Raw genomic sequence first — 115,343 nt, 5'->3', positions numbered from 1 at the left:
GTTGTTGTAGAACGGCGTGTTGGCCGAGAGCCCCGCAAAGGCGCTGCCGTTGTTGTTCGCGGCCGAACTGAAGGCGTAGAGAATTTCAGAGAACCCGTGTGTCGCCGGGTTGGCCACCCCCACCTGACCGGCTTGCACCATCACGGCGAGCGCCGTGCCGAGCAGCACCAGCAGCGGCGTCATGAGCACGGCCACGGCGACCATCTTCATTTCGAACGCTTCGATCTTCTTGCCCAGATATTCCGGCGTGCGGCCGATCATCAGCCCCGCCACGAACACCGCGAGCATCGCGAAGACGAGCATGCCGTACAGGCCTGAACCCACCCCGCCGAAGACCACTTCGCCCAACTGCATCAACAGCATCGGCACCATGCCGCCCAGCGGTGTGAGCGAGTCGTGCATGGCGTTGACCGCACCGCACGACGCGGCCGTCGTCACCGTCGCAAAGATGCCCGACGCCACGATGCCGAAGCGCGTCTCCTTGCCTTCCATGTTGCCGCCCGACTGCGTCGCGCTGACTTGCTGATCGACCCCGAGCGTAGTGAGCACCGGGTTGCCGGCCTGCTCCGCCGAGACGGTGGCCACCGCCGCGATCGAAAACGCGATCGTCATGGCTGCGAGAATCGCAACGCCTTGGCGACGGTCACCGACCATGCGGCCGAACGTGAAGCACAGCGCCGCCGGGATCAGGAAGATCGCCAGAATTTGCAGGAAGTTCGACAGCGGCGTCGGGTTTTCATACGGGTGCGCCGAGTTGGCGTTGAAGAAACCGCCGCCGTTCGTACCGAGCATCTTGATCGCTTCTTGCGAGGCGACCGGACCCATCGGCAACGTCTGCGTGGACGTCACGGCCGGCTGCGTCACCGGCTTGCCTGCGGCGTCCATCTTCGGCTGACCGTCCGGACCGAGGACCGGATTGTCGTAGTGCGTGGCCTGCACCGTCGCGACGTCTTTGTAGGCGTCGAAGTTCTGAATCACGCCTTGGCTCATGAACGCGGCGGCAAACAGCACCGACAGCGGAATCAGCACATAGAACGTGATGCGGGTCATGTCGACCCAGAAGTTGCCGATCGTCTTCGCCGTATGACGCGCGAAGCCGCGAATGAGCGCCACCACCACCGCGATACCGGTGGCTGCGGACAGGAAGTTCTGTACCGCGAGGCCGAGCATCTGCGTGAGATAGCTCATCGTCGACTCGCCGGAATACCCCTGCCAGTTCGTGTTGGCCACGAAGCTGACGGCGGTGTTCATCGACGAATCGGGCGTGACCGGGCCGAACGCCTGCGGGTTGAGCGGCAGCCAGACTTGCCAGCGTTGCAGCGCGTAGACGGCAAACGCGCCCACGGCATTGAAGCCGATCAGAGCGATCGCGTAGGCGCGCCAGTGCATTTCCTTTTCGGGATCGATACCGCACAAGCGATAGAGGCCGCGCTCGACCGGGGCAAACCACCGGTTCACACGCGACTCGCCGGCGAGCACGTTGGCCATGAAGCGGCCAAGCGGGCGCGCCAGCACCAGTAGCACGACGAGAAATACGCCGAGCTGAATCCAGGCATTGAGTGTCATGCGAGATCCTCCGGCTTGAAGAGCGCGTAGACGAGATAAACGAGCAGCGCGAGCGTGAGTCCGCCGCTCAGCCAGTACATGGCTGTCATTGCTGCCCCCCTACCGACGCGCAAAACGCGACAAAGCCGACGGTCGCAGCGGTAAACACTGCCATCACGCCGAGATATAACCAATCCATGACAACTCCCTATCGTGTGGCGGCCGGCACACCACGGACGCGACGCGCCCTCGCATGCGCATGCCAGCCGTGATCTGAAAGATACGGATCGGCGCGTAAAGACGGGGACAAAAGGGGTAAAGACGGTGTAAACAACGTGTAAACGACAACGCCGCCGATATCGCTATCGGCGGGCGTTGTCGTTTGTTTTTGCGGGTTTTCGGGGAGCGCGCAGTCAGGTTGCCTGCTTCTCCCGGTGTATCACTCCGTGACCTGAGACCCCTCGCGCCAGACCTCGATCACTTCCTTGCTCGGTTCGAGATTCAGGTTGACGTTACGCGGCGGAATCGGCTGCTGGAACCACTTGTGCTGAATGCGGCGGATCTCGCCCGAGCTGAACACATGCGCCAGCGTCGTATCGACAAACTTCTTGAACTGCGGGTCGTCGCGACGCAGCATCAGCGCGTTCAACTCGGTTTCGAGCGGCGCGCCCACGATGGCGAAGTCCCCCGGTTCACGGGCCGTGGCGCGCAAACCGGCGAGCAGCACGTCGTCGAGGGCAAACGCCTTGGCGCGGCCGGTTTCGAGCGTCATCATCGATTCGCCATGGTCACGCGCCGGAATCACGCGAAAACCGCCCTTGTCGGCCTGAATACGTGCCAGACGCTCGCCGGTCGAACCGGCAGACGCCACGAGGTTCTGGCCCTTCAGATCTTCCAGACCGCGAATGTTGTCCTTCTTGTTGACCAGCAGGCGCACTTCCGACACGTAGTACGGGTGGCTGAAGCCCACTTGTTCCGCGCGCTCCGGCGTGATGGTGTTCGGGGCGCAGTCCAGATCGACCGTGCCGTTCTTCACCAGCGGAATGCGGTTCTGCGGCGTGATCGACATCTCACGCACTTTCAGGTTCGGCATGTTGAGCGCCGACTTGACCGCGTCGACCACGGCGTAGCACAGGTCCATGGTGTAACCGACGGGCTTGCCCTTGTCGTTCACATAGGCAAACGGGATCGCGGCTTCGCGATAACCCAGCGTAATGAGCCCCGTGTCGTGGATTTTCTTGAGCGTGCCCGTCAGATCGCCGTTGATCTTCGGCAGGGCAACCACTGCGACGTCAGACTTGGCGGCCTTTGCAGGCGCAGCGACCGCCGTAGAGACGCCAGAGAGGGTACCCAGCGCGGCAACGCTCACCGACAGACTGAGGGCGACGCGTCGGGCGACGACTTTCCAATTCATTTCATGCCAACCGTTCACAGCAAATTCCTATCGCATTAACAGCACGATAGCAATTTACAGAATTGCGCCGCCCGGCGCAAAGCCACTTTTGTCATTAGCTTATTCTTGGCGTGATTCTTGGTTTGAGGCTCGCGGTGATGGCTTGGGTAATTCCCGCCCTCCGGCCGCCCAAAGCGCCTGCACCTCGGGCGACGGCAGCATGTGCAGGTTCACGCCGTAGGGGGGTGTCGGATTCTGGAACCAGTGACCTTGCAGACGCGCCATTTCGCCGCTGCGGAACAGTTCGACCAATGCCGCGTCGACCACCGCCTTGAAGGCCGGGTCGTCTTTACGCAGCACAAGGGCGTAGTACTCGGGGGTATCGGCCAGCGGTGGTCCGACGACTCGGAACGCATCGGGCGTCTTGGTCGTGGTGCGCAAGCCCTGAAGCAGCACGTCGTCGAGCGCGAGCGCCTGCCCCCGTTGTTCACGCAGCAGATGAAACGCCTCGTCGTAATCGCGCGCCATCAGCAGTTGAAACCCCACGTCCGCCTGACGCGCGCGCACCAGACGCTCTGCCGTCGTGCCCTGCACCACCACGAGTCGCAGGCCGCGCATCGCGTCGATCGAGCCGATGCCACTGCCGCGACGGACCATCAGGCGCACATGGGCGGCGTAGTAAGGCAGGCTGAAGGCGACCTGTTCGGCGCGCTCAGGCGTGAGCGTCGAGGGGGCACAGTCGATGTCGATGGCATCCCCTTTGACGAGCGGTGCGCGCATCTGCTCGATCACGCGCACCGGCACGCTCTCCAGTTGCGGCAACGCAAGCTCTCGCTGAATCGCCGGTACGATCTTCTGACACAGCGCCCACGCCAGCCCCTGCGGCTGCTCATGCTTGTCGGCAAAGGAGAACGGCACGGCAGATTGCCGATAGCCAAGCTCGATACGACCGCGCTGGCGAATGCGGTCCAGCGTGGGCGAGGCGGTTGTGAGGGTGTCCCCGGCATCAGCCGCTGCTGGTGCTGGTGCGATCAGTTCGGGCGTGGATGTCATCGGTGCGCCTATCGGCGTCGCGCCGGCTGGCACGACGCAGGCAAAGCCTGCGCCGGCGGCGACCAAGTAACCAAAGGCATGACGAATCACGGCGTACCGCCCCACGGCAGGCACGCGCGAGGGCTGGGGTAGCCGTTGGGATATCGGTTGCAATATCCGCTGCAATTTCCGGCGTGAGAAGAGAGTCATGGCGGCGTGCTCAAGGTGGGGAAAGTCGCACCTTAGCAATGCCTTGGGCCCGCGCCTACGACCCATCCTGCGTTTTCGGACTATTCCCCTTGCGCTATTTTCACAAGCGCGATCAACGCGTGTGCGCCAGCAACGTCAGCAACAACTGCTCGTCGTCTTCCGCCGTCGGCGCCGTATTGTCGAAGCGAAGCAGACCGGGAAAAGCGGCAGCCGGTGGCAGGATGCGTCGCACGCGGTACTCGTCCCAGTGCGCGAGCTTGTAAGCGTCGTTGGGATTGGCACGGCTCACGATGCGCGCCTTGGCGCTCGCCTCATCGAGATCGACCCAGACGACGTGCACGCTCACGTCGTCCTCTACCCGAAGCCAGCCGCGATCGAACAGCAATCCTTCGCGCAACTCGCGCGAAAGCGGCGCGACCACCAGCACGTTCACGCCAAGCCGCAGGTTCTCGCGCGCCGTCTCCAGCAGCCCGGCGTACTCGGGCTCGCGCAGCGTCTGCAAGTACATGGGGCTGTCGCGGTCGTTCGGATTGCCCGTGAGCGCCCCCATCACGGAGGCACTGAACTCGCCGTAGAGCGTGTCTTTGTCCAGCAGGCAGAAGGCCTCGCCGCTGCGCGTAATGAGCGGGCGAATCAGCCGTTTGGCCAGCGTCGTCTTGCCCGCTCCGGCGTGGCCGCAGAAGAATACGAGGCGCGTCATACCGTCACCTTGCGATTGCGCTTCTTGAAGTCCATGGGCCCGCTCGTCAATTCAGCGCGGCGCTGAGCTTACGGCGCCATGTAGCCACCGTGGCCGGATCGGCGCTGCCCAACGCGTCGAACACGGCGAGCATCGACTTGCGGCCCACGTCGTCGCCAAACGTACGATCGCGCTGCACGATGCCCAACAGCGTTTCGAGCGCCTGTTCGTACGAATGATCGGCCAGATACCGATTGGCGAGATCGAGCTGCGCCTGAAGATTGTCCGGCTCGGCCTGCACCCGTTGCAGCAATTGTGCGGCGGGCGGCAGGTGGCTGGCTTGCTCGGCGGCGGCCAAACGCGTTTCCAGCGTCGCGATGCGCACGTTGCCACCGGCGGCCGTGCGCGGCGAGATCAGCGCCAGTTCCGAGCGTGCGCCCGCAAGATCCCCCATTTCGATCAGCACGTCGACCAGATCGAGTCGAATTTCATCATGCGCGGGGTCAAGCGCCAGCGCGGCTTGCAGTGCGTCGCGAGCGACTTCCGGCCGGCCTTCGGCGATGGCGTCGCGCGCCACACGACGCGCCATGTCCGCAGGGTTCGGCACGACACGTTCGATGAACGCGCGAAGTTGGCCCTCGGGCAGTGCGCCGACAAACTGGTCGACAAGTTCGCCATCGACGAACGCCACGACCGTCGGCAAGCTGCGCACGCCGTAGTCGGCGCAAAGCTGGGCGTTCTCATCGGCGTTGATCTTCACAAGCCGCAGGCGGCCCTGCGCCTCGGCTTCGAGCTTTTCCAGCAACGGCCCAAGCGCGTTGCACGGGCCGCACCACGGCGCCCAGAAATCGGCAAGCACGGGCACTTGATGCGAGACGGCCAGCACGTCGTCGTCGAAACTGGCGAGGTTGGTGTCGATCATATGACCTATAGAGCGTGGTAAATTGCGTGAACGGTGGCCGTGAATCCATCAATGATTTATCACTGATACGTCATTGATTCGACATGAACGGCCGCTTGCAGGATGCATGACTTGTTTGATGCATGAATAACGCATGGTAATCGCAAAACTGGGCATATCGGTACGGACGCGCGCGAGCGCGCCGGGTTCCCGTCCCGGCCGTCATCGCCGCCGAGCGCCACACTGAGCGCTGCGCGCCGTCGCATGAATAGCTGGGAGGCACATGCACGCAGGCCACGGCACGGCGATCTTCTTCACACAACTGCTTTTGCTGGTACTCGTCGGGCGCTTGCTCGGCGAGGTCATGCAGCGTCTGCGCCAGCCCGCCGTCATGGGCCAGTTGCTTGCAGGCGTGCTGCTCGGCCCATCGGTCTTCGGCGCCCTGCTACCCGCATGGCAGCACGCCGTTTTCCCCGACAACGAAGCGCAGAAGAAGATGCTCGACGCGGTGTCCGAGCTCGGCGTGCTGTTGCTTCTGCTTTCAACCGGACTGGAAACCGATCTGGGTCTCGTGCGGCGCATGAAACGCATGGCGATCTTCGCATCCGCCGGCGGCATGATCATCCCGTTTGCCTGTGGCTTCGCCCTCGGCTGGCATCTCCCCGACAATTTGCTCCCGCACCCTGAAGCCCGTCTGGTGACCTCGCTGTTCATCGGCACGGCGCTGTCCATCTCGTCGGTGAAAGTGGTAGCCATGGTGATTCGCGAGGTCGACTATCTGCGCCGCAACATCGGGCAGATCATCCTCGCGGCAGCCATTCTCGACGACACCACCGGGTGGATCATCATCGCCGCCATCGCTGGGCTGGGCGCCAGCGGCACGATCGATATCGGTCATCTGTCGTTCAGTCTGGGCGGCACGCTGCTGTTCATCGTGCTGTGCTTCACCGTCGGCAAACGTGCTGTCGCAGTGGCGATCCGCTGGACCAACGACCGCTTTACCAGCGAGATGCCCGTCCTGAGCGCCATTCTGGTGATTACCTTCGTGCTGGCGCTCGCGACCGACAAGCTCGGCGTGCATACCGCGCTGGGGGCGTTCATGGCGGGGGTGATGATCGGGCAATCGCCGATTCTCACCGAGCAGATCGAAGCGCAGTTGCGCGGCTTGATCGTGGCCCTCTTCGCGCCGGTGTTCTTCGGCGTGGCGGGGCTGTCGGTCGATCTCACCATCCTCTTTGACTGGCGGATGCTCGGGCTGGTGGCGGGCCTGATTCTGATTGCCAGCATCGGCAAATTCACCGGGTGCTTTCTGGGCGGACGTCTCGGCGGGATGTCGTCTGCGGAAGCGCTCGCGCTGGCCACCGGGATGAATGCACGCGGCTCGACCGAAATCATCGTGGCGAGCATCGGGTTGTCGCTGGGCGTGCTGAGCAAAGACCTGTTCACGATGGTCGTGATCATGGCGCTCATCACCACGCTCGTCATGCCGCCCGTGCTGCGGCGCGCGTTGGTGCGCATTCCGCTGTCGGCCGAAGAGAAGGCACGGCTTGAGAAGGAAGCCGCCGAGGAAAAGGATTTCCTGCCGAATGTCGAACGCATTCTCGCGGCGGTGGACGGCAGTGCCAACGGCCGCTTCGCCGCATGGATCGCGGGGCTGACAGCCGGTGTGCGCGGCACGCTGACGACCGTGCTGGCGCCTGCGCCGGATGATGCAGAGGAAGGTACGCCGGACCGATCGGAGAAAAAACGCGCCGATGCCGATGACGCCGCTGACGAGGAAGGCGCCGGACGCCATGCCTATGACATTGCCCTGAGCGCCGCGATGCTCGCCATTCCCCGTGCGCCGGGGACGCCGGGTGTCGACGACAAAGCCAAGGATCGCAAAGACGCCGCCAAAGAAGAAAAACACCCGGACGACACGGCGAAAGTCCTGCGGCGCGAAGCCGAGCGGCTGGTGCTGCGCGAGCGCACGGGCAAAGCGCCGCAGAAGACGCCCGAATTGCCGCACGGGCCGGTCGATGACGACGCAGGCGAGCCAGACAGTCGCGCCACTTCGTCACCACCCGACGACGCCCGTCAACACGAAACCGCCCCGAAGCATGAACCCGTCGGCGAAGCGCACGACGACAAACGCGTGAGCAACGCGACGGAAGACGGCGAGTTCGTCGCGAGCGATCCTTCCGACGCGGCGCGCGAGCAGGAAGCGAAACAAGCCGATACGAGCCACGAAGCCACGCGCATTTCCGACGAAATCGGCAAGGGCTACGGGTTCGTGATCGCCGGCTTCGACGCCCCCGGTGAAGAGTCCGATTCCGACGTGCCGCCCCTGCCCCTGCCCACGGGCGTGCTGCCGCTCACGAAGGCGTTCGACGGTGCGATTGCCATCGTCCTTGCTCACGGCGACCACGCGCGCACGCCCGATGCGCCGCTCGATATCCTCGTGCCGGTCTCGGGCACCGACTATTCCCGCCACGCCGCCGAGCTTGCCATCACGCTCGCACGCGCCACCAACGCCCCGGTGACTGCCCTGCACGTCTCGGCACGCATGGCACCGGGGATGATGCACAAGCGCTGGCGCCCACGGTCTCTGCGGCCCGACGCGGCAGAGGCCGCCATGCTGGAGAACCTGCAAGCACTGGCAGAACGCAACGGCGTGACGCTGCGCACGCGCCTGCTCGCTGGCGGCAAGGTCGACGAAGCGGTGCTGCATCAGATCCATCACGGCAAACACAATCTGCTCGTGCTCGGCGTCCAACCGCGCTTCGGTGACCGTCTCAACTTTGGTGCCATCTCACATCGCTTGCTGGAAGAACGCCGCTGTTCCGTGATCGTGCTGAGCGCGTAGCAGCGTCATCCATGTGATTGGCGAGCATAAAAAAGCCCGCTGCCGGGGGATCCGACAGCGGGCTTTTTAAACCGCAAACGAACTTACTTTGCAGCAGGCTTACGTTCGGGGATCGGAATCCATTCCGTCTCTCCGGGCACGTGGCCCATTTGTTGCGCGGTCCAGTCGGCTTTGGCCTGTTCGATGCGCTCACGGCTCGACGACACGAAATTCCAGAAGATGAAGCGGTCGCCATCGAGCGGCGCGCCGCCCAACAGCATCAACCGCGCAGGCTGATCACCCGCCACCACGTTCACATCGCTGCCCGGTGCAAGCACACCCATGCGTTGCTCGGGCAGCGTTTCGCCGTTCACTGTGACCTCGCCTTGCACCGTGTAGATGGCGCGCTCCGCGTACTCCGGCGGCAACACGAATGCGGCGCACGGCTCCATTTCCACCGCGAGGTAGAAGATCGGCGAGAACACTCTCACCGGTGATGTCTCGCCGAAGGCCTCGCCGAGAATCAGGCGCATATGCACGCCCGGTGCAAAGATGTCGGGCAGCGACGACGCCTCGTGATGCGAGAACGACGGCTCGGTCTCCTCATCGGTTTGCGGCAATGCCACCCAAGTCTGAATACCGTGCACGTCACCGCCGCGCTCGCGCACGTCCTCCGGGGTCCGCTCGGAGTGCACGATGCCGCGACCGGCGGTCATCCAGTTCACGGCGCCCGGCGTGATGCGCTGATCGCTGCCGAGGCTGTCGCGGTGATTGATTTCCCCGTCAAACAGATACGTGACGGTCGCCAGCCCGATATGCGGGTGCGGGCGCACGTCCATGCCCTGCCCCGGCGCGAGCGTGGCTGGCCCCATGTGATCGAAAAAGATGAATGGCCCGACCGTCTTGAACGGCAGGCTCGGCAGACTGCGCTGCACGGTGAACGCCCCGATATCGCTCGTATGCGGCTTGAGGACGGCAAGGAACGGGCTGGTGGCGCTGGTGGAACTTGAGGAACCGGTCATGACGCGAAGCTCCTGAATGACTGTTGGGGAACGATGATCGATTGTAGAGGACATTGCGCGGCGGTTCCATGACGCATCGGTCGCAATGCCGCGCCGCAACGCTCCTATAATGCAGGCATCCCGAAACGCTTTTACTGCGCGCCGCTACGGTGCGCTCAGATGCAGGCATCCCGAAACGCTTTTACTGCGCGCCGCTACGGTGCGCTCAGGCTCATGAACAAAGCATTCGTCAAAGAAGACAGCGGCGACGACGATGATGATCTCGACGCCGGCGCCCCCGAAATTCCTGCGGGTACGAAGAACTACATCACGCCGGCCGGCTATCGGCGGCTCAAGGACGAACTGCTCGATCTGATCGACAATCAGCGTCCCGAAGTGGTGAAGATCGTGTCGTGGGCGGCGTCAAACGGCGACCGCTCGGAGAATGGCGACTACATCTACGGCAAACGCCGCCTGCGCGAGATCGACCGTCGTATTCGCTTTCTCACCAAACGGCTCGACAATGCCGAAGTCGTCGACACGCGCCGGCAGGAGAACGTCGATCAGGTGTTTTTCGGCGCAGAAGTCACCTATACCGACGGCAAGGGCGACGAGCACACCATCATGATTGTGGGCATCGACGAGGTCGATCTCGACCGAGGCCGCGTCAGTTGGATATCACCGATGGCACGCGCCATCACCAAGGCCAAGGTCGGCGACACCGTGCCGCTGCGCACACCGGCCGGACTCGAACAGATCGAGATTCTGGACGTGCACTATCCGCCATCGGAATGACGGCAGCCCAAAGTCACTAGAGGGAAATCATGAAAACGCCGACGCAGCGCCAGACTGGCGTGCGTCGGCCGTCATTTCATCAGAAGGGACCGCGCTCGCGGGCAATACGCATCGCGTGATTCGCGTGCAACTCTTCCTGATGCCGTTCACTCGGTCGCTCGCGGGCCACACGCATCACGTCCGGATTCACGCGGATACGGCGCATCACGTTGGCAAGATGCACCCGATCGCTCACCTGAATCAGGAAGCGCAGCGTGGCCGACTCGTCCGGCACCACCTCATCCATCCCGATGTGCACGATATTCGCGTCCGACGCCGTGATATCGGCGGCCACGCGCGAGAACACGCCACGGTTGTGATGCACGAGCACCTTGATGCCGACGTCGAACATGCGGCCCGGCAGCGGTGCCCAGGCCACATCGATCCAGCGCGTCGGATCTTTGCGATGGATGCGGCGCGCGACCGGACAATCGGTCGTGTGAATTGCCATGCCGAGGCCGATGCCGATATAGCCCATGATCGCGTCGCCCGGAATCGGACGGCAGCAAGCGGAGAACTGTACCGACATGCCTTCGGTGCCGGTGATGAGCACCGGCGGGCCGACATTCTCGTCGCCGGTACGCGGGGCATCCGGATCGTCCGGGCTGTCGTCGTTCTCGCCTTCCTTGCCCGACGAGAGCACCGCGAGGCGCTTGGCCATGACGGCCGCCACACGGCGTCCGAGGCCGATGTCGGCGAAGATGTCCTGACGATCCTTGTTGCCGGTCCACTGCGCGAGCTTTTCCCAGATCTCCGGAGAAATCTCGCTCATGGTCAGGCCGTAGCCCTTCAATGCCTGCTCGACCAGACGCTCGCCAAGCTGTACCGACTCGGCAAAGCGCATCGTCTTGAGGTAATGCCGGATCACCGAGCGTGCCTTGCCGGTACGCACAAAGCCCAGCCACGCGGGGTTGGGCTTCGAATACGGGGCGGTAATCACTTCCACGATGTCGCCGTTCTTCAACTCGGTGCGCAGCGGCAGCAACTCGTTGTTGATCTTCACGGCCACGCACTGGTTACCCAGATCGCTGTGCACCGAATAGGCGAAATCGAGCGCCGTGGCGCCGCGCGGCAGCGCCATGATGCGTGCCTTGGGCGTGAAGACGTAGACGGCGTCGGGGAACAGGTCGATCTTGACGTGTTCGAGGAATTCGGTCGAATCGCCGGTCTCGCTCTGAATGTCGAGCAGCGACTGCAACCATTGATGTGCGTACTTCTGCACATCGTTCATATCGGCGCCACCGTTCTTGTACAGCCAGTGCGCCGCCACACCCGCTTCCGCAATCTCGTGCATGTGGCGGGTGCGAATCTGAAACTCGATGGGCGTGCCGAACGGGCCGACGAGGGTCGTGTGCAACGACTGATAGCCGTTGACCTTCGGAATCGCGATGTAGTCCTTGAACTTGCCCGGCACCGGCTTGTAGAGCGCGTGCAGCACACCGAGCGAGAGGTAGCACTGCGGATTCGATTCAACGACGATACGGAAGCCGTAGACGTCGAGCACCTGCGAGAACGAGAGCTGCTTTTCCTGCATCTTGTTGTAGATGCTGAACAGCGTCTTCTCGCGGCCGAAGACGTCGGCACTCACGCCGCCTTCCTTGAGGGCTTTCTCGACGGCATCGAGAATCTTACCCACCACCTCGCGCCGGTTGCCGCGCGCGGCCTTGACGGCCTTGTCGAGCACGGCGTAGCGACGCGGATGGTAATTCGCGAAGCTCAGATCCTGAAGTTCGCGATAGGTATTGTTCAGGCCCAGCCGGTGGGCGATGGGCGCATAGATGTCGAGCGTTTCGCGCGCCACGCGGCGACGCTTCTCGGTCGACGTGACGCCCAGCGTGCGCATGTTGTGCAGCCGGTCGGCGAGTTTGACGAGGATGACGCGCACGTCTCGCGCCATGGCGAGCAGCATCTTGCGGAAACTCTCCGCCTGCGCTTCCTCGCGGCTGCGAAACTCCATCTTGTCGAGTTTCGACAGACCGTCGACCAGTTCGGCGACTTTCGGACCGAAACGCTCAGCGAGTTCGGCCTTCGTCACACCCTGGTCTTCCATCACGTCGTGCAGCAGCGCAGCCATGATCGACTGTGCGTCGAGTTTCCACTCGGCACAGATCTCGGCAACGGCGACGGGATGGGTAATGTAAGGCTGTCCGCTCTGGCGATATTGGCCCAAATGGGCTTCGTCGCTGAACTGGAAGGCTTCTTTGATCTGCGCGAGTTCGCTTTCCTTGAGGTACTCCCCAAGCATGCCCTTCAGACGGGCAATCGATACGACCTCGTGCTTGCGCGGCTGCTCGGGCGTCGCAGTCGGACCGAAGAGGTGCCGATACGACTGTTCGAGCAGTGCGTCGATGTACTGCCGCGTGGCGCTTTCGCCCTTTTTCTTCTTGCGCTCGGGCTTGGGCTCCCCCGCTTTGGGTTCATCCGCAGCGATGGACGTAGCCGGTGATTTCGCGTGACTCATACGTGTACCTGCATCGTCGAGCGGCCCGGAACGTCACATCGCATTAGTGCTGTCTCCCGAAAATCAGAGCGGCACTTTCTTGAGCATCTCGATGCCCACCTGACCCGCAGCGATTTCGCGCAGCGCGACGACGGTCGGCTTGTCCTTGTTGTTTTCGAGCTTCGGCGTGTGACCTTGCGCCAGTTGGCGGGCGCGGTAGGTCGCAGCGAGTGCGAGCTCGAAGCGATTCGGGATTTGTTTCAGGCAATCTTCAACGGTAATTCGGGCCATAAGGAGGTTCCTTCTCAATATAGGGCGTATTCTATCGCAGCCGGCGAACACTCGCGCAAAACGCGAACGCCAGCCAGCGCGCAGCGATACGTAAAACGGGTTATTCGTCTTCCTGCGGCGAGTGAATGCCGAGTTCGATGAACAGTGATTCGTGACGCGCGCGCTGCGATGTGAAGCCCAAACGCGTGGCCGTGACCACCGATTGCAGCTCCGCCAGCGCACGCTGGAAGTCTTCATTGATGATGATGAAGTCCGCTTCCGGGGCGTGAGCCATCTCACCACCGGCCGCCAGCAAACGGCGCGTGATGACGTTCGGCTCATCCTGACCGCGCTTCTTCAGGCGCTCCTCAAGTGCCGCGATCGACGGCGGCAGAATGAAGATGCCCACGGCATTGATAAAGCGCTTGCGCACCTGCTGCGCGCCTTGCCAATCAATTTCCAGCAGCACGTCGTGACCGTCGCGCATCTGTTCTTCGATCCACACGCGCGACGTGCCGTAGTAGTTACCGTGCACTTCGGCGCTTTCGAGGAATTCCCCCTGCTTGCGACGCGCGACGAAATCTTCTGCGCTCAGAAAGTGATATTGCACGCCGTCCTCTTCACCGGGACGCGGCGGGCGTGTGGTGCTCGAGATCGACAGACGGATCTCGTCGTCCTGCGCGAGCAGTGCGTTCACGAGCGTGGATTTGCCCGCGCCCGAGGGGGCGACCACCATGAACAGATTGCCGGGATATTCGGCATGCAAGGCGGTTTGCGGGATGGGCGATTGCGGGGACATGCGAGTTACTCCAGGTTCTGCACTTGCTCGCGCATCTGCTCGATGTAGAGCTTGAGCTCCATCGACGCATCGGCAAGTTCTTTCGAGGCGGCCTTCGAGCCGAGCGTATTCGCTTCGCGATTGAGCTCCTGCATCATGAAGTCCAGCCGTTTGCCCACCAAGCCCCCCTTGTCGAGGATGTGGCGGGTTTCCTTCAGGTGAGCATCGAGACGGGTGAGTTCTTCCGCCACGTCGATGCGCACGCCGTACATCGTCACTTCCTGACGAATACGATCGGCAATCTCTTCCTTGCCCGGTGCCGCAGCCCCTTCGGGAATCACAATGCCCAGCGCTTCATGCAGACGATCGACGATCTTCTGCTGATGGCGCGCGACCAGTTCCGGCACGAGCGGTTGCAGGCCCGTGAGGATCGTTTCCATGCGTTCGATACGCTCGATCAGGCTTTGCTTGAGTTGCGCGCCTTCGCGCTTGCGCACGTCGACGAGATCGCCGATGGCAGCGCGGCCTGCATCGATGACAGCTTCGCGCAAAGCTTCGGCCGTGACCGACTCTTCGCCGAGCACGCCCGGCCAGCGCAGAATTTCACCGGTGCGCATCCGTTCCGCATCGGGAAAGAGGGCGAGCACCTGTTGTTCGAGGTCGGCGAGCTGGCGCACGGCGTCGATGTTCAGCGCACCATTCACACCGCTTTCGGGGCGTTGCACGTTAATGCGGATGTCGACCTTGCCGCGCGAGAGCTTGGCCGTCAGGCCCTCACGCAGTGTCGGCTCGCACGCGCGCGCCTCTTCCGGCATACGGAAAGCCAGATCGAGGAAGCGCGAATTAACCGTGCGCAATTCGACCGACACGCTCGCGCCTGCGGCTCCATCGGCATGCGCAATGTCGCGCGTGACGCTGGCGTAGCCGGTCATACTATAGATATTGTTGTCTTTCATCGGGGTGACCGGTACCACACGCCCATGACACTTTGTCAGCGGGACGGATGCAGCAGCCGGTTTTGCATGCATGGATGAAATGCGATTATCGCATTTTCCGGCCGAAGGGCTGGCGAATCGCGTTTAGCGATACCATTCGGGTATTGCTGCATAAATTCACCCTCGCAGGACACTCACCCATGACGCAAATCACCCGCCCGGACGGCCGTGCGCAAAACGCACTGCGCCCCGTGCGCATCACCCGCCAATACACCCGTTACGCCGAAGGTTCCGTGCTCATCGAATGCGGCGAAACCAAGGTCATCTGCACCGCCAGCGTCGAAGAAAAGGTGCCGGGCTTTCTGCGCGACTCCGGTCAGGGCTGGCTCACGGCTGAATACGGCATGCTGCCGCGCGCCACGCACACCCGTAGCGACCGCGAAGCCGCACGCGGCAAGCAAAGCGGCCGCACGCAGGAAATTCAGCGCCTGATCGGCCGCTCGCTGCGCGCCGTGTTCGATCTGGAGAAATTCGGTCCGCGCACCATCCAGATCGACTGCGACGTGCTTCAGGCCGACGGCGGCACGCGTTGCGCCTCGATCACCGGCGCATTTGTCGCCGCACACGACGCCGTGTCGAAACTCATCGCCGCCGGCAAGCTCGAAGCGTCGCCCATCCGCGCCCACGTGGCGGCCGTGTCGGTCGGCATGTATCAAGGCCAGCCGGTGCTCGACCTGAACTACGCCGAAGACTCCGCCTGCGACACAGACATGAACGTCATCATGACGAGCGAAGGCGGTTTCGTGGAAATTCAGGGCACGGCCGAAGGCACCCCGTTCACGCGCGAACAAAGCAACGTGCTGCTCGATCTGGCGGATGCTGGCATTCGTCAGTTGATCGATGCGCAAAAGCGCGCGCTGGGAGTGTAACGATGGCGATGCAGAAGATCGTGCTGGCGTCGAACAACCCGGGCAAGTTGCGCGAGTTTGCGTCGCTGTTCGAGCCGCTCGGCATTGAACTCGTGCCGCAGGGCATGCTCGGCGTGTCGGAAGCGGAAGAGCCGCACGTGACCTTCATCGAGAACGCGCTGACCAAGGCACGCCATGCGGCGGCGGCCACCGGCCTGCCCGCGCTCGCAGACGATTCGGGGCTGTGCGTACCGATTCTCGGCGGTGCACCGGGCGTCTATTCGGCGCGCTACGCCGCGCGTGCGGGGCGCGAAAAATCGGATGCCGCCAACAACAAGCATCTGATCGAACAACTCGCGCCGCACGCCGACAAGCCCGGCTATCGCGATGCGTATTACTTCGCTGCGCTGGTGCTGGTGCGTCATGCCGAAGACCCGCAGCCGATCATTGCCGAAGGCCGCTGGGACGGTGAAATCGTCGACACACCGCGTGGCGCGCACGGTTTCGGATACGACCCGCACTTCCTGATTCGTTCGTTGAATCAGACCGCTTCGGAACTCGATCCTGCCGTGAAGAACGCCCACAGCCACCGCGCTCGCGCGCTGCGTGTGCTGCTCGAAAAGCTGGGCCGGGAGGCGTGAGCGGTATGACTGAATCCACGATGTCCGTACAGAACTTCCTGCGGCCCGGCAAAATCAGCTTGCCGGCCTTGCCGCCGATGTCGCTGTACGTGCATTTTCCGTGGTGCGTGCGCAAGTGCCCGTATTGCGATTTCAACTCGCACGAGTGGCGTGGCGCAGGCGGCGCGCAGGCGTTCCCCGAGCAGGCGTATCTCGATGCCTTGCGTCAGGATCTGGAGCAATCGCTGCCGCTGGTGTGGGGGCGTCCGGTGCATACCGTATTCATCGGCGGCGGCACGCCCAGCCTGCTGTCGGCTGCCGGGCTCGACCGGTTGCTGTCGGACTTGCGCGCGCTGCTGCCGCTCGACGCCGACGCCGAGATCACCATGGAGGCAAACCCGGGCACGTTCGAAGCAGACAAGTTCCGCAGCTTCCGGGCGAGCGGCATCAACCGTCTGTCGATCGGGATTCAGAGCTTCAACAGCGAGCATCTGAAGGCGCTGGGTCGCATTCACGATGGTGACGAAGCGCGTCATGCCATCGAAATCGCGCAGGCGAACTTCGACAATTTCAATCTCGACCTGATGTTCGCGCTGCCGAACCAGACGCTTGCGCAGTGTCAGCAGGACGTGGAAACGGCGTTGTCGTTCTCGCCGCCGCATTTGTCGCTGTACCACCTGACGCTCGAACCGAACACGCAATTCCACAAATATCCGCCGACCGTGCCCGACGATGACACTGCGGCCGACATGCAGGACTGGATTGCCGAGCGTACGGCGACGGGCGGCTTCGAGCATTACGAAGTGTCGGCTTATGCGCAGCCGCATCGTCGCGCGAAGCACAACCAGAACTACTGGGAATTCGGCGACTATCTCGGCATTGGCGCGGGCGCGCACAGCAAGATTTCGTTCCCGCATCGGGTCTTGCGCCAGATTCGGCACAAGCATCCGCAACGCTTTATGGAAGCGGCTGCCGCTGGCAGCGCCGTGCAGGAAGAGAACGAAGTCGATGCGCGCGATCTGCCGTTCGAGTTCATGCTGAACGCGTTGCGACTTACGGGCGGGGTGAAAAGCGAGTTGTTTGCCGATCGCACCGGCTTGCCGATGTCGAAGATCGCGAAGGGGCTGACGGCGGCCGTCGAAAAGGGACTGCTCGTCGACGACCCGCAGCGCATTGCGCCGACCGAGTTGGGACAGCGATTCCTGAACGACCTGCAAGGGATGTTTCTGGACCGCTCGGGTAGCTAACTGCTGCTACCGCTAGTCGAAATCGTTGTAGAAATGCCCGCCACATCCTGATAGATGTGGCGGGCATTTTTCATAGGGCGATCACACATTGAGGCAACGACAGCGCCCTGCCCTCACCCCAACGCCGTACCGATCTCCCGCAGTGCCTTCCGAATGATCTTGCCGGTGACGGTCATCGGCAATTCCGGCAGGAACACGACCTTGCGCGGGTATTCGTGGGCGGCGAGCCGTGTCTTCACGAAATTCTGAATTTCGCGCGACAGTTCTTCCGACGGTTCAAAGCCCTCACGCAGCACGACGAACGCCTTCACGATTTCCGTACGAAGTTCGTCCGGCTCGCCGATCACGGCGGCGAATTGCACCGACGGATGCCGGATCAGACAGTCTTCGATGGGCCCGGGGCCGATGCGATAGCCGGCGCTGGTGATGACGTCGTCCGAGCGGCCAGTGAACGTGATGTAGCCCTGTTCGTCGACAAAGCCGGCGTCGCCGGTGAGCAGGAAGTCGCCGCGATACTTCTCCATCGTGGCGTCGGGGTTATGCCAGTAGCCGAGGAACATGACCGGGTTCGGCCGGGCAATCGCGATATTGCCGACTGCGCCGACCGGCAACGGCACACCGTCGTCATCGACGATGGTCACGGCGTGACCGCGCACGGCACGTCCGATGGCGCCGGGCAGTGCGGGGAATTCCGACGCGCATGACGACACGACCATGTTGCATTCCGTCTGCCCGTAGAACTCGTTGATGTCGACGCCGAGGTGTTCGCGCCCCCACGCCAGTAGTTCGGGGCCGAGCGATTCGCCCCCGCTGGCGACCGAACGCAATTGCAGCGGCCAGTGCTCGCGCGGCGACGTAACGGTGCGCAGCATCTTGAGCGCAGTGGGCGGCAGGAACGTGTTGCGCACCCCGTGCCGCGCCATCAGATCGAACGCGGCGACCGGATCGAATTTCTCGAAGCGGCGCGAGAGCACGGGCACACCGTGATGCAGCGCGGGCAGCAGCACATCGAGCAGCCCGCCGATCCAAGCCCAGTCGGCGGGCGTCCAGATTAGATCGCCTTCATGCGGAAAGCCGTTGTGCGAGGTTTCCACACCGGGCAGATGGCCCAGCAGCACGCGGTGCGCATGCAGAGCGCCCTTCGGCTTGCCGGTGGTGCCCGACGTATAGATGATCAGCGCGGGCGCGTCTGCACGTGTCTGCACGGGCTCGAAAGCGGCTTCACGGCGGGCGATGGCGGGCCAGAGCGCAAGCAAGCCGTCTTCGGCGACACCCCAGTCTTCGTCATCCGAGACATGGTGATGGGCTTCGGGCAGATCGTCGTGGACGACATAGACGAGTCGCAGGTCGGGCAACTCGCCGCGAATGTCGTCGATCTTGCCGATGCTGGCGAGGTCCGTGACGAGGACGGCGGCACCTGAATTCTGCAATCGGTAGGCAAGCGCTTCGGGGCCGAACAGCGTGAAGAGCGGCACGGCGATGGCGCCGAGCTTGTAGGCGGCGACGTGGGCCACGAGCGTGGCGGGCGACTGGGGCAGGAAAATGCCGATGCGATCGCCGGCCTTGACGCCGTTGGCGCGCCATTCATTGGCGAGGCGATTGGAGAGTTCTTTTAGTACGTCGAAGGTGAGACGTACGTGCACGCCGTCGGCGCTCTCGTGAATGAGGGCGAGACGGTTGGAGCCGTCGGCCCATTTATCGCAGACGTCCACGCCGATGTTATAGAGCGTGGGAATCTGCCACGCGAAGGCGGCGTTACTGACGGCATTCGGGATGCTTGGAGAATTCTGGGAATTCGCGGTATTGATCGCGCGCTCGCCACTGGCGTCGTTTGACGTCTCACGGGCGGAATCGCGGGAGGTGTCGGCATCCATGCGGTGTCTCCGGGTCATGTCTGGCCTCGCACGGCACGCCGGGAGCGGTCACCGTACGTCTGGAAGCATGATGCATGCCGGACGCGGACAAAACAAGGGGGAGATGGGGGAACTCTTGGATTTAAGCGGGGTGTGAGGCGATTTTGGTGTGTTTGAGGCTTCACATCGGGAGGCGAGCGGGTATAATGCGCGCTGCCGTGCGGTACCGGACTGCGTCGGAAACCCGACGCCGATTCCCCCGGACCGCACGCTTCTCGAAGCCGTCGTTCCTGACGGCATCAACAGCCACGACAGTTGGTCGTGCGCAACGCCCCGGAGGCGTGCCAGAGTGGTTTAATGGACTGGTCTTGAAAACCAGCGAAGGGGTAACCCTTCCGTGAGTTCGAATCTCACCGCCTCCGCCAGAATTCTTTGCGTTTGCAGCCCGCCTCAAACCAACGCCCCCACCCCACCTGCCTCTTCCCTCCGGCGCAGCCGCCACCAGATCAGCACGGCGACAAACGCTTCGAGCGCCGCCACGATCCAGAGGCCGCCGTTGAAGTTGCCCGTCGCGTCCTTGACGATGCCGAGCAGGTACGGCGAGCCGAACCCTGCCAGATTCGCCACCGAGTTGATGAACGCCACCCCCATCGCAGCAGCGCCGCCCGCGAGGTAGGCATTCGGCAATTGCCAGAACACCGGGATCGCGCCCATCGTGCCTGACACGGCCACCACCAGACACAGGAACGCCGCGACGCCGTTGCTTCCTGCAAACACCCCCACCCCCGCCAAACCGCACGCGCCGATGAAAACCGGAATCGCACAATGCATCCGCGCCTCGCGACGCTTGTCCGCGCTGTAGCCGATCGCAATCTGGAAGATCGCACCGAACACGTACATCACGCCCACCAGCAACCCGATATGCAACGGGTTGGTCGGCCCCAACGCGCGAACGATCGTCGGTGCGAAGAACGAGAGCGTCGCGTTCGCCGCCACGATGCCGAAGTAGATCCCCGTGAGCAACCACAGCTTCGGGCTGCGCACGGCCAGCATGAAGCTGTGCTCGCGCTTGCCAGCGCTTGCGCCGTCACGATCCAGATCCGCTTGAAGCAGTCGCTTTTCTTGCTCCGACAGCCAACTCGCCTGCTCCGGCTTATCGACCAAAAACCACACGGCCAGCATGCCCGCGAGCACCGTCGGCACGCCTTCGAGCAGGAACAGCCACTGCCACCCCGCCCAACCGTTCACGCCATGCATCCCGTTGAGGATCGCCCCCGCCAGCGGCGCCCCCACGACCGACGACACTGCCGACGCCGAGATGAACCACGCGAACGCCTTCGCACGCCGATGCGCCGGAAACCAGAACGTGAGATAGAGCAGCACGCCCGGTTGGAAACCCGCCTCGAATGCCCCAAGCAGAAAACGCATGACATAGAAATACGCCGGCGAATGCGTGAACATCATCAGCACGCATATCGTCCCCCAACCCAACGTAATGCGTGCCAGCGTGCGTCGCGCACCGATGCGCAGCAACAGCCAGTTGCTCGGAATCTCCAGAAAGAAATACCCGAGGAAGAAGATGCCCGCGCCGATGCCGTACACCGTTTCGCTGAAGCCCAGATCCTGCTGCATTTGCAGCTTCGCGAAGCCGACGTTCACGCGGTCGATCCACGCCAGCATCCACAACACGAAGATGAACGGAATGATCCGCCACATGATCTTCTTGTAGATCGGATCAAGCACTTCCTGACTCGGATTCGCGAAGACATTGTTCGCATCGCCGGCCGGCGACACAGATTGTTGGTTCATGGCATCTCCTGCCGGGTTCGGCATGCTCTCGTACGTTTTATTACGCGCCATCGACGGCGCGCGTGTTCGCGTTGTTATGTCGCTTTAAGGGGTTTCAAGCCGCCTCATCAAGCCGCATGGCGTGAAGCAAAGCACGACACGCCGCAGGCACTGGCCCGATCACCGGGATAGCGAAGCGCTCGCACAACGCCTGCGCCGCCTCCCCCAACGGCCCGCCGCCGATGACCACGGCCTGCGCAGCGTCTTGCGCAATACAGGCCTGCACTGCGCTGGCGAGACTGTTCTCCAGTTGCGCGGGCACATCCCCCAGCGCCAACGGGTCGCCCGTCGTAAAGCGCGATCCGGTGAAGCTCGCGCCAAGCCCGAGCTTGCGCACATTCGCCGCAATCGAATCGGCCAGCAGCGGCGTGGTGGTGGCAATGCCGAATCGACGCCCGCCCTCTGCCGCCTCACGCACGGAGGCCGTGCCGATCCCCACGACCGGCACATCCAGACGCGCACGCAAAGCATCCATGCCCGGGTCGCCAAACGCACCGACGATCACCCCATCCGCTTGCGACGCCAGCGCCACGATCTGCGGGTCGTTCACTGCCTCGGCGGCCACGGCCAGATCCTGCTCGTTGACGATCATCGGGGCACCGCGCGACACCGTCGCCCCGATCACGGTCGGTGGCGACGCCATCACACGGGCGAAATACGATCGGGCGATGTCGACCATCATTTGCGTCGTCGCCGTCGACGTATTCGGGTTGAGGAGCAGTATTTGAGTCATGAAAATCTCGGCGAGTTAGAACGAGTCAAAACAAATCAAAACGCGTCAGGAGAATCAGGAGGCCGGTGACGCACCGGCGGCAGCACGCGCGGTGGCGGGCGTCGCATCGTTCGGTGCATCACCCGGCACATCAGGACCATCGATCGGCTTACCGAACGTCTCCGGCGCGAAGGTCAACGCAATCGCGAACACCGCGTACATCGCGGCCATCATCCCGAACATGCCGCCGATGCCGTATTGGTCGAACACGCGCCCGGCAACCAGTGGCATTGCCGCGCCTGCCAGCGTGCCCAACGCGAGGATGAACGCCGTGCCGAACGCGCGCACTCGCGTCGGGTAGAGTTCAGGGGCGTAAATCCAGATGGACGTATTGAGCAGCAGCACACAGAACTGGAAGGCCGCACCGAACACGAGAATCAGCGGCTGCGATTTCGACAGAAAGCCGAAACACAAACCGATGACGCACGCCGCGATGGCACCGGTCGTCAGGACACGTTTGCGTGGGAAGCGGAAGCCGAAATACGACGCCGTGATCGCACCGAGCAAACTGCCCGACTGCATCACGATGGTGAACAGAAAGCTCTTGTTGAGCGTGTAGCCCTGCGCCATGAGAATCGTCGGCATCAGCGTGAGCACCGAAATCTGTGCGCCGTACGTCATGCAAACGGCGATTCCCACAGCGACAGTGCGCCGCGCCAGCGGCCCGACAAAAACTTCACGCAAACGCACTTTTTCAGCGCGGTGCTCACCTTCCGGCGCTTCGCTCAGATAGCGCTTTTCTCCACCCGCAGACTTGCCGAGCTTGCCCGAGGCCAGAATGTTGAGCACACGATTGGCTTCCTCCACCCGGCCTTTTGAGAACAAGAAGCGCGGCGTCTCCGGAATGAAGCGGCGATACAGCAGCACGAAGAACGCCGGCAGCACCAGACAGCCGAACAGCCAGCGCCAGCTATCCGGCCCCGGGAAGAACGCAAACACCGCGAGACCAAACGCCGGTGCCAGCATATTGCCCAGCCCGCCACCCGCGACGTTGATCGCGCCCACGGCCACGCCACGGAAGCGCGACGAACAGAACTCCGCGAGCATCGTGACAGCAATCGAGATCTCGCCGCCCAGACCGAAGCCGACGATGAAACGCCCTGCGGCGAGCATGCTGTAGTTCGTCGCCAAGGCGCAGATCAATGCACCCAGCGTGAAAAGCATCAGGTTGATGCTCAGCATGGTGCGGCGTCCGTAGCGGTCGGCGATGTAGCCGGACCCCAACCGTCCGATCGCGGCGGCCCCGAACGTCAGCGTATTGAGAAAACCGATCTGCGCACCGGATAGGCCCCAGTACTCGCGCAGCAACGGCCCCACGAGACCGACGGCGTTCTGCTCGAAAACGTCGAACAACACCCCGAACAGAATCAGTGCGAGGATTTTCTTGTGTGACGGCGTCACGCCAATGTCGTCGAGCGCCCGTTCGAGCTGCTGCAACCTTGGTTCCGACGAGGATACGACCACTTCTGCGCCCATCGTAAAACTCCCTGCGCCTCAATTGGCGCCTTGCGACCGATTGCCTCGCCCTCTGATGAACCTTGTTCGGTTAATATTTTTTCAGATTATTTGTTTTTGAAAATTATTTTTCATATCAGGGTTTCACCGGACGTGCGAAGCCCTTGGCGAGAGACGCCAATCGCAGAGATCAATCAGGGAAAAGTTAGGAAAAGCTTGATGCCCGGGGCGCTACGGCGCGCCGCGTCCCCGTGCTGAAGGCGGACTTAGATTTCGTCCAGCGCGTCGTGGAAAGCTTCCACCAGACCGAGATGGCGACGCCCCGGATTGCCCGCCAGCGTCATCACTTGCGTCACGATCAGATGGCACAAACCGATCACCGCCGTGTGATTGTCGAGCACGCCAGGCCCTTGCACATCGCATTGCAACGACCACTTCGCGGGCGTCTTTGCCGCTACGTTACGCTCGGCTCGCTCGGTGATGTAGACGAGATTCGGGCACGCCTTGGCGAGTTGCGCAACGATGGCCGGCATCTGACGGATACGGCGGCGCAGCGCGAAAACGATCACAACATCATCCGCACCGATGCCCGCGAGGTGCTCGCCCAACGTCTCCCCTGCGCCCGGAATCACTTGCGCGCTCGGCACGATTTGCAGCAGTTGCCAGCGGAAATACATCGCGAGCGGATGGCTCGACCGGAAGCCCACGACCCAGACTTTGCGGGCCGCGAGAATGGCCGCAGCAATCTGCGCGATTTCGTTGGATGAGAGGCGTCGATACGTCGCGTCGATGTTGGCAAGACTCTGCTGACGTTGCGCCCCGACGAGATCGTCGGCGACGGCTTCCGTCACCGGTGTCGTCGCGGCCATCGCCAACGGCGAGCCCGCGCGTTGCTCCGAGCGGACATGCTTGCGCGCATCGTCGAACGACGCATAGCCCAGACGTCGCACAAAACGCGTGACGGTGGCGTTGGACACCTGCGCCAACGTTGCAAGCTCCGACGCCGTGTACCCCGCCAGATCCCCCGGCAAATCCAGTGCAAACTCCGCCAGACGCCGCTCCGATGGCGAGAGTTGATCCAACTGTTCTCGAATCCTGCCGACGAAAGACTTCTTCACGTGAGGTGCCATAAGCGAGCGTGGTTGGGGCGGGCAGTTTAGGGTCGGCTATTGTCGCGCGAATCGGCGCGAATTCGCCATTCGAGGGTAAACAACTAGATCGATTTCATTTTGACGCTCAATTTTGCGGCATAGACTGGATCTCATTAAGTGGAACTCGGTTCCATTTTATGGAACCTACAACGCACATGAGCATCTTGGAAACCGCAACGGCGGTGCTGCGCCTGATGGCAGCGCGACAAGCCGAAGTGACGATGACCGATCTGGTCGAGCGACTCGACATGCCCAAGAGCACTGCCTCGCGCGTGCTCAAGCAGATGGCCGAAGAGGGGCTGCTGGTCCGCAACCCGACGACGCTGGCCTATCGCCCGTCGTTGTTGCTGCTCGAACTCTCGCATCTGGTGCGCGCGTCGACGCCGCTGATCGAGATGTGCGCCCAAGCGCTCGACGAACTGGGTCAGGAATACGGCCACACGGGCTACGTCTCGGTGCTCGACGGTGACGACGTCGTCGTGCTGCGCGTGCGTCCCGGCTCGCAGGCCCTGCGCGCCATGACCAATCCGGGCCATCGTTTGGCATCGTGGGCGACATCGACCGGCCGCTCGCTTCTCGCGCGCGAGACCGATGACCAGATCCGCGCCCGTTTCCCCGATGGCTTGCCGACCTTGCGCGAAAACGGGCAACCGATTGGCGGCCCCGCCACTCTCGACGCCCTATTGAAAAAACTTCAGACCGTTCGCGATCTTCGCTATGCGGTGGCAGAGAACGAAGCCCTTTCCGGTGTCTGCTCGGTGGGATGTGCGGTTGCCGATCCCAACAGCGGGGAGTGCTTGTCGTTCTGTATGACGTTTCCCGCCGCGATGCTCCCCGCGGCGGAAATTCAGGCGATTGCGCAGCGCGTGGCCTCCCACGCAGAGCTGATCGGTCGCTCCGTTGGCGATCCGTTCTGGACTTCGCCCCGTTAGTTCGCTCACTCGTACGACCTGTCGATCTCTCATCATGAATACGTCGTCCTCTGCCCTTCCGACGCCTCCCGATGCCACGAGCACCGAGGCGCCGCCACCGCAACATCCGTCGACTTTCTCACCGGCCAATCTGCTGCTGTTAAGCGCCCTGAGCGTCTTCGGCGCGATCATCGGCATCGAGCTGCTTGTGAAGCTGGGCGTCACGCCCAACACCGCCATCATCGGCGCCTTGGTCGCGATGATCTGTGCGCGCGTGCCATTGCGAGCCTTTGCGCAATATCGTTCGATTCACGTGCAGAACCTCGCGCAAAGCGCCATCTCGGCTGCCACGTTCGGGGCCGCCAACAGCCTGTTGCTGCCGATCGGCATTCCGTTCCTGATGGGCCGTGCCGACTTGGTGATGCCGATGTTCATCGGTGTCTCGCTGGCCATGCTGCTCGATGGCTACATGCTCTATCGCATGTTCGACACCAAGATTTTCCCCGCGACTGGCACGTGGCCGCAGGGTGTGGCTGCGGCTGAGGCCATCAAGGCCGGAGACGTTGGCGGGCATCAGGCGCGCGTGCTCGGTGCCGGTCTTGGCATCGGCATGCTCGGCTCGTGGTTCGGCATTCCGATGTCGGCATTCGGCACCGCGTTCATCGGCAATATCTGGGCGCTGACCATGCTCGGTTTCGGCTTTCTGCTGCGCGGCTATTCGATGCCGTTGTTCGGTTTCGCCGTCGAGAAGGCCTACATTCCGCACGGCATGATGATTGGCGCCGGTATCGTCGCATTGCTCCAGATCGTGCGAATGGTCTGGCGCGACCGGCCGGTGCGCAGCGCCGCCGATGTTGCGGCAGAAGTGCCCGTGCCCACGGCGGCCGGCACACCGAGTATCCGCCGGTCATTGCGTTTCGGTGGTGTGGCCTACATCGGCTTGGCAACGCTCGTGGCATTCGGTGCGGGCCTCTATGCCGACATGTCGCCGGGCATGCTGGTCCTGTTCATCGTGTATGCCGCGTTTGCCGCATTCGTGCATGAATTGATCGTCGGGATTGCCGCGATGCACTCGGGCTGGTTCCCGGCCTTTGCCGTCGCGCTCATCACGCTCTTGATCGGCATGTTGATCGGATTCCCGCCCGCGGCGCTCGTGGTGCTGTGCGGCTTTTCAGCCGCCACCGGCCCCGCCTTCGCCGACATGGGCTACGACTTGCGTGCGGGGTTCATCCTGCGCGGCCACGGCAGCAACCCTGCCTTCGAACTCGCCGGGCGCCGACAGCAACTCATGGCCGCGATGCTCGCCTTCGTCATCGCGATTCCCGTGGTGTACTTCGCGCATTCGAGCTTCTTCGCCAACGGGCAGGTGCCGCCCGTGGCAGCGGTCTACGTTTCCACGATCAAAGCCGGTGTCGCACCGGGTGTCCTGCACTCCCTGATGCTCTGGGCCATTGCGGGCGCTGCCTTGCAGTTCATCGGCGGCCCGAAGCGCCAGCTCGGCGTGCTGTTCTCCACGGGGCTGCTCATCGCCAACCCGGCCGCCGGCTGGGCCGTGCTCATCGGGATTGCCCTGCGCTTCGCGATCGAGCGCACCGCCGGCGAGCGCGTACGCAACACCATGGAAGTCTTTGCCGCCGGCATCATCGCGGGCGACGCCATCTTCAGTTTCGGCAGTTCGTTGATCCGCTCGCGCACGCATTGAAGCCGCGCGGACCCTGCCATCTTTTTCTGGAACCTGAATCGTCATCATGAGCTTTAGCCAAACTCTCCAAGTCTTCGAAGCCTTCGACAGCGCCCATGCCTCGGGCCAGACCGTGGTCGACCTGCTCGCCCCCTATGCATCGCACGGTGTCACCGTCGAGGTCCTGAAAATCGAGGGCAAGAAAGGGGCCACCGATTTCGTCAAGATCTGCATTCCCGGCGACGTCGGCAAGCGGGCCGGTGGTGCAGCCCCGAGTCTGGGCATCGTCGGCCGTCTGGGGGGCATCGGTGCCCGCCCCTCACGGATAGGTCTGGTGTCAGACGCGGACGGCGCCATAGCCGCCGTCGCCGCTGCGCTGAAGCTCGCCCATATGCGAACACAGGGCGACGCGCTTGCCGGTGACGTTTTCATCACGACGCATATCTGCCCCGATGCGCCGACGCGTCCGCACGAGCCGGTCGACTTCATGGACTCACCGATCGACACGGAGGATGTGAACGCTCACGAAGTGTGGGACGAGATGGACGCCGTGCTCTCTCTCGACACCACCAAGGGCAACCGCATCATCAACCACAAGGGCTATGCGATCTCGCCGACGGTCAAGGAGGGCTACATCCTGCGCGTCTCGGAAGACCTGCTGCGGATCATGGAAATGACGAGCGGGCAGCCCGCCGTGACGTTCCCCGTGACCACGCAGGACATCACGCCTTACGGTAACGGCGTCTATCACCTGAACAGCATCATGCAGCCGTCGATCGCCACACGTGCGCCGGTGGTCGGCGTGGCGATCACCACGCAGAGCATCGTCCCCGGCTGCGGCACAGGGGCCAGCCACGAAGCCGATATCGCACTCGCCGTGAAGTTTGCTGTGGAAGTCGCCAAAGAGTTCGGCCGGGGCACGTGCCAGTTTTACGACACCGAGGACTATGCCCGCCTGCTCGCGCTGTACGGCTCGCTCGCCCACCTCTCCAAACGCCAACCCCACTGAGGCATTGCTCATGCGCCAGCACAAACTGGGGACACTGACCATCGGCCAAGCACCGCGCGCCGACATCACGCCGATTCTCGACGCGCATCTGCCGGCCGATGTGCCGGTGGTCCACATGGGCGTGCTCGACGGGCTGGACCGTGACGCCATCGACGCCGCTTTTGCACCGCAGGCCGGCAACGGTGTCTTGATTTCGCGCCTGCTTAGCGGCGATTCGGTGGAACTTGATAAGCCCGCGATTCAGCGCGCATTGCAGGCGAAACTCGACGCGCTTGAGGTGCTGGGCTGCACGGTGATTTTGATCTTGTGCACGGGGGAATTCGAAGGTCTTGCTTGCCGCCATGCGTGGCTGGTCGAGCCGGACCGCATCGTTCCGCCGGCCGCCGCAGCGCTCGCCGGTGAACGTCAGGTCGGCATCGTGGTGCCGCTTGCTGGCCAGATCGAGAGCGAGTTTCACAAGTGGGGGGCGCTGCAACGTCCGCCGATCTGCGCCGCCGCTTCGCCGTATGCGACGGGTGCCGAAGGCGATGAAGCGCTAATCAGTGCCGCACGCGCCCTGTGCGAACAAGGTGCCGAAATGCTCGTGCTCGACTGCATGGGTTTTGTCGAGCGCCATCGCGACATCGCGCAGACGGCATCGAACCTGCCCGTCGTGTTGTCGAACACGCTCGTCGCCAGTTTGACCGCGACGTTGGTGTAAGGGATTACCGCCACCCCCGGGGGTCACATTCGTCCGTTATCATCCGATCGAATTCACACCGCCAAGGGGGCGATCGTGCGTCTACCTCGCGTCATCCTTTTTGTCATCGCTCTCGCCCTGCCCGTCTTTGCGCAAGCCGCTGACGGCTTCGTGCACATCGATGCCGGACGAGCCAACGCCTACGTCCCCGTGTATGCGATGGCAAACCCCAACGCCACCGCGACGCTCATCCTGCTGCCCGGAGGCGACTCGGGCACTGGCCGCGTCAGTAACGGTCAGCCGGGCAGCATGAACTTCCTCGTGCGGTCACGGCAATTGTTTGCGGACGAAGGTTTCAACGTGCTGGTGATGTTCCGGGCCAGTGACTTGCGCACGCTCGATTTCCCGGAGCGCATCAGCAGCGAGCACGTGAAAGAGATCAGCAACGTCGTTGACTATGCCACTCAGACCTTCGGTAAGCCGGTATGGCTCGTGGGAACCAGTCGCGGCACAGTCTCCGGCACCGCTGCCGCGATTGCCCTCGGGAAAGCGCATATCGCCGGATTGGTGTTGACCTCCAGCGTCACCAATCGCAAGGCCGGTGCGATCGGTGCACAAGACATCGAAAAGATCGATGTGCCGACACTGGTGCTTCACCACAAGTTAGATGCCTGCCCGATCTGCGTGCCAAGTCAGGCAGAAGCCATCATCGGCGGGCTAAAGAACGCGCCCGCCAAGAAGTTCATCCTTGTCGATGGCGGCTCCTCACCCAAAGGCGATCCCTGCGAAGCCGAGCATTGGCATGGCTACCCGAACTTCGAGGCGCAGACCGTGCGCTTGATTGCCGACTGGATTCGGAACCCTGGCGACTGACGGGAAGTCAGGCGCCAGGCCCCGGCGCGCAGGCCCGACGACAACGCCTGTTGGCGCTGCGTGACTCAAGCCGCATATCTGCCCAATTTGCCGCTCCCCTCCATCTCGGGAGCGCGCCGAATCAGGAGCAGTGAGAACGTCGAGAGAACCAGACAAAGTGTCGTGGCCACCGCTGGCGACGATCGGTCGCCAGTGGCGTGAATCAGCCAGACCGCGACCAGTTGCGTGAGGCCGCCGAAGATCGCGACACCGAAGCTGTACACCGCCCCGGTGGCCGTGGCGCGCATCGATCGCGGAAACAGTTCCGGAATCAATGTGACCGACGGCGCGCCTTGAATGGTGTACACAAAGCTCAGCCCGACGATGATCACAAACAGACGCAAGACGCTCGGCTCACTACTGAGCCACATGTAGGCCGGATACAAAATCCCGAGCAACACCAGACGCGAGATCAGGATCGGTTTGATGCGTCCGTAGGCGTCGGCAATCTTCCCCGCAATCGGCGACACGACTGCGAGCACCAAGCCCGATGCCATCGCACAGGCATACGACGCCGACTCGTCGAGCTTCAGCTCCCGAATGGCGTACGTCGGCAAGAAGAAGATCAGCATGTATGCCGTCACCACGCCGCCCATGACCAGAAGGATGCCTGCGAAGAGATTGCGTCGCTGCGTGCGCAACAGGTCGCCCAGCGGTGAATGCTCCGGCACAGGCGCCACCTCCGACGCTTGCGGCTCCAACGCACCTAGCTGACGTCGAATGACGATGCCTGCGGGCAAAATCAACGCACCCAGCAGGAACGGCACGCGCCATCCCCACGAGTACAGCGCCTCGGGCGAGAGAAAATGAGAGAGGGCGGCCGCCATCGCCGCACCGGCGCAGATCCCCATCCCCTGACTCGCAAGCTGCCAACTCGTATAGAAGGCGCGCGCCCCTTTCGGTGCATGCTCAAGCATCACGGTCGTGGCGGGCCCGACTTCGCCGCCCGCAGAGAACCCTTGAATCAGACGCGCCGCGACCATGATGACCGGCGCGGCAATACCGATGTCGGCATAGGTCGGCGCCAGCCCTGCCATGCAAACGCCCAGCGCCATGAGCGAGAGTGTGAGCGTCATCGCCGCGCGGCGCCCAGCCCGGTCGGCATAAATCCCGATGACGATGCCGCCGATCGGCCGCATCACGAAGCCGACACCGAACGTCGCAACGGCCGACATCAGTTGTCCGTCCGCGCTAAGGGGTGAAAAGAACAGATGGCCGATCACGATCGAAAAGAATCCGAATACCGTGAAATCGAAAAACTCCATCGCATTGCCGATCGTCGTCGCCACCAGCAGCCGCGTGCGCGTAACGCGCGCAGGCTGGGGCACGGCAGTCTTCAGTGAATCTCTCATGTCCGTCTCCTGACGTTCTTCTCGTTATCGTGCGTCTTGGGCATGGAACGCCGGGGTCTCATAGCGGCCCAGTTCGTCGAGCAGAAGCGACCAGCCGCGAAGCCCTTCGCCGATGGACCGGATGCGGAAAAACTCATTCGGCGCGTGGACATCTTCGTCCGGCAGGTTGTAGCCGAACATCAGCGTTTCGATGCCCAGCATCTCCTTGAAAATCGCCGTGACCGGCACGCTCGCGCCAAGGCGCACCTGAATCGGCTCGCGGCCCGTCTCGTTGCGCAGCACCGTTTGCGTGGCAAGCACCAGCGGATGCCATGACGGCAACGACGAAGCAGGCGCACCGTTGTGCTGATGAAGAATTTCGAGCGACACCCCCTCTGGGCATTGGCGATGCAGGTGCCCCACGACGTGTGCGAGCACATCCTTCGATTGCTGCCCCTCGACCAGCCGCACGGTAAGTTTTGCCGTCGCGACATTCGGAATGATCGTCTTGCCGCCCTGCCCGGTATAGCCGCCCCACATCCCGTTGACATCGAGCGCAGGGCGCAGCGTCACCTGCTCACGCAGCGTGAAACCGGGCTCGCCATGATGACTCGCGGCCACGTCGCCAATGAACGCTGACGCATCGAAGGGAAATGCCGCCGTGTCGGATTTCTGAAGCGGCGTCAGCGCCTTCGCGTCTGCGTAAAAACCGTCGACGGCGACCGCGCCATCGACATCGTGAAGCGAGCTCACCAGTCTCGCCATCTCGTGCAGCGCGTTGCGAACACAGCCGCCATAGCGGCCGGAGTGCAAGTCTTTCACCGCCGTCTGAATGCGAAACTCCAACTGCCCGTTACCGCGTGCACCGGTGTTGATGGTCGGGACCACAGCGCTCGCGCGCCCACCGTCGGCCGACAACACAGCATCCACACTGAGCAACTCGCGATGCCGCGTGATGATTTCCGCGAGCGTCGGACTCCCGGTCTCTTCCTCGCCCTCAAGAAAAACCTTCACGTTGACCGGGCAACCACCGGCGACCTTTAGAAATGCTGCGACAACTTCCAGCGCGATGGTCGTCGGTCCTTTCACATCGGACGCCCCCCGTGCAAACAAGCACCCATCGCGCTCGGTTGGCTCGAACGGCGGACTCTTCCAGAGTTCGATGGGGTCTTCGGGCTGCACGTCGTAATGCCCGTAGATGAGCACCGTCGGCTTGCCCGGCGCGCCCAGCCATTCGCCATAGACGGCCGGCTCACCGCCGCCGTCCAGTTCACGAATGTTCGCGAGGCCGATGTCTTTCAAACGCGCGGCGAGGTATTGCCGCGCATGCGCCATGTGCACGCCGAACGCCGGATCAGGGCTGACGCTGGGAATGCGCAGATAGGTCTTCAGACGCGACAGAATCGCATCGTGTTCGGCTTCAAGGAATTCCAGTACGCGCTGGACCATGGGTGTCTCCATCAATGAATGATCGGCTTCGCAGGCCGCTTTGTGATGAGTCATGTTAGAAACCCAAAAATCATGTGTCCAATGCATTATTTTTGTAATTTTGATTACATTTGCTGATACTCATTTGAGAGAATGACGCGACACATCCAGCCCTCGCACAGGAATTCGCGATGAACTTGCATCACCTTGAGCACTTTCTGGCTTTAGTCGAGACGGGGTCGTTCAGCCGAGCATCGGAGGCGCTTCATCTCACGCAGCCCGCCTTGAGCCGGAGCATTCAGATGCTTGAGCAGGAACTCGGGGTAAGGCTGATCGACCGCATCGGGAAGCGCAACGAGCTCACGCCGTTTGGCGTGCTGGTGGCAGAGCGGGCGCGAAAGATCGTGTCGGACTCGGTCGATCTGAAGCACACCGCGCAGTTGCTGGTGCAAGGCGATGGCGGAACGGTTCGTCTGGGATTGGGATCGGCGCCCAATGCGATGTTCGCCGGGCCGTTGCTGTCGTACATGTTGCGCGAGTACCCGCACGTCGGTATTTACCTTTCGACGGGCAATCCCGAAGCGCAACTGGCAGCGTTGCGCGAGCGCACGTTCGACGCCCTGCTCGTGCATTCACGGGCTATCGCGCCACAGGAGGATCTTCACGTCCAGTTACTGGGCAGCGTGCAATCGGGGTTTTTGTGCCGGCGAGGTCATCCGTTGTCCAAGCGCCGCCGGGTCGAGTTCGCGGACCTGATGCAGTACCCGGTTGTCGGGACCATGCTCAGTGACGAGATGACGCGCGAACTGGTAAAGCGCTTCGGGCCCGACGCGCATCCGGCGCGTCTGCTACGTGCGTCGTCGGACTCAGTTGCCGCGCTCATCGAGACGGTGCTCGCGACAGACGCCGTCTTCTTCGGCGTCGTCGCGGCAGCGCGCGCGTGGGTAAACAGCGGCGATGTTTCGGTCGTGCGCCTCGATCTGCCGGAGAGCGCAGACGCGCAATACGCCTTCATCACGCTGGAGGGACGTACCCAGTCGCCTGTTCTCGAGACGGTCCGCCAGTTCTGCATCGACCTTACCCGGAACAGTCAGCGCACCCAGCGCGCCAGTCGATGAAGATGCGAAAGCCTGTTCGCGACCCACCGATCAAGCGCTGAGCCTCGACATCGCGATCCGGCTCAGGCGGAGGCAGCCGTCTCCGCCGGCGCACTCGCCGCCGCAATATCCACCGCCCTCGCCCGCCTCCCCCCCGCCAGCCAAATCCCCAGCCCCGCCAGCGCGGCCGGAATCGACAGAATCATGAACAACCCCGCGTTGCTCCACCCTGCGGCAAGCAAGAACGCCCCGCCCAGCGACCCTGCCACCGCACCAACACGCCCGATGCCCAGCGCCCACGCCACGCCCGTCGCACGATTGGATGTCGGGTAATACGCCGACGCAATCACGTTTGCGCAGACTTGCGACCCGCTCACGCAGAATCCCGTCACGAAGATCCCGATTGCCAGCCACACAGCGTTATCAGCCACCGCCAGCGACGCCACGCACACGGCCCCCAGCAGATACGCCACCGCCACCACCTTGTACGGATGGAACCGGTCGATCAGCAGCCCCAGCACGATCGCCCCCAACACCCCGCCGCCCTGCAACAGACCGCCAAACATCGACGCCTGCTTGAGCGTCATCCCGCTACGCTCGGCCAGAATCGGCAGCCAGTTGATGAGCAGATACAGCAACAGCAGACTCATGAAGAACGCCAGCCACAGCAGCAACGTCCCCCGGCGATAGTCGCGGTGGAACAGTTGCACCACCGGTGATGCAGGCAGCCGGTCATCCGACGCCGAATACTGCTGCCCCGCCGTCACGCGATCCGGTGCCACGCGCTTCAGAATCGCCGCGATCTGTGCCTGCGTGCCGCTGCGGATCGCCAGAAACCGCACCGACTCCGGCAACGTGAACCACAGCACCGGCACCAGCGCAAGCGGCAACAGCCCGCCAAGGGCCAGCACGCCACGCCAGCCATAGTCCGTCACCAGATACGCCGTCACCACGCCGCCCAGTGCCGAACCCAGCGAGAAGCCGCAGAACATCAGGGTGAGCAGCGTGCCCCGGCGACGCTCTGGGCTGAATTCAGACGTCAGCGTGATCGCATTCGGCATCGCACCGCCCAGCCCCAGCCCCGTCAGGAAACGCAGCGCGATGAGCCACGTCACGTTCGGGGCGAGCGCCGCCGCGACACTCGCCGCACCGAACCACGCCACGGACAATATCAACACCCGGCGGCGGCCGATGCGATCGGCCATCGGTCCGCTACAGAACGCCCCAACCATCAGGCCCAACAATCCCGCGCTGAACAACGGCCCGAGCGACACCATCGACAACTGCCATTCCGCCCGAATATGCGGCGCAATGAAACCGATGATCGCGATGTCGAAGCCGTCCAGCGCCACGATCAGAAAGCACATCACGCTGATCATGATCTGAAAGCGCGACACAGGGGCCGCGTTGATGAAGTCCCGCACGTCGACTGACGCTTGCCGGGTGTCGTGCTTGTCCATGAATGTCTCCTGTCCTGATGTGACGCTTTTTTGCGCCTTGTTTTGGATGGTTCGGGATTGCTCTGTCAGCTACGCCGCGTGCTCTCGCAGCGAAGACTTCACCGCTTCCATCTGCGCGATGAACGCCGGATCGCGCTGGCGCAGATCCTCGTGACTCACGCGTCCGGTGCGAAGCATGTAGTCGTAAGCGAAGCTCACCGGGTCGAGCTGCATGCGCTGGTCGACGGACTCGTACCAGTCCAGACTGCGTCTCGCGGCATCTTGAAAACGGTCGGACGCACCGCGTCGGCTTTGCTCGAACGCAGCAAATGCCGCAGGGACATCGCTGCGATTCGCACAAAGCGCGTCGAACAGCGCGATGGCGTCCTGCATCGCCATGCGCGTTCCCGAACCGAGCGAGAAATGGACGCTGCGCAGCGCATCGCCGAGCAACACAACATTGCCGTGCGACCACCGGGCATTGCTGACCACGCGCGCCTGAAACCAGTTGGACCGGTTCGTCAGCAGCGCATGCCCGCCCAGATCGTCGGCAAAAATCTGCTCACAGAACGCCCGGCTTTCGTCCTCGGTCGCGGTATCGAGTCCGCAGCGCTGCCACGTCTCGGGATCGACCTCAACGAGAAACGTCGAGTGCCCCGGGCTGTATTGATAAGCGTGCGCCATGAACACGCCATGGGGCGTCTGGCGGAAGATGAGCGACACCGGATGGAACAACTGCGAAGTGCCGTACCACGCGAACTTGTTGCGACGCTCGTCGAAGCTCGGCGCGAAATGCTCCGCCATATGCGTGCGCACTTCACTGTTCACACCGTCGGCGGCGATCACGACGTCGGCGTCAGGCAACTGTGCCGGGTCCGTGATGTGGCTGTTGTACCGAACCTCCACGCCCACCTCTGCACAGGCCTCTTGCAGCACGCGCAGCATGTCGATGCGCGACGTGCGTGAGAAGTGGTTATTACTCAGGCGCACAGGCACGCCCTGATGGACGATTTCCATGTAGTCGCAGCGCGTATGGTGCGCCGTGAACTTGCGGAAGAAGGCCTCGTCCGCCTCCTTCAGGAATGCGAGTGCGATGTCCGAGAAGACAACGCCCCAGCCATAAGTGGCATGCGCAGCATTGCGCTCATGGACGACGATCTCGTCCTCCGGATGGCGCTGCTTCATCAACAGCGAAAAATACAGGCCCGCCGGCCCGCCACCGATGACGGCGATTTTCATGATGAACTCCTTTGTTCTGGGGATAGCAGTGGCGTCAAGCGATCCGCACGCGTGCCTTGGCATCGGCACCTGCGAGCAACGCACCTGCGTCCGGCACCACCGGGGCCAGCCCGAGGTGATCGAGCATCTGGCGCACGGTGCTAACGGCGGTCGACGTCACGGGCAAGCCCAGTGCATCCTGCGCGACCTGTATCGCGGGCAGCGACGGCATCTGCACGCAGGCGGACAGCACCACCGCATCCACGTTGGCCGTGTTCAAACGCTTGACGTCGTCGAGCAGTTGCATCGGATCGCGACGTCCGACTTCCAAGTTGTCTGGAATCTCGAACGACAGCGCGTCGATCACCTCGATACCTTCGTGCTCGATGTACTCGACCACTGCCTGCGTGAGCGGCTTCATATACGGGGCCATCAGCGACACCTTGCGAGCGCCGAGCGTCTTCAGGCCAGCGACGAGCGCGCCCGCCGACGTCATCACCGCAGCTTCGCAATGGTTTTCACGCGCCACGCGGCGCAGGTCTTCCTCAACCTGCCGGTGGTAGCCGGGACCCATCGCCATGATGGCGACCAGACACGCGGTGCTCATTACGTCCACGCGGGCGTCGGCGAGTTCGGCAGCGCAGCGCAACCCTTCACGGTTCATCGCTTCGAGCTCTTCCTTCACCACGCGATGCATACGCATACGGCTCGAATGAAACGTGAAGCGCTCCGGCAACACCTGCTCACGTGCACGCAGCATCGCGGGGATCTCGGTTTCCATCGTGGTGTTCGAGCTGGGCACGATCTGGCCGATGCGAAAACTTTGAGAATTACGAAAATTCGTGGATGTCATGGGGTCGGTTCTCCCGCAAATGTGGTCGCGCCTGCCGCTTCGCAGTCCGTTCGGCAGCCCGCTCGGCAGCGCGTTTGGTATTGGTCAAGTGCCTCGCGCAAAACGGCTGGCATCTCGATGGACTCGCGCTTGCCGCGCTGGATACAGACCGGCGTGAGCCGCGCGACGAATGCAATCTCGCCATCGGCTTTGCGCGCGGTCATCAGCAACGTGAAAGTGCGCGTGCGGATACCGTCGACTTCAACACTGATATCGAAGGTGTCGTCGGGCCAGAGCGAGCGGCGGAAATCGAATTCGAGCGCACGGGTCGGCGTGCCAAAGCCATGGCGATCCTTCACGGCCTGCGGCGTGCCGCCGAAGAGCGATCCGTAGAACAACTCGGCGACCGAGATGACGTAGTCGGAGAACGTCGCCGTGTAGACGACGCCCGCCGGATCGCACTCGCCCCAGCGCACCCGGCGGCGCACGACGAAGGGCTGCTCGCTCAACACGTATTCGGTGCTGATCATTTGCCCTCCTTCGCGGCATGCACGGCCATCGACTCGGCAGACTCCGAGGCAATGCGGCCCGCAATCGCCGCACGCAGCGACGCTTTATCGACCTTCCCCACCCGCGTGACGGGAAACTCGTCGACCGTCTCGATGCGCTCCGGGCATTTGAACTTCGCCAGCCCGTGGCCGATGAGAAAGCTCGCCAGCGCCGCCACGGTCGGCGCGGCATGCCCGGGCCGGAGAATCAGATAGACACAGCCCTTCTCGCCATAGAGCGGGTCAGGCATGGCCACCAGCTTGGCGTCGGCCACCGCAGGGTGATGGCTCACGAACGCCTCGACCTCTTCGCAACCGATCTTCTCGCCGCCGCGATTAATGTTGTCGCGCAAGCGTCCTTCGAAGGCGAAGCAGCGCACGCCATCAACGACGCGCGCCGTCACCATGTCGCCGGTGCGCACGAAGCCGTCTGGCGTGAGCGTCTGCGCCGTGGCTTCAGGGGCGTGGTAATACCCGCGCAGGCTCGACGGCCCACGGAAGCACAACTCGCCCGGCGTGCCCTCATCTACCGGCAAGTCGGTGCCCGGGACGAGCACGCGAATCTCGTCGTCCTCACATCCCGACAAGCCCTGCGTGTGGTGTCGAACAGCAGCAGGCAACCCTGCCCCGGCGCCCATGAGCAAGCCTTCGGTCGTGCCGTAAAGATTGAAGCAAGGCACGCCGAGATGGTCTTCCAGCGAGTCGGCGCGGCTCATCGTGCCGAACAGTTCCAGCGACGACAGATCGTGCCGGGCGACGTCCTTGTACGCGATCATCTGCGGCGCCACCGGCCCGATCGACAGGCCATGCGTGACGCGATGCATTTCGATCAGTGTGAGCATGCGGGCGATATCGACGCGCGGCATCAGCACGGTCGTCATGCCGGTGGCAACGGTCGATGCGAGCACATAAAGCTGACCGGCGTTATGCAGCAGCGGCAACGACCAGATCATGCGGCTGTGCTCGGTCATGCCGATGTGACGCATCCACGCGAGCGAGTGGCCGAGATATTCCGCATGAAAGCGCGGGATGATCTTCGGCACCCCCGTCGTGCCGCCCGAGAGTTGAAAACTCAAGACGTCTTCACTGCCGATGCGGATATCGGAAAGCACGGCACGCGCTCGCTCGACCGGCATGGCATCGATCAATCGCTCGACGCCATGAGCACCGCTGCTCGTCAGGCTGTCGTTCGCTGCGCGGGCGACCAGCAAGTGTTCGATCGACGGATGCCGGTCCATCATCTGACGCGCGAACGCGACGAGATCGAAGCTCGAGAAATCCGCCTGAACGAAGTAACCGCGAGCGCCCGACTGCGCCGCCAGTTGGCCGATTTCGACTTCCCGGTATTGCGGCACGGCGCAAACCGGCACCACGCCCGCCTTGTAGGCGCCCATCAGCGCGACGACCGTGTCCACTGTCGTGCCCATCTGGAAGATCGCGCGGTCGCCGGGTCGCAGGCCCAGTTCGATCAGCGCCGCGCCGAGGCGCTCGCTACGCGCGTCCAGCTCGGCAAAGGTCAGTGTGGCCTCATCGCTGAGATAGGCGGGGCGATCCGGCACACGTGCAGCGGTGGCCCGCAACGCATCGCCAAGGGTCGTGTCCTGCCAGGCGTTCGACGCAAAATATCGCTGCGCCAGTTCCGGCGGACAGTACGTGACGCCGTCGATCCGATGAAAAATACGGTGATGAATACCGCTCATGCTGTCTCCTGCATGGTCTGTCGCGAACTCAGGCGCGCGGGGCTATCCGCACGATGTCGCGTTCGTAATCGATCCGGCCGTCGAGGCCGCCCGTGAAAAGGCCATACCAGACGGCCGGCTTCAGCCCCAGCGCCCGGCGCTCGAAGGCGATCGGCACGTCGCTGGCAATCACCGTGTAGTCACCGGCTGTCTCGATACGGCATTCAGGCAGTCGCCGCGCCGCGTCGATCAGCGACGCGAACTCCGGCACGTTCAATACGAAAATCTGCAACGGCTGGGCGCTCATGACTGACGCTCCCCGCCTAGGCGTTGATTGAGGTGTTGCGCTTTGCGCAGCCAGACGGCGTCGATACACGTGAATGGTGCGCTGCCGTCGCGGGCTTCGTCTTCGATTTCCATCGCGGCCTCAAGCGTGGCCGCAGCGTCACGCGCATCAATGCTCGCCAGCGCGCGCAGCTTCCGGGTGATCTCGATGAAATAGCCATTTGGGTCACGGAAGTAGATCGACTCGATCACCTCGTGCGCCGTCTCGGCCGACACTTCGACACCGCGCGCTTCCAGACGGACTTTCCACGCGTGCAGATCGGCTTGCGTGTCGACCAGCCATGCGGTGTGCGTGGCGTCGAACACGTGATCGTCGGGAAACGGCGCGCTGCCCTGATGGCGAGCAAGCGTCGCGGGCTCGTCACTGCCGAGATAGTAGAAAAAGGCGATGGTGCTGCCGTTGCCGCTATCGAAGAAGAAATGCAGAAAGTCGGGGTGCGTGGCAGGCCCCCAGCCGCGTGCAGAGATCGTGTGGATCAGCGGCAGTCCGAGCACGTCGCGATAAAACTCGACGGTTTCGCGCAGGCGCCACGTCGGCCGTGCGGTGTGATCAACGCCATGCAGACGCAAGGCGAGATCCGCAGCGGGGATGTCATTCAACTTCATGTCGTGTCTCCCGAAGTTCGGGTCAATGGGTTGGCTAAAAGAGGGCGCTCGATGCCGTCATTGCGGAAACGTCTCGCGCAGCCAGTCTTGCAAGAGCCGTCCCGCGACGTAGCGTCCGGCTTCGTCCTCAGGCGCCAGCGCGCGGCCATGATGGTCGCCGCGCACGCGCCGATGGGATTTGTGTGTCGTGCCGAGGCTCGCGTAAATGTCTGCGATCACACTCGGGAAGCACGCCTGATCGCCCGTGTATTCGATCAGGAGCGTCGGCTGCACGATGGCGGCCGCCGTTTTCGAGAGCAGCGCATTTGACGACAGTCCCGACCATGTCGACAGCCACGCTTCGGGCGAGCAGACACGCCCGAAGCCGACCGATCCGTAGTTGGATGTGAACGGGTCGCTGCCCCACAACGAGCCGTAGCGACGGTCCGAAGGGTCGAGCGTCAGGTCGAAGCAACGCAGGTCGGCGTCGGTACGCCACACGGTCATCAGCGGCGTGTGGGCTGCCATGCGGCGCAGTGCGCCGTCGGCACTGCCGCCGTCGCGTTTCATCCGTTCGCGCGCGCCTTGACGAGCGGCGATCAGATCGCGGGCCATCGCGTCGAGCCGGGCCACGCGGGCGGTTTGCGCCGCACGGTAGCGCGTGACGAAGTCGGCGTCGTAACGTGACGATGCGGGAGTCCCGGGTTGTCGCGGCACGAAGCCATTGGCCGTATCGAACGGGTCGAGCGCCGGATCGACCGACAGTGCGTCGTGCTCGTTGGTAACCGATGGGTCGATACACATTTGCAGCAACGCGCCCTGCCCCGGATGGGGGGCAACGAACACCATGCCGTCGACGACCGGCATGTCGAGCGACGCCAGCTTCGTCGGACGCCCACCGGGGGTGCGTTCGATGCGCGCGTCCGGCGCCAGTCCCGACTGCTGCACATAAAGGGCGTAAAGACCGCTGCCGCCCGAATTGCCGAGCAGCACGATGCGCTTGAAGCCCGCGTCGCGTAAAAAGCGCATGCCGGCGGCCACGTCGTAGAGCGCAAATTCGTGTTCGAGCCGCATGTCGTTGCCCACCGAGCGCGGCGCCTGCGTCCACGCTGCGAAACCTGCGTCGACGATGTCCGGAATCAGGTAATGGCACGCCATGAATTCGCGCGGATGCATGATGCAGACCACCGTATCGGGCGACCCGGCGGTGTAGAGCGACCCGCTCGTCGCCGCACCGTCGCCCGTGCGCAGCACCACGTTGCGGGTGCTCGCGCCAAGCGGCAGGTCGCGCGGATTCCAGTCCGTGTTCAGAAACCCTGCGGTCGCGCTTTGGCCGTCGCCGCGACCCTGTTGCTGTTGACTCATCTGCCACCTCCTTTTTTTACATACTAGTTTAATTTTTTACGAATGAGTAAACATTTTTATATAAATTTGACGGAGTAGTAAAAACCCGTAAACAACCGTGGCACAGCGCTTTGCGCCGCGAGGGAATTTGGTTAAGGTGTTGGTTTTCTGACGCCTGCGTCAAAAGACGCGCCAGACAGTGGCCATGACCAAAGCACAGACCAAAAGCGACGCGTTGCGGGAAAACATTCTGGAAGTCGCCACGCGGCTATTCATCGACCGTGGATTCGACGGCACGAGTTTCAACGACATTGCCGATGTCGTCGGCGTCAGCCGGCCGGCGCTGTACTACTACTTCAAGAGCAAGGAAGCGATTCTTGAAGTCCTCACCACGGTGGTCACCCGCGCGGCGGGGGAGTTGGCTTCCGAGGCATTGCCGGAAAACTTGCAGCAGCCCTCGGCGATGCTGCGCCATCTCGTGCTGCGCCATGCGCATCTGATCCTCACGCACCCGCTGCAATTTCGTGTTGTCGAGCGCAATGAGGACAACTTGCCGCCCAAGCAGAAAAAGCTGGCCGAGCAGTCTCGCCGGACCGTGCTGGAGCAGTTCCGGCATGCCATCGAGTTGGGGATCGAGCGGGGTCAGTTCCGGGTGATGGATGCGAAGGTCGCCGCGTTTTCCATCATCGGCATGTGCAACTGGACGGCGTGGTGGTTCACGCCCGCAGGCCCGCGCAAGGCCGAAGAGATCGCCGAGCAGATTGCCGACATGGCGTTGCGCACGGTCGAGCAGGCGTCCGGGCGGCAACCCGGGGAACCGGGCGCCGCCGGTGTGATCAAGCTGCTGCGCGAGGATATCGACCTGCTGGAACGGCACCTCGCCACCGAGCGCGGCAAAGCGGCGCCGTAACGCGCCCACCGCCCCAGCGAATGGCTATCGGGCGGCGGGCGTCAGCGTATTGCGCGTCCGGCAGACAACCTTCGCGTTGTTGGCCTTGCCGCCAACTACCCAGTAGCCATCTACTCGCTGCCACTTATCTCCGGATCTCGCCGGCATATTGCGCAGCATCAGGTTCTTGATATCCGTCAAGAGGGGGAGCGTCTCTGCAAAATAAGCATGCGACGGGAAGTCATCCGGCAGGTTCGACACCACGTTGTCGATGCCGGGGACGATGACCTGCGGGGCCGTCCCGCAGCCGACGCGTGGATAGTCGTGAACATGGCTGGACGCCGCGACCGCAAAGTCGTACGGCGAAAGGTAGACCGTCGTTCTGTCTGACACTTTCAGATAGTTCGGTGCGAGTTGGGCAAACAGATCGCGGTCGACATCGGCCGCGGCGAGGATGATCTGGCCAAACCGAATCCCTCGCTCCGATGAGACGGCGTTCACACCGGACGCAATCACGCGAAGCAGTGCCCGATTCCCCATGCTGTGCGCCACGATGTGAATCTTTCGTCCGTTTGCTGCCTTGGCGACCGTCTCCAGGAACGACCGGAAGTAGACCTCGCTGGTGTCTACGGTCGCCTCGTCGAAGGTGTACTTGATGACGTCGCTTCTCGCCGCCCACGAGAACAGGAACATGTTGTTCGCCGGTACATCCAGATCAGCGCCCAGTTGTGCCGCGCGCAATGCCGCGTCGTTGAACGAGTTGTTGTAGCCGTGAATGAAGACCACGACATAGCCGTTTTCGGGGCCCGTGACCGGCCGAAGTTCACGTTGCGCGATGGCAAGAAATTGCGCCTCTCCCGGTATCGACTCGAAACGGTTCACCGTCAGCTTCGGATCGCTCCCGAAGTACGTGCCGCTGTCCGAGCCCAGCGAGCCCACCCGGTGATTTTTAGGGATCGTCACGAACACGCGGCCATAGTGAAGCGCCTCATCCCGGTCGTCGGAGAAGCCTGCCCCAGCAGGCGATGCCTTGCGTGTCGTGCCGAACATGACCGGATAGTCGAATGTCGACGCCGTCGGTCCGGTCTTTAGTGGAATTTCAGCGGTTGTCGGCGGCAGATAGCCCACCGCGCTGAGTGTCTTGTCAGACACCCCTGTTGGCAACGTGCACGCCGCAAGCAGCAGCGTGCCCATGAGTACTCCCCCGAGCCCCAAACCCCGTTTCATAGCAGCCTCCGCGATGCGTTGTTCTGACGACAGCTTGCGTGGATAGTGCGGTCCGACAATTTTGCGCAACGCTACCGGAATCTTCGCGCGCCAGCAACTGGGGCAGACGATGACTGGCGATCGACCTGCGCCCGAGCGAGGCTGCCCCTGCCAGCATTAATCGCGAGCCGGCTTGATGTTCTGGTTGTGATGGAACAGGTTATGCGGGTCATACCGGGTTTTCGCGGTAACGAGACGCTCATAATTCGGGCCATAGGCTGCCCCGACCCGATCCGCTTCGTCCTGTGTCAGAAAATTGACGTAGGCGCTACCCAGTGCGAAAGGCGCGGCCGCGTCGAAAAATGCGCGTGCCCACGCAACACAGCGCACATCGTCGCCCGGGTCGTCCCAGCGTCCGTGCACGTTCATGACATATTGGGTATCGCGGCTCGGGTAAGCCGTAGCATCCGCCGGATAGCGGCTTGCCTGGCCCCCGATCTGCCCGAAGAAGATTTCGCATTGCGGCGACGGCAGCTTACCAATCGCGTCGATCAACACGTCGAGCAGCCCATCCGGCAAGTCGGCTAGATTGTGCGACTTCCAGTAATTGCGTGCGCCGGGCGTCAACAGCGGATCGAACGCCTGTTGCCACATGGCATACGGCATCGGGCCGAGGTGCTCGCCATACGGGGTACCGAAGCGGCGCACCGCCGCCAACGCCGCCGGGCCGTCTTCAAGCGCGCCGGTATAGCAGCTTGCAAACGCGACGACCGGTTTGCCGTGGACCGCCTCCGGCAGAAACGGCAACGGCGGTGCAAGGCGCAACACCGCCCATACCGAGAGCTCGTCGGGCATATCGCGCGCGGCAACCCGATAGCTTTTGAGCGCGTCTTTCGCCTGCGCCAACGGCAGTACGACAAGGCCGCCGTACACTTCCGGCCCGATCGGGTGCAGTTGGAACTCGAACATCGTGACGACGCCGAAGTTGCCACCGCCGCCGCGAATCGCCCAAAAGAGGTGCTCGTGCGCATCGGCAGCGGTGTGGACCAGTTCCCCGTCGGCCGTCACGACATCCGCCGACAAGAGATTATCGATCGTCATGCCGTATTTCCGGGTAAGCCAACCGAATCCGCCGCCAAGTGTCAGGCCCGACACGCCGGTCGTCGAGTTGATCCCGAGCGGCGTCGCGAGACCGAAAGCCTGTGCTTCGTGATCGAAATCGCGCAGCGTGGCGCCCGGTTCGACATAGGCACGGCGTGCCGCCGGATCGACACGCACCGATTTCATCGGCGACAAATCGATCATCAGTCCGTCGTCGCACGCCGCCGAGCCGGCGATGTTGTGCGCGCCGCCCCGCACGGCGAGCGGCAGCTTGTTATCGCGCGCAAAGTCCACTGCCCGGCGGACATCGGCGACGCCCGCGCAGCGCACGATCACGGCCGGGTGGCGGTCGATCATGGCATTCCAAAGACGTCGAGACCGATCGAAATCGGGGTCGCCGGGCAGCAACACCTGGCCTCTTGCGGACGCGCTCAACGCGCCGATTGCCTCGGTGGATAAGTGGGTCATAAGACACCTCATGCTGTGTGGCCCGGACCTGAGGCAATCGCAGGGAGACTCGATACTTCTCCAAGGCTTTGCCCGCTTGAGAATGGGGCGACTATGGGTGTCGTCTTTGGTGACTCTGTGTCGCTAATTACCCATGACGCGGTGCTTCTACAGGAGGGGTGCCGTCATGGAAAAGCGTCTTCAACTGTGAGCGCAACGCCGGCGAATCGGTATGTTTGTGAACTGTGACCGCGTGCTGCACGGCAGCCTCCAGCAATTCACCTTCGGAATCAGCACATAGCGCGACCGAGCAGTTCGTCTCGCTCGGAAACTCCCGGCAATCGATGTATTTTCGGGTCATGATTTTCTCCTCCTTTCCAGGAACAAAATCATTCAGAAAGTATAGGTCGCGGGTGGTGAAATTGTTGCCATACCATGCCATGAACCGGGGTCACGGCAACGCCGGCGGAACACGCCGCACGCCCTTAACTGGCACAACGTGCCGCTTGAGACCGAGCGCCGCCGCATCGATGCCCAATGCCAGCCCGACAAGCTGTGGCAAATGCAGCACCGGCATATCGAGCGAGGTGTTCAGATCGCGCGCCATGTCGTCCTGATAGGTGTCGAGCACCGTATGACACAGCGGACACGGCGTCACCATCGCGTCCGCGCCCGCCGCTTTGGCCGATGCCACGTGGCGCCCGCTGAGTTTGATGGGAATCACATCGCTTTGCGCCGAGCAGTGGAAGCCGCAGCACGCCGTTCTGCCGGAATAATCCACGGTCGTGCAGCCCAGTATCTGTGCGAGTGTTTCGATCGATCTGACGTCTCGCGCATCCGTATCACCGAATACCGACGGCGGCCGGACGATGTGGCAGCCGTAGAACGCCGCAATCCGATGTTCCGACAACGGTGTTTTCACAAGCGAGTGCAACCGCACCTCCCCGACCTCCTCCAGCAGATACCAGAGAAAGTGCGTCACACGTGCCGTGCCCCGGTAGACCAGCCCCTCCTCGGCGAGCTTGCGGTCCACGCGAGCACGCAACGCCGGATCGTTGTCGACGCGCTGTTTCGCTTCGATCAGGTTCAACGTACAGGTATTGCAGATCGTCATGAGATCGAGGCCTTTCGCCTCGGCCAGCGCGATGATGCGCACGTTAAGCGCGACGAAGCGCTCCGGGTCGGCCGCACGAATCTCGCGACTGCCGGTGCAGGTGGCGGAACTCAGCGTTTCGAGCGCGATGCCCAGCCGGTCGGCGACAGCGTGTGTGGCCTCCAGCAACTCACCACAAGTGGTACGTGCGCTGCATCCGGGGTAGAAGGCGATTTGCATGTTGGGGCCTTGATGGGAAGCACTCATTTAAAGAAAATTCGCCGGATCGTCTTGATGCCGTCTACCGGCCGGCGCAGTAGCGCCGCCAATGGGCTGACTTTGCCGCGCAGCATCAGCTTGAGCGTGCGGCCGGGGCGTTGCAGCACCGCACGCCAGCCACGCGTGCCAAGCACCAGCAGCATGGGTTCGATACGCCCGCGTCGCGCGACGATATCCATGAACGTGCGCGCATGCGGCGACGCATCGCGGGCATGCGCGTAAGCCAGTTGCTTGAGCGGTTCGATCGCGGCACTCACGATCGGAATATGCGCGGGGCAAACGGCTTCGCACTGATAACAAGACACGCAATGGTGAACGTGCGCCTCGTCCAGAATGGCTTGCAGACGGGGCGCGTCGTCGCGGGCGTCCAGCGCGACGCGGGCCAGATGCACGAGCGGTGCAGGACCGGCAAATGCAATGTCATCGGGAAAATCGAGCACCGGGCATGCCGAATAACAGGCCAGACAACTCAGGCAGTCCATCGTGGCGCGCAGCGTCGCGGCGTTGGCCGCGTCAATCGGTTCGGGAAACCCGCCATAAGGCTTCGACCGCTGAAGCCATGTCTGCAACGACACCAATTTCGCTTCGGCAGGCGCGCGATCGACCGCGAGATCGCGAATCAGCGGCAGATGGCGCAGCGGTTCGATATGCATCTCGGCTTCGGCCGCCTCCCAGCAGGCGAGCACTTCGCGTCCGTTCATCCGCACGGCGCAGGTGCCGCACTTCTTGGTGCCGCAATACCATCGAAAGCCGATATCCACGGCGAGCGCTTCCTGCACGTAATTCAGAGCGTCAATGATGCGCATGTGCGGCACCCCCGGCACCGCAAAGGTTTCAACGTAAGGCGCAGCGTCCGTCTCAGGATCGAAGCGCGAGATGTGCAGCGTCACCGTCGTCAGTTCACTGCCGCTGCCGATGTCGCCCCGAAACTGCCTGACGTCCGAATGCATGGGTCCCCTCTTCGCGAATGGGTGGTTATTGATGGATCGTTAAATTCGGGATGGCCGCAGGTCACCAAGGCACGCTGAAATACTCCTGCCGGTCGAACCCCGGCGCGATGCCGCCTGCCGGATAGCGCTCCTTCCTGAACCGGTAGTCGCTGCCGTCACGCGCCACGATGTTCTTGCACTGCCATTCAGTGTTGTCGACGTACGGAAAGTCGGTCCGATAGAACGTGCCGCGACTCTCCTCGCGCTTCAATGCGCTTTGCAGCGTGACCTCGCATACATCGATCAGGTTGTGAACATCCAGCGCATCGAGCCACGCCGTGTTGAAGCGCCGCGACGCACTCGGCGGCGTCATGCGCGGCAACTCGCGCTCGCGGAACACGGCGAGCCGGGCCAGTCCCTCGCGCATCGCGTCGCCGCTCTTGATCAGGCCGTAGGCTTCGCCCATCGCGTCCCAGATGCCGGTCTTGACGTGCATGGGGGCCAGAGGCTGCTGACCGCTACCGTCAGCCCCCGCGCCTGTGCGAAGCGCCTCGACCCGTTGTTCCTCCGCCCGGATCTGCTGTTCCGTGAGATCGTCGTGGCGATGGCGGTCTGGCAAGCCCCCGGCGACCGACTCCGCTGCCAGCCCGCCGTCGTAGATCGCGACGGCCAGACTGCCCGTCACGTGAGCGCCTACGCCGCCCGCCACCCACAAGCCGTCGACGCTGGTGCGCATCGAGTGCGGGTCGGACTCGATCCCCCCCTGCCGGTAGTGCATCGTGGTGCGGGCTTCGACTTTGTCGCGTGTGATGTCCAGTCCCAGCTTTTCGAACGCTGACCCGGCGTACTGATAGCGCCGCAGCACATCGGCGTCGATGTGGCTGTAAGACGTGTAATAGCCGCCGCTAAAGCGCGCCTTGCCCGCGAGCACCTGCTGCGTGAGCCGTTTCACCTGAAGCGAATACGGCGCGAGTGCGGCAGGGGCATCGCGTGCCTGCTCGAAGAAGCATTCGCCCTGCGCGTTGTACACACGCGAACTCTGGTCGGTCCCTACCAGCGGGTTCGGATACACGTGCAGGCGCTGCCATGTCGGCGGGTTCGCGAAATCGCTGATGTGCCAGAACTGCATCTCCAGATTGCTCATCTCGGCCCCCGCGCGAAGCGCCAGCGCAATGCCGTCGCCGGTTTGTTCGCGCGTGCCCGTGGAGCGGCGCACCAGCCGGTCCGCGTGCCCCGTCGCCATGACGACCGCCTTCGCATGCACGGCAAACATCTCGCCGTGCACATAGTCCAGCGCCGTCAGGCCGCAGACTTCGCCGTTCGCGTTGCGCAGCAGCGCCGTGACCACACACTCCTCATGCATCGGAATGCCTCGCGCTTGCAGTTGCTTGCGCCGGATGTCCATCAGCAAAATGCCGGTCTGTCCCTGCATGGGGGCAACCGCCCAGCGCACGGGCGAATGGCTCATCGCGATCTGGCCATCGGCCTCACGCGAGAACAGCAACCCCAGCGATTCCATCTCCGGATAGAAAGTGTTCTCGATCCAGTGACCGGCGGCAGCCAGATACGACTGATCGACGAGAAAGTGGCTGTAGTACTTCGCGAAAAATTCGAGCGAGGCGGCCGCGTTCTGGTCGGTGCCGCCGAGCATCTTCGAGCCGACGATGACTGCGCCCGCCATGATCGACGCGCCACTCTTGCCGACCAGCCCCTTGGAGATCAGCATCGGCTTCAGGCCCAGATCGTGCAGGCGCAAGGCGGCATAGGTGCCAGCCCCGCCCCCGCCAACGACCACTACATCGCACTGGATCACCCTCATCGCAGCAGCGCCCTCCTCGGGCCGGTTGTCGAAACGTGTGGAATGGAATGTGTCCATTGTGGGCAGGCCGCCCGGCACCGATGCAGCGATCGGGACACGTCATCCACCAAAGCGGCCAAAGTGCGCGGCGCGGCAAGTTCGCCTCGACCGCCCTCGGACGAGACCGGCCGCCTCGGCAAAAAATTTTGTCCGCTTTGCGATATGTGTTGTCCCGCGCGCGGTGTGTCGGGCGAGCAAGTCACGCTAAGGTGAACAGGGCCGTAAAACACATAACAACGACTATCTGGTAAGAGGAGACACACCATGGATGCGACCCTGCAAGCCGTCGCCCGCAACGAGCGCGGTTCGCCGGCGAAGTCAGTCATCTTGGGCGCGGGTATCGGCAACGCGCTCGAGTGGTACGACTTCGCCTCGTTCGTGCTCTTTTCGCGCTATTTCTCGACGCAGTTCTTTCACGCCGAAGATCCGACCGCCGCCTTTCTGTCGACGCTGGCCGTCTTCGCCGTCGGCTTTCTGCTGCGCCCCATCGGCGGCATCTACTTCGGCTGGCTCTCCGACCGGCGTGGCCGCCGCTTTGCGATGGTGGCCTCGATGGCCGTCACCGCCGCCGGGTGCCTGGTCATCGCGGTGTCGCCCACCTACGCGTCCATTGGACTGATGGCCCCGGCGCTGCTCGTGTTCGGGCGACTGCTTCAAGGCTTCGGTCTGGGCGGCGAGATTGGCGCATCGTTCACGTTCCTCGTGGAAAGCGCCCCCGTGAACCGGCGCGGCTTGTGGTCGAGCAGCATGTTCATCGCCATTACCGGCGGCTCGCTACTGGCGACCGCCGTCGGGCTGGTGCTCACGCAGGTGTTCTCCGCCGACGAGATGACCCGGTACGGCTGGCGCATCCCGTTCTTCCTCGGCACGGCTCTCGGGATCTACGCGCTGTTCCTGCGCGGCCGCCTGAAAGAGACCTCCGCGTTCGAACAGGAGCAGAGCGAGGCGCGCGCAGGCGTGCCGACGCAGCCGATGGCGCAGGCCATCTGGGAACACCGCACGTCGGTGCTGCGGATCATTGCCCTCACGGCCGGACCGACGCTGACGTTCAACACGTGGATGTCGGGGGCCATCACGTTCGCCACGCACTTCAAGGGTGTCGATGCGCGTCAGGGGCTATGGGCGCTGTGCATCGGCTGTCTGGTCTATATGGCCGTGCAGCCTTTCTGGGGCGCGCTCTCCGATCGCATCGGGCGTAAGCCCAACCTGCTGCTGGGCGCGGGCGGATCGGCGCTGGTCATCGTGCCTGCGCTGATGCTCATCGACGGCTCGTTCGTGCGGCTGACGCTGGCAATCTGCATCGGGCTGGTCGTGCTGGCCGCGTGGACCGCCATCGCCCCGGCGGTCTACGCGGAGTTGTTCCCCACGCGCATTCGCGCCACGGGCGTCGCCATCCCTTACTCGCTGACGGTGGCGATCTTCGGCGGCACGGCCCCGTACCTTCAGAACTGGCTGGCCGATCACGGGCATTTGGGGTGGTTCGCCGCGTATCTGATTGCGCTCAACCTGTTGACGGTGGCGGCCGTCCTCTGGATGCCGGAAACGCGCGGCCGAGCGCTCGAATAACCGTTGCCAATCAGGCAGTTGCAGGCTGGAGGCTCGCCCCCTCCAGCCTCGTGTTAACCCCCATGTCCTGCAACCGACGTTAAGGAAAGAATGAAACGCGCATTCCTTTCCCCTGAAGCCAGGTGGCACGTCATGCAGACCCGGATCATCACCGCACAGGATGTCGAGTTCTTCGAGTCGCGAATCTCGCCCGCCCCCATGGTTGGGCTGGCGTTCGAGTTTCCGTCCGGCGGCGGGGTCGAGCCCCACGTGCATCCCTACGGGCAAGTCCTGTTCGGCAGCGAAGGCATCATGACCGTGGACACGCCTCGTGGCACTTGGGTCGTGCCGCCGCAGCGCGCCGTCTGGATTCCGCCGATGACGCTGCACGCCGTGCGCCTGCGTGCGTCGTTCGGCATGCACAACCTGCTGATCTCGCCGCACGTCGTGGCCGACCTGCCGAAGACCTGCGAACCGCTCGTCGTCTCGAACCTGATGCGCGAACTGATCCTGCGGGCCGCCGCCACCGACGAACCCATGCTGCGCAAGCGCCACGTCGACAAGTTCTTCGAGATCATCCGCGACGAGCTCGAATTCAGCGATGAGATTCCGCTCTCGCTCGAAATTCCGCGCGAGCGGCGCCTCGCCCGCTTGTGCACCGAGTTCCTGCGCGAGCCGTCCGACAACCGCACGTTGCAGGAATGGGGCGATCACGTCGGCGCCAGCGCACGCACGCTGTCGCGGCTATTTACCCGCGAACTCAATCTCACCTTCGACGAATGGCGCCGCCACGTGCGCCTGCAAGAGGCGCTTTACCGGCTGGCCGAAGGCCGGGCCGTCTCGGCGGTCGCCAACGAACTCGGCTACGAAAGCACGACCGGTTTCATCGAAATGTTCCGCAAATCCCTCGGACGCACGCCCGGCCAGTACTTCACCTGAGCCCGCACCGGCGCCCGCGTGCGCGCCTGCGCCGCCCCCTTGAAATCCACGTTGCCCGGCACCCGCCGGGCAACTGTTGCTTTTTCAACTCTTATATAAGACATAAGACATTTGACCTTATGAGTTGTGGGGACTAAAATCGCGGGCAAAGCAGTGTCCGGAACACCCATGGAGGCCCACAAGGCCTTCTCCTGAAACTCAATACCAGCAGGTCCCCAAATGCTTGAAAACTTTCGTGCTCACGTGGCCGAACGCGCCGCACTCGGTATTCCTCCCCTGCCGCTGTCGGCTCAACAGACCGCCGAACTGGTGGAACTGCTGACGAATCCCCCCGCCGGCGAAGAACAAACGCTGGTCGATCTGATTACCCACCGTGTGCCCGCCGGCGTGGACGAAGCCGCCCGCGTGAAGGCCGGTTTCCTGGCCGCCGTGGCCAAGGGTCAGACGCCGTGCGCGTTGATCTCGCGCGCCCGCGCGACCGAATTGCTCGGCACGATGCTGGGTGGCTACAACATCGCCCCGCTGATCGAATTGCTCGCCGACGCCGAAGTAGGCACCGTGGCTGCCGACGCGCTGAAGAAAACCCTGCTGATGTTCGATCAGTTCCACGACGTCAAGGAACTGGCCGACAAGGGCAACGCCAACGCGCGCGCCGTGCTGCAAAGCTGGGCTGATGCCGAGTGGTTCACCAGCCGTCCGGAAGTGCCGAAAAGCCTGACGATCACCGTGTTCAAGGTCACGGGCGAAACCAACACCGACGACCTGTCGCCGGCTCCCGATGCCACCACGCGCCCGGACATCCCGCTGCACGCGCTGGCCATGTTGAAGAACACGCGTCCCGGCATCACCCCGGAAGAAGACGGCAAGCGCGGCCCGATCAAGTTCATCGAATCGCTGAAGGACAAGGGCCATCTGGTCGCCTACGTGGGCGATGTGGTCGGCACGGGTTCCTCGCGCAAGTCGGCCACCAACTCGGTGCTGTGGTTCACGGGCGAAGACATCCCGTTCGTGCCGAACAAGCGTTTCGGCGGCGTGTGTCTGGGCAGCAAGATTGCCCCGATCTTCTACAACACGATGGAAGACGCCGGCGCCCTGCCGATCGAACTCGACGTGTCGCAAATGGAAATGGGCGACGTGGTCGAGCTGCGCCCGTACGACGGCAAGGCCCTCAAGAACGGCGAAGTGATCGCCGAGTTCCAGGTCAAGTCCGACGTGCTGTTCGACGAAGTGCGCGCTGGCGGCCGTATTCCGCTGATCATCGGCCGTGGCCTGACGGCCAAGGCACGTGAAGCGCTGGGTCTGGCCCCGTCGACCCTGTTCCGCCTGCCGCAGCAACCGGTCGACAGCGGCCGTGGCTTCTCGCTGGCCCAGAAGATGGTCGGCCGCGCCTGCGGCCTGCCGGAAGGTCAAGGCGTGCGTCCGGGCACGTACTGCGAACCGAAGATGACCTCGGTCGGCTCGCAAGACACCACGGGCCCGATGACCCGTGACGAACTGAAGGATCTGGCCTGCCTGGGCTTCTCGGCCGACCTCGTCATGCAGTCGTTCTGCCACACCTCGGCGTATCCGAAGCCGGTGGACGTGAAGACGCACCGCACGCTGCCGAACTTCATCAGCACGCGCGGCGGTATCGCCCTGCGTCCGGGCGACGGCGTGATCCACTCGTGGCTGAACCGCATGTTGCTGCCCGACACCGTCGGCACCGGCGGCGACTCGCACACCCGCTTCCCGATCGGCATCAGCTTCCCGGCAGGTTCGGGTCTGGTCGCCTTCGCCGCTGCGACCGGCACGATGCCGCTGGACATGCCGGAATCGGTGCTGGTCCGCTTCAAGGGCAAGATGCAACCGGGCGTGACGCTGCGCGATCTGGTCAACGCCATTCCGCTGTATGCCATCAAGCAAGGCATGCTGACGGTCGCCAAGCAAGGCAAGAAGAACATCTTCTCGGGCCGCATTCTTGAAATCGAAGGCCTGCCCGATCTGAAGGTCGAGCAAGCGTTCGAACTGTCGGACGCCTCGGCAGAGCGCTCGGCCGCCGGTTGCACGGTTCACCTGAACAAGGCACCGATCATCGAGTACATCACCAGCAACATCACGCTGCTGAAGTGGATGATCGCCGAAGGCTACCAAGACCCGCGCAGCATCCAGCGCCGTATTTCGGCCATGGAGCAATGGCTGGCTGACCCGCAACTGCTGGGCCCGGACGCCGATGCCGAGTACGCTGCCGTGATCGAGATCGATCTGGCCGACATTCACGAGCCGATCGTGGCCTGCCCGAATGACCCGGACGACGTGAAGACGCTGTCGGACGTGGCCGGCGCCAAGATCGACGAAGTGTTCATCGGCTCGTGCATGACCAACATCGGTCACTTCCGTGCCGCCTCGAAGCTGCTCGAAGGCAAGCGCGACATTCCGGTCAAGCTGTGGGTCGCCCCGCCGACCAAGATGGACCAGAAGCAGTTGACCGAAGAAGGCCACTACGGTGTCTTCGGCACGGCCGGTGCCCGTACCGAAGCGCCGGGCTGCTCGCTATGCATGGGTAATCAGGCACAAGTGCGTGAAGGTGCGACGGTCATGTCGACCTCGACCCGTAACTTCCCGAACCGTCTGGGCAAGAACACCAACGTGTACCTTGGCTCGGCGGAACTGGCGGCAATCTGCTCGCGTCTGGGCAAGATTCCGAGCAAGGAAGAGTACATGGCCGACATGGGCGTGCTGAGCGCCGACAGCGACAAGATCTACAAGTACATGAACTTCGACCAGATCGAAGACTTCAAGGAAGTGGCCGACACCGTCAAGGCGTAAGCCTGCGGTCGGGTTACGGCGTGCAGGTGGCGCCGTAGCATCGAAAAAGCGCCCCGAGTGAAAGCTCGGGGCGTTTTTTGTTTGCACAGCGACAACAGGCAAGACTCGCGCGTCAGTGCCTCAGCACTTCAGGCTCAGTCATCCAACGACACGTCGTTCGGCGTCTCGAACACCGACTTCAGCTTCTGGCTCAGCGGCAGATTCAGGTTGATGTTCTGCGGCGGAATCGGTGACATGAACCACTTCTGATACAGCTTGTTAGCGTCGCCGCTCGTCTGAATGCGCGCAATCGTCTTGTCGACGATGGCCTTCAACGCCGGATCGTTCTTGGGCAGCATGCAGGCGATGGCTTCAAACGTCTGCGGCTCGCCGGTAATGATGTAGTCGTCCGACTTGCTCGCCTTGGCCTTCTCCGCCGACAGCACGTCCGAGTCCATGAAGAACGCGGCCGCACGGCCCTGCTGCACCATCATGAATCCCTGCGCGTGATCGGTTGCCGCCACGATCATTACATTCATCTTCGCTTCGGCGATCTTCTTGCGCAGATAGCGCTCGGAGGTCGTCCCTGCGGTCACCGCAATCGTCTTGCCTTCGATATCGTTGAACGACCGGATGCCCGAGGTGCGCTTCGTCAGCAGACGTGTTTCCGTGATCGAGATCGTGTTCGAGAACTCGACCTGCTTGCGGCGTTCTGCGTTGTTCGTCGTGCCGCCACATTCCAGATTGATCGTGCCGCTTTGCACCAGCGGAATGCGGTTCTGCGCGGTAATCGGCATCATGCGCACCGCCAAGCCGGGCGCGTCGATCTCCTTCTTGATCGCCTCCACGATCTGCAAGGCGATCTCCTGCGAGTAACCGATCACGTTCTGGCCGTTGTCGTAGTACGAATACGGCACCGACGACTCGCGATTGCCCAGCACGATGACGTTGTTCTCCTTGATCTTCTTCAGAGACCCGGTGAGCGGCGTGGCAGCCTGGGTATTCGCCACACCGCTCATCAGCGCCAACAACACAACCCCGTAGCTCATGTACTTCATCTTGTCGTCTCCACCCGCCATCGAAAGCGGTTACTTATGGTTATGCAGAAGGAAATGCAGATGCTCGGAACGCATGGAACGCCCGACGCGACACCACGGCATCACGTCAGCGCAGCACACGCCCGTGCGATTCGCGCGCACGCTTCGCGCAGGTTTTCCATCGACGTGGCAAACGAGAGCCGGAATGCCGGCGAGATACCGAAGGCTTCGCCCTGAATCACTGCGACGTCCTGCGTGTCGAGCAAATAAAGAATGAAATCGGTGTCGTTGTTGATGACCTTCCCTTCCGGCGTCGTCTTGCCGATCACACCGGCGCAAGACGGGTAGGCGTAGAACGCGCCGACCGGCGTCGCACAGTGCAGCCCGTCAACCGCGTTGAGCTGCTCGACCACGAGATCGCGGCGTGCCGTGTACTGGGCTTTCCATTCCACGAGAAAATCGCGCGTACCGGTGAGCGCGGCCAGCGCCCCCGCCTGACTGATGGCGGACGGGCTGCTGGTGCTCTGCGACTGAAGCTTGGCAATTGCCTTGATCAAGTCGCGCGGGCCGCCCGCGAAACCGATGCGCCAGCCGGTCATGGCGTACGCCTTGGAAACACCGTTCACCGTCAGCGTGCGCTCCAGCAGGTGCGGGTTGACCTGCGCAAACGTGAAGAACGCCTCGCCGTCGTAAATCAGGTATTCGTAGATGTCGTCGGTGAGCACCATCACGTTCGGGTACTTCGTCACCACGTCGCCGAGGCTCCGCAACTCTTCGCGGGTGTAGGTCGCGCCCGTCGGGTTGCACGGCGAATTCAGGATCACCCACTTGGTGCGCGGCGTGATGGCGGCTTCGAGCTGTGCCGCCGTGAGCTTGTAGCCGTCTTCCGCGCGGCAATCGACGATCACCGGCGTGCCGCCGTTGAGCAGCGTCATGTCCGGATACGACACCCAGTACGGCGCGGCGATGATGACCTCGTCACCTTCGTCGACCGTGCTGGTGAGGGCATTGAAGATGATCTGCTTGCCGCCGTTGGCGACCGTCACCTGATCCATGCCGTAGTCGAGCCCGTTCTCGCGGCGGAATTTTTCGCAGATCGCCTGCTTGAGTTCCGGCGTACCGTCGACCACCGTGTAGCGGGTCTTGCCCGCCTTCATTGCGGCGTACGCAGCCTCGATGATGTGATCGGGCGTATCGAAGTCGGGTTCACCGGCGGTGAGCCCGATGATGTTTCTGCCTTGCGCGCGCAGGGTCTTGACGCGGCCGGTTGCCATGGAACTGGGCGACGGTTTGATCCGGCCCATGCGGGTAGCCAACAAACTCATGATGTTTCGATTCCGTAGAAATGGGGGACGGGAAGCAGGACAGCGGAGAAACGCTCAGGCGATCACGCCGAGCTTGCGCAGACGCTCGTCGATCCAGTCGCGCTTGTCCTTGCCCGCGCGAATCGCCGTTTTGCGCTGCTCCTCGCGGGCGGCCTGCTCGCGCGCCTTGCCGAGCACGTAGGTCCATTGATCGGGCGGCACGGCGACCACACCGTCTTCATCGCCGACGATGAGGTCGCCAGCGTTGATGACCAGACCGCCGATGCTCACCGGCACGTTGACTTCGCCCGGCCCGTCCTTGAACGGCCCACGGTGCGTGTTGCCGCGTGCATAGCAAGGGAAGTCGGCCGCGCGAAAGGCGCCGATATCACGCACGGCACCATCGATCACGAAGCCGGCAATCCCCCGCACTTCCGCGTGAATCTGCATCAACTCGCCGATCAGGGCCTGCGTCACATCGCCGCTCGCATCGACCACGATCACGTCGCCGGGCGCTGCCATATCCATCGCCTTGTGGATCATCATGTTGTCGCCGGGACGCACCTTCACGGTGATCGCACGGCCGACGAGGCGCTTGCCCGCGTGATACGGCCGCAACCCCTGCACGCCGCAAATGCGCTGCATGCTGTCGCTAATGTGCGACGTGACGACGTTGGCGTAGGCGTCGAGAATGTCGGCAGGGATCGGTGCCGGCATCGGCAGCACACGAAATCCCGCTTGGTTGTGTTCGTTCATGGTGTCCTCATCGAAGAATGGGAAGCGTTGGAATGCGCCGTCAGAGCGTGCGGTGCTCGCGCAGATACGGCACCAAACCACCGGCGTTCAGAATCTGAAGAATCTCCGGCGCAATGGGCGCGCCGTGCAGCGGTGTCGTCTCGTCGTTGATCCAGACTTGCGTCTGCTCACCGAAGACGACACGCACCGTGTCGCCCTCGCCGATGCGCGACGTATCGCACTCCACCGGATACAAGCCGTTGTTGATGGCGTTACGGAAGTAAGTGCGCGCAAAGGTCTGCGCCAGCACCACCCGCACGCCCGCGCCGACCACGGCGGTCACGGCAACTTCCATCGCCGACCCGCAGCCGAAGTTTTTGCCTGCGACGATCAAATCGCCCGCACGCACGCTCTGAGCAAAGTCGGGATGCGTCGTCTCGAACAGGTATTGACGCAGTACCTGCGGATCGAGCGAGTCACGCTTGCGGCGCGACGAGATGATGTAGTCGGTATTGACGTCGTCGCCGAAACAGCGCGCGCGTCCTTCAATGGTTTGTGCGTTCATGAACGATGGCCAAGCTGTGATGGCGCTACGAGATAACCGGCCACCGCACTCGCGGCGCAGACTTGCGGCGAGGCGAGATAGATGTTCGCGTCGGCGTTGCCCATCCGGCCCTTGAAGTTGCGATTGGCGGTCGACACGACGTTGACACCGTCGCCGGGAATCGCACCGCCGGTACCGCAACACGAACCACATCCCGGTGTGACGACAATCGCACCGAAGGCGAGAAAATCGGCCAGTTCGCCGCCACGGACAAGGGCTTCCATGATTTCGCGCGACGCCGGTGTCACCACCAGTTGCACGCCCGGGGCGGGGCCGCCGTGTGTGCGCAATACCGCCAGCGCTTCCTGAAAGTCCTTCACACGCCCGCCGGTACACGTGCCGAGATACGCCATGTGAATCGGCGTGTGTTCAAGCTCGGAAACCGTGACCACGTTGTCGACCTGATGCGGGCGGGCGACGTTAGGTTCGACCGTTGCGAGATCGAGGGTGATGCGCTCGGCGTACTGCGCATCGTCGTCTGCCGTCAGTGCGTCGTCGGTGTCATCCACCCCCTGCATGGGGCGGTTTGCGAGATATTCGCGCACGGTCGCGTCGACGGGGAACAGGGCATTCTTGGCGCCCATCTCGATCACCATATTCGCGATCGTGAGGCGATCGTCGAAATCGAGCCCGGCAATGCCGTCACCGTGAAATTCGAGCGTTTTGTAGGCCGCGCCGTCGGCACCGAGGATGCGCGCGAGCGCCAGTGCAATGTCCTTGCCGCCCACGCCGGCAGCGAGTTTGCCGGTCAGTTCCACGCGAATGCTCGCGGGCACCTTGAGCCAGACCTTGCCGGACATCATGACCGCCGCCAGATCGGACGAGCCGATACCGGTAGCAAAGCAACCGGCCGCGCCGTACATCACCGAGTGACTGTCGGCGCCGACGAGCAGACGCCCGGGGCGGGCGTAGCCCTGTTCGACCATGAGTTGATGGCCGATACCGGCGCCAACGTCGAAAACCTTGACCGCATGGGCCGACGCGAACTTGCGGATACGCGCCTGTAACAGCGCCGACTTGGCCGACGGCGCGGGTGCGTAGTGATCGAAGGCGAACACCAGTTGCGCCGGATGCAGCGGTGCGGCCCCGCCCATGGCGTCGAAATAATCGAGCGCCATCGGCACCGATGCGTCGGTGCCCAGTGCGAAATCGACCGTGCAAATGGCGATCTCGCCCGCACGTACGACCCTGCCCGCTTTACGGGACAGCAACTTTTCGGAAAGCGTCTGACCTGCCATTGCCCCCACTCCTTGAAACCTGAATTGCCAGACACCCAACGGGTATCCATGGCAAACAAGTATGGGGATGACGCCTTTTTGAAACTAGCGAAAAAAAGGCGTCTTCAAGCCGGAAAAAATTTCACGTTTCCCGTGGCAGGCGAACAGACATCACGCGGCGGGGGACGCCGGGCGGGGAGTGAACTGCGGCTTGCGGAAGTCGCACAGGCGTTGCGCCAGCGCGGCAATGTCGGCACTGAACTCCACCGGCCCATCGTTGCGATAGACGGCGTAGTAGCGCACGGTCGGCAACGGTTCGTCCACCGGCACGCGCTTGAGCAGCCCTTGCTGGACCAGATCGTCGAAGTAGAGATCGGGGAGGTAGCTCACGCCGAAACCGGCCACCGTCAACGCACTGAGGGCGTTCAGGCTGTTGCCCGCGTACATCCGGCGGATCGACAAGCCTTTGGCCTGAAACCAGCGATCGAAAACGGCATCGACGCCCGATGTGTCGATCTGCATCAGGATCGGATGCTGGGCGATTTCGCCGAGGGAAAGTGTCTTCGAAGTATCCGTGAGCGAGGGGCTGCACATCCACTGGAGCGCCATCGTGTCGAGCGGCGCCGCGGTGAACCCGGGGCCGGTGGCGGTGAGCGGAATGATGGCCAGATCGATATCGGAGCGTTGCAGCTTGGCCGTCAACGCGGTGCTGAGATCGATCTCGGGCTCGATGGAGACGAGCGGGTACTTCTCCCGCATTTCCTGCACCAGCTTCGGCAGCCACGTGAGGCCGATCAGCTCCGTGACCCCAATGCGATACCGGCGGACCACGTCCACCGGCTTGCCCATGCGCTCCAGTAGCCGGTCGCGCAGTTGCAGAATTTCTTCGCCGACCTCCAGCACCTCGCGGCCTTTTGCCGTGAGTTGCATAGTGCGGCCGCTACGGTCGAACAGCGCGACGCCGAGAAACTCCTCGACTTCCGTAATCCGTTTGGACACGGCCGACTGCGTCGTGTGGAGTCGCTCGGCGGCGGCAGCATGAGTGCCGAGTTTGTTGGCCCAGTACAGCGCTTCGATTTGCTTGAAGGTGATCATGATTTCCCGTCGGCGGCAGTTACCGCGGCTTGCTTTGCCGCCATAAGATACCCCAACCCCCGTCACCCACCTTCATACACTCACCGGTTGCCGTACCGGGCGACGTCGTCAGACCTTCTGGCGATTGTCGAGCAGCAACTCGCCGCCGTCCCACACCGTGCCCATCTGTTGGTAGTACCCGCCCACCACTTCTTCGACGGCCAACGTCGCGAGTTCTTCGGTCGGCGATTCGAACAGGGCCAGTTCGGCGTCGGCCACCCACGGGTCGCCGCACTCGGCTTTCGCGGGCTTGTGCGTCACCAGTTCGTTGAGCGACTCGCCGCCGCCCTTCTCGATCGACTGAAGCACGCGCGTATGCAGCAGCGGATAGATGTTGACCGTGGGGCCGCCCGTTTTCACCTGCTCACGCAGCGTGATCGTCGCTTGCGCAATGCGGCGGTCATACGTTGCCAGACTCGCACCGAAGCGCCCGCCCGGTGCCAGTCGCGGGGCCGGGCCATAGGGGAACGGCCGCGTCTGATAGATGGAGCCGAATTTCTTCGGATACCCCATGTGAATGCCACGCCCCAGCGAGAAGTCGCGGTCCACCCAGATGTGCACGATCCGCGTGAACGTTTGCCCCTGAAACTTCACCTTCACGGCGAGAAACGCCTCGGCATACTGCGCGCGAACGGGGTCGAGCATCTCGGCACCGCCGGTCGAGCACGACTGCCAGTCGGCCCAGACCATCGCGACACGGCCCGGGTCTTCGTCGGCCAGTTCCAGCGGCGCGGGCAACAGCGCCTTGATGCGATCGGGGTTCGTGCGGTATTCCACGGTCAGCCACGTGCCGGAGTAGTACCAAGGTGGATCGGGAATCAGCGATGCCACGCCCGTCGGGGTTTGCGGAAAGAGAAATCCTTTCAATTGACTCATAACGTTCTCCGTAATTGCCTGAGGCCACTCAGGCATCGTTGTTCTGCTCGTTGTTCAGACGATTCATTGTTGGGCGGGAATGGCCGCCGAACGGTCGGAAGGCACATCGCTCTCGGCCTCTTCGTCCGCCGAGAAGCCGTTGCGCGTCGGGTCCCACTGAATGACGATGCAGGTGATCAACCCGACCAGCGGTACGACACTCAAGATGAGCAACACGGTCCCCAGCGGAAAGCTGCCGCGCAGCACCGGGAACGCGAAGAGACCGAACGCAGCACCCACGTTCGCGAGGAAGCCCGTGAAAGCCGTCCCCGTCGCGCGAACTTCCGATCGATAGGACAGCGCGGCGATCGACTTTCCGTTCGATGCCGGGCCAGCGGAGTGCGCGAAGATCAGCATCGCGGGGAAGATGGAGAGCAGCATCGGATCGACCTTGCCGTCGAGCAGCCCCATGCCGACCAGCACGAGAAAGACGATGCCGAAGCCGTACAGCGCCGCCTTGCGCAACCCGAAGAGACGTCCGAAAAACGGTGATGAGAAGCCGCCCAACACGCCAAAGCAATTGAACACGATCGCAGCGATTGTGGCGTGGATGAAGTTGTTCGAGAAGAGCAGCAACGAGATCACCGGCAGGTACCAGCCCACCGCCGAATACTGCATGTACTGACAAAGCGAAATCACGCCGGAAAGCACGGTGCGGCGCAGATAGTTGCCCCGGAACAATTGCGCAAAGTTGCCCGCGCGTTTCGTCTTCTCGTTCACGTCGTTGCGCGCGGTTTCGCGTGCGACGAAGCGGTGGTCCGGAAACAATTTCCCGAGGCTGATCGCGGCCTCTTTCATCCGCCCGAGGCGCGCCAGCCACGTGGCACTCTCAGAGAGATATTTGATCTGCAAACCGAGAATCACCAGCGCCAGAATGCCCGACGACGCGATGGAATAGCGCCAGATGTTCTGCCCGATGCCCAACTGGCTGAACAGCAACGTGACGAGCAAGTTGCCGATGACGGCGATGTACCACACGCCATTCCACAGATTCAGTTTTGCGCGGTGTTTGGCAGGCGTGTACTCGGCGAGCAAGGCGATCGCGATGCTGAAGTCGATCCCGTACGCGATGCCCACCAGCACCCGGCCAGCGAGAATCATCTCGAAATTCACGGCGACGGCCGCGATGATGGCCCCGGCGATGTAGATCAGCTTCGTCGCGATCAGCGGTTTGACGCGGCCGAACCGATCGGCAAGCCAGCCGCCGAACGGATTCACGATCAGCGCCACGAACGCCGATGACGCCGTGAGCAAACCGACTTCGCGCGGGTTCAGACCCAACTGCGCAGTCAGCGGCCCGAGTGCGGAGCCCAGCGCCGAGTTGGCGAAAGCGTCCAGAAACAGGCCCCCAAGGGCCACCAGCCACGCAAACCGGGCAACGCCGACAAGACGAGGCTGTGAATCAATGAATCGGATCACATCGTTGATCGATGCGATGTTGATGGGCGGTATCGATGACTGATTCGAACTCACAATCGTCTCCTGAAACGCTGGCGCTCTGCTGTCCCGCAGATTTGGCGATGGCTGTTGCTATGGCTATTGCAAATGCGGTGGTGACGCCGGCAAACGCCCCGCCCCACCGCCCGGGGGTTTTACCACTGCGTCGAAATGTACTTGGCTTCAGAGAACTCCAGCAGCCCATGGTGAGCGCCCTCACGGCCCAGACCGCTTTGTTTCACGCCACCGAACGGCGCTGCCGGGTCGGACACAATGCCGCGATTGAGCGCGATCATGCCGCTCTCGATTCGCTCCGACACGCGCAGGCCGCGCGCCAGATCGCCGGTGTACACGTAGGCAACCAGACCGTACTCGGTCGCGTTGGCCAACGCGACGACTTCATCTTCGTCGTCGAAGATGACGATCGGTGCGACCGGCCCGAAAATCTCTTCGTGGAGCAGGTCGGCATTCGGTGCGACGTCCACCAACACCGTCGGCTGATAGAAATAACCGTTGCGATCCAGCCGCTCGCCGCCCGTGAGGACGCGTGCGCCCTTCGCCACCGCGTCGTCAACGAGGGATGCCACCTTGGCGACCGCGCCGGCGTTGACCAGCGGTCCGCACTGCGTGGTGTCGAGACAGCCGTCGCCCACCGTCAGCGCGCCCATGCGCTGCGCCAGACGCTGACTGAATTCGTCGGCAATGCCGCGTTGCACGTAAATGCGATTGGCTGCCGTGCACGCTTCTCCGCCATTGCGCATCTTGGCGAGCATGGCGCCTTCGATAGCGGCGTCGATCGATGCGTCGTCGAACACGATGAACGGCGCGTTCCCACCCAGTTCCATCGAGCAGTTCACCACCGAGTCGGCAGCCTTGCGCAGCAGCACGCGGCCGACTTCCGTCGAACCGGTAAACGACAGCTTTCTGACACGGGCATCATCCAGAATCGCATTGGCGAACTTGCCCGCCGACGACGTCGTCAGCACGTTGACCACGCCTGCCGGCACACCAGCTTCGGCCAGCAGGTTGGCAAGTGCATAGGCCGTGAGCGGCGTCTCTGTCGCGGGCTTCAGAATGCATGTGCACCCGGCCGCCAGCGCAGGGCCGATTTTTCGCGTGGCCATCGCCGCCGGGAAATTCCACGGCGTGATCAGCAGCGCGATGCCCACCGGCTGGTATTGCACGATGATCCGGCTGGCACCCGACGGGGCGATGCTGATGTCGCCATTGATGCGCACGGCCTCTTCGGCGAACCAGCGGAAGAACTCGGCAGCGTAGGCCACCTCGCCACGTGCATCGGCCAACGCCTTGCCGTTTTCCAGCGAAATCAGACGGGCGAGACTATCGGCGTCGCGCACCATCAGTTCGTACGCGCGGCGCAGGATGTCGGCACGCGCGCGCGGCGACGTCGCCGCCCAACCGGGCGCAGCAGCGGCAGCGGCATCGACGGCTTGCATGGCCTCTTCAACGCTCGCGTCAGCGACGGTCGCCAGCACGTCTTCGTTCGACGGATTGATCACGTCGATGCGACGCCCCGAGGCCGGTGCACGCCACTGACCACCAATGAACAAGTCGGTAGGGACTTCAATACCAAGAGCAAGTGTCGACATTTCGGTTCTCAAGCGTTGGAGGGTTGGGTGTCGCGCAGACGGCCACGGAAGGCGTCTTCCAGAATTTCGGCCATATCGGCCGCCTGTAGCGGACGGGGGTTGTTGTTGACCAGTCGTGCAGAGAGCATCGATTGCTCGGAAACCCAAGGCAGATCGATCGCCTTCAGCCCCAGACCGGCCAGCGTCGACGGGATGCCGATCTCGGCCAGCAGCGCGCGGACGCGGACGATGCTTTCTTCGGCCAGTGCCTGCACATCGGTACCTTGCGCGCCCATCGCCTTGGCGATTTCCGCCAGTGAACCGGCGCACGACGGCGCGTTGTAAGCCATCACGTACGGCATCAGCGCCGCCACACCCAGCCCGTGGGCCGTGTGCGTCAGTGCACCGATCGGGTACTGAATCGCGTGCGCCGCAGCGGTACCCGCCGCACCGAACGCCAGACCCGCGCACAGCGAGCCGTACATCACCATCGAGCGGGCTTCGCGATCGCTGCCGTCGCGTACGGCGCGCGGCAAGAACTCGCTGAGCGCGCTGATAGCCGCCAAAGCGAACTGATCGCTCATCAGGTTCTTGCCGACAAAGACACGTTCGTGCGGCAAGGTCGGCGTGCGCGGATGCTGCACCGCCGTGAATGCCTCGATGGCATGCGTGAGCGCATCGGCACCTGAGATGGCCGTCAGCTCCGGCGGGCACGTCAGCGTCAGTTCCGGGTCGCAAATGGCAATGTGCGGAATCAGATACGGGCTGGAGATGCCGACCTTGAGATCGCGGCTTTCATCTGCCATCACTGCCACCGGCGTGACCTCCGAGCCCGTCCCTGCCGTCGTCGGGATGGCGATGACCGGCAGAATCGGCCCCGGCACTTTCAGTTCGCCATAGAACTGGCTCGCCGGGCCGCCGTGGGCCAGCAGCAAGCTCACGAGCTTGGCCATGTCCATGCAGCTTCCACCGCCAATGCCGATGACCACGTCGGGGTCGAAGGCCGAGGCGAATGCAAGGCATTGTTCGATGCTGGCGGACGGCAGTTCAGGCAGCGTGTGCGTGGAGACCTTCGTCTCGACACCCGTCTCATGCAGGCTGCCGAGCATCTCCTGAAGTTCTTTCGAAGCACCGAGACGTTCGTCGGTGCAGATCAGCGCGCGGCGCCCGATCTGGGCCGTGACAATGCCGAGACCGAAGCGCTGGCCTTCGCCGAAAATGACGTTGGCAGGCGCCCTCATGGTGCCGAATAGTGGGTTCATTTCTGATCCTGTGCGGGGTCGGGGGAGTTACCGGCGAGTTCGCGAATGCGGGCCCAGACGTCGGGTGCCAGCGCAAAGCCGTCGTGCAAGCTGCGCTCGCGTTGCGTCTGTGCGCGGTCGCCCGGCACGACAACGGGTCGCTGAGGGTCGGCGGGTTCGCATGCACGAACCGCATCGAGATACGCGGAGATTTGTCCGGCCATGCCGCCCGGTGCCGCCTCAAGCACGATGAACACGTCGCCCTTGTTGCAGACGTGCTCGGCGTCCAGCGTGCCGCGTACCTCGGTGCCGAGTGCGGCCGCCGTCAGGCTCGATACCAGCACTTCGAACGCAATGCCGAGCGCATAGCCCTTCGCGTCGCCAAACGGGGCGATGGCACCGGCTTTGGCCGCGTGCGCGTCGGTGGTCGGATTGCCTTCGGCGTCGAGCGCCCAGCCGGGTTTCAATGGGCGGTTCTGATTGGCATAGTCGTGAATCTGTCCCATCGACACGGCGCTCGTCGCCATGTCGAACACAAACGGATGCGGTGACGCGGGCACGCCGATCGCCACGGGATTGGTGCCGAGCATGGCATGCTTGCCGCCCCACGGGTGCACGAGCGCCTCGCTGGTGGAGAGCGCAATCAGTACCTGCCCTTGTGCCGCGATGCGCTCGGCATAAAGTGCCAGCATGCCCAAGTGATTGCTGTTGCGGACCATCGCGGCGGCAAGACCCGTTTCTTTGGCCCGCGCCGAAATTTTTTCAAGCGCAGCAAAGGCCACCACCGGCCCCAGCCCGCGCTCACCATCGACGTCGAGCAGCGACGAGCCGCGCCATTGGTGCACGCCATGGCTTAGCGGATGCGCGAGCCCTTTCCGAAGACGTTCGACGATACGTGGCAGGCGGAGCAAACCGTGCGAGGCCCGCCCTCTCAACTCCGCTTCGACCCATTGTTCTGTCTGAATGCGGGCGTTCTCTTGCGAAACCCCGTGACGCGTCAGTGCCTGAACGGAGACCTCGGTGGCCTCCTGACACGATAAAAGATTGGCTGTCAAAATACGATCCGATCGGATATCTGATTTGCGACAGGATAGGGTTATAATCTGGCACGGTCAAGCGCGTTATCCCGGAGAGCCATCCATGTCCAACCTAGATCCAAGATCGACCACCTTTTTCGCCGCTGCCGAGCACGACGCGAGCCACCTGTCGGCTCGACGCGCGCTGGGCGATGAGATTTACGAGACGCTGCTCTCCCGGCTGATCTCCCTCGCCATTGCGCCGGGAAGCCGGATTGCCGTCGATGCACTCGTCAGAGAGTTGGGGGTTTCGCAAACGCCGATACGCGCCGCGCTGATTCGCCTCGAGAACGAGGGGCTGGTGGTGAAGACGCATAACGTCGGCTACAGCGCCGCCGCCATGCCCACGCGAGACCGGTTCAAGCAGATCTACGACATGCGCATGCTGCTGGAGCCCTACGCCGCGGCCGAGGCAGCCCAGTTGATGGATGACGCGGCGCTGACCGAATTGAAGACGCTGGCCGAGAGCATGGAGAACGTCTCGGGCGGCAATGCGCAGGTGGCCTACGGCAAGTTTGCGTTACAGGATGCGAAGTTCCATGCGTGGATTGCGGCGTGCAGCGGCAACGAGTTGATTGCCGAGACGCTGTCGCGTCTTCATGCGCATATGCATGTCTTCCGTCTGCGCTTTCATTCGCGGGTGACAGAAGAAGCGATCACCGAGCACGCCGACATCGTGAAAGCGCTCTGTGCCCACGATGCCGACGCGGCCCGTGACGCGATGGCGCATCACATTGCGTGCTCACGCGATCGCATGGCGCCGTTCTTCGATAGTCTCTGATCGTCTTACCGCCGCAGGCGAGACACAGATTCCGACGTTGCCTCGACCGTACGGGGGAATTGCGGGCGCGTCGGTTCGATAGCGAACCGACTTCCCACGCAAAAGCCACCAGGATCAGCCAAAGATCCGGTCATGCACGCATCAACGAGGAGTCGATCATGAGAAAGGAACGCATACTGCTTCATGTCTATGGCGAGCAACGAGATTCCGTCTGGACACTGACCTGTCTCGATCTCGCGTTCGCCTCACGGGCCACCAGCCTGATGCAGGCCAAGGTCTACGTCAGGGCCAACGCCCACGCGTATCTCGACGGCAAGCTGGTCGGCGAGAACATCCAGTTTCCCGCCACACCGGTGAGCGCTGCCGTCGTCACCAAGCTCAGGATGAAATACTGGCTGGCCCGGCTCTGGCAACGCGTCGATGGTCGAACGCGTGACCACATCTATGACGAAGTCGTGGGTCTGGCCGACAAGAATCCCGTGTTTTCCTGAGTATTCCTTAGTATTCTAAAACCGCAAATCGACGCCGGAGACAACCTCCGGCGTCTGTCTTTCTTACAGACTCGGCGGGCGCACACCGTCGTCGAAAGCAACTTCCTGATGCCGTGCACGCGGGCCTGCCCCGAACGCCACATAGCTCAGCGCTGCCAGCACCCACGCGCCGATCACGCCGTACAACATCACCAGACCGAAGCCGTGCACCAACGCGCCATGAACGATGGCTCCGTTCGGGTCAGCCGCTGACAATGCCGCATTGCCCTGCGCCAACTGATCGAAACTGCCCGCCGCCACCTTCTCCGCGAGCCAGCGCAGCGACAGTGCATCTGAAGACGCCGGCAGCGCGCGAGCGAGATAGGCGCTGACGCCTTCGAGCAGCACGAACCCCATCACCGCAATATTGATCGCCAGACTGATCAGTCGCGCGCTCATGTCGATGCCCGACGCCATCCCTGCGCGGTTCGACGACACCGCCCCGGTCGCCGTATTGGTCACCGGCGTGTTGGTCATCCCCAGTCCGGCACCGCACAACACACAGCCCGGCAACACGGTCAGCCAACTGGCATGCGCCACATCAATGCCAAAGCGCATCAGCAGGAAGCCAAGGCCGATCGTAAACATACCCAGCGGAATCACCTTGCGTGCGCCAATCCGAAGCGCAAGACGTTCGGCGAACGGCGGCACGATGAGTGTCGGCACCGTATAGGCGAGCAGCGCCAACCCGGTGTTCACGCTGCTATAGCCGAGCGCGCCCTGAAAGTAGATCGGCAGATACACGATGAACGGCCAGTAGCTGAAGTTCATCCCCATCGAGCCGAACATCGCCCCGGAAAACGCGCGGACACGGAACACCGAAAAGTCGAACATCGGCCGGGGACTGCGCTTCTCTACGATGAGAAACGCGATGAAACTCAGAACAGACGCACCGATGATGCTCAATCCGATGGGGCTGTCGAAACCAAGGTCCGGCCCCTGCGTGATGTAGTAGACGAGGCCGAACGTCGACAACGACAGCGTCACGATGCCCGGCACGTCCAGATGCTCGGCGTGCGGATCGCGCGACTCCTTCACGCCTGCAAACACGAGGCCGAGCGCCACCATCGCAATCACCACGTGGATCAGAAAGACCCACTGCCAGTTCGACACAGCGACGATCAACCCGCCGACGATCGGACCGAAGCCCAGTCCGCTGCCGAACACGATGCCCCATGCGCCAAACGCCCGGCTGCGCTCGCGCCCTTCCCGAAATTGATGCGACAGCACCGCCACCATGCAGATCAGCATCGCGCCGCCACCCACGCCCTGCAAAAACCGGCTGACGATCAGCACCGCGGCGCTTTGCGCCAACCCGCAGATGAGTGATGTCACCGCAAAAATCACGATGCTGGCGACGTAGACGCGCCGGCGTCCGAACCGGTCGGCCAGCGTGCCCGTGGCCATCAGTACCGTCGTGCACGCCAGCGTGTAGGCATTCATGATCCATTGAAGCGCCTTGAAGTCGGCATGCAGCACGCGCTCAAGGGTCGGGAGGATGGTCGGCACGCTGGAAATTTCAAGGCCGAACATCAACGATGTCAGGCAGATCGCCGCTAGCGCCAGCGCGTTTTTGGGGTCTCGAGAAAGCGTCATAGGTATCGCAGAGAAAAGTATTTGGCCGATGTACTATATCGGGAATCAGATTCCCCATTGACGACAGTTTTTCCCATAAAACACAACCACAAGGACCGAATATGTCAATCAATCTGGACGGTGTGGCGGTCTTTGTGCAGGTGATCGAAGCCGGCAGCTTCACGCTCGCCGCCGAGCGCCTGAACCTGACGCGCTCGGCCGTCGGCAAAGTCATTACGCGGCTGGAAGACCGGTTGGGGGCACGTCTGCTCCATCGCACCACGCGCAGTCAGACGCTCACCGAAGCCGGGCAGGCTTATTACGATCGATGCGTGCGAGCGCTTGCCGAGTTGGAGGCGGGTGAGGCCGAATTGGAGAGTGGACACAGTGCGCCACGGGGCCAGTTGCGGGTAAGCGCACCGATTGCGTTCGGGCACCATTGCGTCGCCCCAGTGTTGTTCGATCTCGCACGCCAGCACCCCGAGCTTCAGATCGATATCTCGTTCACCGACCGGGCGGTCGACCTCGTCGAAGAGAACATCGATCTCGCGGTGCGCATCGGCGAGTTGCGCGACAGCACGAGTCTGGCGGCGCGGCGTCTGGGCATTCAGGACGTGAGCATCGGCGGCTCGCCGGCTTATCTGGCGAAGCATGGCAGCCCCGTCGAGATCGACGACTTTGCCGGTCATGCGGGCATCATGTATTCGCGCGGCGGCGTGGTGAGCACATGGCGCATGCACGATGCGCAGGGCGTGGAGCACGAGTTGCAAGTCAAGCCGCAAGTGAGCCTTGACGACGTGCAGGCGATTGCCGGCGCTGGCGTTGCCGGTCTCGGACTCGTGCAGATACCGTGCTGGCTCATGGCACGATATGTCGCCACCGGCGAACTTGTCGCGCTAAGAGAGCGTTGCGGTGTGCGACCGCTGGCGATCCATGCGGTATGGCCGAAAACGCCCTACATGCCGCTGAAAACGCGTTGCGCCATCGATGCGCTCGTGGCGAATCTTCCACGAATCGATCTCGATTAAGCACGGCCGTCTCGCTGCTCCCCCTACGCATGGGTCGACACCGTGCGCGTGGCATCTGACCACCGGCCATTTTTAGCCTCTATTTCGCCGATAGCCTCCCTTGGCGGCTGGCCGACATGAACACGCATCTGGCGGAAATGGGCCCCGCAAGCCGGTAGCGATCCGGGGCGTCGGTGCGCAGAATTGGAAGTGTCCGCACAGTTCGAATTGTCCGGGCTGTCCCCTTCTGGAGGTTCATCATGTCTGCCAATGTTGCCGGTATTGCGGTGCCCGATAGTCAGTTCGCGCGTGAAATCACGGAGATCGTGCGCGATACCGCATCCCCCCTGCTGTTCCATCACTCAAGCCGCGTCTTCTATTTCGCCGCCCTCGCCGGCCAGCATCGCGGGCTCAAGTTCGACCCCGAACTCCTCTATTGCGGCTGCATGTTTCATGACATGGGGCTCACCCATCAACACAGCAGCGCGTGCGAACGATTCGAAGTCGACGGTGCGAATGCGGCGAGTGATTTTCTGAAAAGCAAAGGCATTGCACAACAGGACATCGACGTGGTGTGGACGGCGATCGCGCTGCACACGACGCCCGGTATTCCGCAGCATATGCACCCGGTGATCGCGCTGGTCACGGCGGGCGTAGAGATGGATGTACTGGGCCTGACCTATCCCGAGTACAGCGAGATCGAACGAGAGGCCGTTGTACGTGCCCACCCGCGCACGGCTCACTTCAAGGAAGACATCATTCAGGCGTTCTACGACGGCATCAAGCACAAGCCGGACACGACGTTCGGCAACGTCAAGGCTGACGTGCTGGCCGACAAGGACCCGCATTTCCATCGCGGTAATTTCTGTAGCGTGATTCGCAATTCCGCGTGGATCGGCTGACGGGCCGGAGGTGTCATGCTCAGGTGCGCAGTTCGGTCAGAATCTGCTCCGCCAGAAAGTCGCACGGCGGGCGGTTGGAGGTTGCACTGCGCGCCAGCACCACTTCGAGATCGTCCAGCGGGGGCAGGCCGTCGCTCTGCGAGAGCTGAACAAGATGCGCAGGCACGCTGCATCGTGCGAGCGGTGCGACCGCCAGCCCCGCCTCGACCATGCTGATGAGTCCGAGCAGGCTGGGGCTTTCGTAAGACATGCGGTACTTGATGCCTGCACGCTGAAGTGCTGCGATGGCGGTCGCACGCGCCGTGCTGCCGGGGGCGAATAACGCCACCGGCAGCGGGCGCTCTTTCCACACGGGCCGCGTTGGCGGGCCTACCCATACCGACGGCTCGAACCGGATGAATTCTCCCGGCAGTCCCTTGACCTTGGTCAGGCAAGCCAAGTCCAGCGTGTTGTCCTTGAGCAAAGGCACCAGCGCGTTGCTGGCCAGCCCGATCACGCGAATCTCGACGCGCGGGTGCGCCACGGCAAACTTCCGGAGCACCTGCGGCAACAACGACGACGCATAGTCGTCCGGCACGCCGATGGTCACGCGGCCCTTGATCTCGGGCCGCACGATCGATGCCCACGCTTCACTGCGCATCTCGAGCATTCGCCGCCCGTAGTCCACCAGCGTCTGCCCTTCGGCCGTCACGGCCAATCGCCGGGTGTTCCGGATAAACAACGGCTTGCCCAGATCGTCTTCCAGTGCCTTGATCTGCATGCTGAGCGCCGATGGCGAGCGATGCACCGCCTCGGCACCGCGCACGAACGAACCAGTCTCCGCAACGGCCACCACCATTTCCAGCACATCGAGATCGAGCTTTTTCATATTACTCAGAAAATCTGACGAATTGGCTCAGATTATATTGCTTTACCGAGGTCGGGCACGCTCCGATACTGAGCGCGATCACTGCCTCCTGTCGAGCAAGACTATGCGCGATGCCGCCTCGTTTTATGCGTTTCTCACCATCTGTGGCCTGCTGGCGATTACGCCGGGCCCGAACATGATCTATGTGATGTCGCGCTCGATCGCACAGGGCCGGGCGGCCGGACTGGTCTCGCTGGCGGGCGTGATCATCGGCTACCTCTTCTACATGCTGAGTGCGGCATTCGGCATTACGGCGCTGTTCATGCACGTGCCGTACGGGATGAGTGCGCTAAGCATCGCGGGTGCCGCCTACCTGCTCTATCTCGCATGGCAGGCCGTCAAACCGGGCGGGCGCTCACCGTTCGAAGCGCGTGAGCTCTCGTACGAGCCGCCGCGCCGGCTCTTCGTGATGGGGGCGACGACGAGCCTGTTGAACCCGAAACTTGCGATGATCTTTCTGACGCTGGTGCCGCAGTTCGTCCGCGATCAGGGCGGCAACCTGCTGAAGACTTCCATCACCATGGGCTCGGTCGTGATTCTGGCGTTCGTGCTGGTGAACGGCGCTGTCGCGATCGGCGCGGGGAGTACGGCCAAATTTCTCGCGCAGCGCCCGGCCCTGTTGACCCTGCAACGGTGGTTCATGGGCATAGTGCTCGCGGCGCTGGCCGCGCGCATGCTGATCGACACGTTCTCAGCGAGCGTGTGAACGACGCGGGGCCTTTTTCTTGTTGCCGTCGGCCAGTTGTTGCACAAACCCGCCGAGCAACAGATCGATGCCCACCGAGAATCGTTTGTCGAAGTCGGGCGCGAACAAATGCTGACGGGCCTGCCAACTGAGCGGATATGTCTGCTTGGCGGCATTCAGGAACGCCGTCTTGCGCGCCACGCTTTCCGCTGCCTTTTCGCTTGAGGCTTCCGCCTTGAACGCCTGCTCTTCGATCACGAAACCCACCACGTAATAGACCACGCTGAACGCCGTTGTGGTCGCCAACTCGATGTCGGCCCCGGCGCGCACAAAGGCGGCGATCATCGCCTCGCCTGTGCGCAACACGTTTTCCGTCGTCTCATACGTCCCGGCGAACACCCGGGCACCATCCCGATAGGCGTTGAAGGCGTGTCGAATCTCAAGTGAAACGGCATTCAACACCGCTCGCCAGTCCGCATCCGGCGGCACATCACGCGCGACATCCTGCAACATCGCGTCGGCCATTGCATCGAGCAACGCCTGCTTGTTGGCGAAGTGCCAGTAGAGCGACGGCGCCTGAATGTCGAGCGCCTGTGCCACCTTGCGCAACGTCACGCCCTCCATTCCCCCGCCGTCGAGTAAAGCCAGCGCCGTCTGTACGACGTCGTCCCGTTGAATCGCCATGGTGTTTCCCGTCAAAACTAACGGCGTTAGCTTATCATCGCGCCGACAGTGCGGGGAATGCCTCTGTGACGGAGGGGGATCGCTCAGCGAGATCAATCTACGTGGGTCAGCCAGCGCCACCGTGTGCGGCGGCCGAGACGTCGGCCCAGTGTTGCCAGACGCCGATTCGCTCCTGATACGTGCGTGTCGCGATATCGACGGTGCCCGCGCCGAGCAAGAGCCGCAACGGGGGTTCATCGGCATCGACCACGGCAAGGATCGCGTTCGCGGTTGCGGCCGGGTCACCGAGCTTTCGGCTGCCCATCGCCGCCGCAAGCTGACCGCGCAATTCCGCATAGGCATCGAGCTTCGTCACGTGGTGCGCCGAACTGCCGCGCCAGTCCGTGTCATACCCACCCGGCTCGATGAGCGTGACCTTGATGCCGAAGCCGGCCACTTCTTTCGACAGCGCATCGCACATGCCGTCGAGCGCCCACTTCGATGCGACATATACCGATGCGCTGGGAAACGTCACGACGCCCGCAAAACTCGATACGGCCAGAATGTGCCCGTGCCCCTGCGCCCGCAAGATCGGCAGCGCTGCCTGCATCACCCATAGCGCGCCAAAGAAGTTCGTTTCCATCTGCGCGCGGGCTTGTGCTTCGCTCGTCTCTTCCAGCATGCCGAAGAGCCCATAGCCCGCGTTGTTGAGGACCACGTCGAGCCGTCCGAAATGCGCATGTGCCCGGTGAACTGCGCCGTACACGGCATCGCCATTGGTCACGTCCAACGGCAGAAGCAACACGGCATCGCCGTAAATGCCCAGATCCTCGATGTCGGCGAGCGAGCGGGCCGTCGCCACCACTTTGTCGCCCCGCCGTAGTGCCGCCTCGGCCCAGACACGCCCGAATCCTCGCGATGCACCGGTGATAAACCAGACCTTCTCTGACATGGCATTCGTCCTCAATGGATGCAATTGACAAGCAAACATGCCGCCACCCTCAAACGGCATCGAGGCGGCAGCAAGACTAACACCGTTAGTCTAATCTAACAGTGTTAGTTGTCAACGTCGAATTTCAGGAGGAAGACCGCAAGGCACGCGACACCAGTCCTCCGATGACGCCGCCGGCCAACGGTACGAGCCAGAACACCCACAATTGATCGATTGCCCAGCCGCCCTGAAAGACGGCAACGCCAGTACTGCGTGCAGGGTTCACCGACGTATTCGTCACGGGAATCGAAATCAGATGGATCAGCGTGAGTGCCAGACCGATCGCGATCGGGGCAACTGCTGTGAGTGCCGCGCGCGACACGACACTGTTGATGATCACGACGAAGAAGGCCGTCAGCACCAGTTCGATCGCCACGGCCGCCGCCAGCGAGTAGCCGCCGGGCGAGTGGCTGCCATAGCCGTTGGCTGCGAAGCCGGATGCCGACGGGTCGAATCCGGGCGCACCGCTCGCGATCACGAACAGAACGCCCCCGGCGACCATGCCGCCAAGCACCTGCGCGCCCATGTATGGCGCGATGTCCTTCGCCGGAAACAATCCACCGGCCCATTGCCCCAGTGTCACGGCGGGATTGAAATGGCCGCCGGAGATGTGACCGACGGCATAGGCCATCGTGAGCACCGTCAGACCGAACGCCAATGCGACACCGGCAAAGCCGATGCCGAGTTGCGGGAATGCCGCAGCAAGTACGGCACTGCCGCAACCGCCGAACACCAGCCAGAATGTGCCGATGCCTTCTGCCAACATACGTCGAAACATGATGCCTCCGATGAGTTCTCTCTTGCCTGTTACGGCCATGGAGGCGCGATACTAGGGCTACGTAGGCCAAACCATCGAGACAACGCTTGGAAATTGTGAAATATCGCAATATCGCAAAATCGGCAAACGGCCTCTGGCTACATTGCAGACCAAGGAGCGCAAATGAAACCTGAGACCCACGTTCGGTATGCCCAGCGCATGGAGCCCGTGCTGCAATGGCTGGCCAGTCATCCCGACACCACCCCCGATCTGTATCAACTGGCGGATCTGGCGTGCCTGTCGCCGTTTCACTTTCACCGCATCTATCGCGCTTTGATGGGCGAGACGGTGAACGGCACGGTGCAACGCATCCGGATGCACCGCGCGGCGGTCGCGCTGGCCGGGTCAGAGGATTCCATGCGTGTTGTGGCGTCGCGTGCCGGCTATGCGTCGGACGCCGCTTTCAACCGGGCTTTCGGTGCGTACTTCGGCATGCCGCCGGGACGATATCGTGACGCCCGCTCCGGACCCTTCAATCCTCTGGAGCTCACCATGTATCCCATCACCATCGAATCGGTCCCCGCCACGACGCTCGCCGTCCTCAAGCATCAAGGCGACTATCAGGAAATTGGCCCGGTGTTCGTGCGCGCGTTCATGCTTGCCGGCGCACTCGGGCTGGCCCAGCCGGAATCGACCGGCTTCGGCGTGTATTTCGACGACCCGGAACAAGTCCCCGCCGATCAGTTGCGCTCGCTCGCGGGCATGTCGGTGGCCCCGGACGCCGAGCTCGGCAACGATCTCGAACGCTTCGAAATCCCGGCGGGCCGCTGCGCGATCCTGACCTACACCGGGCCGTACAACGAAATGAGCAAGCCGTACAACTGGCTCTTTTCAGAGTGGTTGCCGAGCAGCGGTCTGGAGCCCGCCGACTTCCCGATGTTCGAGCAGTACCTCAACGACCCGCGCACGACGCCGCCCGCAGAGTTGCAAACGCGTATCTGCCTGCCGGTGAAGTGAGGGCGAAAGGACGAAAGAGCGTGCGGGTGAACTGCGCGGGCACGGACGCCATCGCGCAGTCGAAGCAAGTCGTCAGGAAATCGTCAGCCGGCAGCGTCGGCAGACGTCAGGCGATCGGGGCCGCGCGCACCGGTCGCCTCGCTGCTTTCAACACACGTCAGCAAGGCCTGCGCCTGTGCGCGCAAATCGGGCACGAGCGGGTGGAATTCAAACGGCATAGCAGGCGGCGGACCGCTGAGCATCTTGCGCGAACTGCGTGAATACGCCGGGTCGTAATGCTTGATCACCAGCGTCTCGAACAACTCGCGCTGACGTTGCGCATCAAGCAGTTCGAGCCACTCGCCCACCACAGCACGCCCGTGCAACGGCACCAGCTTGAGCAACTGCGCGCGGAAATATTCCGGCTGCGCAAAGAGGTGTCCGTAATCCTGCATCAACAGATCAACTCGCTCGGTATGTGGTGCGCGAACTTCGACGCACGTGGTGCCGCGTAGCGACGACATCAGCGACTCGGGCAACGAAATCAGCCCGATACGACGACTCTCTGCTTCTACGAAGACGGGACGTTGTGGATCAAACGCTCGCAACGTGCCGACCAGTGCCGTATCGAACGATTTCTGCGACGGCTGCGGCGCGTCGGGCATTGCACCCAATAACGAGCCGCGATGCATCGCCAGCGCTTCCAGATCGAGCGTCTGCGCACCGGTGTGCGCGAGCGCATGCAACAACCGCGTCTTGCCGGTGCCCGTATGCCCCGCCAACACCACGTACTTCAGCGAGGGCGGCAAGGTTTCCAATGCCGCCACGACTTCGCGGCGGTAGGTCTTGTACCCGCCGTCGAGTTGCCGCGCGCGCCAGCCGATCAGATTCATCCAGACCGTCATCGACCCCGAGCGCTTGCCGCCTCGCCAGCAGTACACCAGCGGGCGCCAGTTGCGCGGCCGGTCGGCGAAGGTCGTCTCGAGATGCGCCGCGATATTGCGCGCGACCATGGCCGCGCCCACCCGGGTGGCTTCGAACGGCGAGACCTGCCGGTACATCGTGCCGACGATCACGCGCTCCTCGTTGCTCAGCACCGGGGCGTTGATCGCGCCGGGCATATGGTCTTCCGCGAACTCCAACGGCGAGCGCACGTCGATGATTTCGTCGAAATCACCGGCTTTTTCAAGAGGAACGAGGAGATTGTTCAAGGGGGCGGGACCGTATTGCGATCGACATCGCAACACGTGAAGGTCAAGGGATTGGCCGAATTATGGCATGCGCGCCACCTGGCGCTGCCTGCCCGCGCCGATTCGACCTCGGCGCTATTGCGCCCGGCGCGGCGCGACGGACTCCGCCGCAAACTTGCCGCATTGCGTGCCATATGGCGTTCGCGATGTCGCTTGCAGGTACTGAGTGGTCAATTCGGCGCGCACCTTGGCCGCCCGGTCGATGATGCGCGTCGCCGCTTCGGCTTCGCCCATCCCGCCCAACGCCAGCGCGTAATCGTCCAGCAGTTCGGCATAGGCAAACGGGGCGTGGCGCACCGCCTGCGCCCGGTCGAGCGAGCCCAGGGCGCGCGAGAAGTCGTTGGCCGACTGCGCAAACTGGCGCTGTGCCAGCGCCAGCCGCCCCAACTCTACGAGTGCCGGATAGCGGTACTGCCCCGTCAGGATATCGAGGTCGTAGGCCAGACTCAGTTCTCGCTCGGCTTCGGTGTAGTAACACGTCACGCCCAACGCCCGGCCGTAGTCGTAGTGCATCGCCGCGCGCTGTGCCGCCGGCCATCCGGTCTGATCCGCCACAAGCACGGCTTGACCGAAGTTGCGCCGCGCGGCGTCCCAATCGCCGCGCACTTCGGCCGCCCCGCCCAACGCCGCATAGTCCGGCCCGGCGGGCTTGACCACTGGTGCACTGCACCCGGCAGCCATCAGCACGCTGCCTAACGCACCTGCCATCGCCAGCCACGTCTGCGTTCGCATCATGAGGTCTCGGGTCAGGTCGCGCTTGGCGACGCTTAGGGAAATGAAGGAATCAACCGTCGCGAGGTACCGATGCCCCGCGCTCACCCGAGAGAATACCGCGTCGCACCTGTACCCCCCAATGTTGCCGCCCGGTGAGGAAGTGCCCCCAGCCCAGCGCCGCGCCCGCATGACGCATCAACTGGAACGAGAACGGCTCAAGGACCGCGGCGGCGAACGCCAGACCGAGGCTCGTGCCGGTGCGGTGTCCCGTCCATCGGCGGTACGCATGCACCGACCACAGGTGGAAGCCCAGATCGATCACGATCTTGCCGAGAATGATGCCCGACACCGGCAGCACCACACCGTAATGCCCCTCGCAGACAAACGTAACCAGCAAGGCGAACGCGGTTAAACCATAGATCGGTTGCAGCGTATCGAACGCCTTCACCGGCAGCATCAACCGCCCAAGATTGCCGTAGCGGCCATTGCCCACCATGTCGCGATACCAGTACTGCGTTTGCAGGAAACCGGCAAACCAGCGGCGCCGCTGACGCAGAAAACTCGCGAGCGTGCCGGGCGCGTCGGTCACCGCCTGTGCACCGCCAATCACGCGCACGTCCCAACCCAGTCCATGCGTGACCGAATAACGGCGCAGGCGGTGAATCAGCTCGTAGTCTTCGACCAGACACGCCGGATCGAACCCACCCACGGCAAGCACGGCCTCACGGCGGAAGCACGCAAACGCACCGGATATCAGCAACAGACCATCGGCGCGCATCCACGCAAAGCGCGAAATGAAATTGCGGATGTATTCGTACGTCTGGAAGAACTGCAACACGCGAGCGCCGACGCTGTGGCCGCACACGGGCGTCAACACGCCGGTCGCCGCAACCAGATTCGAACGACGGACAAACGCGTCGTGCATGGCGGCACAGGCCCCGGCATCGAGCAGCGTGTCCGCGTCGACGGTCATCACGATATCGGTGTCCACGCCGACCAGCGCCGCATTGAGTGCGCGCGCCTTGCCGCCGTGCGGCACGCGCAGCCAGCGCAGGTTCGGATACGTGCGGCTCGGCGCACTCAGTGCGCCCTCGCCCGGATCGGTCAACCCGTAGTGTTCGACCAGCAGCGCCGCCGTGTCGTCACGCGAGCCATCGTCGGCAATCACGATCAGGTCAGGCACGCGCTGCTGCGACATGAGTGCCTGCAACGTGACCGGCAGTGCCGCCGCTTCGTTGTGCGCAGCGACCACCACGCCCATCGTGAGCGCCGTGGCTTTCGTGCTGGCGAATTGACCATCGGCACGCGCCAGCGAAGTCGCTGCGTCTTCGGGGTCCGGGCGCATCAATCGCCACGCCTTCCAGAAGACAAACGCCAGCAGCACCGTGTCATAGGCCACGTAGGCCACGCCCGTGCCCCACGCAAACACGCCTTTCAGCACGAACGCTTGCGCAAACAGCAAACACCAGAGCACAGCGACCGTGCCATGGACCAGCCAACTCGCCAACGGCGTCGCGGGCAGTGTGAAGCGCGGCGAATGCAATTCACGCGCGGCATCGAGCCGGGTCGTCGTCACGCTCATGGCAGCATCCGGTTCAGGACAGAGTGGCGGTCGATCCATTGGTGCTTGAGCGCACCGCCGACGTGCAACGCGAGCAAGACATACAGCGAATAGGCGCAGTACGTGTGCACATTGCCAAGCACGCCATGCCAGTAATCCTTGCTGGCGTCGCTCATCGCCATCAGAAAGCCCATGCGCGGGAACGGGAACGTGCCGAAGAGCACGAGCGGGTGTGTCGACGCAGCCACCCACGCCGAATCGTGCGCCCAGCCCGAGAGCGGCAACGCGAAGATCAGCACGTAGAGCAGCCAGTGCACCAGATGGGCGCTTGCACGCTCCCACGACGCGAAGACGTGCGAGAGCGCAGGCGGGCGGTGCGTTACGCGCCACAGAATGCGCAGAATGGCCAGACCGAGCACGGTGATGCCGATGGACTTGTGCAGATCGATCCAGAAGCGCACGTCGATCTTTTCGAGCGTGGCATCGGAGAGCAACGCGATGGTCTGACCGATGGCGACGTTGCCGAGCATCAGCAACGCCACCGCCCAGTGCAGCAACATGGCAACGCGCGTGTATTTCGCGTCTTCATACAGCGCAACCCCGCTGGCATGGCGAGGCGAGGACGAAGAGGAGGAGGAAGTGGACGAAGCGGGTGATGGGGGTAGTGAATTCACGACGGGCATCCTGAGAAACTGGGGAAGATGATTGCATAACGCCCGTTGAAGCGCGCTTATTCCCGCATTGCCGCAAAAAAGCTTGTTACCGCGAATTACCGAGATTGATTCGGCGTGTCTGCCGAAGTTTCGCCCGAACACAAATATCGCGCTTGGCACGCCCGCAAAACCGCTTCAACACCGGTTAGAGCAGTCAAAACCGGCTATGAGTCGCGCATCAGCATCGGCAGCTAAAACCAGCACACCGAAACACCCGGTCGGTGACGGTTTTCCGGGCGATCAAGTCATGCGAAGCCATCGCGCAACAAACGCAAAGGCAGACAAAGGAAAGCCGGGTTGCCCGGCGCTTGCGAGCCTGCGGCAAAACCGCGATGATCGTGCCTTCAGACGTGCGCATCAGACTCGACACCGGGCACCGGCGCGAGGTCTCGGATGCCGCCGCCATCCGCCAGAGGAGACTGCCATGCCACGCAGCACCGCCGAAAAACGCGCCGCCTTCCGTGAACTGCATATTGCCGGTTGTTTTGTGATCCCCAACCCGTGGGATGCCGGCAGCGCCCGCTATCTCGAACATGCCGGTTTTCAGGCGATTGCGTCGACCAGCTCGGGCTTCGCATGGTCGACCGGTCATCCCGACAATGCCGTGACGCGCGACACTGTCCTCGCCCATTTGAAGTCCCTCGTGGCCGCCACCGACCTGCCGGTCAATGCGGACTTCGAAAGCGGTTTCGGCAACACACCTGACGAGGTCGCCGAAAGCGTGAAGCTCGCGGTGGCGACCGGCGTCGCCGGCCTGTCCATCGAAGACTCGACCGGCGACGTCAACGCGCCGCTGTTCCCGATCGACGAGGCCGTCAAGCGTATCAAGGCGGCACGCCGCGCCATTGACGAGACCGGTGGTGACACCCTGCTCGTGGGCCGCGCGGAGAACTTCTTCGCCGGGGTGCCCGATCTCGACGATGCCATTGCCCGTCTCAAGGCTTACGCCGAAGCCGGGGCCGACTGCCTCTACGCGCCGGGCATCCAGACACCGGAACAGATCCGCGCCGTAGTGGCCGCGGTCGCACCGAAGCCGGTCAACGTGCTGATCGGTGCCAATTCGCCGCTGACGCTGGAGGACATGCGCAGCCTCGGCGTACGGCGTGTGAGCGTGGGCGGCGCACTGGCCCGCACGGCATGGGGCAGTTTCATGAGTGCGGCGACGGCGCTCGCCGAAGGCCGGTTCGACGGCTTCAACGGCGCGGCCAGCGGCGCCACCCTCAACGGGCTGTTCGGCAAGTAACGCTGCATCTAACGCCGTATCTCTCCCATGACTTTTCGTCGATAGACGCAGCGCGGTCCCCTTCGGACAATGGGCGGCAAGCCGGCGTACCGTCAGCCATCTGGCGCGGTGCGACCGGCATCCCTTCCCCACGGAGTGCCGTATGCCTTTGCCGCCCCCCTTGCCGCCGTTGCCTCACGAGACGTCAGCCGCTCACGCGACGCCCGATGCCTCTGACGCCTTCGCCATCCCCACGCCACTCGGCGCACCGCTGCCCAAACCGCGCGTCTTCGATAACGTTGCCGACGCGCGCGCCGATCGCAAGCTGCGACTGGCGGTGGCGTTCCGGATCTTTGCGCGCTTCGGCCTCGCGGAAGGCATCGCCGGACACATCACCGTGCGCGATCCCGAGTTTCACGACCGCTTCTGGGTCAATCGCTACGCCCAGCACTTTTCATCGATTCATCCCGACGATCTGATTCTCGTGGACGAAGCAGGCCGGCTTCACGAAGGCGACGGTCCCGTGAACGCGGCCGCGATGGCAATTCATGCCGGCATTCACGCCACCCTGCCTCACGTCGAAGCGGCGGCGCACACGCACACCACGCATGGACGCGCGTTCTCCGCACGCACGCGCCCGCTCGCTCCGATCAATCAGGAAGCCTGCCTGTTCTACGACGACCACGTGCTCTTTCGCGGCGACGTGCTCGTGCTGGGCGCCGACGAGGGCCGCCGCATCGCCGAGTCCATGGGACACAAACGTGCGGCGGTGCTGCTCAACCACGGGCTGCTCACGGTCGGCTCGTCGGTCGATGCGGCCGCCTATCGCTTTCTCGCCATGGAGCGCTGCGCGCAGGTGCAGTTGCTGGCGGAAGCCGCCGGGCCGCTGGAAGTGTTGTCCGAAACCGAAGCACGCGAAGTGCATCGCCTGCTCGGTTCGGATTACGTCGCGTGGCTGGGTTTTCAGGGGCTCTACGAGCAGGTGCTGCGCGAAAGCCCCGATCTGGCCGCGCGATAGTCGTCGACCGCACGGCGCAGCCAAACGTCGAACTGCTGCAACGGCGCCCAATCGCGCCGTTGTGCGGGATACGAGAAATAGATGGTCTGCGGGTTGGCGAGCGTGTGCGCATGCGCCTGCACCAGCGCGCCGCTCGCCAGTTCGCGCTCGATCAGCACGCGCGGCAACAGCGCCACACCCAGACCCGCCACGGCAGCGTTGATCGCCATGATGAACATGTCGTAGCGCTGCGCACTGCGTTGGGGCTTCAACTGCGCGGCGTCTTGCGTGGCCAGCCAGTCGTCCCATGCGCGCGGCAGGTCGCGCACACAAATCCACGACAGCGCCGCAATCTCGTCGTTCGATAACGACGGCCGCCCCGCCAGCAATCGAGGGGCCGCGACCAGCATCAACGTGTCGTCGGTAATGAGTGCCGTGCCGGGCATGCCCGGCCATAGGCGCGTGCTGAAGTAGATCGTGGCGTCGAAAGCGGAGTCGTCGAAGAACACCGGCTGGTCGCGCCCGATGATATGCAGGCGCACGTCGCGCGTGCTGGCGTAAAAATCGTCCAGCCGGGGAATCAGCCATTGCGCGGCGAACGTCACGCCGACAGCAATTTCCAACTCGGTTTCGCGTCCCTGTTGCACCACGTCGAGCGTATCGCGGCGAATCTGGTCGAGATGCACCCGGATGCGTTTCGCGTACTCTGCCCCGGCTGGCGTGAGCACCAGACGCTGCTTCACGCGCTCGAACAGCGCCACGCCCAAGTGCCCTTCCAGCTCATTCACACGCTTGCAAACCGCCCCGTGCGTGAGGGCGAGTTCCTGCGCGGCCTGCGCAAAATTCTGATGTCGGGCGCTGGCCTCGAAAGCCTGCAACGCCGAGAGGCTGGGCACACCCAGACGCATGATGTCTCCTGCGGGATTCCATTCGTGCCCGACAGTCTATTCGATGCGCCGCTCACGCCGTGCTGCAAAACAAATCGGCCCGCCGCGCGTTGGCGCTGACGGGCCGTTCCTGCGTCGGTAGAAACCTTATTCGACGTGCGCGACACCGCCCGCCAACACCGCCCCGCCCGGCACTTCCTTGGGCAGTGCCCACGACATCCAGTGCGTGCGCAAGACGACCACCAGCGCAAACGCCACGCCCGCCAATGCACCGAACGTAGCGAAGCCCATCTGATAGCTGCCTGTCGACTCCTTCGCCATACCCATGATCACGGGCAGATAGAAGCCGCCGATACCGCCGGCCGCGCCGATGATGCCCGACATCAGGCCGGTCTTGCCTTGCCAGCGCTGCGGCACCAACTGGAACGTCGCACCGTTGCCCAGCCCGAAGCACAGGTACATCACCACCAGCAGCGCAATACCGGCACCTTGCGGCGGCATCCACGCGGCAAATACGAAGTCGCAGATCGAAATCGCGGCAAGCAGCAGCACCAGTGCACGCACGCCCGAAATCTTGTCGGCCACCAGCCCGCCGATCGGGCGCACCAACGCGCCGAGGAACGCGAGCAACGCCATGAACAAGCCGGCCTCGATGCGTTGCATGCCGTACAGCGCGATGAGCAGCGTGCTCACGTACGAGGACATGCCGACGAAGCCACCGAACGTAATGCTGTAGACCAGCATGATGACCCACGTATCGCGCTCACCCAACACGCCGCGATAGTGACGCGGCAACACGGCGATAGCGAGCAATGCGCCGAGCACCGGCAGCAGCAGCACGCCCGCCTTGCCTTCGCCGAACGCACCCGCATGCACGCACAACACCAGCGCCACGAGACCGAACACCGTAATGAAGAAGCTTGTGAACGCGCGCGGCGCACTGCCCGACTTCACGCCCTGATCCTTGGCCCAGAACACGAGCGCGAGCGCGGCAAGCGCCAGCAACGGCAGTGCAGCGCCTGCGGCACGGGCCCAGCCGAATTGTTCGGCAAGCCCCGGGAACATGAACCCGTCGAGCACCGCGCCGATATTGCCGGCCGCCGCCAGCCCGAGCACGAGGCCCTGCACCTTCGGCGGATAGTTGCTGCCCGCCATCGGGAGTGCCACCGCGAAGCTCGCGCCGCCGATCCCGAGGAACACGCCCAACACGAGCAGCAACGTGTATGACGGCGTGCCCGGCATGAGCAGCAGCACCACTGACGGAATCGCCGACAGTGTCAGGCCCATCAACGCGATCTTGCGGCCGTCGAAGGCCTGATAGAGATTGCCCAGTGTCACGCGCAGAATCGCCGCGCCGAGCACCGGCACGGCCACGAGAAAACCGGTCTGCGCCGGTGTCATCGCAATGTCCTTGCCGATGAACGGGGCCAGCGGGCCGAGCATCACCCAGACGGTAAAGCCCGTGTCGAAGTAAAGAAAACACGCAACCAGCGCGCGCCAGTTGCCACTTTTCAACGATTGCGTGAGCGTGCTCATGGGAACCCTCGTGTTCATATGCCAAAAAAAAGGCGTCCCGAAGCGATATGCCTGTAAGCAGGCCTATTGCCTCGGGACGCCGTTGCCCCGAATGCCCCGCTCTCGCGAGGCCGTTCATGCGGTGCAGAAAATTCGCTTGTCTTCACTCAGCCGCCATTGGCCTTATGCAAGGATTAGCAAGTGGCGTGCCATGGGGAGGTCAGCGATGCGAAGAATTTCCGGTGAAGCCCGTGCATCGGGGCTTTCGGGGCATTGCCGAAGACGAAGGAATGCGCGAGGTTACTGTTTTCAGCAGCGAAACACTGCGCCGGGCATGACATCGCAACGGGCACAATGCCGCATCGCGATGCGGCGGCGCACCATTGGCGTGCATTGCCGTGGATTAGCGTGCGTCGGCCTGATAGGCGACGGCGGGGCAATCGCCCAGTGACATGCACGGCGACGCCGACGATGCCCCCTCCCACAAGCAGTGAATCGCGAAACCGGGCGCACATTACAGTTCGCGCCCCATCTGTCGTTAAGCCAATCAGGCTGACGGTTCGCGAATTCGGCGGTTGGCGACAACAACATTCTGGGGAAATCACGCGTGCATCGCTTGTCTCGCTTCCTTCTTTGCGTGGCATTGGCCACCCTCGGCTTTCCCTCGTTCACCCCTTTGCTTGCTGCGCCAGCCTCGGGCAATGCGCTGCCGGATCAGGACGCCATGACCCGGCAGGTCGACGCCGCCTCGCTCGCCAAGTATCGCGAGATCGTCGCCACGCTCGATGCGTCGGCCCGCGCCCGTCCCACAGACTCGGCGCTCGCGTTAGCGCGCTGTCAGTTCATCCAGAACTACGCGTGGTCCGAGGACTCGCACTGGACCGAGCAGGCGCAGGCCGACCTCAAGTCCTGCCGGCAAACGCTGAAAGACAAATTCAGCAACGTGCCGGAAGTGGCGCTGTATCTGCTGCAAGGCGTCTACGGCAAAGAGGCCGTCGAGCAAGGCATGGCGCTTCTGCCCAACGCCAGACAATGGCCGCCGCAGGATCGCGCCCGTCTGCACGCCGCGCTCGCCAACGCCTACGAAGCCGTTCAGGACAAGATCAACGCGGGCATTCAGGCCGTCGACGCCGCCGAGTTGACGACAGAGACGCCCGTGCTGTTGATCGCCGTGCGCCACCTCGCCACCACCGGCGAGAAGGCCGAGGCCAAGCGTTTGTTGATGAAGGCGCCGGTGCCGAATCTGCCTTGGATGGCCAGCGGGCGCATCAACACCGCCTACGATGTGCTGCCGGGCACGACCGCCCGCGATCTGCTGGTTCGCATGCAGGACGCCGGCCTCAAAATCGATCCTTATACGAGCGCGCGTGCCTACCTTCAGGCGGGTGACGTCGCCAGCGCCCAACGTGCGCTGTCCGAATCCAAACCCGGCGGCCCCGAGACAACGCAACTCCGTGCGCTGCGTCTCTCGGTCGGCCTCGCGGCCCGCGACGGCAAGGCAGCAGCGGCGGCGATTCAGTCCTCGCTCGAACACGACACCGGCAGCCGCTGGCAACTGGCGCGATCGTATGCCGTCCTGCTGACGATCGATCCGGGCGCCGCCATGCGTCCAGTCTTCGCGGCGCTGCTGTTGACGCTGCTGGGCACCAGTGTTTGCATCGTGCTGGCGCCGGGCATTCTGATGTTCCCAGCCCACTACGTCGGCACGGTGAGAGCGCGCAAGGGCCGTCCGCTCGCGGCGATCTTCGAGCGCATCGGCTTGCGCCATGCCTGGTATGCACTGGCCGTGTTCTGCCTCGCCTCGTGGGTCGTTCCTGCGCTCGTCATGGGACAGTTCGCGCCGACGCCTCCCGGTGCCGGCACCGGCACCGGCCTGCCGCCCGCGCAACCGAAGCTGGCCATTGCCCACTTCATCACCCTCGGCGTCATCGCGCTCGCACTGGCGCGCATGGTCTGGCGCTTCGGCTGGCGTCAGTGGCTCGGTTCCGGGCCATGGAAAGCTCGTTGGTTCATCTGGCCGGCCGTGCTGCTTGTCTTCGCCGCGCTTAGCGCATGGGCAATCGCACGCCACATGCTCCCCACGGCGCCCCAAACCGTGAACGATTTCGTCGTGCGCGGTGCAGCGCAGTTGGGCGGCCCCGGGCTCGCGTTGTTGCTAATCGCGGTGGCGGTGCCCTTCGTCGAAGAGTTCGTCTTCCGCGGATGCTTGCTCGGCGGTCTGACCCGCCATATGAGCTTCGTTGCGGCGAACCTCTGGCAGGCGGCTATTTTTGCGTCCGTTCACGCCGACGCGAAGCACTTCCTGTTCCTCTTCGCGTTCGGTCTCACCGCCGGATGGCTCGCGAAGAAGACCCACGGACTGGGTGCCTCCATTGCGATGCACGCCATCAACAACACGATCTTCGTCTTGATGGTGCTCGCGCGGGGATAGCCGCGGTGCCAGAAATGAATGGTGACAGTGGCGAGTGCGTCGGCGAAGGCAGCGTGGGCGATAATCTGTGCACTGGCGGCCCTCCCCGGCCGCCGTCCGGACTTCGCCAATGAACGCCAAGCTCTTCCCGCATCTGGTTCGCTTTCATCCCCGGCTGCTTATCGCCATCGCCGTGGGCGTGCTGGTGGGCATCTTCGTGCAGGGTCATTTCAGCCCGGTCACGCGTACGCTGATCGGCTGGAACGCGGGCGCGTGGTCGTATCTGGCGATGATCTGGTTCATGATGGTCACCGCCCCCAAACGCAGCATCGAGCGCTTTGCCGAGCAGGAAGACCAGAGTGCGGTGATCGTGCTCACGGTGGTCTGCCTGTCGGCGCTGGCGAGTGTGGTGGCGATCGTGCATGAACTGGCGAACGCCAAGAGTGGCGTGCCGCATCAAGCGTCGGAACACGTGCTGTTTGCCGCCGCAACACTCATCGCCGGCTGGTTTCTCGTGCCGACGATCTACACGCTGCATTACGCCCGCCTGTACTTCACCGATACCGAATCGCCCTACGCGCTGGTCTGGCCCGATCGCAACTGCGACCCGGACTATTGGGACTTCCTGTATTTCTCGTTCACCATTGCCGTCGCCTCGCAAACCGCCGACGTCGGCCTATCCTCGCGCCGTATGCGTCGCGCCACGCTCGCGCAGGCCATCCTCTCGTTCTTCTTCAATCTGGCCGTACTGGGCCTGTCGATCAATATCGGGGCCAGCCTGCTCAGTTGAGCCCTGCCCCGTGTGACATGACGTCGCACGGGGCGCCGACATAAATCCCTTATAAAACATACAAATAGCGAGCTATTTGAGGGATCGCTGTGGCGCGTCATTGCGCCACATGCGACGACTTGTCACGCGTGCTGCAATGCAGCAAGCCCTACTATGTACGCAAACAGATGGTGAAATACCATCAATAAATACATACAAGACAGGGCCATCTACTTACATAGAGCGCATCATGACAGTCGTTCCCGAAGCTCTCGACCTCGCGCGCATTCAGTTTGCGTTCACGGTCTCGTTTCACATCGTGTTCCCCGCCGTCTCCATCGGGCTGGCCAGCTTTATCGCCGTGCTCGAAGGCATGTGGCTCAAGACACGCCAGCAGCACTATCTCGACCTGTGCAAATTCTGGTCGAAGGCCTTCGCCGTATGTTTCGGCATGGGCGTGGTCTCCGGCGTGGTGATGGCGTATCAGTTCGGCACCAACTGGTCGGGCTTCTCAAGTTTTGCCGGCGCCGTGACGGGGCCGCTGCTGACTTATGAAGTGATGACCGCCTTCTTTCTCGAAGCCGGCTTCCTCGGCATCATGCTTTTCGGGTGGAACCGCGTCAGCCCGCGTGCGCACTTCGGCGCGACGTTGTGCGTGGCCGTCGGCACGCTGATTTCCACGTTCTGGATTCTCGCGTCGAATAGCTGGATGCAGACCCCGCAGGGTTACGAAATCGTCGACGGGCGCGTGGTGGTGCTGTCGTGGTGGGACGTGATCTTCAACCCGTCGTTTCCGTATCGTCTCGCGCACATGAGCATTGCCGCGTTCGTGGTGGCCGCGCTGGTCGTCGCGGGCACCGGCGCATGGCATCTGCTGCGCGGGCGCCGCGACCCGGCGGTGAAGACGATGTTCTCGATGGCGATGTGGCTGCTGCTGATCTTTGCGCCGCTGCAAGCGTTCGTGGGCGACCTGCACGGTCTGAACACACGTGAGCATCAACCGGCCAAGCTCGCGGCCATGGAAGGGCTGTGGGAGACCAAGACGGGCGGCACACCGCTCAACCTCTTCGGCTGGCCCGACATGAAGACCGAAACGACCCGCTATGCCGTGGAAGTGCCGCACTTGGCCAGCCTGATCCTCACGCACAGCTGGGACGGCGAGATTCGCGGCCTGAAGGAATTCCCGAAGGATGAACGGCCCAACGTGCCGCTGGTGTTCTGGAGTTTTCGCGTGATGGTCGGCCTCGGCCTTGCGATGATCGCTGTCGCCATCGCCGCCGTGTGGCTGCGCCGGCGTGGCAAGTTGTTCACATCACGCGGATTCGCACGCGCCGTGCTGTGGCTCTCGCCGACCGGTTTTATCGCACTGCTTGCCGGCTGGGTCACGACCGAAGCGGGACGCCAGCCGTGGGTGGTGTACGGCGTGATGCGCACCGCCAACGCGCTCTCTCCCGTGAGCGCACAGCAGGTGCAGGTGTCGCTGCTGGTGCTGGTGATCGCGTACTTCCTCGTGTTCGGCACCGGCATCTATTACCTGCTGAAGATATTGCGCGGCGGCCCCGATTCGGCTGACACCCCCGACCCGCAGAGCACGCAACCCGACGCCCCGCTCGCGATTGCTTACTGATGATTGACGCGCGTTCTGAACGCAATCGACACCCGCCAACTCGAGAACTCTCATGGATCTGACCTTAGCCTGGGCCGCCATCATCGCGCTCGGCCTCTTTCTCTACGTCGTGCTCGACGGCTTCGACCTCGGCATCGGCATTCTCTTCCCGTTCTTTCCCGACGCCAGCGAACGCGACGTCATGATGCATTCGGTCGCCCCCGTGTGGGACGGCAACGAGACGTGGCTCGTGCTGGGTGGCGCAGGCCTGCTCGCCGCGTTCCCAATGGTGTATTCGGTGCTGCTCTCCGCGCTCTATCTGCCGCTGGTCTTCATGCTGGTGTGCCTGATCTTTCGCGGCGTGGCGTTCGAAATTCGCGGCAAGTCGCGCCGCACGCGGCAATGGTGGGATCTGGCCTTTATCGGCGGTTCGGCAGGCGCAACGTTCTTTCAAGGCGTGGCGCTGGGCGCGTATCTGTCGGGCATTCCCGTGGAGAACGGTCAGTTCTCGGGCGATGCCTTCGCATGGCTGACCGCCTTCAACCTGTTCACGGGGCTAGGTCTGCTCGTCACCTATGCGCTGCTGGGCGCGTGCTGGCTGATCGGCAAGACGCAGGGCGATTTGCAGCGCCGCCTGCGCACGCTCGCGTGGCCGCTCACGCTGGCGCTGGTCGGCACGATGGTGATCGTCTCGTTCTGGACGCCGCTGCGTCTGCCGCTCGTGGCCGAGCGCTGGTTCGACGGCGAATGGTTCTGGCGCATGCTGCCGGTGCCGTTCCTCGTGGCCGGTGCCACGTTCGTGATGCGACGTGTGCTCCGGCGCGCGCATGACGCCACGCCGTTCTGGCTCGCCATCGGTCTCGTGTTTCTCGGCTACAGCGGGCTGCTCATCAGCGCGTATCCGTACGCGATTCTGCCGGGCGTCACGCTGTGGGAGGCCGCAGCCCCGGCATCGAGCCTGTCATTCACGCTGTGGGGCGCAGCATTCATCATTCCGGTGATCCTCGCCTACACGATGCTGGCGTACTGGGTCTTTCGCGGCAAGGTGGCACACGATGCGCACTATCACTGATCTCACGCGGCCCGCCGTGCGCCGCGATCGCGAACGTCAAGACGTGACCAGCACGGCCGCCGTCGCCCCGGCTTGGCGGCAAGCGCTGGTCCGCTGGGGGTGGTTCATCGCCCTCTGGTGCGCGGGTGTAGCGGGCACGGCACTGCTTGCACTACCATTCAAGCTCATCATTGCTTCCGCCAAATGAGGAGGGAACGCCCATGAATCTGAAGTTTGAAGTCCCCGGACTGTCCGGCCGCAAGCGTCTCGTCACCCGCCGCCATGCCAGCGCGATGGCGATCGCGCTGACCTTGGGTGTGCTGTCGGCAGGCACGAGCGTTGCGCAAGCGGCCGAAGGCATGAGCGTGTCGTCGAGCGCATTCCCCGATAACGGCATGCTGCCCGCCGCGCACGCGGGGCTTGGCGAATGCGGTGGACAAAACGTCAGCCCGCCCGTCGAGTGGAAGCAATTGCCGCAAGGCACGCGCAGCGTCGTCGTGACGATGAAAGACCCCGACGGGGCCAAGGGCGGCGGTGTGGTGCATTGGCTCGCCTACAACATCCCGGCCACCACTACCGGGCTGGCCGCCGGTGCAGGCAACGAAACGACCGCACAGGTCACCGTCGGCAAGAACATCAGCGGCGCCACCGCCTATCGCGGCGCCTGCCCGCCCGTGGGCGACTCGCCGCATCACTACATCATCAGCGTAACGGCCACCGATCTCGAACCGGGCCGCCTGCCGCCGGGCCTCGACGCCAACGGCCTGACGGCTGCGCTCGCCGGCCATACGCTCAACGGCTCGACCATCGTCGCCCGCTACGCGCGATAACGGTCACCGACGGCGGCGACGCAACGTCAGCCGCACATGAAAAAAGCGCCGGCCCGGGCAATCCGGTCGGCGCTTTTTGCTGATGCGTCGGCTGACTTCGTGAGTCGCTTTACTTGTCGCGTGCGAGCGCGAGAAATTCCGTGCGCAGTGCGAGGTTCGGCTGCAATTCGCCGAGCATCGACGACGTCACCGTTTCCTCGCCCGCCGTACGAATGCCACGGCTCTCCATGCACATGTGGCGGCACGACACCACCACGCCAACCGCCTTCGGTTGCAGGTGCGTCATCAACGCATCGGCGATCTGCACGGTCAGGCGCTCCTGCACCTGCAAGCGGCGTGCAAAGCAATCGACCAGCCGCGTGAGTTTCGAGAGACCCACGATCTTGCCGTTCGGCAGATAGCCGATGGTCGCCTTGCCGAAGAACGGCGCAAGGTGGTGTTCGCAATGGCTGTACACAGGAATACCGCGCACGACGATCAATTCGTTGTATTGCTCTGCGCCGTCTTCGAAGACCTTGAGCACCTCGGCCGGGTCTTGCCCATAGCCGGACGTCCATTGGCGCCAAGCCTTGCTCACGCGGGCAGGCGTTTCGTGCAGGCCGGGGCGGTCCGGGTCTTCGCCGAGATGTTTGAGGAATCGCTTCCAGTCGTTTTCGTCGAACGTGTCGTGAGACATAAAAATCAAGCTCCTTGCATGAGGTCCGGCACGCTGCGCCCTGACGGCACGCGCCCCCGTGCGCTACCGGATATGTGCGCACAATAGCAGAGAGTCCCGGCCCGCGCATGGACAGCCCTTCGGTCCCGACGGACAGCCCCGCTTGCCCGAATTGCGGCAGCACGCGCTTTTGCGCTAAGGTGGCAGCGGACAACCTCCTGGTTCAGGACACGAGACCAGAGACACGAGACGCATCATGCCGGGAGAGACCCCCATGAGCACCAACGTGATGACCGTTGCCGCACTGGCCGCCCTGCTGGCGCTGACCGGGTGCGGCGATAGCGGCACCAAGCCGTGGCAGGGCTATGCCGAAGGCGAGTTCGTCAACGTGGCCTCGTCGCAGGCCGGCACCTTGCAGAAGCTCTCGGTCGCGCGCGGCCAGCAGGTCAAGGCCGGTGACGCCCTCTTCGATCTCGAATCCACTTATGAACTGGCCGCACAGGCCCACGCGCGCGAAACGCTCGCCAGTGCGCAAGCCCAGTTACGCGACCTCGACACCGGCAAGCGTCCCGACGAAATCGCCGTCTCGCAGGCGCAGATTACGCAAGCCATCGCCACGCGCGACAAGGCCGTTGCGCAGTTCGACCGCGATCAGGCCCAATACGCCGCCGGAGGTATTTCGCGCGAACAACTCGACGCCAGCCGCGCCGATGCCCGCAGCAGCGTGGCCCATGTGCAGGAGTTGCAAAGCAGTCTCGCCGTAGCACGGCTGCCCGGACGCGAAGCGCAACGTCAGGCGCAAGCGGCACAGGTCGACGTGGCGCGCGCGTCGCTCGCTCAAGCCGACTGGCAACTCGCGCAGAAGCACCCCGTGGCCACGGCCGACGGGCGCGTGTACGACACGATGTACCGCGTCGGCGAATGGGTGAATGCAGGCAGCCCGGTCGTGCGCCTGTTGCCGCCGCAGAACATCAAGGTCCGCTTCTTCGTCCCCGAGTCGGCACTGGGCAGTTTGCAGGCCGGCCAGACCGTGCATATCGCCTGTGACGGGTGCGGCGCCGGTGTCGACGCCCGCATCACATACGTCGCCAGCGAAGCGGAATACACGCCCCCGGTGATCTACAGCAACGATACGCGCGACAAGCTCGTGTACATGGTCGAGGCGCATCCGGCGCCGGCAGATGCGGTCAAGCTCAACCCGGGCCAGCCCGTACAGGTGAGCCGGCCATGAGCGCCGCCCCGGCACCGCACGCGCGTGACGATGCGCTCGCCATCGATGTGAATGGCCTGAACAAGCATTTCGGCGACAAGCACGTCGTCAAGGACGTTTCGCTGCAAGTGCGGCGTGGCGAAATCTTCGGCTTTCTCGGCCCGAACGGCAGTGGCAAGACCACGTGTATCCGCATGATGTGCGGTTTGCTCACGCCCGACTCTGGCAGCGGCACCTGTCTGGGCTACGACATCGTGCGCGAGAGTGCGCAGATCAAGCGCGAGGTCGGCTACATGACGCAGCGCTTCTCTTACTGGGAAGACCTGACGATTCGCGAGAATCTCGATTTCGTCGCCCGCGTGTACGGCATGCCGAATCGCCGTGAAGCCGTCGACCGCGCCATCGAGAATCTGGGCTTGAAAGGCCGCGCAAAACAACTCACCGGCTCGCTCTCCGGCGGTTGGAAACAACGGCTCGCGCTGGCGGCGTGCATGCTGCACGAACCGCGTGTGTTGCTGCTCGACGAACCGACTGCCGGCGTCGACCCGACCGCCCGGCGCGACTTCTGGGAAGAACTGCACGAGTTGGCCGCGAAAGGCATCTCAGTCCTCGTGAGCACGCATTACATGGATGAGGCCGAGCGCTGCCACAAGCTCGCCTATATTTCGTACGGCGAGTTGCTCGCGCAAGGCACGGCGGCCGAGGTCATCGAAAGCCAGCACCTGTCCACGTGGACCGTGCACGGCGACAACCTGGTCGATCTGGCGCGTGAGCTGCGCGAACAACCGGGCGTAGCGCAAACCGTCGCGTTCGGCAGCGCTTTGCACGTCAGCGGTCAGGATGCGGCCGCACTGGAGAAAACGCTGCGTGCGCAGGCCGACGCCAAGGGCCTCACCGTCACGCCCATCGACACCAGCCTCGAAGACGTGTTCATCTATCTGATGAGCCACGCGAAAGACAACTTCGGAGACGACGCATGAACGCGACGTTCGGGTTCTCGCTCTCGCGCTGGTGGAGCATCGTGTGCAAGGAGTTCTTGCAACTGCGCCGTGACCGGGTGACGTTTGCCATGATCATCGGCGTGCCGCTCGTGCAACTCACGCTTTTCGGCTTCGCGATCAATACCGATCCGAAGCACATGCCCACCGCCGCGCTGATTCACGACAACAGCGAGTTCACGCGGAGCTTCGTGGCCGCGATGGAGCATTCCGAGTACTTCCGCTTTACCGAAACACTCGACAGCGAAGAAGCCGGACGCACCGCCCTCGCGCAGGGACGCGTGCAGTTCGTGGTGAATATTCCCGCCGATTTCACACGACGCCTGCTGCGCGGTGAGCGCCCTGCGCTACTCGTGGAAGCCGATGCCACCGACCCGATGGCCATGGCCTCGGCACTGGGTGCCCTGCCGGCGATTGCGCAGTCGGTTGCACAAAAGGACCTGACGGGCGGGCTCGCCTCGCTCGCGGGCGGACAAAGCGCATTCGACGTGCAGGTGCACCGGCTCTATAACGCCGAAGGCATCACGCAATACAACATCATTCCCGGGCTCATGGGCGTCATTCTGACCATGACGCTCGCGATGATGACCGGCCTCGCCATCGTGCGCGAACGCGAGCGCGGCACCATGGAGAATCTGCTCGCCACGCCGGTGCTGCCCATCGAAGTGATGCTGGGCAAGATCGTGCCGTACATCGCCATCGGCCTGATTCAGGCGACCATCATCCTGCTCGCCGCGCGGTTCGTGTTTCACGTGCCGTTCGTGGGCAGCGTGATCGCGATCTATCTGTCGGCGCTCGTGTTCATTGCGGCGAATCTGACCGTCGGCATCACGGTGTCGTCGTTCGCTCAGAACCAGTTGCAGGCGATGCAACTCACGGTCTTCTACTTTCTTCCGAACATGCTGCTGTCGGGTTTCATGTTCCCGTTTCGGGGCATGCCTGAGTGGGCACAGGCCATCGGCAACGTGCTGCCGCTCACGTACTTCAACCGGCTGATTCGCGGCATTCTGCTCAAGGGCAACGGCTGGGGCGACGCGTGGCACGATCTGTGGCCGCTGCTGGTCTTCTCCGCCGTGCTGATGACCGTGGCGGTGAAGTTCTACAAACGCACGCTCGACTGAGGCCACCATGCGCGCAATTCGAGTGAGCCGATTTAGCCGAGGCCAACCCCGTACCGCTGCCGCCATGCTGGCAGGCGCTGTGTTGCTGAGCGCCTGCGCCGTTGGCCCCGACTTCAAGACACCCACGCCGCCCGACGTTGCGCAGTACACGACCGGCACCGCCCCGCTGACGACGGCTGCTGCCGGCAGCAGGCAGGGCGAGGCACAGACCTTCACGCCGGATGCGAACGTGCCGCTCGACTGGTGGACCCGCTTCGCCTCGCCCACGCTCGATGCCCTCGTGGCGCAGGCGTTTGCCGACAGCCCCACGCTGAAGCAAGCCGAAGCCAAATTACGTCAGGCGCAGGAGGACTATCGCGGGCAGGCGGGTGCACGGCTGCTACCATCGGCAGACCTCAAGCTCTCGGCCACGCGTGAACAGGTCGATCTGCAATCGATGGGCATCACCGGCGTGCCGAATCCGGGGCCATTCACGCTCTACAACGCGAGCATCGACATCTCGTACACCCTCGACGTGTTCGGTGGCACGCGCCGGGCGCTCGAAGGTCTGGCTGCGCAAGTCGACTACCAGCGTTTTGAGCTTGAAGCGGCACGGCTGACGTTGGCGGGCAACGTGGTGACGGCGGCATTGCGCCAAGCCACGCTGCGTGCGCAGCTCTCTGCGCAGGAGGGCATGTTAGCCGCGCAACAGGCGCAACTCGACATCACACAGGCACGCCAGCGCGCAGGCGGCGTTGCCGTGCTCGACGTGCAGAATCAGGCCGCGCTCGTCGCACAAACACAAGCGCAGTTGCCGCCGCTGCGTTTGCAGATTGCCCAATACGATCACCAACTGGCGCGATGGCTCGGCAAGCCGCCGGGTGCCTTCACGTCGCCTGCCATTGATCTCACGTCGTTGCGTTTGCCGCAGAGCGTGCCGGTAGCCATGCCCTCGACGCTCGCGCAGCGCCGCCCTGATATTCGCGCCGCCGAAGCGATGTTGCACAAGGCGAGCGCCGACGTGGGCGTGGCCACGGCCAACCTGTTTCCGCAGTTCACGCTCTCAGGCAGCTTCGGCACGCAACGTATGCGCACGGCCGATCTCGGCGATGGCATCAATATCTGGAGTATCGGCATGAACCTGTTGCAGCCGATCTTTCGGGGCGGGGAATTGCGTGCGCAACGGCGCTCGGCCGTGGCCGCGTACGACGCCGCGCTGGCGTCGTATCAGGACACAGTGCTGCTCGGCCTTGCCCAAGTGGCCGATGCGATGCGCGCGCTTGAGGCCGATGCCAATACGCTTTCGGCAAGGGCCGACGCTGCGAAGCGCACCGAGACGGCTTACCGAATCGCCGCCGATCGATATCGCGCTGGCGGCATCAGTCATCTCTCGTTGCTCGACGCGCAGCGTCAGGCGCTGGATGCCACACGCGCCCAACTCGAATCACAAGGTGCGCGTCTGGCAGACACTGCGGCGCTCTGGCAGGCGTTGGGCGGTGGGGTGATCGATGGCGCGGGAACCACCGCCGGGACGGGCGAAACAGCCAACGCGAGTGCAGCGGGAACGCCCTCGCAGAAGTGACACCGGTGATTGGCGATTACCGGTCGTCTGCCTTATTGGCCGCTTATCCGCGCGACTGCGCCTCGTCGGTCAGACACTTCACCAGCGCCGCCACCGGCTCGCGCTTGAGCGCCGACTGACGCGCCAGCACCCCCAACTCGCGGGTCAGCGGCACACCGCTTAGCGGCAAGACCTGCACGCCGGCCGCTGCCGCCTTTCCTGTGGCCACACCGCCGGACGGCAAGCCGATCAACGTCGCGGGCACCATCGCCCAGCCAAGCCGCGCACGCACCATGCGCAAGATGACTTCGGGTTCATCCAGTTCAACGCCCTCGCGCACCCACAGCCGATGGCGGCGCAGGTATCGCTCGACCAGATCGCCGCCGTACGAGCGCCGGTTATAACGCACGAACGGCAGCGTCGCCGCCCAGTCGGCGACGGTGCCCCGCGTGCCCTTGGGCGCGATGGCGACGTACGGCTCGTGCATCAGCGTGATCCATTTCATGTCAGCCGGCACGCCGATGCGCGGGCGGATCATCACGGCCAAATCAAGTTCGCGCGCGTCGATCTGCGCGAGCAACTGCACCGACATGCCCGGCACGATGTTCAGATGCGGCAACGCCGATGCCAGTGGGGCCAATGACCCAGCGCTCGTCGAGACCCCGGCCGATCTGGCAGGCGCCGCCGACCAGCGTTGAATCGCACCGGGCAGCAAACCCAGTTGCACGGTCAGAATGGCGCCGATATGGATGGGTGCCAGCGCCGCCTGCGCGCCCTGCGCTCCGGCTTCCCCGCGCATCGACTGATAGGCCGACACGACGCCCTGCGCCTGCGCGAGCAGACGCCGTCCGTCGTCGGAGAGCGACACCGCGCGCCCGGTGCGCTCGAAGAGCAGGACACCGAGATCGTCCTCCAGCCGCTGGATCTGCGCGCTGACGGCGGATTGCGTCAAACCGAGACGCGCCCCCGCCGCCGAGAACGAGGCGGTTTCGGCTGCCGTGACAAAGGTTTTGAGGTATCGGATCATGAATCGAAATTTTTGATGCTGAGTCGCCGAATTATTCGTTTCTTATTATTTTTATCGATGGATAGAATTTACCGCAAATAGGCCCGCGCTGTCTGGCGGCCCGATTTCGACGCACGGCGCTGCATTTTCCGCACCCCGCCGCCGAAGCGCCGTTCAACCCCACATTGCACCGGAGACCTTTATGGCCACGCCCCTGTTCCACCTCGCCTTCCCTGTCGACAACCTCGAAGCCGCCCGCCGCTTCTACGGCGGCGTGATGGGCTGCCCCGAAGGCCGCAGTTCGGATCACTGGATCGACTTCGATTTCTTCGGCCATCAGCTGGTCGCGCACCTTTCGCCGGAAGAAGCCGGCAAGCGCATCACGAACCCCGTCGACGGCGATGAAGTTCCTGTTCCGCATTTCGGCGTTATCCTTGACATGACCGCGTGGCACGCGCTCGCCGAGCGTCTGCGCGCGGCAGGCACCCGTTTCGTGATCGAGCCGCATGTGCGCTTTGCCGGGCAAGTGGGCGAGCAAGCCACGCTGTTCTTCTACGACCCGGCCGGCAACGCGCTGGAGTTCAAGGCGTTTGCCGATCTGTCGCAGGTGTTTGCCAAGTAATCCGCGGGGACCATTTCCAGAGTTTCCGAAGTTTTAATAACGCCACGAGTTTTCTCATGAGCCAATTCGTCATTTCGCCGGCGCCGCAGGCGTCGGTTGCAGTTGCCGGCAGCGATGCCCGGTTCCCCGTGCGCCGCGTGTTCTGCGTGGGCCGTAACTACGCCGCCCACGCGCGTGAGATGGGCAGCAACCCCGATCGCGAACCGCCGTTCTTCTTCATGAAGCCCGCCGATGCCGTGGTGGCTGCCGAGGGCACGCTGCCCTATCCGCCGCTCACCAGCGAGCTGCACCATGAGATCGAACTGGTCGTGGCCATTGGTGCCGACGGCGAGAACGTGGACGCTTCGCAAGCCCTCTCGCTCGTGTGGGGCTATGGCGTGGGTGTCGACCTGACGCGTCGCGATCTGCAACAGCAGGCAAAGGACACGCGCCGTCCGTGGGACTGGGGCAAGGCGTTCGATGCATCGGCACCGTGCGGCGCGCTGCATGCCGTGGCCGAAGTGGGCCATCCGAAGGACGGCCGCGTGTGGCTCGACGTGAATGGTGACAACCGTCAGGTCGGCGATCTGAACGAGTTGATCTGGTCAGTGCCCGATCTCATCGCCGAAATCTCGCGCAGCGTGAAGCTCGTGGCGGGCGACCTGATCTTCACCGGCACCCCCGCCGGCGTCGGTCCGCTCGAACCGGGCGACAAGGTCACCGCAGGGGTTGCAGGTGTGGGCGAGATTGCCTTCACCGTCGGCAAGAAGCCGGCCGCCTGAGGTCCCAACACGTCACATCACTTCACGTCAATGCAGGGCTGTTACACCGGGGCACGCCCCCGATGGGCGGCCCCGAGCATTGACCGTGTCGCCAATGATCCGTGGGCGGCTTTCGCCTGCGGATCATTGCGCCAAGGATATCCACAACTACTGTTGATAACCCTTTGCATAACTATGCATGTGTCGGCGCAAACGCCCGTCGGCATTGAGTGTCAAGTGCATTGCCTAATTTGCCGTCACCGGTACGAACAATCGTGACGCGCGCCCTGCCGCAGCGCCCGGATACCGCCTCCGGTTCAAACGCCCCCGCCGCTGCCGTATTTATCTTTCATTCCTGAAACGTTTTTTATCGAACTCGTCGAGATACCTTGTTTCGATTAGTAAATTTCTTCGTAAATTCATGGAGTTGCATCGGATGGCACGCTTCTCGCATCGTGTAGGGGGCAAGCCGTCCGCCTCCGGAGAAGTCTCTTCGCCAGGGTTTCATGCTTCGGGAACATCGCCATGCACGCCACATGGCCCCGGCACGCCCGACGCCGCACCCTCGCCGGGAGCGCCCCGGATGCGGGCGGATTGCACCAGTGAACCAGTGAGAAGGGTCGCGGCATGCGACGGTAACTGTCGGGGAGGGGATCATGCAGATGCGCCGAACCGGGCCTTGCGCCCTCAGTCCCTGTGCCCGGTCGCTTGCGCCCGCGAGCCCGGCCAAGTCAGCCCGCAGTCATCCGCGCGAGCGTTGCGCCAGTTGGCGGCATCGCCGTCACGAAGCGGCCGGCGATCGCCGCCAGGTCGCGCCCGGACGGGCAATGCGTTGATGTGGGGAGCGGGGCTGAAGTTCAGCCTTCCTCCGCCCACACTTTTGCGGCTCTCACTGCGCGCTGCCAGCCTTTGACGGCGCGATTCACTTCCTCTTCCGAAAGCTTGCGCGAGAAGCGCCGTTGCAACTGCCATTGGCGTTGCAATGTATCGATATCCGGCCAGAAACCGACCGCAAGCCCCGCAAGGTAAGCCGCCCCGGCAGCCGTGGTCTCGATCACGTGCGGGCGCACGACGTCGGCCCCCAGCAGGTCCGCCTGCCACTGCATCAACAGGTCGTTGGCTGCCGCCCCGCCATCGACGCGCAATTCGGCGACGTGCAGCCCCGCGTCCGCTTCCATCGCGCGCAACACGTCGAGCGTCTGGAACGCAATGCTGTCGAGCGCCGCCCGCGCAACGTGCGCCGCCGTCGTGCCGCGTGTCGCGCCGAACAGCGTGCCACGCGCATGCGGCTGCCAGTGCGGCGCGCCGAGCCCGGCAAAGGCCGGTACCAGCACGACACCATCGGCATCGGGCACGCTGGTTGCCAGCGCCTCGACGTCGCGCGAGTGACGAATGATGCCCAGTCCGTCGCGCAGCCATTGCACGACGGCGCCACCAATGAAGATGCTGCCTTCGAGCGCATAGTCGACACGATCGCCGATCTTCCACGCCACCGTCGTCAGCAGGTTGTGACTCGATGCCTGCGGCTTGTCGCCGGTGTTCATCACCATGAAGCAGCCGGTGCCGTAAGTGTTCTTCACCATGCCCGGGCGCAGGCACATCTGCCCGAACAGTGCCGCCTGCTGATCGCCCGCGATGCCCGCAATCGGCACTGGTTTCGAGAGCAACGACGTGGTGGTATGGCCGTACACCTCGCTCGACGAACGCACTTCGGGCAGCATCTGACGCGGCACGCCGAGCAGCGCGAGCAACTCGTCGTCCCATTCGAGACGGTGGATGTTGAAGAGCATGGTGCGCGACGCGTTGGACACGTCGGTCACGTGCAGCTTGCCGCCGGTCAGATGCCAGACGAGCCAGCTATCGACCGTGCCGAACGCCAGATGACCGGCTTCTGCCGCCTCGCGTGCGCCGGCCACGTTGTCGAGAATCCAGCGAATCTTGCTGCCGGAGAAGTACGCATCGATGCGCAGGCCCGTGCGGCTCGCGACCATATCCTGCGCACCGTTGGCACGCAGCCGCTCGCAGAAGTCGGCCGTGCGGCGGTCCTGCCACACGATGGCGTTGTACACCGGCTCGCCCGTGCGGCGATCCCAGACGATGGTCGTCTCGCGCTGGTTGGTGATGCCGATGGCCGCAATGTCGACGCCGCCAACTCCGGCATGCGTTAGCGCTTCGGCAACCACACCGGCTTGAGTCGACCAAATTTCGCGCGGGTCGTGTTCGACCCAGCCCGGATGCGGATAGATCTGACGGAATTCCTTTTGCGCCGTGGCTACGACATGCCCGTCGCGATCGAACAACAACGCACGCGAACTGGTCGTGCCCTGATCGAACGCGAGGATATAGGGTCCTGACATGTAGGTCGTCTCCTGAATACAGCCCGCCGGTGCGGCGGTAGGTTGGCTTGCCGCCCGCGCGATGATGCGGTGCGCGGGGGCAATCCTATCGTTCTAATCGACTTCAGCGGGTCGCCAGTTCCGGCGTGTTTTCCGTTTGGCGTTCGAACCAACGCACGACGCTGGCTTCGCCCTCTTTGCCGACGTGCAGGCCCAGCTTGGTGCGGCGCCAGAGGACGTCTTGTGCCGTGCGCGCCCACTCGTATTGCACAAGGTAGCGCAACTCGGCCTCGAAGAGATCGCCGCACACACGCTCGCCGAGATCGTCGAGCGAGCGAGCATCGGCCAGCAGCACATGCGTGCGCGTGCCATACGTGCGGGCGTAGCGATGCGCAAGGGCTTCCGGCAGCCACGGCACCTGCGCACGCAACGACACCTCGAACGCACCCGCATCGGGCTCGGGCATGTCGCCACCGGGCAGCGGCGCGCCTGCGGTCCAATCGCCTTGCTTGATACCCAGCGGGGCATGCAGTCGCGACAGCGCTTCTTCTGCGAGGCGACGGTAAGTCGTGATCTTGCCGCCGAACACCGACAGCAGCGGCGCACGCGTGGCCGGAGCATCGAGTTCAAGCGTGTAGTCGCGCGTGACGGCCGACGGGTTCGACACTTCCTCTTCGAGCAGCGGACGCACGCCTGCGTACGTCCACACGACATCCGTCGGCACGACGGGCTTGGTGAAGTAATCGCTGGCCGATTTGCACAGATACGCGATCTCGTCGTCGTTGATCGCCACTTTGGCGGGGTCGCCGTGATATTCGATATCGGTCGTCCCGATCAGCGTGAAATCGCGTTCGTACGGAATCGCGAAAATGATGCGCTTGTCGGGGTTCTGGAAAATATAGGCGTGGTCGTGATCGAACAACTTGCGCGTGACGATGTGGCTGCCCTTGACCATGCGCACGCTATGCGTCGCGGGCTGGCGCAGCACATCGCCCAGCAGGTGGCCGACCCACGGACCGGCGGCGTTCACGATGGCGCGCGCGCGCACCGTCTGACGCGACGTTTCCGTGCCGTCGGTCGTCAGCGACGCCAACTCGGCGGTCCACATATGCTCGCCGCGCTCGGCACCTGCCAGACGCGTGCGCGTGAGCACCGTCGCGCCACGCTCGGCGGCATCTTGTGCGTTGAGCACGACCAGCCGTGCGTCCTGCACCCAGCCATCGGAATAGACGAAACCGCGCGTGATATCGCGGCGCAACGGCGCACCGGCCGCATGCTGACGCAGGTCGATACCGCGCGAGCCCGGCAGAATTTCGCGCCGGGCCAGATGATCGTAGAGGAACAACCCCGCGCGAATCAGCCACGCCGGACGCAGGTTCGGCATATGCGGCATGACGAAACGCAACGGCCACATGATGTGCGGCGCGGCGCGCAGCAGCACTTCACGCTCCTGCAACGCTTTGCGCACCAGCCCGAACTCGTAGTACTCCAGATAGCGCAGCCCGCCATGAATGAGCTTGGTACTGGCTGAGGACGTATGCGAAGCGAGATCGTCCTGCTCGACGAGCATCACGCGCAGGCCGCGACCGGCCGCGTCGCGTGCAATCCCGGCGCCGTTGATGCCGCCGCCCACGACCAACAGGTCATAGGGGGCTAGCGTTGGGTCCGTTGGCATTTGGGCGGATGGTTGCACGTCGTCACTCCGGGGCATTGGCGTCAAGTTGACTGGGGGATCGCAAAATGTTCGTTTTCGAACATTAATATTCGAATTTTAACATATGACGTCTCATGACGTTCGAAATCGCACATTTCACGGTGAGGTTGTTGGATTTCGCGCATATTTGACTATCCGCGGCCGTCAGACGCCGTCTTTGCACCCCATCGCGCTCAGTCGGCGATGTGGATTTGCGTGCCGGCGTCGGCGATCACCTGCGCCATCGCGGGGGGCACCGCGCGGTCGGTGAACAGCGCATCGATCTGCGACAGATGGCCGAGCCGCACCAGCGCGGGACGGCCGAACTTGCTGTGATCGGCGGCGAGAAACACCGTGCGCGAGTGCGCGATGATGGCCTCGGCCACGCGCACTTCCCGGTAATCGAAGTCGCGCAGCGTACCGTCGGCATCGATGGCGGAGATGCCGATAATGCCGAAGTCGACCTTGAACTGGCGAATGAAGTCGAGTGTCGCTTCCCCCGTCACCCCCTGATCGCGAGCGCGCACTACGCCGCCGGCAATAATGACTTCCGCATCGGGATAGCCGCTCATCATCGCGGCGACATGCAGATTGTTGGTAATTACGCGCAGCCCGCGATGACGCGACAATGCGCGCGCCACGGCTTCCGTGGTCGTGCCCAGATTGATGAACAGTGAGGCGTGGTCGGGAATCTGCTCGGCGAGACGCGCGGCGATGCGATGCTTTTCGTCGGCCAGTTGGGTCTGACGCGCATCGTAGGCGTCGTTCTCGGCACCGCCCGGCAGGCCCACGCCGCCGTGGTAGCGGCGTACCCACTTCAGTTCAGCCAGAAAGTTGATATCGCGGCGGATCGTCTGCGGCGTGACGTCAAAGCGTGCGGCGAGTTCGTCGACCGTGAGAAAGCCGTCGCGGCGCACGGCATCGAAGAGCGACTGTTGACGCGGGTTCAGCGACGCCTGTCCGGCGTCCTGCGCCACGGTCGCAACATCGGGAACATCGATGGATTCGGTAGGAGACATCGGCACGCGCGAAGAGAAAGCCATCGTGCACCCGGAGCGGGTGCACGTTTGCCGCCATCATACCGCGCAGTACTGTGACACCACAGTGACAGCCGCAAGACGTTTGGCAGGTGCGCCGAGAATCAGAGGCACTGCCGCACGGCGTCGGCCAGCGATTGCGATCCGGTCGAGCCCAGATACAGCGAGCCTTCGCTGCCGGGTTTGTGCGGTGCAAGATCGAGAATGGCGAGGACGCCCTCGTCTTTCGACGACAGTTGCAGCGTCTGCCCGGTGCCGGCCTTCGTGCGGTCGATGCGCGCGTAAGGCAGTTGTTTCTTCCAGAGCTTGGCCGTGCAGGCACTCACGCGAGTGAGGGTCTTCTTGGACGACCCTTGCCAGACGGCACCGTTGTTTCTCGCGTCGGCAATCGTGTCGCGATAGGCGGGCAACGTCTCGACTTTTACATTTTCCGGTGCAACGTCGGCGACGCTGCCCACGGGCGGATCGTCGTGCGCCGGCATCGGTGCGGTCTGCGCGCAGGCGGCGAGCAGTGCTGCCGCGAGCCACGCCGAGCCCACTGCCAGCGCACCCCGCCCTGACGCGCGCACCCCGCGACGAGGCGCGACGAGCGTCGCGCCGGTATTGGTTTCAGTGCCCCACTTCATGCCCCGCTCCACGCTGGCCATGCCACCGCACACGTTGCGCCGGGCCTGCAAATACAGGCAAAACCGAGGGCGGGCGTGGCGACAGCTTCGTATCTGGTCTCGGCGCCGATGGCCGACGCTCACGTGATGCTGGGCATCCGTGACGGGCCGTGGCTCGCGCCGTTATGTTCGTTGAGATGACTTTGGTACTGCTTTGGAATGCCCGGTATGGGTACGTGCACGTCCGGAATCTTCGGCAATGTGACGCATAGGACGACGCACCGCCGACTGGCGCTCATCTTACTCGTGTTATTCATAGCATGGCAATTCACGCAATGCGCGGTGGCCCGAATCGCGTATATTGCTGGTTTCTGTCACACTGCGCCGCGCCGCCTCGGGGCTGACAATTCCCCGAGAAAACGCAAGATCCGCAAGATCCAGCACGTGAGAGCCAGCCTCGCCGGTCTCCGGACAAACCGTCCGGCCGGTCGGTCCGCCACAAGCGGACGCCTTGGCGGGCCACGCTCCGGCCAAGCGCTGCGGCACCAGCCAGTGACTCTGTCCAACCTATTCCGACCATCCCGATTGCCATGTCCAGCAATGCGCAAGCCCCGATCATCGTCATCGCCCCCGATTCGTTCAAAGGTTCGCTGAGCGCGCCCGAAGTTGCGCGCGCGATTGCGGCCGGCATTGCCCGCGTGCTACCGCAGGCCGAGATCCGGTTGCGGCCGATGGCCGACGGCGGCGAAGGCACGCTCGAAGCGCTGCTCTCCGCGGGCGGGCGTCGCGTGCCGCTGTCGGTGCGCGGTGCCGGTCAGGCATCGGTCACCGCCGAGTACGGCGTCATGCCGGACGGCACGGGCGTGCTCGAGAGTGCGAATGTCGTGAGCATCACCGATCCGGTGGGTATGCAAACGCCCGTGGCCGAGCGCTCGACCGTGGGGCTGGGCGAACTGTTGCGTGCGCTGCTCGATACCGGCGCACGCCGCGTGCTGATCGGTCTGGGTGGCAGCAGCACCAATGACGGCGGTGCAGGCTTGCTGGTCGGCCTCGGCGCCCGTCTGCTCGACGAAGCCGGTGAGGCAGTGCCGCCGGTGCCGGCCGCGCTGCACCGTGTGGCGTCGATCGATCTGAACGGACTCGATGGCCGTCTGAAGGACTGCGAACTGATTGCGATGTCCGATGTGAACAATCCGCTGAACGGATCGCAGGGCGCGACGGCGATTTTCGGGCCGCAGAAAGGCGTGAGCGAGTCGCAAGTCGAACCACTCGATCGCGCGATTGCGCACTTCGCCGGGCATGCGCACCGCGCGTTCAGCGCCAATGAGGCGGCGAGCCGTGCCGGTGCCGGTGCCGCCGGTGGTCTGGGCTTTGCACTGCACCTGCTGGGTGCGCAGTTCCGCTCCGGCGCCGAAGTGGTCGCCGAACGTGTGGGCCTGCCGCAAGCGGTGGAGGGTGCCGACTGGTTGATCACCGGCGAAGGCCGCAGCGACGGTCAGACGCTCTCGGGCAAGACACCGATGATCGCCGCGCAAGTCGCCATCAAGGCCGGTGCTACCGCTTCGTTACTCTCGGGTGCCATCGACCGCACCGCACTGGAGAGCCTCTCGCGCGTGTTCTCGGGATGCTTCTCGCTGACCTTCGGGCCGACCACGCTGGAAAAGGCGATCGCCGATGCTGCCGGTCTGCTGACCGACAGCGCCGAGCAGATGACTCGCTTGCGCTACACGCACAAGGGCTAAGTCCGGCGACGCGCTCAATCGGACGCGTAGCAGACGGCTTCGACGTTGTGCCCGTCCGGGTCGATCACAAACGCGGCGTAGTAGTTGGGGCCGTAACGCTCGCGCAGGCCGGGGCCACCGTTATCGGTGCCCCCTGCTGCCACGGCCGCCCGATGGAACGCATCGACGATATGCCGCGCCGGTACACGAAAGGCCACGTGCAACGCGGGCCGGTTCGGCGTGCCGCGACTGATCCAGAAGTCGGGGTGGCCGTTCTCTCCATACCCCGCAATATCGGTGTTCCCCGTCTCCGCCGCCGACTTCTCGGCAATCAGCGAATAACCGATGGCCGCCAGTGCGCCCCGATAGAACGCGCGGCTCGTCGCGAAATCGCTAACCATCACTTCCATGTGATCGATCATCCGAAAGCTCCTTGTCAGTCTGAAATTTGCTGAACGGCAATGTCAACGCGCATCAGGCGCGATGCGCGCACGAAGTCGCGGCGTCACAAAATCGAGAAATGCGCGCAGCTTGAGCGGGAGCGGGGTCTGCCCTTTGTGGACAAGGCTGACCGGTAGCGGTGCCGATTCGAAGTCGTCCAGTACCACGCGCAATGTATCGTCCTGCAACGCCTGCGCGACCTGATAGGACAGCACCCGCACGAGCCCGACGCCGAGCACTGCCGCCGAGATGGCCGCCTCCGCCGTGTTGACCGCCAGGCGCGAGTGAATCGGAATCGACTGCTCACCTTTGCCCGCGCCGAACACCCACGCGCGCCGTGATGCCAGCACTTCGAATGTGATGCACGCATGGCCCGCAAGTTCACGCGGCTTTGCGGGTGTGCCGTGGTTTGCCAAATAGGCCGGACTCGCGCAGATCACCCGGCGCACCGTGCCAATGCCCGCCGCCACCAGCGAGCTGTCGGGCAACTCGCCGATGCGCAACGCGACATCGGTGTGCTCGTCCATCAGATGCACGACGCGGTCGGTCAGCACCAGACTCACATCGATCTCCGGATATTGCGCGAGAAATTCGGCCAGCACCGGCAACACATGCAAGCGCCCGAAAACCACCGGTGCGGTCACCACCAGTTCGCCTTTCGGCGTGGCGTACTCCCCGGTGGCAGCGCGCTCGGCCTCGCCGACCTCTTCAAGAATCCTGCGGCACGCCGCCACGTAAGAAGCCCCCGCTTCCGTCAGCGACAACTGGCGCGTCGTGCGATGCAACAGCCGCGTTTTCAGATGCGCCTCCAGTTCCCCCACCTTGCGGCTGACGGTTGCCAACGGCATGTCGAGCCGGCGCGCCGCGGCCGACAGGCTGCCCGCATCGACCACGGCAATCAAGATGGACATCGACTCTAGCCGGTTCATGGATCCTACCGAATTTTGGAAAGATGATTCCCGATCGTGATGGATTCTCTCTCTGGATGCAAGCGCGTAGTGTTGCGGCTAAGGGTTCTGCGTGCGCGGCGACACGAGACATCGCGCCGGCGCCAGGACCCATCCATCGATATTTCAGGAGCCCATCGTGCGCGAACCTACTCTCCGGACACCACCGCATCCCGCGCCCGAAATGGCATCGCGCGGCAAGATCGTCATGATGGCGATCATCGCAGGTGCGGTCGTCACCAACATCTATTGCACGCAGCCGATCCTACCGCTGATCGCCAAGAATCTCGGGGTTGATCTGACAACGGTCGATCTCGTTGCCGCTGCGGCGCTGCTCGGCTTCTCGACCGGGCTCGCGCTGCTGCTGCCGCTCGGCGACCGTTACGACCGCCGCAAACTCGTGCTGACGCAGATCGCCCTCGCCTTCGTGTTTGCCGCAACCGCCGCCGCCGCACCGGGCATCTGGGCGCTGATTGCCGCGTCGTTCGGTCTGGGCATTGTGAGTTGCGTGCCACAACAACTGGTGCCGTTCGCCGCCGTGATGTCGCCGCCGAGCCAGCGCGGACGTTCGGTCGGCACCGTCGTGAGTGGCATCATGGTCGGCATTCTGCTGGGCCGCACGATTGCAGGCGCCGTCGGTGAGGCGTACGGCTGGCGAGCGGTGTATGCGCTCGAAGCGGCATTCATGATTCCGGTCTTCATCGCAGCCGCCTCGTTGCTGCCGAAGGGCGTGCCGAGCACGAACCTGTCGTACGGCAAGTTGCTGGCGTCGCTCTGGCCGTTGATGCGCGACAACCGGCCGATTCGCGAATCGATGATTATTCAGTCGCTGCTGTGGGCCTGTTTCAATGCCTTCTGGGTGAATCTGGCGGCCTTGCTTGCCGACGGCCCGTGGCATCTTGGCAGCGCATGGGCCGGTGGCTTCGGCATCATCGGCGCAGCCGGCGCATTCGCTGCGTCGTTCGGCGGACGGGCGACCGACAAGATCGGACCGCGTGGCGTGATTGCCGCCAGTATCGGTATCGTGACCCTGGCGTATGTGTTGCTGGGCGGCGCGCAGACGTCGCTGGCCTTGCTGGTGATTGGCGTGGTGGTGCTCGACATCGGCGTGCAGGCCGGGTTGGTGTCGAATCAGACGCGGGCATTTGCCGTCGATCCGAAGGCACAAGGCCGCATCAACAGCCTATACATGACGGCCACATTCTTTGGCGGCGCGGTAGGTGCCACGCTCAGCGGTTGGTTGATGACGCGTTACGGCTGGACCGGCATCGTCTGGTTCGGTATCGCGCTGGGGGTGACGGCACTCGCCATCCACTGGCTCGGCACACCGCGCCGCACGGCGCAGGCCGGTGCGAGCGCGGAATGAGTTGACCCACAGCGTCACACCATCAGATCCACAAACTTGTGCACGGGCATCGCTTCGAGTCGCTGTTGATCCAGCGCCACCTCGAGAATGCGAGCCTGTGCACGCGCTGCGAATCGGCGCGCCAGATTCGTCTTGAATTTCTCCACGAGTAGCGGAATCCCTTCATCGCGCCGACGCTTATGACCGATGGGATATTCGACAAGCACTTCTGCCAGCGTAGTACCGTCGTTGAAGGTCACCGTCAAGCCATTGGCAATCGAACGCTTGTCCGGGTCGTGATAGTCGCGCGTGAACTGGGGATCTTCCACGCAAACGATTCTGGCGCGCAGCGCATCGATACGCGGATCGGCCGCCACCACGTCTTCGTAATCGTTTGCCGTGAGCCGGCCGAAGAGCAGCGGCACGGCCACCATGTATTGAATGCAGTGGTCGCGATCGGCCGGATTCGACAATGGCCCCTGCTTGTCGATGATCCGGATCGCGGCCGCGTGCGTGCGGATGGTCACCGACTGAATATCCTCCGCATTACGCCCCGCGTTCTGCAACTGCTGGTGCAGCGTCATCGCCGCCTCGGCCGCCGTCTGCGCGTGGAACTCTGCCGGGAAAGAGATTTTGAACAGCACGTTCTCCATCACATACGACGCATAGGGCCGCTGGAATGCGAACGGCTTGCCCTTGAACAGCACGTCGTAGAAGCCCCACGTTTTCGCCGTCAACACCGACGGATAGCCCATTTCACCCGCGCGCGCCATCAACGCAAGACGCACTGCGCGACTCGTGGCATCGCCCGCAGCCCATGACTTGCGGCTGCCGGTGTTCGGCGCGTGCCGGTACGTGCGCAGACTCTGGCCGTCGACAAACGCTAGCGACAACGCGTTGATCAACTCGTCACGCGTGAGGCCGAGCATTTCGCCGACCACCGCCGTCGACGCCACTTTCACCAGCACCACGTGATCGAGCCCGACCTGATTGAACGAATTCTCAAGTGCCAGACAGCCCTGAATTTCATGGGCCTTGATCATCGCCGCGAGCACATGACGCATCGTCAGCGGGTTGCCGCCTTCCGCGACGGCCGTGCGCGAAAGCCAGTCGGCGGTCATGAGAATGCCGCCGAGATTGTCCGACGGATGGCCCCATTCGGCGGCGAGCCATGTGTCGTTGAAGTCGAGCCACCGGATCATCGCGCCCAGACTGAACGCGGCCTGCACCGGATCGAGCTGATAAGGCGTGCCCGGCACCTTCGCGCCGTTCGGCACCACCGTGCCCGGCACGATTGGCCCGAGCAATTTGGTGCAGGCGGGGTATGACAACGCCTCGAAGCCGCAGCCCAGCGTATCGATCAGGCAGTTGCGGGCGGTGTCGAAGGCGAGATCGCTGCGGATCTCGTAAGTGAGGACGTAGTCGACAATGTCGGTGAGTACCTTGTCGGGTGCGGGACGCACATTCGAAATGCCAGCGGACATCGGCTGCCTCCTGTGGCTCGTGTGGCTCGTGTGGCTCGTGTGACGTTTGATCAACACCGCCCGGCACTGAAACCTCCGCAGCAGCGTTTCGTGATTCCCAATGATAAGCGGCTGACAAGCGCAACGCTTGCCAGCCGCCGAAACCCGCTACCGTCGTAGCACTGCCGTCAGAACGCGTCGCCCGGAATCCGTACCCAGCCTTCCATCAACACGCGTGCGCTGCGGCTCATGATCGCCTTGGTGACCGTCCACTCGCCATCGACCTGACCGGCCTCGGCGCCCACGCGCAGCGTGCCGGACGGATGCCCGAACCGCACCGCACTGCGCTCGCCGCCGCCTGCCGCGAGATTGACCAGCGTGCCCGGAATCGATGCCGCCGCGCCGATGCATACGGCTGCCGTGCCCATCATCGCGTGATGCAGTTTGCCCATCGACAACGCGCGCACCAGCAAATCCACGTCGCCTGCCTTCACGGCCTTGCCACTCGACGCCGTGTAATCGGCCGGCTTTGCCACGAACGCCACCTTCGGCGTGTGCTGACGCTTTGCCGCCTCCGACACGTCCTTGATCAGGCCCATGCGAATCGCCCCATGGGCACGAATCGTCTCGAACATGGTGAGGGCCTTCGCGTCGCTGTTGATCGCGTCCTGCAACTCGGTGCCCCGGTAACCGATGTCCTCGGCATTGAGGAAAATCGTCGGGATGCCCGCGTTGATCATCGTCGCCTTGAAGGTGCCGACACCCGGCACTTCGAGATCGTCGATGAGATGCCCCGTCGGGAACATCGCCCCGCCGCCGTCACCCTCTTCTTCCGCGGCCGGGTCGAGGAATTCGAGTTGCACTTCGGCGGCCGGGAACGTCACGCCGTCGAGTTCGAAGTCGCCCGTCTCCTGCACCGCACCGGCCGTCATCGGCACGTGCGCGACGATCGTCTTGCCGATGTTCGCCTGCCAGATGCGCACGACAGCCACGCCATCGTGCGGCACGCGCGACGCATCGATCAGCCCGGCGCTGATGGAGAACGGCCCCACGGCGGCCGACAGATTGCCGCAGTTGCCGCTCCAGTCGACAAACTGCTGATCGATCGACACTTGCCCGAACAAGTAGTCCACATCGTGACCGGGGCGCTCGCTCCTCGCGATAATCACCGTCTTGCTGGTGCTCGACGTGGCCCCGCCCATGCCGTCGATCTGCTTGCCATACGGATCGGGGCTGCCGATCACACGCATGAGCAACGCGTCGCGCGCGGCGCCCGGCACTTGCGCCGCGGCGGGCAGGTCTTGCAGGCGAAAGAACACGCCCTTGCTGGTACCGCCACGCATATACGTGGCGGGAATGCGGATTTGCGGCTGATGCGCCATCTCGTTTCTCCTCGGTGCTTCGCTTGATTCAGGCCGAAGCGCCCGCATGTGACGACTCCAGAAAGTCCTGCGCGAAGCGTTGCAGCACGCCGCCCGCTTCGTAGATCGAGACTTCTTCCGCAGTATCCAGACGGCAGGTCACCGGTACCTCTACGCGCTCGTCACGGCCGTTCTTATGGCGATGAATCACCAGCGTGAGATCGGCGCGCGGCGTGCGCTCGCCAATGACGTCGAACGTTTCCGTGCCGTCGATACCCAGCGTCTTGCGATCGGTGCCCGGCTTGAACTCCAGCGGCAGCACGCCCATACCGACCAGATTGGTGCGGTGAATGCGCTCGAAACCCTCGGCCACAATCGCCTCGGTGCCCGCCAGACGCACGCCCTTGGCCGCCCAGTCACGCGACGACCCTTGGCCGTAGTCGGCCCCGGCAATCACGATCAGCGGCTGCTTGCGCGCCATGTATGTCTCGATGGCTTCCCACATACGCGTGACCTTGCCTTCCGGCTCGATGCGCGCGAGCGAGCCCGCCTTGACCTGCCCGTCGACTACCACCATCTCGTTCTTGAGCGTCGGGTTGGCGAACGTCGCACGCTGTGCCGTCAAGTGATCGCCACGGTGCGTCGCGTACGAGTTGAAGTCTTCTTCCGGCAGCCCCATCTTCGTCAGATACTCGCCCGCCGCGCTATCGGCCATGATGGCGTTCGACGGCGAGAGGTGATCGGTGGTGATGTTGTCGCCCAGCACGGCCAGCGCACGCATGCCCTTGAGCGAGCGCTCGCCCGCCAACGCGCCTTCCCAATACGGCGGACGGCGAATGTACGTGCTCATCTCGCGCCAGTCGTACAGCGGGTCGGCACGCTCGCCGTTATCGACCGACGCTGCGAACATCGGCTCGTACACGCGGCGGAACTGCTCCGGCTTCACGCTCTGCGCAATGATGCTGTCGATCTCTTCGTCGCTCGGCCACAGGTCGGCCAACTTCACCGAGCGGCCGTTGCCGTCGACACCGAGCACATCCTTCTCGATATCGAAACGGATCGTGCCCGCAATCGCATAAGCCACGACCAGCGGCGGCGATGCCAGAAACGCCTGCTTGGCATACGGGTGAATGCGGCCGTCGAAGTTGCGGTTGCCCGACAGCACGGCCGTAGCGTACAGATCGCGCGCGACGATTTCTTTCTGAATCACCGGATCGAGCGCACCCGACATGCCGTTGCACGACGTGCAGGCATAGGCGACCACGCCGAAGCCGAGTTGCTCCAGTTCCGGCAGCAGACCGGCGGCTTCCAGATACAACGTGACGGCTTTCGAACCGGGTGCGAGCGAGCTCTTCACCCACGGCTTGCGCGTGAGGCCTGCGCGGTTGGCGTTGCGGGCGAACAACCCGGCCGCAATCATGTTGCGCGGGTTGTTGGTGTTCGTGCAGCTGGTGATGGCCGCGATGATGACGGCGCCGTCGGGCATCAGGCCCGGCTCGTTCTCGACCTTGCCGCTGATGCCGCGCTCGGCCAGTTCACTCGTCGGTACACGCTTGTGCGGGTTCGACGGCCCGGCGATGTTGCGCACGACGCTCGACAGATCGAACGTCAGCACGCGCTCGTACTGCGCGCCGGTCAGCGTGTCGGCCCACAAGCCCGTCTGCTTGGCATAGGTCTCGACCAGTTCGACCAATGCGTCGTCGCGGCCCGTCAGCTTCAGGTACTTGATGGTTTGCGCGTCGATGTAGAACATCGCCGCCGTCGCGCCGAATTCAGGCGCCATGTTCGAGATCGTTGCGCGGTCGCCCAGCGTCAGGTTGGCAGCGCCCTCACCGTAGAACTCCAGATACGCCGACACTACTTTCGACTTGCGCAGGAATTCGGTCAGCGCGAGCACGATGTCGGTGGCCGTAATGCCCGGCTGCGGCTTGCCCGTCAGTTCCACACCGACGATATCCGGCAGACGCATCCACGACGCGCGGCCCAGCATCACGCTCTCGGCTTCGAGGCCACCAACGCCAATGGCAATCACGCCCAGCGCATCGACCATCGGGGTATGCGAGTCGGTGCCCACGAGCGTGTCGGGATAC

At 63.4% G+C, this 115,343-nt stretch carries 102 protein-coding genes and 1 tRNA gene (2 of these 103 only partly in view); 38 read left to right on the top strand and 65 right to left on the bottom strand.

Annotated elements, in window-relative coordinates; translation table 11 throughout:
- The 6 genes from kdpA to trxA all read right to left on the bottom strand — a co-directional run.
- Window positions 1-1,566: the 5' portion of a potassium-transporting ATPase subunit KdpA gene (gene kdpA, locus CDV44_RS05470; protein ID WP_087687004.1), read on the bottom strand. It extends 240 nt beyond the left edge of the window; the window shows 1,566 of its 1,806 coding nt (coding positions 1-1,566); its start codon is at window positions 1,564-1,566; its stop codon lies beyond the left edge, outside the window.
- Window positions 1,563-1,655, bottom strand: a complete 93-nt coding sequence (gene kdpF, locus CDV44_RS05465) for a K(+)-transporting ATPase subunit F (RefSeq protein WP_064675054.1) — start codon at window positions 1,653-1,655, stop codon at window positions 1,563-1,565. Before kdpF ends, kdpA begins: the two co-directional genes overlap by 4 nt.
- Window positions 1,656-1,984: 329 nt before the next feature.
- Window positions 1,985-2,959, bottom strand: coding sequence for an amino acid ABC transporter substrate-binding protein (locus CDV44_RS05460; RefSeq protein WP_087687253.1), 975 nt, complete (start codon window positions 2,957-2,959; stop codon window positions 1,985-1,987).
- 99 nt (window positions 2,960-3,058) lie between these two features.
- Entirely contained in the window at window positions 3,059-3,991 is a 933-nt protein-coding gene (locus CDV44_RS05455) for an amino acid ABC transporter substrate-binding protein (RefSeq protein WP_170935854.1), read from the bottom strand.
- A gap of 301 nt (window positions 3,992-4,292) precedes the next feature.
- Window positions 4,293-4,880: an ATP-binding protein gene (locus tag CDV44_RS05450; protein ID WP_087687002.1), complete on the bottom strand. Its 588-nt coding sequence runs from the start codon at window positions 4,878-4,880 to the stop codon at window positions 4,293-4,295.
- A 46-nt stretch (window positions 4,881-4,926) separates the two neighbouring features.
- Window positions 4,927-5,781, bottom strand: a complete 855-nt coding sequence (trxA, locus tag CDV44_RS05445; protein WP_371328726.1) for a thioredoxin — start codon at window positions 5,779-5,781, stop codon at window positions 4,927-4,929.
- A gap of 262 nt (window positions 5,782-6,043) precedes the next feature.
- On the opposite strand from trxA, the gene CDV44_RS05440 reads away from it, so the two are divergent.
- A complete protein-coding gene (locus tag CDV44_RS05440; RefSeq protein ID WP_087687001.1) occupies window positions 6,044-8,605 on the top strand; it encodes a cation:proton antiporter in 2,562 nt (853 codons plus the stop codon).
- Between the two features lie 83 nt (window positions 8,606-8,688).
- Here CDV44_RS05440 and CDV44_RS05435 read toward each other — a convergent pair whose 3' ends face one another.
- Window positions 8,689-9,606: a pirin family protein gene (locus CDV44_RS05435; protein WP_087687000.1), complete on the bottom strand. Its 918-nt coding sequence runs from the start codon at window positions 9,604-9,606 to the stop codon at window positions 8,689-8,691.
- 213 nt (window positions 9,607-9,819) lie between these two features.
- Between CDV44_RS05435 and greB the strand changes: the two genes are divergently transcribed.
- Window positions 9,820-10,380 (top strand): transcription elongation factor GreB, encoded by a 561-nt coding sequence (gene greB, locus CDV44_RS05430; RefSeq protein WP_087686999.1) that lies wholly within the window; start codon window positions 9,820-9,822, stop codon window positions 10,378-10,380.
- A gap of 79 nt (window positions 10,381-10,459) precedes the next feature.
- Here greB and CDV44_RS05425 read toward each other — a convergent pair whose 3' ends face one another.
- From CDV44_RS05425 to CDV44_RS05410, 4 genes are all read right to left on the bottom strand, one after another.
- Window positions 10,460-12,880, bottom strand: coding sequence for a bifunctional (p)ppGpp synthetase/guanosine-3',5'-bis(diphosphate) 3'-pyrophosphohydrolase (locus CDV44_RS05425; RefSeq protein ID WP_058378106.1), 2,421 nt, complete (start codon window positions 12,878-12,880; stop codon window positions 10,460-10,462).
- Window positions 12,881-12,943: 63 nt separating this feature from the next.
- Window positions 12,944-13,150 (bottom strand): DNA-directed RNA polymerase subunit omega, encoded by a 207-nt coding sequence (gene rpoZ / locus CDV44_RS05420; protein WP_039397582.1) that lies wholly within the window; start codon window positions 13,148-13,150, stop codon window positions 12,944-12,946.
- A 100-nt stretch (window positions 13,151-13,250) separates the two neighbouring features.
- Window positions 13,251-13,928, bottom strand: coding sequence for a guanylate kinase (gene gmk / locus CDV44_RS05415; protein ID WP_058378105.1), 678 nt, complete (start codon window positions 13,926-13,928; stop codon window positions 13,251-13,253).
- Between the two features lie 5 nt (window positions 13,929-13,933).
- Window positions 13,934-14,863 (bottom strand): YicC/YloC family endoribonuclease, encoded by a 930-nt coding sequence (locus tag CDV44_RS05410; protein WP_058378104.1) that lies wholly within the window; start codon window positions 14,861-14,863, stop codon window positions 13,934-13,936.
- A 179-nt stretch (window positions 14,864-15,042) separates the two neighbouring features.
- On the opposite strand from CDV44_RS05410, the gene rph reads away from it, so the two are divergent.
- The 3 genes from rph to hemW are packed head-to-tail and all read left to right on the top strand — an operon-like array spanning window position 15,043 to window position 17,617.
- Complete coding sequence (gene rph, locus CDV44_RS05405; RefSeq protein ID WP_087686998.1) at window positions 15,043-15,771, top strand: ribonuclease PH; 729 nt, start codon at window positions 15,043-15,045, stop codon at window positions 15,769-15,771.
- A gap of 2 nt (window positions 15,772-15,773) precedes the next feature.
- Window positions 15,774-16,391, top strand: coding sequence for an RdgB/HAM1 family non-canonical purine NTP pyrophosphatase (gene rdgB, locus CDV44_RS05400; RefSeq protein WP_058378102.1), 618 nt, complete (start codon window positions 15,774-15,776; stop codon window positions 16,389-16,391).
- Window positions 16,392-16,396: 5 nt separating this feature from the next.
- A complete protein-coding gene (hemW, locus tag CDV44_RS05395; RefSeq protein WP_087686997.1) occupies window positions 16,397-17,617 on the top strand; it encodes a radical SAM family heme chaperone HemW in 1,221 nt (406 codons plus the stop codon).
- 113 nt (window positions 17,618-17,730) lie between these two features.
- Here the strand turns inward: hemW and CDV44_RS05390 are convergent, their stop codons facing one another.
- On the bottom strand, window positions 17,731-19,491 hold the full coding sequence (locus CDV44_RS05390; RefSeq protein ID WP_087686996.1) for an acyl-CoA synthetase: 1,761 nt from the start codon (window positions 19,489-19,491) through the stop codon (window positions 17,731-17,733).
- 314 nt (window positions 19,492-19,805) lie between these two features.
- Between CDV44_RS05390 and CDV44_RS05385 the strand changes: the two genes are divergently transcribed.
- Window positions 19,806-19,895 (top strand) — tRNA-Ser (locus CDV44_RS05385).
- Between the two features lie 25 nt (window positions 19,896-19,920).
- Here CDV44_RS05385 and CDV44_RS05380 read toward each other — a convergent pair.
- From CDV44_RS05380 to CDV44_RS05365, 4 genes are all read right to left on the bottom strand, one after another.
- Window positions 19,921-21,279, bottom strand: a complete 1,359-nt coding sequence (locus CDV44_RS05380) for an MFS transporter (RefSeq protein ID WP_087686995.1) — start codon at window positions 21,277-21,279, stop codon at window positions 19,921-19,923.
- Between the two features lie 94 nt (window positions 21,280-21,373).
- Entirely contained in the window at window positions 21,374-22,051 is a 678-nt protein-coding gene (locus tag CDV44_RS05375) for an aspartate/glutamate racemase family protein (RefSeq protein WP_087686994.1), read from the bottom strand.
- A 54-nt stretch (window positions 22,052-22,105) separates the two neighbouring features.
- On the bottom strand, window positions 22,106-23,566 hold the full coding sequence (locus CDV44_RS05370; RefSeq protein WP_087686993.1) for an MFS transporter: 1,461 nt from the start codon (window positions 23,564-23,566) through the stop codon (window positions 22,106-22,108).
- A 245-nt stretch (window positions 23,567-23,811) separates the two neighbouring features.
- Window positions 23,812-24,663 carry a MurR/RpiR family transcriptional regulator gene (locus CDV44_RS05365; RefSeq protein WP_249277409.1) on the bottom strand — a complete coding sequence of 284 codons (852 nt, stop codon included), beginning with the start codon at window positions 24,661-24,663 and terminating at the stop codon, window positions 23,812-23,814.
- Between the two features lie 188 nt (window positions 24,664-24,851).
- Here CDV44_RS05365 and CDV44_RS05360 point away from each other — a divergent pair, with 188 nt between their 5' ends.
- From CDV44_RS05360 to CDV44_RS05340, 5 genes are all read left to right on the top strand, one after another.
- On the top strand, window positions 24,852-25,628 hold the full coding sequence (locus tag CDV44_RS05360; protein ID WP_170935853.1) for an IclR family transcriptional regulator: 777 nt from the start codon (window positions 24,852-24,854) through the stop codon (window positions 25,626-25,628).
- 34 nt (window positions 25,629-25,662) lie between these two features.
- Complete coding sequence (locus CDV44_RS05355; protein ID WP_087686990.1) at window positions 25,663-27,309, top strand: OPT/YSL family transporter; 1,647 nt, start codon at window positions 25,663-25,665, stop codon at window positions 27,307-27,309.
- A gap of 46 nt (window positions 27,310-27,355) precedes the next feature.
- On the top strand, window positions 27,356-28,297 hold the full coding sequence (locus CDV44_RS05350) for a DUF1177 domain-containing protein (RefSeq protein WP_087686989.1): 942 nt from the start codon (window positions 27,356-27,358) through the stop codon (window positions 28,295-28,297).
- A gap of 10 nt (window positions 28,298-28,307) precedes the next feature.
- Entirely contained in the window at window positions 28,308-28,997 is a 690-nt protein-coding gene (locus CDV44_RS05345) for an AroM family protein (RefSeq protein ID WP_087686988.1), read from the top strand.
- Window positions 28,998-29,147: 150 nt separating this feature from the next.
- Window positions 29,148-29,849: an alpha/beta hydrolase gene (locus tag CDV44_RS05340; protein ID WP_141118679.1), complete on the top strand. Its 702-nt coding sequence runs from the start codon at window positions 29,148-29,150 to the stop codon at window positions 29,847-29,849.
- A 65-nt stretch (window positions 29,850-29,914) separates the two neighbouring features.
- Here the strand turns inward: CDV44_RS05340 and CDV44_RS05335 are convergent, their stop codons facing one another.
- Window positions 29,915-31,240 (bottom strand): MFS transporter, encoded by a 1,326-nt coding sequence (locus CDV44_RS05335; RefSeq protein ID WP_087686986.1) that lies wholly within the window; start codon window positions 31,238-31,240, stop codon window positions 29,915-29,917.
- A 24-nt stretch (window positions 31,241-31,264) separates the two neighbouring features.
- Entirely contained in the window at window positions 31,265-32,668 is a 1,404-nt protein-coding gene (locus CDV44_RS05330; RefSeq protein ID WP_087686985.1) for a M20/M25/M40 family metallo-hydrolase, read from the bottom strand.
- A gap of 170 nt (window positions 32,669-32,838) precedes the next feature.
- Here CDV44_RS05330 and CDV44_RS05325 point away from each other — a divergent pair, with 170 nt between their 5' ends.
- Window positions 32,839-33,765, top strand: coding sequence for a LysR family transcriptional regulator (locus tag CDV44_RS05325; RefSeq protein ID WP_087686984.1), 927 nt, complete (start codon window positions 32,839-32,841; stop codon window positions 33,763-33,765).
- Between the two features lie 62 nt (window positions 33,766-33,827).
- Here CDV44_RS05325 and CDV44_RS05320 read toward each other — a convergent pair whose 3' ends face one another.
- From CDV44_RS05320 to CDV44_RS05290, 8 genes are all read right to left on the bottom strand, one after another.
- Window positions 33,828-35,204: an aromatic acid/H+ symport family MFS transporter gene (locus tag CDV44_RS05320; protein WP_087686983.1), complete on the bottom strand. Its 1,377-nt coding sequence runs from the start codon at window positions 35,202-35,204 to the stop codon at window positions 33,828-33,830.
- 69 nt (window positions 35,205-35,273) lie between these two features.
- The gene (locus CDV44_RS05315; protein WP_087686982.1) at window positions 35,274-36,422 is read right to left on the bottom strand and encodes an FAD-dependent monooxygenase; all 1,149 of its coding nucleotides are present in this window, start codon (window positions 36,420-36,422) and stop codon (window positions 35,274-35,276) included.
- A 34-nt stretch (window positions 36,423-36,456) separates the two neighbouring features.
- Entirely contained in the window at window positions 36,457-37,254 is a 798-nt protein-coding gene (locus CDV44_RS05310) for an Asp/Glu racemase (protein ID WP_087686981.1), read from the bottom strand.
- Window positions 37,251-37,763 carry a thioesterase family protein gene (locus CDV44_RS05305; RefSeq protein WP_087686980.1) on the bottom strand — a complete coding sequence of 171 codons (513 nt, stop codon included), beginning with the start codon at window positions 37,761-37,763 and terminating at the stop codon, window positions 37,251-37,253. Before CDV44_RS05305 ends, CDV44_RS05310 begins: the two co-directional genes overlap by 4 nt.
- Window positions 37,760-39,481, bottom strand: coding sequence for an AMP-binding protein (locus CDV44_RS05300; RefSeq protein WP_087686979.1), 1,722 nt, complete (start codon window positions 39,479-39,481; stop codon window positions 37,760-37,762). The genes CDV44_RS05305 and CDV44_RS05300 overlap by 4 nt, the downstream gene beginning before the upstream one ends.
- Window positions 39,482-39,509: 28 nt before the next feature.
- Entirely contained in the window at window positions 39,510-39,767 is a 258-nt protein-coding gene (locus CDV44_RS28710; RefSeq protein WP_369597120.1) for a hypothetical protein, read from the bottom strand.
- Window positions 39,764-40,411 carry a VOC family protein gene (locus tag CDV44_RS05295; RefSeq protein ID WP_369597121.1) on the bottom strand — a complete coding sequence of 216 codons (648 nt, stop codon included), beginning with the start codon at window positions 40,409-40,411 and terminating at the stop codon, window positions 39,764-39,766. Before CDV44_RS05295 ends, CDV44_RS28710 begins: the two co-directional genes overlap by 4 nt.
- A 57-nt stretch (window positions 40,412-40,468) precedes the next feature.
- Window positions 40,469-41,755: an alpha/beta hydrolase gene (locus tag CDV44_RS05290; protein WP_087686978.1), complete on the bottom strand. Its 1,287-nt coding sequence runs from the start codon at window positions 41,753-41,755 to the stop codon at window positions 40,469-40,471.
- A 184-nt stretch (window positions 41,756-41,939) separates the two neighbouring features.
- Between CDV44_RS05290 and CDV44_RS05285 the strand changes: the two genes are divergently transcribed.
- Complete coding sequence (locus CDV44_RS05285) at window positions 41,940-42,644, top strand: TetR/AcrR family transcriptional regulator (protein ID WP_087686977.1); 705 nt, start codon at window positions 41,940-41,942, stop codon at window positions 42,642-42,644.
- A gap of 24 nt (window positions 42,645-42,668) precedes the next feature.
- Here the strand turns inward: CDV44_RS05285 and CDV44_RS05280 are convergent, their stop codons facing one another.
- From CDV44_RS05280 to CDV44_RS05255, 6 genes are all read right to left on the bottom strand, one after another.
- A complete protein-coding gene (locus tag CDV44_RS05280; protein WP_087686976.1) occupies window positions 42,669-43,850 on the bottom strand; it encodes an alpha/beta hydrolase in 1,182 nt (393 codons plus the stop codon).
- 156 nt (window positions 43,851-44,006) lie between these two features.
- Entirely contained in the window at window positions 44,007-45,398 is a 1,392-nt protein-coding gene (locus CDV44_RS05275) for an FAD-binding oxidoreductase (RefSeq protein WP_087686975.1), read from the bottom strand.
- Window positions 45,399-45,525: 127 nt separating this feature from the next.
- Complete coding sequence (locus CDV44_RS05270) at window positions 45,526-45,738, bottom strand: DUF1059 domain-containing protein (RefSeq protein ID WP_087687248.1); 213 nt, start codon at window positions 45,736-45,738, stop codon at window positions 45,526-45,528.
- Between the two features lie 90 nt (window positions 45,739-45,828).
- Window positions 45,829-46,737: a CoB--CoM heterodisulfide reductase iron-sulfur subunit B family protein gene (locus CDV44_RS05265; protein WP_087686974.1), complete on the bottom strand. Its 909-nt coding sequence runs from the start codon at window positions 46,735-46,737 to the stop codon at window positions 45,829-45,831.
- Window positions 46,734-47,699 (bottom strand): succinate dehydrogenase/fumarate reductase iron-sulfur subunit, encoded by a 966-nt coding sequence (locus CDV44_RS05260; RefSeq protein WP_087686973.1) that lies wholly within the window; start codon window positions 47,697-47,699, stop codon window positions 46,734-46,736. Before CDV44_RS05260 ends, CDV44_RS05265 begins: the two co-directional genes overlap by 4 nt.
- Before the next feature lie 61 nt (window positions 47,700-47,760).
- A complete protein-coding gene (locus CDV44_RS05255) occupies window positions 47,761-49,554 on the bottom strand; it encodes an FAD-binding protein (RefSeq protein ID WP_087686972.1) in 1,794 nt (597 codons plus the stop codon).
- A gap of 246 nt (window positions 49,555-49,800) precedes the next feature.
- On the opposite strand from CDV44_RS05255, the gene CDV44_RS05250 reads away from it, so the two are divergent.
- From CDV44_RS05250 to acnB, 3 genes are all read left to right on the top strand, one after another.
- Entirely contained in the window at window positions 49,801-51,102 is a 1,302-nt protein-coding gene (locus CDV44_RS05250; RefSeq protein WP_087686971.1) for an MFS transporter, read from the top strand.
- 132 nt (window positions 51,103-51,234) lie between these two features.
- Window positions 51,235-52,020, top strand: coding sequence for a helix-turn-helix domain-containing protein (locus tag CDV44_RS05245; protein ID WP_058378073.1), 786 nt, complete (start codon window positions 51,235-51,237; stop codon window positions 52,018-52,020).
- Between the two features lie 219 nt (window positions 52,021-52,239).
- Window positions 52,240-54,825 (top strand): bifunctional aconitate hydratase 2/2-methylisocitrate dehydratase, encoded by a 2,586-nt coding sequence (gene acnB, locus CDV44_RS05240; protein WP_087686970.1) that lies wholly within the window; start codon window positions 52,240-52,242, stop codon window positions 54,823-54,825.
- 134 nt (window positions 54,826-54,959) lie between these two features.
- Here acnB and CDV44_RS05235 read toward each other — a convergent pair whose 3' ends face one another.
- From CDV44_RS05235 to CDV44_RS05185, 11 genes are all read right to left on the bottom strand, one after another.
- Entirely contained in the window at window positions 54,960-55,862 is a 903-nt protein-coding gene (locus tag CDV44_RS05235; protein ID WP_212677075.1) for a glutamate/aspartate ABC transporter substrate-binding protein, read from the bottom strand.
- A 101-nt stretch (window positions 55,863-55,963) separates the two neighbouring features.
- The gene (locus tag CDV44_RS05230; protein WP_087686969.1) at window positions 55,964-57,166 is read right to left on the bottom strand and encodes an aminotransferase class I/II-fold pyridoxal phosphate-dependent enzyme; all 1,203 of its coding nucleotides are present in this window, start codon (window positions 57,164-57,166) and stop codon (window positions 55,964-55,966) included.
- Between the two features lie 54 nt (window positions 57,167-57,220).
- The gene (locus CDV44_RS05225; RefSeq protein WP_087686968.1) at window positions 57,221-57,901 is read right to left on the bottom strand and encodes an RraA family protein; all 681 of its coding nucleotides are present in this window, start codon (window positions 57,899-57,901) and stop codon (window positions 57,221-57,223) included.
- A 40-nt stretch (window positions 57,902-57,941) separates the two neighbouring features.
- Window positions 57,942-58,445, bottom strand: coding sequence for an alpha-IPM isomerase (locus CDV44_RS05220; RefSeq protein WP_087686967.1), 504 nt, complete (start codon window positions 58,443-58,445; stop codon window positions 57,942-57,944).
- Window positions 58,442-59,722, bottom strand: a complete 1,281-nt coding sequence (locus CDV44_RS05215; protein WP_087686966.1) for an aconitase/3-isopropylmalate dehydratase large subunit family protein — start codon at window positions 59,720-59,722, stop codon at window positions 58,442-58,444. Before CDV44_RS05215 ends, CDV44_RS05220 begins: the two co-directional genes overlap by 4 nt.
- 150 nt (window positions 59,723-59,872) lie before the next feature.
- Window positions 59,873-60,796, bottom strand: a complete 924-nt coding sequence (locus CDV44_RS05210; RefSeq protein ID WP_087686965.1) for a LysR family transcriptional regulator — start codon at window positions 60,794-60,796, stop codon at window positions 59,873-59,875.
- 108 nt (window positions 60,797-60,904) lie between these two features.
- Window positions 60,905-61,711, bottom strand: a complete 807-nt coding sequence (locus CDV44_RS05205) for an acetoacetate decarboxylase family protein (protein ID WP_087686964.1) — start codon at window positions 61,709-61,711, stop codon at window positions 60,905-60,907.
- A gap of 63 nt (window positions 61,712-61,774) precedes the next feature.
- Window positions 61,775-63,223 carry an MFS transporter gene (locus CDV44_RS05200; RefSeq protein WP_212677074.1) on the bottom strand — a complete coding sequence of 483 codons (1,449 nt, stop codon included), beginning with the start codon at window positions 63,221-63,223 and terminating at the stop codon, window positions 61,775-61,777.
- 119 nt (window positions 63,224-63,342) lie between these two features.
- On the bottom strand, window positions 63,343-64,797 hold the full coding sequence (locus CDV44_RS05195; protein ID WP_087686963.1) for an NAD-dependent succinate-semialdehyde dehydrogenase: 1,455 nt from the start codon (window positions 64,795-64,797) through the stop codon (window positions 63,343-63,345).
- Window positions 64,798-64,805: 8 nt separating this feature from the next.
- Entirely contained in the window at window positions 64,806-66,038 is a 1,233-nt protein-coding gene (locus CDV44_RS05190; RefSeq protein ID WP_087686962.1) for an iron-containing alcohol dehydrogenase, read from the bottom strand.
- A complete protein-coding gene (locus tag CDV44_RS05185; RefSeq protein ID WP_087686961.1) occupies window positions 66,035-67,072 on the bottom strand; it encodes an Ldh family oxidoreductase in 1,038 nt (345 codons plus the stop codon). Before CDV44_RS05185 ends, CDV44_RS05190 begins: the two co-directional genes overlap by 4 nt.
- Window positions 67,073-67,157: 85 nt before the next feature.
- On the opposite strand from CDV44_RS05185, the gene CDV44_RS05180 reads away from it, so the two are divergent.
- Together CDV44_RS05180 and CDV44_RS05175 are read left to right on the top strand one after the other, a co-directional pair.
- Window positions 67,158-67,874, top strand: coding sequence for a GntR family transcriptional regulator (locus CDV44_RS05180; protein WP_087686960.1), 717 nt, complete (start codon window positions 67,158-67,160; stop codon window positions 67,872-67,874).
- A gap of 158 nt (window positions 67,875-68,032) precedes the next feature.
- Window positions 68,033-68,365 (top strand): hypothetical protein, encoded by a 333-nt coding sequence (locus CDV44_RS05175; RefSeq protein ID WP_087686959.1) that lies wholly within the window; start codon window positions 68,033-68,035, stop codon window positions 68,363-68,365.
- Between the two features lie 63 nt (window positions 68,366-68,428).
- Here the strand turns inward: CDV44_RS05175 and CDV44_RS05170 are convergent, their stop codons facing one another.
- A complete protein-coding gene (locus tag CDV44_RS05170; RefSeq protein ID WP_087686958.1) occupies window positions 68,429-70,000 on the bottom strand; it encodes an MFS transporter in 1,572 nt (523 codons plus the stop codon).
- A 101-nt stretch (window positions 70,001-70,101) separates the two neighbouring features.
- Between CDV44_RS05170 and CDV44_RS05165 the strand changes: the two genes are divergently transcribed.
- Complete coding sequence (locus tag CDV44_RS05165; protein WP_087686957.1) at window positions 70,102-71,007, top strand: LysR family transcriptional regulator; 906 nt, start codon at window positions 70,102-70,104, stop codon at window positions 71,005-71,007.
- 239 nt (window positions 71,008-71,246) lie between these two features.
- Window positions 71,247-71,888 (top strand): HD domain-containing protein, encoded by a 642-nt coding sequence (locus CDV44_RS05160; protein ID WP_087686956.1) that lies wholly within the window; start codon window positions 71,247-71,249, stop codon window positions 71,886-71,888.
- A 19-nt stretch (window positions 71,889-71,907) separates the two neighbouring features.
- Here the strand turns inward: CDV44_RS05160 and CDV44_RS05155 are convergent, their stop codons facing one another.
- Window positions 71,908-72,756, bottom strand: a complete 849-nt coding sequence (locus CDV44_RS05155; RefSeq protein WP_087686955.1) for a LysR substrate-binding domain-containing protein — start codon at window positions 72,754-72,756, stop codon at window positions 71,908-71,910.
- A gap of 103 nt (window positions 72,757-72,859) precedes the next feature.
- Between CDV44_RS05155 and CDV44_RS05150 the strand changes: the two genes are divergently transcribed.
- Window positions 72,860-73,501 (top strand): LysE family translocator, encoded by a 642-nt coding sequence (locus CDV44_RS05150; RefSeq protein WP_087686954.1) that lies wholly within the window; start codon window positions 72,860-72,862, stop codon window positions 73,499-73,501.
- On the opposite strand, the gene CDV44_RS05145 is transcribed toward CDV44_RS05150, so the two are convergent.
- The 3 genes from CDV44_RS05145 to aqpZ all read right to left on the bottom strand — a co-directional run bounded on the left by CDV44_RS05145 (window position 73,487) and on the right by aqpZ (window position 75,912).
- Complete coding sequence (locus tag CDV44_RS05145) at window positions 73,487-74,164, bottom strand: TetR/AcrR family transcriptional regulator C-terminal domain-containing protein (RefSeq protein ID WP_087686953.1); 678 nt, start codon at window positions 74,162-74,164, stop codon at window positions 73,487-73,489. The two genes, CDV44_RS05150 and CDV44_RS05145, sit on opposite strands and share 15 nt — an antisense overlap.
- Window positions 74,165-74,270: 106 nt before the next feature.
- Window positions 74,271-75,095 (bottom strand): SDR family NAD(P)-dependent oxidoreductase, encoded by an 825-nt coding sequence (locus CDV44_RS05140; RefSeq protein WP_087686952.1) that lies wholly within the window; start codon window positions 75,093-75,095, stop codon window positions 74,271-74,273.
- Between the two features lie 124 nt (window positions 75,096-75,219).
- Complete coding sequence (gene aqpZ / locus CDV44_RS05135) at window positions 75,220-75,912, bottom strand: aquaporin Z (RefSeq protein ID WP_087686951.1); 693 nt, start codon at window positions 75,910-75,912, stop codon at window positions 75,220-75,222.
- A 162-nt stretch (window positions 75,913-76,074) separates the two neighbouring features.
- On the opposite strand from aqpZ, the gene CDV44_RS05130 reads away from it, so the two are divergent.
- Window positions 76,075-76,908, top strand: a complete 834-nt coding sequence (locus CDV44_RS05130; RefSeq protein ID WP_087686950.1) for a GyrI-like domain-containing protein — start codon at window positions 76,075-76,077, stop codon at window positions 76,906-76,908.
- 83 nt (window positions 76,909-76,991) lie between these two features.
- On the opposite strand, the gene mnmH is transcribed toward CDV44_RS05130, so the two are convergent.
- The 4 genes from mnmH to CDV44_RS05110 all read right to left on the bottom strand — a co-directional run bounded on the left by mnmH (window position 76,992) and on the right by CDV44_RS05110 (window position 80,972).
- Window positions 76,992-78,098 carry a tRNA 2-selenouridine(34) synthase MnmH gene (gene mnmH / locus CDV44_RS05125; protein ID WP_087686949.1) on the bottom strand — a complete coding sequence of 369 codons (1,107 nt, stop codon included), beginning with the start codon at window positions 78,096-78,098 and terminating at the stop codon, window positions 76,992-76,994.
- A gap of 114 nt (window positions 78,099-78,212) precedes the next feature.
- The gene (locus CDV44_RS05120) at window positions 78,213-78,872 is read right to left on the bottom strand and encodes a hypothetical protein (protein ID WP_087686948.1); all 660 of its coding nucleotides are present in this window, start codon (window positions 78,870-78,872) and stop codon (window positions 78,213-78,215) included.
- 49 nt (window positions 78,873-78,921) lie between these two features.
- Window positions 78,922-80,433, bottom strand: coding sequence for a glycosyltransferase family 2 protein (locus CDV44_RS05115; protein ID WP_087686947.1), 1,512 nt, complete (start codon window positions 80,431-80,433; stop codon window positions 78,922-78,924).
- Window positions 80,430-80,972 carry a cytochrome b gene (locus CDV44_RS05110; RefSeq protein ID WP_237172168.1) on the bottom strand — a complete coding sequence of 181 codons (543 nt, stop codon included), beginning with the start codon at window positions 80,970-80,972 and terminating at the stop codon, window positions 80,430-80,432. The genes CDV44_RS05115 and CDV44_RS05110 overlap by 4 nt, the downstream gene beginning before the upstream one ends.
- 577 nt (window positions 80,973-81,549) lie before the next feature.
- On the opposite strand from CDV44_RS05110, the gene CDV44_RS05105 reads away from it, so the two are divergent.
- On the top strand, window positions 81,550-82,368 hold the full coding sequence (locus CDV44_RS05105) for an oxaloacetate decarboxylase (protein WP_087686945.1): 819 nt from the start codon (window positions 81,550-81,552) through the stop codon (window positions 82,366-82,368).
- 142 nt (window positions 82,369-82,510) lie between these two features.
- Window positions 82,511-83,365, top strand: coding sequence for a class II aldolase/adducin family protein (locus CDV44_RS05100; protein WP_087686944.1), 855 nt, complete (start codon window positions 82,511-82,513; stop codon window positions 83,363-83,365).
- Here CDV44_RS05100 and CDV44_RS05095 read toward each other — a convergent pair.
- Window positions 83,320-84,252: a LysR substrate-binding domain-containing protein gene (locus tag CDV44_RS05095; RefSeq protein ID WP_087686943.1), complete on the bottom strand. Its 933-nt coding sequence runs from the start codon at window positions 84,250-84,252 to the stop codon at window positions 83,320-83,322. The genes CDV44_RS05100 and CDV44_RS05095 overlap by 46 nt on opposite strands.
- Window positions 84,253-84,378: 126 nt before the next feature.
- Window positions 84,379-85,767, bottom strand: coding sequence for an MFS transporter (locus tag CDV44_RS05090; protein WP_087686942.1), 1,389 nt, complete (start codon window positions 85,765-85,767; stop codon window positions 84,379-84,381).
- Between the two features lie 586 nt (window positions 85,768-86,353).
- On the opposite strand from CDV44_RS05090, the gene CDV44_RS05085 reads away from it, so the two are divergent.
- The 6 genes from CDV44_RS05085 (at window position 86,354) to CDV44_RS05060 (ending at window position 92,412) form a co-directional block, all read left to right on the top strand.
- Entirely contained in the window at window positions 86,354-88,177 is a 1,824-nt protein-coding gene (locus tag CDV44_RS05085) for a CPBP family intramembrane glutamic endopeptidase (RefSeq protein WP_141118678.1), read from the top strand.
- 109 nt (window positions 88,178-88,286) lie between these two features.
- On the top strand, window positions 88,287-88,946 hold the full coding sequence (locus CDV44_RS05080; protein ID WP_087686940.1) for a DUF1345 domain-containing protein: 660 nt from the start codon (window positions 88,287-88,289) through the stop codon (window positions 88,944-88,946).
- A 229-nt stretch (window positions 88,947-89,175) separates the two neighbouring features.
- Window positions 89,176-90,552, top strand: coding sequence for a cytochrome ubiquinol oxidase subunit I (locus CDV44_RS05075; protein WP_305790812.1), 1,377 nt, complete (start codon window positions 89,176-89,178; stop codon window positions 90,550-90,552).
- Between the two features lie 52 nt (window positions 90,553-90,604).
- Complete coding sequence (gene cydB, locus CDV44_RS05070) at window positions 90,605-91,603, top strand: cytochrome d ubiquinol oxidase subunit II (protein WP_087686939.1); 999 nt, start codon at window positions 90,605-90,607, stop codon at window positions 91,601-91,603.
- Window positions 91,587-91,790, top strand: a complete 204-nt coding sequence (locus CDV44_RS05065; protein ID WP_087686938.1) for a hypothetical protein — start codon at window positions 91,587-91,589, stop codon at window positions 91,788-91,790. The genes cydB and CDV44_RS05065 overlap by 17 nt, the downstream gene beginning before the upstream one ends.
- Before the next feature lie 13 nt (window positions 91,791-91,803).
- The gene (locus CDV44_RS05060; RefSeq protein ID WP_087686937.1) at window positions 91,804-92,412 is read left to right on the top strand and encodes a YbhB/YbcL family Raf kinase inhibitor-like protein; all 609 of its coding nucleotides are present in this window, start codon (window positions 91,804-91,806) and stop codon (window positions 92,410-92,412) included.
- 109 nt (window positions 92,413-92,521) lie between these two features.
- Here the strand turns inward: CDV44_RS05060 and folE are convergent, their stop codons facing one another.
- Window positions 92,522-93,088: a GTP cyclohydrolase I FolE gene (folE, locus tag CDV44_RS05055; protein WP_058378038.1), complete on the bottom strand. Its 567-nt coding sequence runs from the start codon at window positions 93,086-93,088 to the stop codon at window positions 92,522-92,524.
- A gap of 253 nt (window positions 93,089-93,341) precedes the next feature.
- On the opposite strand from folE, the gene CDV44_RS05050 reads away from it, so the two are divergent.
- Genes CDV44_RS05050 through CDV44_RS05035 form a run of 4 tightly spaced genes read left to right on the top strand, consistent with a single transcriptional unit; the run spans window position 93,342 to window position 97,957 of the window.
- Entirely contained in the window at window positions 93,342-94,298 is a 957-nt protein-coding gene (locus tag CDV44_RS05050; protein WP_087686936.1) for an HlyD family secretion protein, read from the top strand.
- Window positions 94,295-95,257 (top strand): ABC transporter ATP-binding protein, encoded by a 963-nt coding sequence (locus CDV44_RS05045; protein WP_087686935.1) that lies wholly within the window; start codon window positions 94,295-94,297, stop codon window positions 95,255-95,257. The genes CDV44_RS05050 and CDV44_RS05045 overlap by 4 nt, the downstream gene beginning before the upstream one ends.
- Entirely contained in the window at window positions 95,254-96,396 is a 1,143-nt protein-coding gene (locus tag CDV44_RS05040) for an ABC transporter permease (RefSeq protein ID WP_058378035.1), read from the top strand. Before CDV44_RS05045 ends, CDV44_RS05040 begins: the two co-directional genes overlap by 4 nt.
- 7 nt (window positions 96,397-96,403) lie before the next feature.
- Window positions 96,404-97,957, top strand: coding sequence for an efflux transporter outer membrane subunit (locus CDV44_RS05035; RefSeq protein WP_087686934.1), 1,554 nt, complete (start codon window positions 96,404-96,406; stop codon window positions 97,955-97,957).
- Between the two features lie 43 nt (window positions 97,958-98,000).
- Here the strand turns inward: CDV44_RS05035 and CDV44_RS05030 are convergent, their stop codons facing one another.
- Window positions 98,001-98,963 (bottom strand): LysR family transcriptional regulator, encoded by a 963-nt coding sequence (locus tag CDV44_RS05030; protein WP_087686933.1) that lies wholly within the window; start codon window positions 98,961-98,963, stop codon window positions 98,001-98,003.
- 181 nt (window positions 98,964-99,144) lie between these two features.
- Between CDV44_RS05030 and CDV44_RS05025 the strand changes: the two genes are divergently transcribed.
- Together CDV44_RS05025 and CDV44_RS05020 are read left to right on the top strand one after the other, a co-directional pair.
- Window positions 99,145-99,564 (top strand): VOC family protein, encoded by a 420-nt coding sequence (locus tag CDV44_RS05025; protein WP_087686932.1) that lies wholly within the window; start codon window positions 99,145-99,147, stop codon window positions 99,562-99,564.
- Between the two features lie 56 nt (window positions 99,565-99,620).
- Complete coding sequence (locus tag CDV44_RS05020; RefSeq protein ID WP_087686931.1) at window positions 99,621-100,325, top strand: fumarylacetoacetate hydrolase family protein; 705 nt, start codon at window positions 99,621-99,623, stop codon at window positions 100,323-100,325.
- 836 nt (window positions 100,326-101,161) lie between these two features.
- On the opposite strand, the gene glpK is transcribed toward CDV44_RS05020, so the two are convergent.
- The 4 genes from glpK to CDV44_RS05000 all read right to left on the bottom strand — a co-directional run bounded on the left by glpK (window position 101,162) and on the right by CDV44_RS05000 (window position 105,996).
- Entirely contained in the window at window positions 101,162-102,661 is a 1,500-nt protein-coding gene (glpK, locus tag CDV44_RS05015) for a glycerol kinase GlpK (protein ID WP_087686930.1), read from the bottom strand.
- 103 nt (window positions 102,662-102,764) lie between these two features.
- On the bottom strand, window positions 102,765-104,315 hold the full coding sequence (gene glpD / locus CDV44_RS05010; RefSeq protein WP_087686929.1) for a glycerol-3-phosphate dehydrogenase: 1,551 nt from the start codon (window positions 104,313-104,315) through the stop codon (window positions 102,765-102,767).
- Window positions 104,316-104,527: 212 nt separating this feature from the next.
- Window positions 104,528-105,352 carry a DeoR family transcriptional regulator gene (locus tag CDV44_RS05005; RefSeq protein ID WP_087687243.1) on the bottom strand — a complete coding sequence of 275 codons (825 nt, stop codon included), beginning with the start codon at window positions 105,350-105,352 and terminating at the stop codon, window positions 104,528-104,530.
- 122 nt (window positions 105,353-105,474) lie between these two features.
- On the bottom strand, window positions 105,475-105,996 hold the full coding sequence (locus CDV44_RS05000) for a hypothetical protein (RefSeq protein WP_087686928.1): 522 nt from the start codon (window positions 105,994-105,996) through the stop codon (window positions 105,475-105,477).
- A gap of 569 nt (window positions 105,997-106,565) precedes the next feature.
- Here CDV44_RS05000 and CDV44_RS04995 point away from each other — a divergent pair.
- Complete coding sequence (locus CDV44_RS04995; protein ID WP_087686927.1) at window positions 106,566-107,717, top strand: glycerate kinase; 1,152 nt, start codon at window positions 106,566-106,568, stop codon at window positions 107,715-107,717.
- Window positions 107,718-107,731: 14 nt separating this feature from the next.
- Here the strand turns inward: CDV44_RS04995 and CDV44_RS04990 are convergent, their stop codons facing one another.
- Together CDV44_RS04990 and CDV44_RS04985 are read right to left on the bottom strand one after the other, a co-directional pair.
- On the bottom strand, window positions 107,732-108,118 hold the full coding sequence (locus tag CDV44_RS04990) for a VOC family protein (RefSeq protein WP_087686926.1): 387 nt from the start codon (window positions 108,116-108,118) through the stop codon (window positions 107,732-107,734).
- Between the two features lie 42 nt (window positions 108,119-108,160).
- Window positions 108,161-109,066: a LysR family transcriptional regulator gene (locus CDV44_RS04985; RefSeq protein ID WP_087686925.1), complete on the bottom strand. Its 906-nt coding sequence runs from the start codon at window positions 109,064-109,066 to the stop codon at window positions 108,161-108,163.
- Window positions 109,067-109,268: 202 nt separating this feature from the next.
- Between CDV44_RS04985 and CDV44_RS04980 the strand changes: the two genes are divergently transcribed.
- Window positions 109,269-110,450: an MFS transporter gene (locus tag CDV44_RS04980; RefSeq protein WP_087686924.1), complete on the top strand. Its 1,182-nt coding sequence runs from the start codon at window positions 109,269-109,271 to the stop codon at window positions 110,448-110,450.
- A gap of 14 nt (window positions 110,451-110,464) precedes the next feature.
- Here the strand turns inward: CDV44_RS04980 and CDV44_RS04975 are convergent, their stop codons facing one another.
- From CDV44_RS04975 to acnD, 3 genes are all read right to left on the bottom strand, one after another.
- Window positions 110,465-111,913, bottom strand: a complete 1,449-nt coding sequence (locus CDV44_RS04975; protein WP_087686923.1) for a bifunctional 2-methylcitrate dehydratase/aconitate hydratase — start codon at window positions 111,911-111,913, stop codon at window positions 110,465-110,467.
- A gap of 167 nt (window positions 111,914-112,080) precedes the next feature.
- Window positions 112,081-113,274 (bottom strand): 2-methylaconitate cis-trans isomerase PrpF, encoded by a 1,194-nt coding sequence (prpF, locus tag CDV44_RS04970; protein ID WP_087686922.1) that lies wholly within the window; start codon window positions 113,272-113,274, stop codon window positions 112,081-112,083.
- A gap of 28 nt (window positions 113,275-113,302) precedes the next feature.
- On the bottom strand, window positions 113,303-115,343 hold the 3' portion of the coding sequence (acnD, locus tag CDV44_RS04965; protein ID WP_170935875.1) for a Fe/S-dependent 2-methylisocitrate dehydratase AcnD. The gene runs 572 nt beyond the window's last position; 2,041 of the gene's 2,613 nt are visible here — the last part of the coding sequence; its start codon lies beyond the right edge, outside the window — the gene reads right to left on this strand; the stop codon is at window positions 113,303-113,305.

It is taken from the genome of Pandoraea sp. PE-S2R-1 (assembly GCF_002179865.1).
In the GTDB taxonomy this organism is placed as follows: domain Bacteria; phylum Pseudomonadota; class Gammaproteobacteria; order Burkholderiales; family Burkholderiaceae; genus Pandoraea.
This window is presented reverse-complemented; position numbering and strand designations above follow the sequence as displayed.

Coding starts and splice junctions, on each gene's coding strand:
- CDV44_RS05120 (WP_087686948.1), bottom strand. CDS start 78,872: ATGATGCGAACGCAGACGTGGCTGGCGATGGCAGGTGCGTTAGGCAGC.
- CDV44_RS05165 (WP_087686957.1), top strand. CDS start 70,102: ATGTCAATCAATCTGGACGGTGTGGCGGTCTTTGTGCAGGTGATCGAA.
- CDV44_RS05335 (WP_087686986.1), bottom strand. CDS start 31,240: ATGAGAGATTCACTGAAGACTGCCGTGCCCCAGCCTGCGCGCGTTACG.
- CDV44_RS05370 (WP_087686993.1), bottom strand. CDS start 23,566: ATGGGCGCAGAAGTGGTCGTATCCTCGTCGGAACCAAGGTTGCAGCAG.
- glpD (WP_087686929.1), bottom strand. CDS start 104,315: ATGCCAACGGACCCAACGCTAGCCCCCTATGACCTGTTGGTCGTGGGC.
- CDV44_RS05215 (WP_087686966.1), bottom strand. CDS start 59,722: ATGGCAGGTCAGACGCTTTCCGAAAAGTTGCTGTCCCGTAAAGCGGGC.
- CDV44_RS05100 (WP_087686944.1), top strand. CDS start 82,511: ATGCCTTTGCCGCCCCCCTTGCCGCCGTTGCCTCACGAGACGTCAGCC.
- CDV44_RS05450 (WP_087687002.1), bottom strand. CDS start 4,880: ATGACGCGCCTCGTATTCTTCTGCGGCCACGCCGGAGCGGGCAAGACG.
- CDV44_RS05255 (WP_087686972.1), bottom strand. CDS start 49,554: ATGGACACATTCCATTCCACACGTTTCGACAACCGGCCCGAGGAGGGC.
- CDV44_RS05130 (WP_087686950.1), top strand. CDS start 76,075: ATGAAACCTGAGACCCACGTTCGGTATGCCCAGCGCATGGAGCCCGTG.
- CDV44_RS05440 (WP_087687001.1), top strand. CDS start 6,044: ATGCACGCAGGCCACGGCACGGCGATCTTCTTCACACAACTGCTTTTG.
- CDV44_RS05380 (WP_087686995.1), bottom strand. CDS start 21,279: ATGAACCAACAATCTGTGTCGCCGGCCGGCGATGCGAACAATGTCTTC.
- CDV44_RS05460 (WP_087687253.1), bottom strand. CDS start 2,959: ATGAATTGGAAAGTCGTCGCCCGACGCGTCGCCCTCAGTCTGTCGGTG.
- CDV44_RS05300 (WP_087686979.1), bottom strand. CDS start 39,481: ATGAGCGGTATTCATCACCGTATTTTTCATCGGATCGACGGCGTCACG.
- aqpZ (WP_087686951.1), bottom strand. CDS start 75,912: ATGTTTCGACGTATGTTGGCAGAAGGCATCGGCACATTCTGGCTGGTG.
- CDV44_RS05195 (WP_087686963.1), bottom strand. CDS start 64,797: ATGTCGACACTTGCTCTTGGTATTGAAGTCCCTACCGACTTGTTCATT.
- rph (WP_087686998.1), top strand. CDS start 15,043: ATGACGCAAATCACCCGCCCGGACGGCCGTGCGCAAAACGCACTGCGC.
- CDV44_RS05410 (WP_058378104.1), bottom strand. CDS start 14,863: ATGAAAGACAACAATATCTATAGTATGACCGGCTACGCCAGCGTCACG.
- CDV44_RS05315 (WP_087686982.1), bottom strand. CDS start 36,422: ATGAAAATCGCCGTCATCGGTGGCGGGCCGGCGGGCCTGTATTTTTCG.
- CDV44_RS05160 (WP_087686956.1), top strand. CDS start 71,247: ATGTCTGCCAATGTTGCCGGTATTGCGGTGCCCGATAGTCAGTTCGCG.
- CDV44_RS05285 (WP_087686977.1), top strand. CDS start 41,940: ATGACCAAAGCACAGACCAAAAGCGACGCGTTGCGGGAAAACATTCTG.
- CDV44_RS05455 (WP_170935854.1), bottom strand. CDS start 3,991: ATGACATCCACGCCCGAACTGATCGCACCAGCACCAGCAGCGGCTGAT.
- CDV44_RS05260 (WP_087686973.1), bottom strand. CDS start 47,699: ATGCATTCGGACGTCAGGCAGTTTCGGGGCGACATCGGCAGCGGCAGT.
- CDV44_RS05115 (WP_087686947.1), bottom strand. CDS start 80,433: ATGAGCGTGACGACGACCCGGCTCGATGCCGCGCGTGAATTGCATTCG.
- CDV44_RS05265 (WP_087686974.1), bottom strand. CDS start 46,737: ATGAGTGCTTCCCATCAAGGCCCCAACATGCAAATCGCCTTCTACCCC.
- CDV44_RS05250 (WP_087686971.1), top strand. CDS start 49,801: ATGGATGCGACCCTGCAAGCCGTCGCCCGCAACGAGCGCGGTTCGCCG.
- CDV44_RS05155 (WP_087686955.1), bottom strand. CDS start 72,756: ATGAAAAAGCTCGATCTCGATGTGCTGGAAATGGTGGTGGCCGTTGCG.
- CDV44_RS05245 (WP_058378073.1), top strand. CDS start 51,235: ATGCAGACCCGGATCATCACCGCACAGGATGTCGAGTTCTTCGAGTCG.
- CDV44_RS04980 (WP_087686924.1), top strand. CDS start 109,269: ATGGCATCGCGCGGCAAGATCGTCATGATGGCGATCATCGCAGGTGCG.
- CDV44_RS05025 (WP_087686932.1), top strand. CDS start 99,145: ATGGCCACGCCCCTGTTCCACCTCGCCTTCCCTGTCGACAACCTCGAA.
- CDV44_RS05065 (WP_087686938.1), top strand. CDS start 91,587: ATGCGCACTATCACTGATCTCACGCGGCCCGCCGTGCGCCGCGATCGC.
- CDV44_RS05075 (WP_305790812.1), top strand. CDS start 89,176: ATGACAGTCGTTCCCGAAGCTCTCGACCTCGCGCGCATTCAGTTTGCG.
- greB (WP_087686999.1), top strand. CDS start 9,820: ATGAACAAAGCATTCGTCAAAGAAGACAGCGGCGACGACGATGATGAT.
- CDV44_RS05205 (WP_087686964.1), bottom strand. CDS start 61,711: ATGAGTCAATTGAAAGGATTTCTCTTTCCGCAAACCCCGACGGGCGTG.
- CDV44_RS05020 (WP_087686931.1), top strand. CDS start 99,621: ATGAGCCAATTCGTCATTTCGCCGGCGCCGCAGGCGTCGGTTGCAGTT.
- rpoZ (WP_039397582.1), bottom strand. CDS start 13,150: ATGGCCCGAATTACCGTTGAAGATTGCCTGAAACAAATCCCGAATCGC.
- CDV44_RS05150 (WP_087686954.1), top strand. CDS start 72,860: ATGCGCGATGCCGCCTCGTTTTATGCGTTTCTCACCATCTGTGGCCTG.
- CDV44_RS05305 (WP_087686980.1), bottom strand. CDS start 37,763: ATGATCAGCACCGAATACGTGTTGAGCGAGCAGCCCTTCGTCGTGCGC.
- CDV44_RS05225 (WP_087686968.1), bottom strand. CDS start 57,901: ATGAACGAACACAACCAAGCGGGATTTCGTGTGCTGCCGATGCCGGCA.
- CDV44_RS05170 (WP_087686958.1), bottom strand. CDS start 70,000: ATGACGCTTTCTCGAGACCCCAAAAACGCGCTGGCGCTAGCGGCGATC.
- CDV44_RS05045 (WP_087686935.1), top strand. CDS start 94,295: ATGAGCGCCGCCCCGGCACCGCACGCGCGTGACGATGCGCTCGCCATC.
- CDV44_RS05080 (WP_087686940.1), top strand. CDS start 88,287: ATGAACGCCAAGCTCTTCCCGCATCTGGTTCGCTTTCATCCCCGGCTG.
- CDV44_RS05345 (WP_087686988.1), top strand. CDS start 28,308: ATGCGCCAGCACAAACTGGGGACACTGACCATCGGCCAAGCACCGCGC.
- CDV44_RS05050 (WP_087686936.1), top strand. CDS start 93,342: ATGAGCACCAACGTGATGACCGTTGCCGCACTGGCCGCCCTGCTGGCG.
- CDV44_RS05090 (WP_087686942.1), bottom strand. CDS start 85,767: ATGAGCACGCTCACGCAATCGTTGAAAAGTGGCAACTGGCGCGCGCTG.
- CDV44_RS05175 (WP_087686959.1), top strand. CDS start 68,033: ATGAGAAAGGAACGCATACTGCTTCATGTCTATGGCGAGCAACGAGAT.
- CDV44_RS05270 (WP_087687248.1), bottom strand. CDS start 45,738: ATGACCCGAAAATACATCGATTGCCGGGAGTTTCCGAGCGAGACGAAC.
- CDV44_RS04975 (WP_087686923.1), bottom strand. CDS start 111,913: ATGTCCGCTGGCATTTCGAATGTGCGTCCCGCACCCGACAAGGTACTC.
- CDV44_RS05355 (WP_087686990.1), top strand. CDS start 25,663: ATGAATACGTCGTCCTCTGCCCTTCCGACGCCTCCCGATGCCACGAGC.
- CDV44_RS05105 (WP_087686945.1), top strand. CDS start 81,550: ATGCCACGCAGCACCGCCGAAAAACGCGCCGCCTTCCGTGAACTGCAT.
- CDV44_RS05290 (WP_087686978.1), bottom strand. CDS start 41,755: ATGAGTCAACAGCAACAGGGTCGCGGCGACGGCCAAAGCGCGACCGCA.
- CDV44_RS05060 (WP_087686937.1), top strand. CDS start 91,804: ATGAATCTGAAGTTTGAAGTCCCCGGACTGTCCGGCCGCAAGCGTCTC.
- CDV44_RS04990 (WP_087686926.1), bottom strand. CDS start 108,118: ATGATCGATCACATGGAAGTGATGGTTAGCGATTTCGCGACGAGCCGC.
- CDV44_RS05005 (WP_087687243.1), bottom strand. CDS start 105,352: ATGTCTCCTACCGAATCCATCGATGTTCCCGATGTTGCGACCGTGGCG.
- CDV44_RS05390 (WP_087686996.1), bottom strand. CDS start 19,491: ATGGATGCCGACACCTCCCGCGATTCCGCCCGTGAGACGTCAAACGAC.
- CDV44_RS05350 (WP_087686989.1), top strand. CDS start 27,356: ATGAGCTTTAGCCAAACTCTCCAAGTCTTCGAAGCCTTCGACAGCGCC.
- CDV44_RS05145 (WP_087686953.1), bottom strand. CDS start 74,164: ATGGCGATTCAACGGGACGACGTCGTACAGACGGCGCTGGCTTTACTC.
- folE (WP_058378038.1), bottom strand. CDS start 93,088: ATGTCTCACGACACGTTCGACGAAAACGACTGGAAGCGATTCCTCAAA.
- CDV44_RS05095 (WP_087686943.1), bottom strand. CDS start 84,252: ATGCGTCTGGGTGTGCCCAGCCTCTCGGCGTTGCAGGCTTTCGAGGCC.
- prpF (WP_087686922.1), bottom strand. CDS start 113,274: ATGGCGCATCAGCCGCAAATCCGCATTCCCGCCACGTATATGCGTGGC.
- CDV44_RS05375 (WP_087686994.1), bottom strand. CDS start 22,051: ATGACTCAAATACTGCTCCTCAACCCGAATACGTCGACGGCGACGACG.
- CDV44_RS28710 (WP_369597120.1), bottom strand. CDS start 39,767: ATGAGCGCCCAGCCGTTGCAGATTTTCGTATTGAACGTGCCGGAGTTC.
- CDV44_RS05035 (WP_087686934.1), top strand. CDS start 96,404: ATGCGCGCAATTCGAGTGAGCCGATTTAGCCGAGGCCAACCCCGTACC.
- CDV44_RS04985 (WP_087686925.1), bottom strand. CDS start 109,066: ATGAACCGGCTAGAGTCGATGTCCATCTTGATTGCCGTGGTCGATGCG.
- CDV44_RS05425 (WP_058378106.1), bottom strand. CDS start 12,880: ATGAGTCACGCGAAATCACCGGCTACGTCCATCGCTGCGGATGAACCC.
- CDV44_RS05210 (WP_087686965.1), bottom strand. CDS start 60,796: ATGATCACCTTCAAGCAAATCGAAGCGCTGTACTGGGCCAACAAACTC.
- CDV44_RS05435 (WP_087687000.1), bottom strand. CDS start 9,606: ATGACCGGTTCCTCAAGTTCCACCAGCGCCACCAGCCCGTTCCTTGCC.
- CDV44_RS05180 (WP_087686960.1), top strand. CDS start 67,158: ATGTCCAACCTAGATCCAAGATCGACCACCTTTTTCGCCGCTGCCGAG.
- acnB (WP_087686970.1), top strand. CDS start 52,240: ATGCTTGAAAACTTTCGTGCTCACGTGGCCGAACGCGCCGCACTCGGT.
- cydB (WP_087686939.1), top strand. CDS start 90,605: ATGGATCTGACCTTAGCCTGGGCCGCCATCATCGCGCTCGGCCTCTTT.
- CDV44_RS04995 (WP_087686927.1), top strand. CDS start 106,566: ATGTCCAGCAATGCGCAAGCCCCGATCATCGTCATCGCCCCCGATTCG.
- CDV44_RS05190 (WP_087686962.1), bottom strand. CDS start 66,038: ATGAACCCACTATTCGGCACCATGAGGGCGCCTGCCAACGTCATTTTC.
- CDV44_RS05325 (WP_087686984.1), top strand. CDS start 32,839: ATGAACTTGCATCACCTTGAGCACTTTCTGGCTTTAGTCGAGACGGGG.
- CDV44_RS05030 (WP_087686933.1), bottom strand. CDS start 98,963: ATGATCCGATACCTCAAAACCTTTGTCACGGCAGCCGAAACCGCCTCG.
- CDV44_RS05110 (WP_237172168.1), bottom strand. CDS start 80,972: ATGTTGCTGCACTGGGCGGTGGCGTTGCTGATGCTCGGCAACGTCGCC.
- CDV44_RS05280 (WP_087686976.1), bottom strand. CDS start 43,850: ATGAAACGGGGTTTGGGGCTCGGGGGAGTACTCATGGGCACGCTGCTG.
- rdgB (WP_058378102.1), top strand. CDS start 15,774: ATGGCGATGCAGAAGATCGTGCTGGCGTCGAACAACCCGGGCAAGTTG.
- CDV44_RS05235 (WP_212677075.1), bottom strand. CDS start 55,862: ATGAAGTACATGAGCTACGGGGTTGTGTTGTTGGCGCTGATGAGCGGT.
- CDV44_RS05310 (WP_087686981.1), bottom strand. CDS start 37,254: ATGACATCCACGAATTTTCGTAATTCTCAAAGTTTTCGCATCGGCCAG.
- trxA (WP_371328726.1), bottom strand. CDS start 5,781: ATGATCGACACCAACCTCGCCAGTTTCGACGACGACGTGCTGGCCGTC.
- CDV44_RS05220 (WP_087686967.1), bottom strand. CDS start 58,445: ATGAACGCACAAACCATTGAAGGACGCGCGCGCTGTTTCGGCGACGAC.
- CDV44_RS05295 (WP_369597121.1), bottom strand. CDS start 40,411: ATGAAGTTGAATGACATCCCCGCTGCGGATCTCGCCTTGCGTCTGCAT.
- CDV44_RS05000 (WP_087686928.1), bottom strand. CDS start 105,996: ATGAAGTGGGGCACTGAAACCAATACCGGCGCGACGCTCGTCGCGCCT.
- CDV44_RS05040 (WP_058378035.1), top strand. CDS start 95,254: ATGAACGCGACGTTCGGGTTCTCGCTCTCGCGCTGGTGGAGCATCGTG.
- glpK (WP_087686930.1), bottom strand. CDS start 102,661: ATGTCAGGACCCTATATCCTCGCGTTCGATCAGGGCACGACCAGTTCG.
- kdpF (WP_064675054.1), bottom strand. CDS start 1,655: ATGACAGCCATGTACTGGCTGAGCGGCGGACTCACGCTCGCGCTGCTC.
- CDV44_RS05275 (WP_087686975.1), bottom strand. CDS start 45,398: ATGACCCACTTATCCACCGAGGCAATCGGCGCGTTGAGCGCGTCCGCA.
- gmk (WP_058378105.1), bottom strand. CDS start 13,928: ATGTCCCCGCAATCGCCCATCCCGCAAACCGCCTTGCATGCCGAATAT.
- hemW (WP_087686997.1), top strand. CDS start 16,397: ATGACTGAATCCACGATGTCCGTACAGAACTTCCTGCGGCCCGGCAAA.
- CDV44_RS05360 (WP_170935853.1), top strand. CDS start 24,852: ATGAGCATCTTGGAAACCGCAACGGCGGTGCTGCGCCTGATGGCAGCG.
- CDV44_RS05230 (WP_087686969.1), bottom strand. CDS start 57,166: ATGAGTTTGTTGGCTACCCGCATGGGCCGGATCAAACCGTCGCCCAGT.
- CDV44_RS05330 (WP_087686985.1), bottom strand. CDS start 32,668: ATGGTCCAGCGCGTACTGGAATTCCTTGAAGCCGAACACGATGCGATT.
- CDV44_RS05140 (WP_087686952.1), bottom strand. CDS start 75,095: ATGTCAGAGAAGGTCTGGTTTATCACCGGTGCATCGCGAGGATTCGGG.
- CDV44_RS05320 (WP_087686983.1), bottom strand. CDS start 35,204: ATGGACAAGCACGACACCCGGCAAGCGTCAGTCGACGTGCGGGACTTC.